The following is a 115,343-nucleotide window of genomic DNA, read 5'->3' as shown; positions in this document are numbered from 1 at the left end:
CATCGAATACGGGCTGATGCAGGCCTATGCTGAAGGTTTTGATATTCTCAAGAACGCCAACATTGAGGCGCTGCCGTCAGATCATCGCTACGATTTCGACCTCGCCGACATCGCAGAGGTGTGGCGGCGCGGCAGCGTGATCCCGTCCTGGCTGCTCGATCTCACCTCGACGGCGCTCGCGGACAGCCCTGCACTCGGGGAATATTCCGGCTTCGTCGAGGATTCCGGCGAAGGACGCTGGACCGTGAATGCGGCGATCGACGAGGCCGTGCCGGCCGAAGTTTTGACCGCGGCCCTCTACACACGTTTCCGTTCCCGCAAGGAACACACCTTCGCCGAAAAAATTCTTTCTGCGATGCGTGCAGGATTCGGCGGACACAAGGAGCCGAAGCAGCCGGGCGCTTCGAAACCCAAATAAAAGCCGAAGTAACAAGTAACAGAGCGAAGGCCTATCGTTCGTGACAAAAGACCCGCAAGCCAAGCGCAAGCCGGAAAATTGCGCCTTCGTCATCTTTGGCGTGACGGGCGACCTCACTCACCGTCTGGTGATGCCGTCGCTCTACAATCTGGCCGCCGAGCACCTGCTGCCGGAAAAGTTCTGCGTCGTCGGCGTGGCCCGCAACCGCCAGTCGGACGACGAGCTGCGCGACAGCCTGTTGAAGGGCCTGCGCCAGTTCGCGACCCGCCCCGTGGACGACGACATCGCCCGGAAGCTGCTGGAATGCGTGACCTTCGTCGAGGCCGATGCGAAGGACCCGCCCTCCTTTGATCGCTTGCGCGAGCATCTGGATTCGCTGGAATGCGCGCAGGATACCGGCGGCAACCGGCTGTTCTATCTGGCAACCCCGCCCGCGGCGTTCGCGCCGACGGCGCGTCAGCTCGGCCGCACCGGCATGATGAAGGAGAACGGCGCCTGGCGACGTCTCGTGATCGAAAAGCCGTTCGGCACAGACCTCGCTTCGGCGCGCGCGCTGAACGCCGAGCTGCTGAAGATCATGGACGAGCACCAGATCTACCGGATCGATCACTATCTCGGCAAGGAGACGGTGCAGAACATCCTGGTGCTGCGCTTCGCCAACGGCATGTTCGAGCCGATATGGAATCGCAACCACATCGACCACATCCAGATCACGGTGGAAGAGAAGCTCGGCGTTGGCCATCGCGGCGGCTTCTACGACGCCACCGGCGCGTTGCGCGACATGGTGCCGAACCATTTGTTCCAACTGATGTCGCTGGTCGCGATGGAGCCACCGGCGCGCTTCGATGCGCATTCCGTGCGCTCGGAGAAGGCCGACGTGCTCACCTCGATCCAGCAGCCGAGCCGGGAGGAAGCGCTGAGGAATTCGGTCCGCGCACAATATCTCGCGGGGCATATCGGCGACGACGACATCCCGGACTATCGCAAGACCGAGGACGTCAAGGCCGGCAGCACGACCGAGACCTTCGTCGCGCTGAAGCTGATGATCGACAATTGGCGCTGGGCTGGCGTGCCCTTCTATCTGCGTACGGGCAAGGCGCTCGGCCACAAGCGCACGGAAGTCGCGATCAAGTTCAAGCAAGCGCCGCTGTCGATGTTTTCGGGGACGACGGTCGACCGCTTGTCGCAGAACTTCCTCACCATCGGCATCGCACCGACCGAGACCATCGAGCTTCAGTTCAACGCCAAGATCCCAGGGCCGAGCGTCACCATCGACGGTGTCGAGATGAAGTTCCGCTACGGCGACTATTTCCGCGCAGATCCCTCAACCGGCTATGAGACGCTGATCTACGACTGCATGATCGGCGACAACATCCTGTTCCAGCGCGCCGACGGCATCGAGGCCGGATGGCAGGCGGTGCAGCCGTTCCTGGACGCCTGGAAAAGTGAAGGCACCAACGGCATCGAGACCTATGAAGCCGGCAGCGACGGGCCGAAATGCGCCGACGAGCTGCTGCGCCGCGACGGGCGCAGCTGGCGGAAATATTCGTGATGGCGGCGTCCGGCCAGCCGAAGCTGATCGTCGAGGCCGACGCCGACGTGCTGGCGCAGGCCGCAGCCGAGCGGGTAATGGCGCGGATATCAGCCAATCCCGGGCGGATCGCGATCTGCCTCACCGGCGGCTCCAGCCCGAAGAAGCTCTATCAATTGCTTGGCAGCGACGCCTGGCGCGGCAAGATTCCATGGGACCGCGTGCACTGGTTCATCGGTGACGAGCGTTTCGTCCCTGAGAGCGATCCGCTCAACAACATGGCGGTCGCACGCGCGACCTTTCTCGACCGCAATGCGCCGTCCGGGCATGTTCACCCGATCCCGACCACGGCCGAAAGCCCCGAAGCGGGTGCCGAGGCCTATGCGCGCGAGCTTCAGTCCTTTTACGGCGCCAAAAACCTCGATCCGGCACGGCCGCTGTTCGACATGGTCCTGATGGGCGCGGGCCCGGACGGCCACACCGCCTCGCTCTTCCCCGGCTACCCCGCGATCGAGGAGACCACACGCTGGGTGGTCGGCGTCCCCAAGGCCAATGTCGCGCCGTTCGTGCCGCGGGTCTCGCTGACCCTGCCCGCCTTGGCCTCCTGCCGCGAAATGCTGTTCGAGATTGCCGGGCACGACAAGCAGCCGATCTTGACGCGCCTGCTCAATGGCGAGACTCTGCCGGCTGTACGCGCGCGCTCGAATGGTGAGACCGTCTGGCTGGTCGATAGGGCCGCGCTTCCGGAGGGAATTCGTGGCGGGCGTTGAAGCACCTTGTGCGTTGATCGTGATGGGCGTGTCGGGTTCGGGCAAGAGTACGGTTGCGGAGGCGCTCGGGCAGCGGCTCGGCTGGCGTTTCGAGGACGGCGACAGCTTTCACCCCGCCAGCAATGTCGAGAAGATGCGGGCCGGCCACCCCCTCACCGACGAGGACCGCTGGCCCTGGCTCAACGCCATCGCCGACGAGATCGCGCGGGTTTGCGGCAAGGGCGAGCACGTGATCATCGCCTGCTCGGCGCTGAAGCACGCCTATCGTGACGTGCTGCTGCGCGGACGCGACGACGTCCGCTTCGTCTTCCTGAGGGGCACCAAGGAGCTGATTGCCGCCCGCCTCGCGCAACGCAAGGGCCATTTCATGCCGCCCGAACTGCTGACGAGCCAGTTCACGACGCTGGAGCCGCCCGAGGCGGGCGAGCACGTCATCACCGTCTCGATCGACGAATCCGTCGAGGCGATCGTGGACGGCGTGGTTCGACAGCTGAAATTGGGCGGCGCGAAACGCTGAGGCCAAGAAACTCGAGGTCCTGCCATGACGAAAATCTCACTCGTGGTCTCCGACGTCGACGGCACGCTGCTGACCAAGGACAAGACGCTGACGGAGCGTGCGAGGTCCGCGGTGCAGCGGCTGCACCAGGCCGGCATCGGCTTCACCATCACCTCCAGCCGCCCCGCGATCGGCATGCGGTTCCTGATCGAGCCGCTGGCGCTCTGGCTGCCGGTCGGCCCGTTCAACGGCTCTTCGATCGTCGATCCCGAGATGCATCCGGTCGAGCAGCACCTGATCCCGGCGAGCGCCGCCGAACGGTCCTTGCAGATCCTCCGGGAGTTCGGCGCCGACATCTGGCTGTTCACCTACGACAAATGGCTGATCGACAACCCCAACGGCAAATACGTCGCGCACGAGCAGCACACGATCCGCTCCGCCCCGACCATCGTGACGGATTTTTCGCCGTACCTCTCAAGTGCCTGCAAGATCGTCGGCGCCAGCGCCGACGCCGCCGGGCTCGAGCGCTGTGAAAAGGCGATGCAGGAGGCGCTCGGCAGCGAGGCGACCGCGGTGCGCTCGCAGACCTATTATCTCGACATCACGCCGCCCGGCTTCGACAAGGGCACCTTCGTGCAGGCGATGGCCAAGCGCCTTGGCATTTCCACCGACGCGGTCGCCACCATCGGCGACATGCAGAACGACCTCGCGATGTTCCGCGTCAGCGGCACCTCGATCGCGATGGGCAATGCCACCGACAGTGTCAAGGACCAGGCCACCCACGTCACCGCGACCAATGAGCAGGATGGCTTTGCGGAAGCGATGGCGATGATCCTGAAGTGGAATGGGGTTGGCTGAGATCTGATGAGATAGACTCGACTGGCGCGCGACGGAGGTGCGTTCCCTCCCCCCGCGGGGGACCGGAGAGAGTGCCGCCCCCCTTACTTCGACCGCTGCACAGCCGGCTTCTCGCTCTCCTGCCTTGCCGCGGAGAGATTGTGGGCGGTGTTGATCAGCGCGATGTGGGTCAGCGCCTGGGGGAAGTTTCCGGTCTGGCGCCGGGCGCCTGAATCATATTCTTCGGCCAAGAGCCCGACATCGTTCGCGATACCGACCACCCGATCGAGCAGGATCTGCGCCTTGTCGAGATCGCCGGCCAGCACATGCGCATCGGCCAGCCACAGGCTGCAGGCCAGGAACGCGCCCTCGATCGGCTGCGTCTCCTCGGACACCTCACGCGGATCGTGCCGCAGCACGAAACCGTCGCGCATCAGGTGCTTTTCGACGGCGGCGATGGTGCCGCGGATGCGCGGGTCTTGCGCCGGCAGGAAGCCGACCGCCGGCAGCAGCAGCACGCTGGCGTCGAGCACCTTCGAACCGTAGGACTCGACGAAGGCGTTTTTCTCCGCGTCAAATCCCTTGTTGCAGACGTCGCGATGGATGGCTTCGCGCAAGGCGCGCCAATGCAGCAGCGGCGCCTTGAAGCCAAATGTTTCGGCGCTCTTGATGCCGCGGTCGAACGCGACCCAGGTCATCACCTTGGAAAAGACGTAGTGCCTGGGCTGGCCGCGCCGCTCCCAGATACCGTGATCGGGATGGTCCCAGACCTCGGCGAGATGCTGGAGCACGGCGCATTCCAGCGCCCAGGTCGTCTCGTCGTCGAGCTTGAGCCTGGCCATGCGCGACTGGTGGAAGGCGTCGATCAGCTCGCCATAGACATCGAGCTGGAGCTGCGCATGCGCGGCATTGCCGACACGCACCGGCTGGGCGCCCTCATAACCGTCGAGCCAGCCCGCTTCCCATTCCAGCAGGCGCCGCTGGCCCCAGATGCCGTACATGATCTGCATGTTCGCCGGCGAGCCTGCCGCCGCGCGTAAGAGCCAATTGTGCCAGGCCAAGGCTTCCTCGGTGTAACCCGAGTTCATCAGCGCCAGCAGCGTGAAGGTGGCGTCGCGCAGCCAGCAGAAGCGGTAATCCCAATTCCTGGCGCCGCCGAGCTTTTCCGGCAATGAGGTGGTGGGCGCCGCGACGATGCCGCCGGTGGGATCGAAGGTCAGCGCCTTCAGCGTGATCAGCGAGCGCACGATCAGATCGTGATAGTCGCCGTCGCGGGTGCACTGGCTGCACCACTCCTGCCAAAACTTTTCGGTCTCCTGGAGCGCGATCTCCGGATCGATCGGCTCGGGCGGATCGAGATGCGAGGGGCCGTAGGTCAGCACGAACGGCACCGTCTCGCCGGCCTTCACTTCGAAGCCGGAAACGGTGGTCAGATCCTCGCCACGGGTCTCGACCGGCGTGCGCAGCACGGTCATGTCCTGGCCGGCGACCGCCAGCAACGAATGGTCGATGCGCCGCACCCAGGGAATGTCGACGCCGAAGCCGAAACGGATGACGAGTTCCATCCGCATCTTCACCGTGCCCGTGAGGCCGCGGACCAGCCGCACAATGTCGGAGGCCTTGCCGCGCGGCGGCATGAAGTCGATCAGCGCGACGGTGCCGCTCTCGGTCTCGAAGCGCGTTTCGAGGATGAGGGTGTTGCCGAGATAGCGGCGCGAGATGGAGGTCGCGTCCTCGCTTGGCGCGATCAGCCAGCGGCCGTTCTTGTGCGTGCCCAGGATCGCGGCAAAGCAGGCATCGGAATCGAAGGCCGGCCAGCACAGCCAGTCGATCGAGCCGTCGCGCCCGACCAGCGCTGCGGTCTCGCAATCGCCGATCAGCGCATAGTCCTCGATCCTCTGAGCCAATGTGTTACGAGCCCCGGAAAATCCGCCGTTTTCAACTCCCGCCGGTCAACGAGCGTTCCCGCGTCGCCGCCTTCAAGGCCGTAAGATCAACCTTGGCGGCGATCTTGTCGAGTGCGACCGGCAGACGCTGGCGCCAGTTCGGATGCTCATCGATCGTGCCGGGAATGTTGGGCTGGTCGATCACGCCGAGCAGATCCTCCAGCGACACCGCCAGGAGACGCGACGGCGTCCGCGACAGGAAGGCGAGCACCGAATAGAGATCGTTGGCGTTGATGCCGTTCTGGCGCAGGATCTCGTCGAGCCTGCCGAGCGCATCCCAGCGCGCCTGGTCGTCCTCGCCGGGGTCGAGCCCGAGCGAGCGCTTCATCCTGAGATCGCTGAAGGAGCGCCAGCCTGCGTAGGTGCACAGATCATGCGTGTTCAGCGTGACCAGCGCATTGGGCCGGTAATGATCGGTATTGCGGAAATGGCCGGCATCGTCGCGCTCGAACATCATGACGAGGTAGGACCAGATGCCGAAATCCTGCATGGTCTCGCGGAAGCCTTCCGGCACGGTGCCGAGGTCCTCGCCGATCACGATGCATTTGTTCGCCGCGCTCTCGCGCACCACGGCGCCGAGCAACGCCTCGAACGGCATCTGCACATAGGCGCCATTGTCCGGCTTGAAGCCGCGCGGCACCAGATACAGCCGCTTCAAGCCCAGCACGTGATCGAGCCGGATGGCGCCGGCATGGCGCATCGAGGCGGCCAGCATGTCGGCAAACGGCACGAAGGATTGCGCCTCCAGGCCACCGGCATTGAAGCCGGCAAGGCCCCAATCCTGTCCGACGGTGTTGAGCACGTCGGGCGGCGCGCCGACGGCGAGATGGCGCGAAATCGCCATCTGCTCGTTCCAGGCGTCGAAGCCGTTGGACTGCACGCCGACGGCGACGTCGAGATAGAGCCCGACGCGCATGCCAAGCCGGCCGGCCAACTCCTTGGCGGCATGCAATTGGCTATCGGCCGTCCATTGCACGAATTCGACGAACTCGACCTCGCGCTTGTCGGGACCGTTGCGGAGCTCGGCGCATTTGGCTTCATCCGGCTGCTGCCACTCTTGCGGCCACTCCCACCACGGTCTGGTGAAGCGATGCCGCAGCACCTCGAAGCAGGCAAAGCGGGACAACAGCGGCGCGCGGTCCGCGCGGAAGGCGTCGAACTCCTTGCGGCGCACCTCGCTCGCGCGTGTCACGAAACTGTTGTAGGCGGCGCGCAGGCCGAGCCATTTCAGCGCCGCCATGTCGGCATAGGGCACGCGGTCGCCTTCGCGCAGCCGCGCGGCGGTCGCAGCCGCGTCGGGGACGAGGTCGGCGGAAAATTCCGGGATCGCCTCGACGTCGATATAGAGCGGGTTGAGAAACAGCCGGCTGTTCGGCGAATAGGGGCTGCAATCGGCGGGGTGGTTGTCGAACAGGACATGCAGCGGATTGAGCCCGACGCCATCGGCGCCGAGCTGCCTGGCGAGCCGGACGAGATCGGCGAGATCGGTGAAATCGCCAATGCCCCAATTGCGGTCCGAGCGGACGCTGTAGAGCTGCACGGCAAGCAGCCAGCCACGGTCGAATTCGCCGCCAAAGGCGCGCTCGGGCGCCACGATCATCGGCACCTCTTCCGCAGCACCTTCGGCATCGGTCAGCGTCAACCGGTGATAACCGAGCGGCAGGCCGGCGGGCCAGGCGATCACGGGCTCTCGCGTCTCGCCTTGCGCGATCACATTGCCGTTTGCGCGCAATTTCCATTGCAGCGGCGGCGCGCCGACCGTCGTCAATTCGGTGCGCGGATGTCCCAGGGCGCGCACCACCACGGGCCCGCCGACGAAGCGGTAAACCCGCTTCTCCGGCAGGGCCTCGAGGATGGATTTGAGGGCCACGGGATCGGTGACCCGCAGCTTTCCGAGGGCATCGACGAATTCGGACTGAACGCCCTTGATCCGGGCTTGAGCTAAAAGATCCATTCGGCACGCAGCTTGCAGGCCATCATTCGGCCGGGGGCATCGATTTTAACGAGGTCGCGGAAGAGGTTAGTCAAGGGTAACTCGCAAGCTGCGCCCGCCGTTCCCAAGGGAACCAATGACACACAAGCGGCTTTCTATATAGGTACCAAGCGTAGGTTCCCGACAAGGGAAACGGGCTCCTGCTTTCTTGTCAATGGCATCACCGTGAACAAGACAATTCAAACTGTCGAGAGTGCCGCAGCCGGCAGTGCTTTCCTCATCGAAGACGTCTATCCCTTGATCGACGCCGGGCGCTTCGCCGTGAAGCGGATCTCCGGCGAACGGGTCGAGGTCTGGGCCGACATCTACCGCGGCGGCGACGGAGTGATCGGAGCCGCGCTGGTCTGGCGCCGCGAGCAGGACCGGGAATGGCGGAGTGAGCCGATGATCCATCACGGCAATGACCGCTGGTCCGGCGCCTTCACAGCCGTCGAGCCCGGCCAACATGTCTACGCGATCGAAGCGTGGACCGACGAATTCGCCACCTGGTCTCACGGGGTTGAGCGCAAACGGCGCGCCGGCGCGGACGTCAGCCTCGATGCGATCGAGGGCGCCGGCCTCCTGACCAAGGCGCATAGCGCCCGGCAGGACGCCGCGGCGGTCATCGTGAAGCAATGCGAGGATTATCTTCAGACCGGGGATGTCGGCTCGCTGCTTGCAGCCGATCTCGGCGCGGCCATGGCTGAGAGCCAGCCGCGGCCCGACCTGACCCGCTCGCCGAGCTTCCCGCTGATCGTCGACCGCGACAAGGCGCGCTTCGGCGCCTGGTATCAGATGATGCCGCGCAGCCAGAGCCGGATTCCCGGCCGGCATGGCACGCTCCGCGACTGCATCGCGCGCGTGCCTGATATCGCCGCGATGGGCTTTGACGTGCTCTATTTCACGCCGATCCACCCGATCGGCAACACCCGCCGCAAGGGCCGCAACAATGCGCCGGTGGCGACCGAAGGCGATCCCGGCTCGCCCTATGCGATCGGCAGCGCCGAGGGCGGGCACGATGTGCTGCATCCCGAGCTCGGCACGATCGAGGATTTTCGCGCGCTGGTCGCGACCTGTCTTGAATACGGCCTCGAGCTCGCGCTCGACTTCGCCGTGCAATGCTCGCCGGACCATCCCTGGCTGACGCAGCATCCGGAATGGTTCAAGTGGCGGCCGGATCGCTCGGTGCGGACGGCGGATGATCCCTATTCGGACATCGTCATTCCCGATTTCGCCTCCGTCGACAGGAGCGGACTGTGGAACGCGTTTCGCGATGCCATGCTGTTCTGGATCGACCACGGCGTCACCATCTTCGCCATCGACAATCACGACACCGCGCCGCTTCCGTTCTGGGACTGGCTGATCAGCGACATCCGCCGCCGCCATCCCGAGGTGATCTTGTTCTCCAAGTCGTTTGCCAGGCCGAGGCTGATGAAGGGACTCGCCAAGCTCGGCTTTGCGCAGTCCTTCACCCATTTCCCGTGGCGCACGGAAAAATGGGAGCTGGAGCAATATCTCGGCGAGCTCACGCGCTATCCCGAGCGGGACTTCTATCGCCCGAACCTGTTCGTCAACACGCCCGACCTGCTGCCCTATCACCTCCAGAGCGGCGAGCCCTGGGCGTTCAAGTCGCGCCTCGCGCTGGCGGCGACGCTGTCGGGCAATTACGGCATCTACAGCGGCTTCGAGCTGCTCGAGCACGCGGCGGTGCCGGGCCGCGAGGAATATCTCGATTCCGGGAAATACCAGATCAAGCAGCGCGACTGGGACAAGCCGGGCAACATCAAGGCCTACATCGCCGCGCTCAACCGAATCCGCAACGAAAACGGAGCGCTTCAGCAAACGGTCAATTTGCGTTTCCTCGGCATCGAGGACGGCGAGACGATCGCTTTCGTGAAGCAGGCGACGGATCCCGCCAACGCCGTCGTCATCGTGATTGCGCTCTCGCGCCATGTGCGCGAATGCTGGCTGCCGCTCGGCGACGTCACGGTTGACGCCGGCGGGCAGCGACACCATGTGACGACACTCGAAAACCTCCTCAGCGGCGAACAGTCCCGCATCGAATGGGGCGGAATCAGGTTGCGTATCGATCCCGACCGCGATCCGGCGCTCTTGTTCCGCTGCCTGGCGTAAGGGGGCACGCCATGAATGTTTTGTCTTCCGTTGACACCAAGAAGGTTGAGGCTGCCGAGATCGTGGACGAGCTCTGGTACAAGGACGCCATCATCTACCAACTCCACGTCAAGGCTTTTGCCGACAGCAACAATGACGGCATCGGCGACTTCGCCGGGCTGACCGAGAAGCTGCCCTATCTCCAGGAGCTCGGCGTCACCGCGCTGTGGCTGCTGCCGTTCTATCCGTCGCCCGGCCGCGACGACGGCTACGACATCGCCGACTACGGCGCGGTCAATCCCGATTTCGGGACGATGAAGGACTTCAAGCGCTTCATCCAGGAAGCGCAGAGGCGCGGCCTGCGCGTCATCACCGAGCTCGTCGTCAACCACACCTCCGACCAGCACAAATGGTTCAAGCGCGCGCGCCGCAGCCATCCGGGCTCGAGCGCCCGCAACTGGTATGTCTGGAGCGACACCGACCAGAAATACCAGGGCACGCGGATCATCTTCACCGACACCGAGAAGTCGAACTGGACCTGGGATCACGAGGCCGGCGCCTTCTACTGGCACCGCTTCTTCTCGCACCAGCCGGACCTCAATTTCGACAACCCGCGGGTGGTCAGCGCCCTGATCCAGGTGATGAAGCGCTGGTTGGATGCCGGCGTCGACGGCTTCCGACTCGATGCCATTCCCTATCTCTGCGAGCGCGAGGGCACCTCGAACGAGAACCTCCCCGAGACGCACGCGATCATCAAGCGCCTGCGCCAGGAGCTGGATTCCTATTCCAAGGGCAAGCTGCTGCTGGCCGAGGCCAATCAATGGCCGGAGGACGTGCAGGAATATTTCGGCCGCGGCGACGAATGCCACATGGCCTACCACTTCCCGCTGATGCCGCGCATCTACATGGCGATCGCCCAGGAAGACCGCTTTCCGATCACCGACATCTTGCGCCAGACGCCGGACATTCCCGCAAGCTGCCAATGGGCGCTGTTCCTGCGCAACCATGACGAGCTGACGCTGGAGATGGTCACCGACGTCGAGCGCGACTATCTCTGGACCACCTACGCCAACGATCCCCGCGCCCGCATCAATGTCGGCATCCGGCGGCGCCTCGCGCCGCTGATGGACAATGACCGCCGCAAGATCGAGTTGATGAACTCGCTGCTGCTGTCCTTTCCCGGCACGCCGATCATCTACTACGGCGACGAGATCGGCATGGGCGACAACATCTATCTCGGCGACCGCAACGGCGTCCGCACGCCGATGCAGTGGAGCCCGGACCGCAATGGCGGCTTCTCGCGCTGCGACCCGGCCCGCCTCTATGCGCCGCTGATCATGGATCCCGTCTACGGCTACGAATCGGTGAACGTGGAGGCGCAGTCGCGCAGCCTGTCCTCGCTGCTCAGCGCGACCAAGCGCCTGATCTCGGTGCGCAAGTCGACCCTCGCCTTCGGCCGCGGCACCATGACCTTCATCCGCCCGGCCAACCGCGCGGTGCTGGCCTATGTCCGGCAGCACCACGACGAGGTCATCCTCTGCGTCGCCAACCTCTCGCGCGCCGCGCAGGCGACCGAGCTCGACTTGTCGCCGTGGAAGGACCGCATCCCGCAGGAGATGCTGGGCCGCACGCGCTTCCCGGCGATCGGCGAAATGCCCTACATGATCACGCTCGGGCCGTACGGCTTCTACTGGTTCCAGCTCACCGAGCGCGACAAATCCGAGCCGGTGAAGCCAAGCGCGGTGCCGGAGTTCGAGACGCTGGTGGTGCCGGTCAATTCGAACTGGGTGTCGCTCGCGCGCGAGCGCGGTGTGTTCGAGCGCGACGTGCTGCCGGGCTTCCTGTCGCGGACCCGCTGGTATCCCGAGCACAATCCCAAGCACATCCAGGCCACGCTGACCTCGGCGGTGCCTTTCAGCGACATCGGCGACAACAGACCCTGGATCGCGTTCTTCGAGACCACGCAGAACGACGTTACCACGCGCTACGTGCTGCCGATGCAGATCGAGTGGGTGCGCTTCGATCGCGAGCGGTTCAACCCGAAGGCGCTCGCTGCCGTGCGCCAGGGCGCGCGCGAAGGCACGCTGCTCGACGTAGCAACCGAGCAGATCTTCATCGGGCTTTTCCTGCGGGGCCTGTCGCAGAACCTGGTGGTGGATGAGAACAATCTGCGGCTGGAATTCAAGGCGACCAGCCGGTTTGCCGATTACACCATCAAGGAGCCCGGACGCATCCGCACCATCGAGCAGTCGAACAGCACGGCGCTGGTCGACAACCAGTACGTCGCCAAAATTCATCGCCAGCTCGAAAGCGGCATCAATCCCGAGATCGAGATCGGCCGCTATCTCACCGAGGTCGCGCGCTTCGCCAATGCGCCCGCGCTGCTCGGCAGCGTCGAGCTGATCGAGGGCGATAGAAGCAGCGCGGTTGGCGTGCTGCACGCTTATGTCGAGAACCAGGGCGACGGCTGGGCCGTCACCAACGGCTATCTCGACCGCTACGTCGATGAGCAGCGGCTGGCGCCGATGGGCGAGGCGCCCCGCGAGACCCAGGAGCAGGCACCCTATCTGCACTTCGTGGCGCAGATCGGCCGGCGGCTTGCCGACCTGCATGTGGCGCTGGCCGCCGCCAAGCCCGACAATCTCGCACCGGAGCCGATCGGCCCCGCCGACGTCAAACGCTGGGCCTCCGACCTCAAGGCACGGGCCGAGCGTGTTTTTGAACGGCTCGCCGACAGCCGCGACGGCCTGCGGGAAGCCGACCGGCCGCTGATCGATCGGCTCGTCGCGCTGCGTGCGACCCTGCCCGACCACCTCGACGCCCTCTTGCCATCCGGCATCACCGGGTTGAACATCCGTCATCACGGCGACTTCCGCCTCGGGCAAACTCTGATCGTGAAGGACGATATCTTCATCATCGATTTCGACGGCAATCCGCATCTCGCGCTGGCCGACAAGCGGCGCAGGCTGCCTGCCGCGCGTGACGTCGCCAGCCTGATCCGCTCGATTGAGCTTTCGGTCAACGCAGCGCTCAGCCGCGCGCTCACGGGCGCATCCGACGAGCAGGACCGGCTCGCCACCGCACTCGGCGAATGGCGCGAACGCGCCGCCGCGACATTCCTTAACGCCTACCGCGAAGCCATGACCGATCGCCGAGTGTGGCCGGAAGATCGGCAATCCGCGGAAGGCCTGTTAAGGTTTTTCCTGCTTGATCAGGCCTTCGACGAAGTAGAGTTCGAGCTGTCTCACCGGCCTGAGGGGCTCCGTGCGCCGCTGACCGGACTGCTTCGCATTCTGTCCAATGAGAGCGAAGCCCATGCCTAAACTGCCAGCCGAGGCCTACGCGATCATCGAGGGCCGCCACTCCGACCCCTTCCATTATCTCGGATTGCATCCCGAAGGCGGCAAGAGCGTGGTGCGCGCGTTCCTCCCCGAGGCCTCCAATGTCGAGGCGGTGGGCGAACAAGGCGAGGTGGCGAAGCTCGATCGCGTCCACGATTCAGGCCTGTTCATCGGCGCCCTGCCGAACGGCTCGAAGCGCTACCAGCTCCGCGCCAGGTTCGGCGACAACATCGTCGAGTTCGAGGACGCCTATCGCTTCCCGCCGATCCTGACCGACTTCGATCTCTATCTGCTCGGCGAAGGCACCCATCAGCGCCTCTACGACAAGCTCGGCGCGCATCCGATGCGGCTCGAAGGCATCGACGGCATCGGCTTCGTCGTGCTGGCGCCGAATGCGCGGCGCGTGTCCGTGGTCGGCGATTTCAATTTCTGGGACGCGCGGCGCCATCCCATGCGGGTGCGCGGTGCCGGTTATTGGGAATTGTTCATCCCGCACGCCAAGGGCGGCGATCACTACAAGTTCGATATCATCGGGCCGCACGGCCACCAGTTGCCGCTGAAGTCCGATCCCATGGCGTTTGCGAGCGAGGTGCGGCCGAAGACGGCTTCCATCGTGTTCGACGAGGCGCATCTCGCACGTCCCCGCCCGGCGCCGGATGGCATCAACGCGCTCTCGGCGCCGATGTCGATCTACGAGGTCCATCTCGGCTCCTGGCGGCGCAAGAACGGCGATGAATGGCTCACCTATCGCGAGCTGGCCGAACAGCTGCCGGCCTATGCGCGCGACATGGGCTTCACCCATCTCGAATTCCTGCCCGTCAGCGAGCATCCGTTCGACGGCTCCTGGGGCTATCAGCCGACCGGCCTCTATGCGCCAACCAGCCGCTTCGGCGGGCCTGAGGATTTTGCCGCGCTGGTCGATGCCTGCCATCGCGAGGGCGTCGGCGTGCTGCTCGACTGGGTGCCCGGCCACTTCCCGGACGATCCGCACGGGCTCGGCAGCTTCGACGGCACCTCGCTCTACGAGCATGCCAATCCGCTCCAGGGCCGCCACCTCGACTGGGGCACCCTGATCTACAATTACGGCCGCACCGAAGTGACGAACTTCCTGGTGTCGAATGCGCTGTTCTGGCTCGAGCGTTATGCGATCGACGGCCTGCGCGTCGATGCGGTCGCGTCCATGCTCTATCTGGACTACAGCCGCCCCCCCGGCGCCTGGATTCCGAACCAGTATGGCGGCCGTGAGAACATCGAGGCGATCGCGTTCCTGCGCCGCTTCAACACCGAATTGTTCGCGCGCTTCCCGCAGGCGACCACGGCAGCCGAGGAATCCACCGCATGGCCGCAGGTCTCGCGCCCGGTCGAATTCGGCGGGCTCGGCTTCGGCTACAAGTGGAATATGGGCTGGATGCACGATACGCTGAACTACATCAGCAAGGACCCGATCCACCGCAAGCATCATCACGGCGAGATCCTGTTCGGCCTGCACTACGCTTTCTCGGAGAACTTCATCCTGCCGCTGTCGCATGACGAGGTCGTGCACGGCAAACGTTCGATCCTGGGCCGCATGCCGGGCGACGAATGGCAGCGCTTTGCGAATTTGCGCGCCTATTACAGCTTCATGTTCGGCCATCCCGGCAAGAAGCTGCTGTTCATGGGCGCGGAGATCGCGCAAAGCCGCGAATGGAATCACGACCAGTCGCTCGACTGGCACCTGCTCGAATACAAGTCGCATTCCGGCATCCAGGCGTTGATCCGCGACCTCAACCGGCTCTATCGCGCGGTGCCAGCGCTGCACCAGATGGATTGCGAACAGGCCGGCTTCGAATGGCTGATCACGGATGACGCCAACCGCAACGTGTTCGCCTGGCTGCGCAAGGGATTTGACGAGCACGCACGGTGTCTCGTGATCATCAACTTCTCACCCAACGTCTATCGCAACTATCGCGTCCCCGTGCCCTTTGCCGGCAAGTGGAAAGAGGTGTTCAATTCGGACTCCGCCCATTATGGCGGCACCAATGTCGGCAACATCGGCGAGGTTCATGCCGCCGACGGCAAGGCCCCCGAGCTTCGCCTCACCATTCCACCGCTCGCCGCGATCTTCCTCGTTCCGGAAAGCTGACCGATGCGCCTGACTGCTGGATCGCCCGCACGCCTCGGTGCAAGCTGGGACGGACGCGGCACCAATTTCGCGTTGTTCTCCGCCAACGCGCAGAAGGTCGAGCTGTGCCTGTTCGACACGCAAGGAAGGCGCGAGCTCGAGCGCATCGAGCTACCCGAGCGGACCGAAGACGTCTGGCACGGCTATCTCAACGACATCTCGCCGGGCCAGCTCTACGGCTATCGCGTGCACGGCCCCTACGAGCCCGAGCACGGCCACCGCTTCAACGCCAACAAGCTGCTGCTCGACCCCTATGCCAAGCGGCTCGCGGGGCGGCTGGTCTGGAGCGATGCCCATTTCGCCTATCGCACCGGCTCACCGCGCGAGGACCTCTCCTTCGACCGGCGCGACAACGCGCGCGGCATGCCCAAGGCCGTCGTCGTCGACGAGACCTTCAACTGGGGCCGTCGCGAGATCCGGCCCAACATTCCCTGGGAAGACACCATCATCTACGAGGCCCACGTCAAGGGTCTGACGCAGAAGCGTGACGACGTGCCGCCGAATTTGCGCGGCACCTACGGCGGCCTGTCGTCGCCGGCGATGATCGAGCATTTGAGAACGCTCGGCGTCACCACCGTCGAGCTGCTTCCGATCCACAGCTTCATCGACGACCGCATTCTGGTCGAGAAGAAGCTCGCCAACTACTGGGGCTACAACACGCTGTCCTTCTTCGCGCCCGAGCCGCGCTATGCCCAGGACAATGCGCTCGATTCCTTCCGCACCACGGTCGCGCGCCTGCACGATGCCGGCATCGAGGTGATGCTCGACGTCGTCTATAACCACACGGCCGAAGGCAATCACCTCGGTCCGACCCTGTGCTACCGCGGCATCGACAATGCCTCCTATTACTGGCTGAACCGCGAGAACCCGCGCTATTATGACGACTTCACCGGCTGCGGCTCGTCGGTGAACCTCACCCATCCGCGCGTGCTCCAGATGGTGATGGATTCGCTGCGCTACTGGGTCGAGGTCTGCCATGTCGACGGCTTCCGCTTCGACCTCGCCACCACGCTCGCGCGCGGACCGAACGGCTATGATCGCGGCAGCTCGTTCCTGACCGCAATCCGGCAGGACCCTGTGCTGGCGGCGGTCAAGCTCGTCGCCGAACCCTGGGATCTCGGGCTCGGCGGCTACCAGGTCGGCGCATTCCCTTCACAATGGTCGGAGTGGAACGATCGGTATCGCAGCGCCATGCGCCGCTACTGGAGCGGCGAAGGCAGCCTGATCGGCGACATCTCCAGCCGCATGACGGCCTCATCCGACCTGTTCAACCATGACGGACGGCGGCCGCGCGCCAGCATCAACCACATCACCGTGCATGACGGCTTCACGCTCGCCGACCTCTTCAGCTACAACGAGAAGCACAACGAGGCCAATGGCGAGGACAATCGCGACGGCTCCAGCGACAACCACAGCAACAATTGCGGTGTCGAGGGTCCGACCGACGATCCCGAGATTCTCGGGCTGCGGCGGCAGCTTCGCAAGAACGTGCTGGCCTGCCTGATGCTGGCGCAAGGCGTTCCGCTGATCCTTGCGGGTGACGAGGTTGGCAACTCGCAGTCCGGCAACAACAACGCGTATTGCCAGGACAACGAGGTAGGCTGGGTCGGCTGGGACAATCTCGGCAAGGACGGCGACGACATGGTCGATTTCGTCGCCGAGCTCGCCGACATCCGTCGCCGGTTCTCGCAGCTTCGCAGTCATCGCTGGCTCGACGGGCGGCCTGCGGACGGCCTCTCCTACGGCGCGCTGTGGCTGACGCCCGGCGGCGACGAGATGACGGAGAGCGACTGGAAATTCCCGGAAGGGCGGTTCCTCTCCTATGTGATGGGGCCGATGGAACCGGGCAGCGCCGCGATCTTTATCGTACTGAACGCCGCCCCCGAAGAGATCGCATTCAAATTGCCCAAAATGGCCGAATACAAGAGCTGGCAGCAGATCCTGAACACCACCGATGCCAGGCTGAACCGTGTTGATTTTCTGCCCGGAAGCGACAACAAGGCGCCGCCGCGCTCCGTGCTCGCCTTCGCGGGGGCGCTATGAGACCATCCTTCGGGGCGAGGCCGACCAAGGACGGCGTGTCGTTCCGCCTGTGGGCACCCGGTGCTCGGCGAGTCGATCTCCTGCTCGACAGGAGGCACGCGATGCAGCGCCGGCAGGATGGCTGGTATGTCGCCGAGATTGCCGGGCTACCCGTCGGCAGTCCCTACAAGTTCAGGATCGACGACGAGATCGACGTGCCCGATCCCGCATCCGCCTTCCAGCCGGAAGACGTTTTTGGCCCGAGCGAAGTCCTCGATCATGATGCCTTCGCGTGGCGCGCACGTGATTGGCGCGGACGTCCCTGGGAAGAGACGGTGCTGATCGAGACCCATGTCGGCACCTTCACGCCTGAGGGCACCTACCGCGCCGTGATCGACAAGCTCGATCATCTCGTTGCGACCGGGATCACTGCGCTGGAATTGATGCCGCTGGCCGATTTCGCGGGCCGCCGCGGCTGGGGCTATGACGGCGTGCTCTGGTACGCGCCCGACAGCGCCTATGGCCGGCCGGAGGACCTGAAGACCCTGATCGACGAGGCCCATCTGCGCGGGCTGATGGTGTTCCTCGACGTCGTCTACAATCATTTCGGTCCCGAAGGGAATTATCTCGGCCGCTATGCGCCGGCCTTCTTCACCGATGCGCACACGCCCTGGGGCAGCGCGATCGATTATCGCGTGCCGCAGGTCCGGGCCTTCGCAGTCGAGAACGCGCTATCCTGGCTCTCCGACTACCGCTTCGACGGCCTGAGACTCGATGCCGCCAATCACATCATGGCGATCCCGGGCGAGCAGTCGATGTTGCAGGACCTCAGTGTCGCCGCCGGCGAGCTCGCCAAGGCCACGGGGCGCCACATCCATCTCGTGCTGGAGAACGGCGACAACCGCGCCAGCCTGCTCGATGCCGCGCAGGATCCACCCAATGGCAAATATCGCGGGCAGTGGAACGACGACTATCACCACGTCTGGCACGTGATGCTGACCGGTGAGCTCGCCGGCTACTACGCCGACTACCAGACCCCGCGCATGGATCTTGCGCGCGCGCTCGCGTCAGGCTTCGTCTACCAGGGCGAGATCTCGGAATTCTGGGGCAAGAAGCCGCGCGGCGAGGCGAGCGGCGAGCTGCCGCCGGCGGCCTTCGTCAACTTCCTGCAAAACCACGACCAGATCGGTAATCGCCCACTGGGCGATCGGCTCGAGAGCCTGGCATCGCCGCAGCAGATCGAAGCCGCGCTCGCGGTCACCCTGCTCGCACCGATGGTGCCGATGCTGTTTCAGGGCGAGGAATGGGGCTCGACCGTGCCCTTCCCGTTCTTCTGCGATTTCCAGGGTGGCCTTGCCGAAGCCGTGCGCAAGGGTCGCAAGCAGGAATATGCCTGGGCCTACGAGAAGTACGGCGACGAGGTGCCCGACCCGCTCGATCCTGCCACGCTGCAATCGGCCGTTCTGGATTGGACCGGCCACACGCCGGAGCAGGATGCACGGCTCGCGCTGGTGCGGGAGCTGCTCGCGCTCCGTCACAAGGAGATCGCACCGCGGCTGAAAGGTGCGCGGTTCGGCGATGCCGAGACGGCCGATAGCGGCCTCCTCACCGCGCATTGGCGCATGGGCGACGGCGCGACGTTGCGGCTCGTCGCCAATCTCTCGGACAAGGACATCGCACGTCCCGGCGACGTTGGAGGCACGCCCATCTGGGGCTCTGCCGGCGGCGATCGGCTCCCGCCCTGGTCGGTGATCTGGCATCTCGGAGGTTAGCATGCCTCCTGCCATTCCGCTTGCGACCTATCGGCTTCAGCTCACCGCGGATTTTGACTTCGACAAGGCCTCGGCAGTTGTTCCCTATCTCAAGGCGCTGGGGATCACCCATCTCTACGCCTCGCCGGTGATGAAGGCGCGCAAGGGCTCGACCCACGGCTACGATACCGTCGACCACAGCCGGTTCAATCCCGAGCTCGGCGGCGAGGCCGGCTTTGCTCGGCTGAGCGACGCCCTCAAGCAGCACGACCTCGGCCTCATCATCGACTTCGTGCCGAACCATGTCGGCGTGCACTTCGCCGACAATCCCTGGTGGCTGGACGTGCTGGAATGGGGGCAGGCCTCGCCGCATGCGGTTTCCTTCGACATCGATTGGGATCAACTGGCCTTTCGCGCCCGCGGCGGCGTGCTGCTGCCGATCCTCGGCTCGCCCTATGGCGAGGCGCTTGAGCGCGGCGAGATCGAGCTGCACTACGATCCCGACGAAGGCAGTTTTTCCGCCTGGTATTTCGAGCATCGCCTGCCGATCGCGCCGGAACGCTATGGCGAATTGTTGCGCGTGATCGTGAAGGAAGCCAACGCCGCCGAGACGGAGGCCGGCAAGCGCCTGCTCGCGCTCGCGGCCCGCTACACGGGGTTGCGTCGCCCCAACCGCAAGGAAGCGCCCGGCTTCAAGGCGGAGCTCAAGGAGATCGCGGGCAGCGCCGACATCATGGTACGCGGCCTCGCCGCCTATCGTTCCGCCAAAGATCGTCCGGCGCAGACGCTGGCGCTGCATCATCTGCTCGAGCGCCAGCACTACAAGCTTGGGCACTGGCGGCTTGCCTCCAGCGACATCAATTATCGCCGCTTCTTCGACGTCAACGGACTTGCGGGCCTGCGCGTCGAGGACCCCAGCACGTTCGCCGCCACGCACCGGCTGGTGAAGCAGCTCATTGCCGACGGCAAGCTGCAGGGCATCCGCCTCGATCACATCGACGGCCTGCGCGATCCCGCACAATATTGCCAGCGGCTGCGCCGGCTGGTGCGCGACGCGCAAGGCAACATCAAACCGTTCTACACCGTGATCGAAAAAATATTGTGCGAGCACGAGCGCCTGCCGCACTTCGCCGGCGTTCAGGGCACCACGGGCTATGAGTGGATGAACGTCATCACCCAGGTCCTGGTCGACGCGAAAGGGCTGGAGGCGCTGAACGAGACCTGGCGGCAGATCAGCAACCGCCCGCCGCGGCTGGCGCCTTACGTCAAGGATGCCAAGCGGCGCGTGCTGGAGACGCTGCTGACCAGCGAATTCACCGTGCTGACCCGCCTGCTCGCGCGCATCGCCAACGGCCACTACTCGACCCGCGACTTTTCCGCCGACAGCCTGCGGCAGGCGCTCGAACTCTATGTGCTGCACTTCCCGGTCTATCGCACCTATTTGACGCATAGCGGCCCGACTGCCCTCGACCGCAAGCTGATCGACGATACCATCGCGCGCGCCCGCTCGGAATGGTTCGCCGCGGACGACGGTATTTTCGACTTCCTGCGCGACGCACTGACCATGGACCTGCTCAAGCGCGGCCGTCCTCCGCACAGCGCCCCGCGGGTGCGCCGTTTCGCGCTGAAGGTGCAGCAGTTCACGGGACCGATGATGGCGAAGTCGCTGGAGGACACCGCCTTCTATCAATTCCACCGGCTGCTCGCCCTGAACGAGGTCGGCGGCGATCCCGCGAGCAACGGCATCACGATACCTGCCTTCCACGAGGCCATGCGAGCGCGCGCCAAGGAATGGCCGCAAGGGATGACGGCGACCGCGACCCACGACACCAAGCGCGGCGAGGATGCCCGCGCGCGGATCGCGGCGCTCAGCGAGATTCCCGGCGAATGGACCAGCGCCGTGGCACGCTGGAAAGTCCTGAACGCGCCGCACCTCGCGCTCAACGGCAGTCTGCGCGCCCCGTCGGCGACGTTCGAATACATGCTCTACCAGACCCTGCTCGGCGCCTGGTCGCTTGGGGAGACGGCCCATGCCGGCTTCGTTGAGCGCATCCAGGCCTATGCGCTCAAGGCCGCGCGCGAGGGCAAGGAGGAGACGAGCTGGCTCAACCCGCACGAGCCCTATGAGAGCGGCGTCGAGAGCTTCCTCGAGAAGATCCTCGATCCCGCGCAATCCAGCGAGTTCCTGGAGGCGCTGCAAACCCTGGCACGCCGCGTCGCGCTGCTCGGCGCCTTGAATTCGCTGAGCCAGCTCACGCTCAAGGCGACACAGCCGGGCGTACCCGACTTCTACCAGGGCACTGAATTCTGGGACATGTCGCTGGTCGATCCCGACAACCGCCGCCCGGTGGACTTTGCCGCGCGGCAGACGGCGCTGACGTCACTGGAAACACCGGACTGGCGCGGGCTGATCAAGACCTGGCCGGACGGCCAGCTCAAGCTGGCCTGGACGCGGCAGCTGCTCAAACTGCGCAACGAACTCGCCGATGTCTTCGCGCAGGGCGATTATCAGCCGCTGGAGGTCCGGGGCGCGCACGCCGACCATGTCATTGCGTTTGCCCGTCGACACGGCCGCGCGGCTGCGATCGTCGTGATCGGACGCCAGTTTGCGCCGTTCACGCAAGAGGGCCGACAATGGCCCGCGTTCGAGGCTGTTGACGCGACGATCGACATCACCGGCTACACCGCGCCGGGCATTGCCGGCAATGAATTGCCGCTCGCGCAAGCTTTCCGCGATTTTCCTGCTGCGGCCATCGAAGCACGCGCCGCCAGCGCGGCGAGGCCCAGGCAACAGCGCGCTCGTACCTGACGCCTACTTTCCTTCGTCCTTGGTGAGCAGAAGCTGCCCGCGCTTGCGGATGGTCGCCTGCGCCATCTCGGCAAAGCGCTGCAACAACCACGGCAGCACCACCTGCACCTTGACATGATCGTCGGCGACATCGACCTGGCCGCTGGCGATCTGTCCGAGCGCGCGGACGCGAAAATTCATGCTGTCGCCGTTCCAGCGCTCCTCCTCGACCTGCATCACGGGAATGCTGGCTGCGGCGCGGCCCAGGCCGGTCTTGAGCCGGCGCACGGCTTCCTCGCGGCCGAGACGATGCGGAATGGAGACGACAAGTGGTGCTGACATGGCCCTGCCCTGTGGTGACTTGATCCTCACATAGTCATGCCGGCTGGACAGGCAAAGGTTCCATGCAAGTTGGGCCCGCTCGCCGTGTTTCAAAGTTGGAACATTAAAACCTGCGGCAAGTTGCCCTCGCACCACGGGACAGGTTGCAAACGACCCTTTCAACAAAGGGCTGGAGGAGACTCGCATGTCTATCGGTACGATCATTCTGATCATTTTGGTTATCGCGCTGCTCGGCGGCTTCAGCGGCATCGGCGGCGGTCCGTTTTACGGCACCGGCTATTACGGCGGCGGCGGACTCGGGCTCGTCATCGTCATCCTGCTGATCCTGCTGTTGCTGGGACGGATCTAGTGGCGGCTTCGCAGGGTGGGCAAAGGCGCAACGCGCCGTGCCCACCTCTTCGCCGCAGTGAGAAAGAGGGTGGGCACGCTTCGCGTTGCCCACCCTATTTCATTTTCCCCGCAAGCTTCTTCATCGCGGCCTTGATCGACGCGGCCGCATCGTCATAGCCATCCCAGGCCTTCGATCGCGCCAGCAGGCCCGGCACTGTCCGCACCGTGTACCGCTTCGGATCGAGATCAGCCTTCACCTGCGCCCATGTCATGGGCATCGACACGGTCGCACCATCTCGCGCGCGCGGCGACAGCGGCGCCACCGCCGTCGACATGCGGTCATTGCGCAAATAGTCCAGAAAGATCTTTCCGTTGCGCAGCTTCTTCGACATGTTGAGCAGATAGCGTTCGGGATCGCCGTCGGCCATCCACTGGCAAACGCCTTGCGCGAACGCCTTGGCCTCCTTCCAGCTCACCTTGTCGCGTGCGCCATGGAGCAGCGGCACCACGACGTGCAGGCCCTTGCCGCCGGTGGTCTTGCAGAAGCTCTCCATGCCGACATCGGTGAGCCGCTGGCGCATCTCCTTGGCTGCTTCCACCACATCGGCAAATTTGACGTCCGGCGCTGGATCGAGATCGAACACCAGCCGGCCCGGCGTATCGTAGGCGTTCGGGGCGCAATTCCAGGGATGCAGCTCGACGCCGCCGATTTGCGCGACCGCGGCAAGCCCCTCGACGCGATCGATCTGCAAATACGGCTTGCGATCGCCCGAGACTTTCGCGAGCTCAAGCAGGTTCGAGGTGCCCTGCATGGCATGGCGCTGGAAGAATTTTTCACCACCAATGCCGTCAGGCGCACGCACGATCGAACACGGCCGGCCCTTGATATGCTCGATCATCCAGGATCCAACCGCCTCGAAGTAGCGCGCGAGATCGAGTTTTGTGACGCCCTCGCCGTCCCCGCCATCCTGCCACAGCTCCTTGTCCGGCTTCGAAATGACGACGCCCATGACCTCGGCAGTGCCGGCATCCTTCGACCGCTTGGCTGTCTTCGGCGCAACGCGTTTCCTGGCCGAGGGTTTTGCGAGCTCGATATCGGCAGGTGTTTCCGCCTCGACCTCCGCGGCCGGCTTGTCCTGCCGCAGGCCCTTGAAGGCGGCCTGGCGGATATTGCCGTCGGCGGTGAACCCGGCGAACTCGATCTCGGCGACAAGCTCCGGCTTCAGCCAGTGCACGTCTCGCGTCTTCTTCGGAGCGTTCTTGCCGCCGAACGGGTTTGCCTTGGCCTCCATGGCCTTCAAGGACGGCATGATGCGCTTGACCGTGTCCGCGCCGAAGCCGGTGCCGACCATGCCGACAAAGGCGAGATGATCGCCGCGATGCACGCCCGCCATCAGCGAGCGGAATTTCCCGTTGGTGGTCTTGTAGCCGCCGATCACGACCTCATGGCCGGCGCGGCATTTGGCCTTGGTCCAGCTTTCTGTTCGCCCCGACCGATAAGGCGCGTCGAGCTTCTTCGACACCACGCCTTCGAGCTCGAGCTTGCAGGCCGATTGCAGCACGGCATCGCCGCCGCTCTCGAAATGCTCGACATAGCGGATCTGGCTCGATTTCTTCCTGCCTGCTTCCAGGAGCTCCCTGAGGCGGTCCTTCCGCTCGCCGAGTGGCAGGCGCCGGCAATCGAGCCCCTCGGCGAACAGGAGGTCGAAGGCAAAGAAGATCAGGTCCCCGGTCTTGCCGTCCGACAGCGCGGCCTGGAGCGAGGAGAAATTCGGCGCGCCGTTGTGGTCGAGCGCGACGATCTCGCCGTCAATCATGACGTCGGGAAGCTCGCCAGCCTCCTTCGCGATCGCCGCGAACTTGTCGGTCCAGTCGAGACCCTTGCGCGTCTTCAACGTCGCCTCCCCGTCCTCGACGCGGAGCTGGACGCGGTAGCCGTCGAACTTGATCTCGTGGCACCAGCCATCGGCCGAAGGCGGCCGCTCGACCGAGGTGCAGAGCTGCGGCGCGACGAAGTCCGGCATCTCCGAGACTTTTTTCGCGTTTGTCGCAGTCGTCGCCTTCTTTTTTGCTTCCTTCCCGCGCTTCAACGCCGCACCGGGCGCCGGCCTGACCGTGCGCCCTTTCGGCTCCTCGGCTCGATTGGACTGCCAGACCGCATCGGCCTTGGCCTTGGCGCCCTTCGCCAGCATGAACGGCTTTGGCGCGCGGCCCTTGCCATCGGCGATCTCTGCCATCGCGCGGCCGGAGGCCACCGACTTGTCCTCGCTGAGAATGTCGTCGCTCTCGCTGGCATATTCGTCGCGATGCTTGATCAGGAGCCAGTTGGTGCGCTTGTCGCCGTTGCGGTCATGCCTCATCCGCACCAGCACCCAGCTTCCATGCAGCTTGTCGCCGTGGAGCGTGAACTTGAGGTCGCCCTTCTGGAAGCCGCGCTCGGGATCCTCGGACTCCCAGGTGCCGCGGTCCCAGAGCATGACCGTGCCGCCGCCATACTGCCCTTCCGGAATCGTGCCTTCGAAATCGCCATAGTCGAGCGGATGATCTTCGACCTCGACCGCCAGCCGCTTGTCATGCGGATCCAGCGAGGGTCCCTTGGTCACCGCCCACGATTTGAACACGCCGTCGAACTCGAGCCGCAGATCATAGTGCAGCCGGGTCGCATCGTGCTTCTGGATCACGAAGCGCCGCTGCGTCGATGTCGCCACCGCGGTCTTGCCCGACGGCTCCGGTGTCTTCTCGAAATCACGCTTCTGTCGGTAGGTGGAGAGTTTTCGCAGCACGACCGGTCCCGCATTCTCTAATCGCGTTGAAGCCTATCACGACAAAAGTCCCGCCCGGAACCAAAACCCTATGGGGCGGTTGGGGTTCCAAAAGGCCTTGAAATCACTGGAGAACGGAATGGCCCCGCGCGCCTATTGGAAGGGAACGTTGAAGCTCTCGCTGGTCAGTTGCCCGGTCGTGCTTTATCCGGCGACCACTGCGGCCGAGAAGACGCGGTTTCACATGATCAACCGCGAGACCGGAAACCGTCTCAAGCAGCAGATGGTGGACTCAGAGACCGGTGACGTGGTCGAGAGCGACCAGAAGGGGCGCGGCTACGAGCTGCGCAAGGGCAAATATGTCGAGATCGAGCCGGAGGAGCTCGAGGCGGTCCAGATCGAAAGCAACCACACCATCGACATCGAGAGTTTCGTGCCGAGCGACGAGATCGACCAGCGCTATCTCAATCATCCCTATTATATCGCGCCCGACGGCAAGGCTGCGATCGATGCTTTTGCCGTGATCCGCGACGCCATGAAGGACCAGGACCGCGTGGCGCTCGCCAAGATCGTGCTCACCAACCGCGAGCACATCATCGCGATCGAACCGCTCGGCAAGGGCCTGCTCGGCACCACGTTGCGGTTCCCCTATGAGCTGCGCGACGAGGACCAGTTCTTCGACGACATCAAGAGCCCCAAGATCACCAAGGACATGGTCGAGCTCGCCGGCCACATCCTGCATACCAAGGCCGCGCATTTCGACCCGACCAAGTTCACGGACGAGTACGAGACCGCGCTGAAGGCGCTGGTGAAGCGCAAGGCCAGCGGCAAGACAATCGAGCTGCCGGAACGCGAGGAGCGCCCGAGCAACGTCGTCAGCCTGATGGACGCGCTGAAGCAGAGCCTGAAGGGACGCGGCGGGAAGAAGACGGCGGCGAAGTCCCATGCGCGTCGCGCCACCGGGCGCCAGCGCAGCGCGAAGAAGACGCACCGGTCGACGGCGCGGCAGAGGAAGGCTGGGTAAATTACTCCGTCATTGATGCAGTTGTCCTAGGATCTGCGGGAATCAATCCCCCGCCTTCAGCCGGTATCCGATCCCGGTCTCCGTCAGCACATATTGCGGACGTTCCGGATCGGCTTCGATTTTCTGGCGGAGCTGACGAACGTAGACGCGCAGATATTGCGCGTCCGTCAGTTCGTCCCAGAGCTCCTTGAGCAGGAAGCGATGGGTCAGCACCTTGCCGGCGTGCTGCACCAAAACGCGCAGGAGATCATATTCCTTCGGCGACAGCTTGACGTCCCGCTCGCCGACCTTGACGATGCGGCGGACGAGGTCGACCGAGAGATCGCCGGTGCGGAACACCGGGCGTTCGCCCTGCACCTGAAGCTGGTGGCGCAGCGCGGCGCGCAGGCGCGCCAGGAGCTCGTCCATGCCGAACGGCTTTGTCAGATAATCGTCGGCGCCGAGATCGAGCGCCTGCACCTTGCCGGCCTCGTCGCCGCGGCTCGACAGCACCACGATCGGCACGCCCTCGTTGCGGCCGCGGATGGTGCGTAGCAATTCGTGGCCCTGGATGTCCGGCAGGCCGAGATCGAGAATGATCAGCGCGGGCTCTTCCGCGAGCTTCTCGAGCGCGGTCTTTCCGTTCGACGCTTCCAGGATCTCGTAGCCTTGCGTCGAGAGCCCCATCCGCAGCAATTTTCGGATCGGCGGCTCGTCGTCGATGACCAGAACCTTGATCGGGGCGGCGCTCATGCGGCAGTATCCAATGCGTGGGTCCGTGCCGGAATCGGCAGCCGGATGGTGAGGATCGCGCCGCTGCGGTCGCCGCGGTTGGCGGCCGAGATCGTGCCCTGCATCGCCTCGACGAAGCCGCGGGAGATGGCGAGCCCCAGCCCGGTGCCGGGACGGACATGGTCGCCCTTCTGCACGCGATAGAACTTGTCGAACACGCTCTCGAGCTCGTCAGGCGGAATACCGCCACCCTGGTCGGCGATCTCCAGCACAACATGATTCCCCTCGCGCCGGCTGCGGATCGAGATCGTTGTATCGGGCAGCGAATATTTCGCGGCATTGTCGAGCAGATTGAACAGCACTTGCTCGAACAGCACGGCATCAAGTTGAAGCATCGGCAGATCGGCGGCCAGCACCAGTTCCACCTTGTGCGCCGTCAATATCTTGCTCGCACGCCGCAGCGCGCTGCCGACGATCTCGCCGAGATCGTGCAGTGCGGCGTTGGGCACGATGGCGCCAGATTCGAGCTTTGTCATGTCGAGCAGATTGGCGATGAAGCGGTTGAGGCGCTCGGACTCGTCGATCACGGTGGCGAGCAGATCGCGCTTCTCGGTGTCGGAGAGCGCACCGGCAAGATCGCGCATGGTCGAGGCCGCGCCAAGCACGGAGGCGAGCGGCGTCTTGAGATCGTGCGAGATCGAGGTCAGCAGCGCAGAGCGCAACCGCTCGGATTCGACGGTGCGCTTGACGCGATCCACGTCCTCGACCAGCAGCACGCGCTCGATTGCCAGTGCGCCCTGGTCGACGAGTGCATCGAGCAGCCGGCGCTGGTCGGGGGTCAGCAGCGGACCGGTGCGATCATTGTCGATACCGATGACGCCGATCGGACCACGCCCGGTGCGCATCGGCAGGAACAGCCGCTTGGCGCCGGGCAGCGTGTCCGAGCCGCGGCCGGCGGGAAGATCGTTGCTCCAGGCCCAATTGGCAGCGGCGAGATCGGCCTGGTCGATCTGGTCCTCGGGCGGATAGCCGGACTTCACCGTGAGCAGCCCTTCCTCCGGCAGCAGCAGGACCACGCGGACCTTCAGCATCAGCGCAGTTTGATAGGCAGTTGCCCAGAGCACGTCGTCGAGCGTGCCGGTGCCCGTGAGCTTGCGGCTGAACGCATAGAGCTGCTCGGTCGTGCGGATGCGGCCGAGCGCGGTGTCCGCCTGCGTGCGCACCCGCCCGGCGACGTTCGATACCACGAACGCGATCAACATGAAAAAGAAGAACGCCGCGACATTGGTCGGATCGGTAATCGTGAAGGTGTAGACCGGCGGCAGGAAGAAGAAGTTGTACGCCAGCGACGCCGCGACGCTCGCAAGGAGCGACGGCCACAACCCGTAGCGAACAGCCACGGCAACGACCGCGGTCAGGAACATCAGGTCGACGTTTTCGATACCGAAATACGGCTTGATCGCGACCGCTGCGGCAAGGCCGAGCGCGGCGATCCCGAGCGCCTTCAGATAGGGACGTGCATCAAACGCCTCCGCGCGTGCCGCCGTCTGAACCGCCGTCTTCGGCGCCGGCTCGGCGGCGAGCTCATCGCCGGGAATGACGTGAACGCTGATATTGCCGGCACTGCGCACGAGATCGTGCACGACGGAGCCGCGCGTCAGTTCGAACCACCGCGAGCGCGTCGATTTCCCGATCACGATCTGGGTGACGTTGTTGCCTTGCGCGAAGTTGATGACGTCGTCGGCGATGCGGCGGCCGACAGCGGGAATGGTCAGCGCTTCACCGCCCAGCGATTCGGCAAGCCGCAGCGTATCGGCGAGACGGTCGCGCTCCTCGTCCGAAAGCTGGAGCGACCGCCGGGTCTCGATCGAGATCGCGGTGAATTGCGCATGCAGCCGGTCGGCCAGCCGCTTCGTATAGCGCACGAGCCCGGCCGCGCGCGGATCCTCGCTGACACAAACGAGGATGCGCTCACCCGCGGCCCAGGGCCCGGCGATGGCGTTCGCCTGCATGTGATTGAGAAGCTGCTCGTCGACCCGCTCGGCCGTACGCCGCAGTGCCAGCTCGCGCAGCGCGGTCAGATTGCCGGGCGAGAAATAGTGCTCCAGCGCCCGCTCGGCCTGCTTGGGCACATAGACCTTGCCCTCCCGCAGCCGCTGGATCAGATCGTCGGGCGTGAGGTCGATCAACTCGATCGCATCGGCGCGGTCGAACACCGAGTCCGGCACGGTCTCGCGCACCCGCACATGGGTGATCTGGGCGACGACGTCGTTCAGGCTCTCGATATGCTGGATGTTGACGGCGGTGTAGACGTCGATACCGTGGGACAGCAGCTCCTCGACGTCGAGATAGCGCTTGGGATGGCGGCTGCCGGCGGCATTGGTGTGGGCGAGCTCATCGACCAGGGCGATTTTCGGCTGCCGTGCGATCACGGCATCGAGGTCCATCTCCTCGACGATCTGGCCGCGGTAATCGAACCTCTTGCGCGGCACCACCTCGAGCCCGCGCACCAGCGCCTCGGTCTCGGCGCGGCCATGGGTCTCGACAAAGCCGACCACCACGTCGATCCCCGCCTTGCGCCTGGCATGGGCGCTTTGCAGCATCTCGTAGGTCTTGCCGACGCCGGGGGCGGCGCCGACGAAGATCTTCAGCTTGCCGCTCGCGCTCTCCTCCCGGCGCGCGGCCTCAAGCAGCGCCTCAGGGGACGGACGTTGTTCGGCATCGCGGCGCTCTCGGACCATCAGGCCAATATAATCATCCGCCCGCCCCCAGCCTAGACCGCTACTTCGCGGTGGCGCGATCGAGCGCGAGGTTCAGTGCCAGAACGTTAACCCGCGGTTCGCCAATCAGGCCGAGCAGACGACCTTGGGTGTTGGAGGCCACGAGCTGCTTGACCTGATCGTCTGGCATATTCCGCGCCTTCGCCACCCGCGGCACCTGAAATTCAGCCGCTTCCGGCGAGATGTCCGGGTCGAGGCCGCTGGCCGAGGTGGTGACCAGGTCGACCGGCACGGCGGCGTTCGGATTTTCAGCCTTCAACTTGTCCACATCCTCCTTAAGCCGGTCAGCCAGCGCCTTGCTGGTCGGGCCAAGATTGGAGCCGCCCGAGTTGGCCGCGTTGTAGGGCGCCGACACCGTCTTGGTCGAATCATTCGGGTCCGGCGCCAAAGTCGCCGAGAGGCGACCGTGGAAATATTTGTCGTCCTTGAACTCCTGCCCGATCAGGGCGGAGCCGATCACCTTGCCGTCCCGCTCGATCAGGCTGCCCTGCGCCTGTGAGGGGAAGATCACACCGGCAATAGCGGTCATTGCGAGCGGATAGGCCAGGCCGGTGATGGCGGTGAGCACCAGCAGCAGGACGATGGCCGGGCGAATTTCTCTGAGCATGTTAGGTCTCCAAATCTTTCGTCATTGCGCGGGGCGCGGTGCGCCCCGCGACGACGATCAAGCCAGATGCAACGCGGTGACGACGAGGTCGATCGCCTTGATGCCGATGAAGGGAATCACGATGCCGCCGAGGCCGTAGATCAGGAGGTTGCGCCTCAGCAATGCGCCGGCACCGACCGCGCGGTAGGCGACGCCTTTCAGCGCCAGCGGGATCAGCGCGATGATGACCAGCGCGTTGAAGATGATCGCCGACAGGATGGCGCTCTGCGGGCTCGACAGGTTCATGACGTTGAGCACGTTGAGCTGCGGGTAGAACGCCAGGAACATCGCCGGGATGATCGCAAAATACTTTGCAACGTCGTTGGCGATCGAGAACGTCGTCAGCGCACCGCGTGTCATCAGCAGCTGCTTGCCGATCTCGACCACCTCGATCAGCTTGGTCGGGTTGGAATCGAGGTCCACCATGTTGCCGGCCTCGCGGGCGGCCTGGGTGCCGGTGTTCATGGCGACACCGACGTCGGCCTGGGCAAGCGCCGGCGCGTCGTTGGTGCCGTCGCCGCACATGGCGACCAGCTTGCCCTTGGCCTGCTCGTCGCGGATCAGCTTGAGCTTGTCCTCAGGCGTTGCCTGCGCGAGGAAATCATCGACGCCCGCCTCCGCCGCGATCGCAGCGGCCGTCATCGGGTTGTCGCCCGTGATCATGATGGTGCGGATGCCCATGCGGCGCAGTTCGGCGAATCGCTCACGGATGCCGCCCTTGACGATGTCCTTGAGCTGGATGACGCCGAGCAGCTTGCCGTCCTTGGCGACCGCAAGCGGCGTTCCGCCCGCTTTCGAGATCTCGTCTGCAATGGTCTGGACTTCACGGCCAACGTCGGAAAGCACCGCAGGTTGGATGGCGCGCGCGGTGTTGCCGGAGGCAACGGCCAGCGGCGCACCGCCGCCGACATAGTTGAGCATGGCATCGACCGCGCCCTTGCGCACCGACGAACCGCCGGCATCGACGCCGCTCATGCGGGTCTGCGCCGTGAACGGGATGAAGGTCGCGCCAAGCTCGGCCATGTCGCGACCGCGGATGCCGTATTTCTCCTTGGCTAGCACGACGATGGAGCGGCCTTCCGGCGTCTCGTCGGCAAGCGAGGCGAGCTGGGCTGCGTCCGCGAGCTCCTGCTCGGTGACGCCGCGCACCGGACGGAACGCGGTCGCCTGGCGGTTGCCGAGCGTGATCGTGCCGGTCTTGTCGAGCAGCAGCGTGTCGACGTCACCGGCAGCCTCGACCGCACGGCCGGACATCGCCAGCACGTTGAAGCGGACCAGGCGGTCCATGCCTGCGATACCGATCGCCGATAGCAGCGCGCCGATCGTGGTCGGGATCAGCGTCACGAACAGTGCGACCAGCACGACCACCGAGATCGAGCCGCCAGCATAAGCCGCATAGCTCGGAATGGTCACTGTGGCGAACACGAAGATGATGGTGAGGCCGGCGAGCAGGATGTTGAGCGCGATCTCGTTCGGCGTCTTTGCACGCTCGGCACCCTCGACCAGCTTGATCATGCGGTCGATGAAGGTCGAGCCTTGCGCGGCCGTGATGCGGACACGGATCCAGTCGGACAGCACCTGCGTGCCGCCGGTCACCGCCGACCGGTCGCCGCCGGACTCGCGGATCACGGGCGCGGATTCGCCGGTGATGGCGGCCTCGTTGACGGAAGCAACGCCTTCAATCACCTCGCCGTCGGAGGGGATGACGTCACCGGCCTCGACCAGCACGATGTCGCCGACCTTCAGGCTGGTGCCCGGCACCAGCGTGAAAGCCTGGCCGGCGCCGGTCAGGAGCTTGGCCTGGCTCTCGGTGCGGGTCTTGCGCAGAGATTCCGCCTGCGCCTTGCCGCGGCCTTCGGCGACAGCCTCGGCGAAGTTGGCGAACAGCACCGTGAACCAGAGCCAGAGGATGATCTGGAACGTGAAGCCGAGGTTTCCCCCGCCGCTGACGAGGTCGCGCAGGAAGATCACCGTGGTGAGCGCAGCCACGATCTCGACCACGAACATCACGGGGTTCTTGATCATCAGCCGCGGGTCGAGCTTGGTGAAGGACGCGCCGATCGCGGGCAGAACGATCTTGGGATCGAGCATTGCCGACATCGGGGCACGTTTTTGCAGTTTCATCGTATCCATGGAGGTCACTCCAAACAATCAGAAGACGTTGCCGGCGTTCATCGCGAGTTGCTCGACGATCGGGCCGAGCGCGAGTGCCGGGAAGAAGGTCAGGCCGCCGATGATCAGGATCACGCCCACGACGAGGCCGACGAACAGCCCACCCGTGGTCGGGAACGTGCCCGCCGACGGCGGGATCGACTTCTTGGCGGCCAGCGAGCCCGCAATCGCCATCGCCGGAACGATCATGAAGAACCGGCCGACGAACATCGCGGATGCGAGCGTAAGGTTGTAGAACAACGTGTTGCCGGTGAGGCCCGCAAAGGCCGAGCCGTTGTTGCCGGTCGCCGAAGTAAACGCGTAGAGCACCTCGGTGAAGCCATGCGGGCCGGCATTCGCCATGGAGGCGACCGCCGCCGGATAGACCACGCTGACCGCGGTCCAGCCGAGATACATCAGCGGCAGCACCAGGATCGCGAGCATCGCCATCTTGACTTCGCGCGCCTCGATCTTCTTGCCGACATATTCCGGTGTGCGGCCGACCATCAGGCCGGCGACGAAGATCGCGAGCACGACGAACAGCAGCATGCCATAGAGGCCGGCGCCGACGCCGCCGATGATGACTTCGCCGAGTTGCATGTTGATCAGCGGGATCATGCCGCCGAGCGCGGTGAAGCTGTCATGCATGGCGTTGACCGCGCCGCAGGACGCAGCCGTGGTCACCACGGCGAACAGCGAGGATGCAACGATGCCGAAGCGGACTTCCTTGCCCTCCATGTTGCCGCCGGTCAGGCCGAGCGCATGCATGATCGAGGTGCCGTTGGCTTCCGCCCAGTAGGTGATGGAGACACCGGCGATGAACAGCACGCCCATCACCGCGAAGATCGCCCAGCCCTGGCGCTGGTTGCCGACCATGCGGCCGAACACATTGGTCATGGCCGCGCCGATCAGGAAGATCGAGAGCATCTGCACGAGGTTCGACAGCGCGGTCGGATTCTCGAACGGATGGGCGGCGTTGGCGTTGAAGAAACCGCCGCCATTGGTGCCGAGCATCTTGATCGCGACCTGCGAGGCCACCGGGCCGACCGCGATGGTCTGCTTGGCTCCCTCGAGCGTCGTCGCCTCGACATACGGCCCAAGCGTCTGCGGAATGCCCTGCCAGACCAGGAACAGCGTGTAGACGACGCAGATCGGCAGCAGCACGTAGAGCGTGGTGCGGGTGACGTCGACCCAGAAATTGCCGATCGTGCGCATCGAGGCTCGCGAGAAGCCGCGGATCAGCGCGACCGCGAGCGCGATACCGGTGGCCGCCGACAGGAAATTCTGGTGCGTCAGGCCGAGCATCTGCACGAGATAGGATACCGTGCTCTCGCCGCCGTAATTCTGCCAGTTGGTGTTGGTGATGAAGGAAATCGCGGTGTTGAAGGAGAGATCCTGGGCGACCGCGCCCTGCCCGGCCGGGTTGAAGGGCAACACCGCCTGAAGCCGCATCACGCCGTAGATGATCAGGAAGCCGCCGACATGGAACAGCAGCATCGAGACCGTGTAGGTCAGCCAATGCTGCTCGCGTCTCTCCTCGACGCCGGAGAACCAGTAGATGCCGGCCTCGATCGGCCGCAGCACCGGCGACAGGAACGTCCGCTCGCCGTTGAACACAGCCGTCATGTACCCGCCGAGCGGTTTCGTCAGCGCGACGATAATCGCGCAAAAGAGAATGATCTGGAGCCAACCGATCATGGTCATGGAATCAACCCTTTAGGAGGTTTGTCCTGCGCAGGAGCGGCAGGATCAGGGTAAGCAGGCACGCCACGAGCGCGGCGTCCGCGAGCAGCAATTCGAGAAGCAGCAGCACGGGTCAGAACCGCTCGGGCCGCAGCAGCGCGTAAGTGAGGTAGAACAGGAGACCGAGCGAGACGACGGCGGCGAGCGAATAATCGAAGGTCATGGTCCGCTCCCTCACAGCCGTTCGCAGGCGTAGGTGTAGCCCATCGCGAGCGCGAAGAAGCCAAAGCCCAGCGCCAGCATCAGAATGTCCATCATGGGAATGCTCCTCGTTGCGGCTTTATGTCGGACGCAACCGTTTCTCAGGCGTCCGGCGAGCGCGTGGAACGAAGGAAATGCAATGCATTTCCACGGCACCAGCCGGGACTTTTGACCGCGTTGAAGTGCCACCACCGGCATAGGTTTTCGAGACGAGGCCTATGGCGAAGTTATAGGAATCTCATAAAGGCCGGCACGTCGTAGCCGGCCGCTATGTGGCACCGACACTGTATTCAGGGCGGCTGTTCCGAGCAGGCAGCCCAGCGACACAAGCCACGTTGCTTTCACTACCGTTGTTAAGGCAGGCCAGGGCCAGGGTCTTTTCAAAAAGCCCTGCTTCTATAAGCCTCGACCTTCGGCGGCGACGGCGGCCGGGGATCTGTCGCTCTTATCCGGAAGATTTCGTGCACTTATGAAATCCCTATATCTCCCGTCCCGTCCCCATCTCGTTTTCAAATGCGCTTCCAGCCATCTTGGAGAGGCCGGCCGACTGACCGACGCCAATTCCAGGAGGCCTGACATGACCGCCGTTCTCCGACGCCTTGCCCCACCTTCCCTCAACCAGCAGCTTCGCGCGGCACCGGCAATGACCCGCCCGCTGATGCTCGACATCATCGATCAGGCCTGCCGGCGCTTCCCGTCGCTCGGACGGAGCGAGCGCAGCGCACATATCATGCGCCTGGTCGATGCCGAGGCCTGGACCGACGCCGCGCTGGCGCTGATCGAGCTCGAGCTGCCGATGTGGCAGGTCCGCCGTATCGCTTATGACGAGGGCGAGTGGCATTGCGCGCTGTCGCGCGAGCGCGAATTGCCGGACTGGCTCGACGCCGCTGTCGAAGCCCGGCATGCTGATCTCGCGCTGGCATTGCTGTCGGCCTTCATCGAGGTACAGGCATTGGCCGTGGAGGTATCGCGACCGAGCGTTCCCACCGTGCGCCCCGCCCCTGACCCGCTCTATCAGCCGGTCGCCTGCGAGAATTTCAGCTAGGCCAAGCGGAGGTTCGCGCCTTGCCGCAATCTTCGGACATGTCGCGGTTCCTCAGCCCGACCCGGGTGATCGCGCGCTTTTGCGTCCGCGTCGCACTGCTCGCCGCCTTTGCGGCTTTCGGCAGCGTCGGCTTTGCACGGAGCCTTGCCGCCCTGCTCTGGATGTCGATCATCCTGTGTGCCCTCGCCGGCCTCGTCAGGCGCGAGCCGCTGTTCGGTGCCGTGCTCAATCATTGGGACGAAGGCGTCGCCTTCGGCGCGCTGTTCGCGCTGGTTCGTGTCGTCGACGCGCTGGCCTGAACATCAGGCCTTATGACCTTCCTATGAGATCGTCGCGCAGCCTCACTCGAAATCATATTCGCTTGAAAAGATATTGATCGGGTGGTCGCGGGACACGCACCCGCCGCCCGCGTCAATTGGAAGGAATAAGAAAGTGAAACTCGTCGAACCTCCCTCGTGCAGCTCTCCCTCGACCGTCGTCTTCATCGGCCGCAACCACAGGGGACAGTGGATCGCCCAGCAGCAGAACGGCCTCTACGGTGGCCTGTTCGTCAACCGCGCCCAGGCCATCAAATATGCGCTGTTCGAAAACGGACAGCACCCCGAGACCATCATCGAGCTGCCACGCGAGATCGAGCTCGACATGGGTAGGAAACCCGATGTCGCCGATCCCAAGCGCGCCGTCTGAGCTCCTCGGAAAAAAACATGTTCATCCCACCCTCCGCCTGGTTCACCGGGTTCATACCGGACCTGCCGACGCCGTTCGATTCGGCCGACGCGATCGACCTGAAGGCGTTCGCCGCGCTCTGCGAGCGTCAGATCGCGGCCGGCGTGCCCGCACTGGTGGTGTGCGAGACCGCCGGCGAGGCGCCGACGCTCTCGTCGGCCGAGCAGGCGCTGATCATTCGCACCGCGGTCGATGTCGCGCGCGGCCGCGTGCGGATCATTGCCGGCGCTGTGTCGAATTCAACGAGCCGCGCCATCGAACTCGCACGGCGGGCAGAAGCGGCCGGCGCCGATGCCGTGATGTCGGTGGTGCCTGCCTACAACAGGCCGATGCAGGAGGGAATGCTCGCGCACTTCCGTGCCATTGCCGGCGCGATCGGCCTGCCCGTGATCCTGCACGACACCCCCTCCCGCACGCTGCGCCCGCTCGCCGACGAGACGCTTCTGCGTCTCGTCGAATCGCGCCGGTTCGTGGGCCTGCGCGATGCGAGCGGCGACATCACCCGCCCGATGCGCCTGTCCCGTCACCTGCCTGCCGGCTTTCGCTGTCTATCTGGCGACGACACCACCGCCTTCGGCTTCATCACGGACGGCGGCGATGGCGCGATCTCGGAGATTGCCAACGTCGCGCCGGATCTCTGCCGCACGATTTTTTCACATGTCAGGCAGGGCCGGCTGCAATCCGCCCGCTACCTGCACAAGCGCCTGATCCCCTTGATCGCCTGCCTCGGGAAGGAGAGCCCGGCCGCACTTAAATGTGCACTCGGCGTGCTTGGCCTGATGTCGCCCGCCACAAGGCTTCCGATCGTTCCGCTGGACGCAGCCGCGCAGAGGGAAGTGGTACGCGCATTCGCCGCGATCGCCGACGAGGAGCTGATCGACCGCGTCGGCGCCTGACGCGTCGCACGGCATCCGGGTATCTCCATGCGGCAATCAATCGAAGGGCCTCACAGGCTGCTCCGCGCCTGGCAGCTGGCGCTGCTGCGCTTCGCGGTAACGCGGGAAGATTGCGACCGACTGAATGTCGCCGCTCTCGCCGGCGAACTCGATCGTCTCGGCCGCCGCAACGCCGACTGTTCCTGTCACTTCTTCCGTCGATCCAGCTCCCGGCTCTGCGCGGCCATCGATGGACAGCGCGAGGACGCCGAAGCGGTTCTGGGTCGCTTCTGCGAACAAATTGACGAGGCGCGGCTGCGGCTCGCCTTTGCGGCAGCCCTGGGGATCGCAGGTTCGCGCCCCGCGCCATCCGAACTTCGCCGCAAGCGGAGCCCGGATCTCTTTAGAGGACTGCCATCGCGACGGACGGCTTCTTTATGAGATTCCTATGCCGCGAGCCCAGCGCTCATCTCGCAATCATACGCGCTCATGGCCATCATCCGAGGCAGATTGCGGCGGCCCCGGCCACCGCCATGCTGACGAAGGAATGCCGACATGTCGATGCTGACACATGGCGTTGAACGCCCCCTTGGCTGGGCCGAACGCCCCGCACGGATCTCGCCGGAACGCAAGGCGCAGCTCAAAGGCCTCGCACTCAGTGCACTGACCCTGCTCTCGATGGGCAGCGTGCTCACGGCGCTGATCGCGCTGAAGACCGCGATCTATGTCTGGCATCTCCACGCCTGACGGCATGGGAGACCATCATGACCTTGCAGATGTGTGAAGAAGCCGCCATGGCCGCGATCGCCCTTCAAGCCACGCGTCGCCAGCCCGAGCGACCGACAATGGCCCCGTCCGCGGCGGTGCTCAGGCCGATCGATCCGGATGTCATAAGCCCCGCCATCCCCGCCTTCTTCATTGGGCGCAACGGCGCCGGCCTCTGGGTCGCCCGCGAGGCGAATGGACGCATCGGCGGTCTCTTCCTGTTCAGGAGCGCAGCGGTCGATTTCGCCAACCGGCAGAGTGGGCCCGCAAGATGCGCGCTGGTGTTTCCCGCCGAGACCTTCGAGCTCGATATCGAGAACCGCGGCAATCCGCTGATTGCGCTGGCGGAGGGCGCGAGGCGGCTCCTGGCCCGCGCGGCGACAAGGCTGCGGACATGATCGAGCTCAAGATCGCCATCCTGGTTGCGGTGATGGGTGCATTGCTGCTCGGCCTGCGCATCGGCGTCGCGCCTGGCACGGACAAGTAGCATGCAGCTCCTCAAGGGAAATCTGGAGCAGGCGGTCACGACGACGATCCTGACCATGACGCTGAGCCTAGTCTGGGGCGCGATCCTGACAATCGTGATCACGCTCGTGGCACGCGGGCTGGGAGTTTAGAACCCGGCAGATCGATGGAGCGTGAATTGACCATGGCTGCCTACGCGGCGAGCAGCCGGGTGCGCAGCGCCGTCGCGATACCCGCCTGAGGCTGCGTATCGCCTCGAAAAGATCTGGCCGATCTGGCGCAATTTCACGGAACCGTGTAGAGCGGTTTCATGAGCACAAGCAGCGTCAACGTCGTCGCCCACCCCCTGGTCCAGCACAAGCTCTCCCTCATGCGGGAGAAGGACCGCTCGACCAAGAGTTTTCGCGAGATCCTGAACGAGATCGGGATGCTGCTCGGCTACGAGGTGACGCGCGATCTGCCGCTGGAGCTGGTGGAGATCGAGACGCCGATCTCCCCGATGCGGGCGCCGAAGATCGCCGGCAAGAAGCTCACGCTGGCGCCGATCCTGCGCGCCGGCGTCGGCTTCCTGGACGGCATGCTGGCGCTGATGCCCTCGGCGCGCATCGCCCATATCGGCCTCTACCGCGACCCCGAAACATTGCAGGCGGTGGAATATTACTTCAAGGCGCCGCAGGACCTGTCCGACCGCACCGTGATCCTGATGGACCCGATGCTGGCGACCGGCAACTCGGCCTGCGCCGGCGCCTCCCTGCTCAAGGCGCGCGGCGCCCGCGACATCCGCTTCGTCTGCCTTCTGGCCGCGCCCGAAGGCATCGCGCAGTTCCAGTGCGAGCATCCGGACGTGCCGGTCTGGACCGCCGCGATCGACGAGCGGCTCAACGACCACGGCTACATCGTGCCGGGCCTGGGCGACGCCGGCGACCGGATGTTCGGCACCAAGTAGACAGATTTGTGCGATCGGGTTAGTCCGGTTGCATGAGCGTCAACCAATTTTCGCTTCAATCGCTGATCGGTGCCGAAGGCACCGAGCCCGCCTTCGTGTTTGACGGCAGGCCCGTCTCGCGCGCGGAATTCTCCGGGAAGGTCGAGCAGACCGCCGCATGGCTTACGGCGCGAGGCATCGGCCAGGGCGACGTGGTCGCGGTCTGGCTGGTCAACCGGGTCGAATGGATCGCACTGCTGTTCGCCGCCGCCCGCTGTGGTGCGATCGTCGCCGCGGTCAATACCCGTTACCGCAGCGCGGAAGTCGGCCATCTGCTCAAGGTGTCCGGCGCCAGGCTGATGGTGGTCGAGGCCGCGTTCCGCTCGATCGATTTTGCCGCCATCCTCGCCGATATCGCCAAGGACGACGTGCCTGCGCTGCAAAGGGTCGCGGTAGTCGGCGGAGATGCTATCCCCGCCCACTGGCCCTGTGTGCGCTTCGATGCGTTCGAGAGGTCCTATCCGCCATCGCCGCCGGCGCATGACGATGTCGATCTGCCGGTGCTGCTCTACACGACATCGGGCACAACCAAGGGGCCGAAGCTCGTCGTGCATTCGCAACGGACGCTCGCCACGCACGCCGCCTCCGTCGCCAAGGCGCTCAAACTCTCGCCACGGCGCCATTCGCTGCTGGCCATGCTGCCGTTCTGCGGCACCTTCGGCATGACCAGCCTGCTCGGCTTCATCGCAGCCGGCGCGACCATCCATGTGCTCGATGCTTTCGAGGCGGCACCAGCATTGAAGATCCTTGGCGAACACAAGGTCACGCACGCCTTCGGCTCCGACGAGATGTTCCGCCGCATCCTCGCTCCCTCCGATACACCACGGCCGTTCCCGCATCTCGAAGTCTGCGGCTTCGCCGCGTTCCAGCCCGGCTGGCGTGAGCTCGCCGCGGAGGCCGAGGCGCGCGGCATGCCGCTGTTCGGACTCTACGGTTCGAGCGAGGTACAGGCGCTGTTCTCGATTGCCCGCGCCAGTGACGCCTTCGCCGACCGCATCGAGGGCGGCGGCTGGCCGATGTCTCCCGACGCGATGGTGCGCGTGCGCGACACCGAGACCGGCGGGATCGCGGCTCAAGGCGTCTCCGGCGAGCTCGAGATCAGCGCGCCCTCGCGCTTCCTCGGCTATTTCAACAACCCGGATGCGACGCGCGATGCGATCACCGCCGACGGCTTCTTCCGCACCGGCGATATCGGCCGCCTGCGCGGCGACGGCGCCTTCGTCTACGAGACCCGCGCGGGCGATGCGATGCGGCTCGGCGGCTTCCTGGTTGCGCCCGGCGAGATCGAGGACGAGCTCAAGACCTGCACGGGGGTTGCCGACGCCCAGGTTGTCGCGGTCGATCTCAAGGGGCAGGCACGCTGCGTCGCCTTCGTGATTCCGGCGAACGAGCCGCCGCAACAAGAGCAACTGGTGGCGCGTATGCGCGAGCGCCTCGCCGGCTACAAGGTTCCGGCACGAATCTATATCGTCGACACTTTCCCGGTCACCGACAGCGCCAACGGTGTGAAAATCCAGCGCGCCAGGCTTCGCGCCATGGCCATGGAGCGGATTGCCGCCGAATAGGCCGGCCTATTTCAGGTAGCTCGATAGGTTCAAACTCAGGATCTTGCCCAGCGCCGAATAGGATGCCGTGAGCTGCGTCTGGTAGGTCGAAAGTTGCGCCGTGACGGCTGCGACATCGACGCTGGTGAGATCGTTCGACAGCGTCTCGGCATAGCTTTTGTAGTCGGTCTGGCGGGCGCTCGCAGTCTCGATCGAGGACGCAGAACTCGACAGCTTCGCCTGCACCGCCGCGGTGTCGTCGAGCGCCGTGCTGGCGAGGTCCAGCGCGCTGGTTATGTCCGAGGACGACAGCGTGGTGCTGTTCGCCACGAACTTCAGGACACGCATCACTTCCTCGAACGCCGAATTGTCGGCGGTGACGCCGTAGGACACGGTTTCGTCCGCGGCGACCCGCACCGAGGCGATCTCGTCGTCGCCATTGTAGTAGCTGGTGTCCGCCGTGGTCGTCGAGCCAGCGCCGGACGAAAAGCTCGTGAGATCGACAGGAGCCGTGTCCGTCTTGCCGCCGGCGAACACGTATTGGCCGTCATACTGCGTGTTCATCAGCGAGCCCATCTGCTCCAGCATCTGCTGGGCGGAGCTGATGACCGAGTTCACCTCGGTCGAGCTTCCCGTCGAGGCCGCGCTGAGCTGGGAGCGCAGCTGCGTGAGGATGTCGGTCACCGAGCCGACCGCCGAATACATCACCTGGACCTTGCTGTCGGCGAGCGTCGCGGCATCGATATAGGACTGTGCGCGCGTTACGGAGACCTGGAGGTTGACGACATGCTGCGCGTCCGAGCCATAACCGCCGAAATCGGTCGAGACGACGCCCGAGGATTCCTGGATCTGCTTGTTGGCCATGACCGACTCCACGCGCATCGCGTCGGCGATCATCCTGTTCGACTGGGCGAAGGTGGCCACCCTCATCGCAACCATAGGGGTGCCCTCCTAGGTCGACTGCACGGCGGTGAGCAACGCCGAGTACATGGAGTTGATGGCCTGGATCAGCGCCGATGCCGCCGAATATTTGTTCTGGAGCGTGCTCAGATTGGCCGATTCCTCGTCGAGGTTGACGCCGGACTGCGACGACAGCGAATTCGCATAGGTCGACTGCGCGGTCTCCCTGGCGGTGTAATCGGTGGACGCCTGCGAGGCCTTGCTCGATACGTCGGACACGATGGCCGAGGCATAATCGGCCAGGGATCCGGTCGTTGCGGCAAGACCGCCGGTCGACGCAAACGACCTCGAGTCCGTCAGCGCATCGTAGAAGGCGTTGATCACGGTGGCGGAGCCCGACGATAGCACCGAGCTTCCGACCGTCAGGCTTGAGGACGAATCGAGCGTCGCGAGTTGGAGTTCATTGGCACCGGACAGAATCTTGCTGTTGACCGCGATGTCCGAGGCGCTGGTTCCCGTCACCAAATCATTGAGGCCGAAATACTCGGAAAAGCCCTCGCCCGAGCTCCCCACCGAGCTCGTCATCTCGTTGATGGCGACGCCGTTGCCGGAGCCGGTCGCCGTGATCGAGAGATGGCCGTCCGAATCGACCGAGGCCGACATTCCGGAAATGCCGTTGATGGCGGTGACGAGGTCGCCGACCGTGGAATAGGACGACAGATCGAGATCACTGTAGGAGACCAGATTGCCGCTCTGGTCGGTCACGGCGAGCCGCACGGTGCCGGTGGCGGACAGCGCGGTGCTGCTGGTGACGGCCGTCGTTCCGGTCAGGCTGGTCGGCGCCGGCACCGAGGACGCGCTGTTCGAGACACTGTTCATGGTGGACGCAAGCTGCTGGGCCAGCTGATCGAGCTGGGACTGCGCGTCCGGCAGCGTCTCGTCGCGGAGTGTGATGAGCGCACCGATGTCCCCGCCGGTGATCTGGGAGGTGATGTCCACCCCGTTCACCGTGATCGCGCTGAAACCGCTCGACGACGAGCCGGCGGTATAGGTCGTCGACGCCGTCACATTCGCCGCGGCGGTGTAGCTGATCGTGTGCGCGGAAGAATCGACCAGGGCCTGCCCGGATGTGGTGTAGACTTGGAGGTCACCGTTCGACGCCGTGAAATAGCTCACGTTCATCTTGGAGGCGAGGTCCTGGAGCGCGGTGTTACGCTGGTCCTCCAGGTCCGCGGTCGACTGGCCTGTCGCGGCCGTCTGCTTGATCTCGGCGTTGAGGTCCGCGATCTGCTTCAGATCCGCATTGACGTCGTCGATCGAGGACGAGATGTCCTGGTCGGCGTCCGACCGGAGCTTCTGGATCCCGCTCGAGGTCTCCCGCAACTGGCTTGCGACGTCATCCAGCGCACTGACGACATTGGATTGCAGCGAGGCGCTGCTCGGCGTGCTTGCCAGCGACGAGAGTGCCGATTCCAGCGAGGCGATGCTGTTGGCGAGCGACGTTCCGGACGAGGAATCGTCGCTGCTGCTGATCGAGCCATAGAGCTTCTGGAGCGACGTCAGATAGGTGTTGGTGGTGTCGGCCGCGCCGAGATCGGAATCCGCGCCGACCAACGACTTCAACAGCAGCTTGTCGACCGTCGAGGTGATGCCCGTCACCGTGACGCCGGTGCCGACGCCATTGGTGACGCTGCTCGACTGGCTCGCGGTCTTCTTGGTATAGCCTGTCGTGTCGGCGTTCGAGATGTTCGACGACGTCACGCTGATCTGCACGGACGTCGCCGACAGCCCGCTGAAAGCGATCGATCGTGCGATATCGAGCGACACGGCGGCTTCCCCCGTTCCGTCAGGCGCTACGGCTGGTGCCGCTGGAAACCGCGCGGGCGGCGGCGACGCGGCCGGACGCGCCATAGGGCGACACCGCCGCGATCTGCTCGCGGATCGCCTGCATGACCGCTTCGATCCGGCGGTTGCTGGCCTCGATCGCCGCGCGCAGGCGCACCAGATTCTCGTCCATCGCCACGCGCAGCCTCAGGATCCGCTCCAGAAGCTGCTCGCGCAGGATACGATCCCTGACGTTCAGGCTGGTCGTGCCCGCCGCGCACTCGGCAACGGTCCGTTCAAAAATCTCTGCCAGCTTGTTCTTCTCGTCGACCTGCTTCAGGCGCGAGGCCGGCAGGCCCTTGGCGAGCTCCGCATTCTCCTCGGCAACCAGCGCAGTCAGCGTGTCGATCAGCGTGATCAGCGACTTGATCCTCGCATCGCCGCTCGCAGCGATCGTCCTCGTGGCTTGGCTGTTGGCTTGGGCTACAGTCATGGTCATCGCCTTCTAGTTATGCCGTTTGCCGCGGCCGCCTTGCGAGTTGCGCAGATACGCGCCGATCGCGGTGGTCCTGACGGTCGCCTGCCTCATCTCGCCGTCGATCTCTGCGGCTTGCCGCACCAGACCGCGTCGTGTTGTTTCCACGTCATCGAGCAGCGCGAGCAATTGCTTCCGGTCGCCGCTCTTGACGTTCGCCGCCCGCGCCAGGAGCCGCCGCAGCCGGTGCAGCAGCGCCTCCCCGGCGGCGTTTGCCTTTTCGCCTGGCACCGCTCACCTCATCGCCGAGATCAGGGTGTCGTACATCTTGTTGACGGTGGAGATGACCTGGGACGCGGCGGAATAGGCCTGCTGCGCCGAGATCATGTTCGAGAACTGGCTGGAGGTGTCGGTGGTCGAGGATTCCAGCTCGCTGCCGTAAATGGTGCCCGCGCCGTTCTCACCGGAGCCTTGCAATGCGGCATTGCCCGACGTCACCGTTGCCGAATAGATTCCGTCGCTGGAGGCTGCAAGACCGTTCGGATCGGCGAAGGTCGCGACCGCGATCTTGTAGATCGCAATGGTCTGGCCGTTGGAATAGGTCGCGTCGACGACGCCGTCAGCGCCGATCGAGATGCTGGACAGCTTGCCGTAGGACAAGCCATCAGAGTCGATGCTGGTGACATTGACAGAGGGCGTCGTCTCACCAGAGGCATATTGCGTCAGGCCATCGGTGCCACCGACCGTGCCGAGGTCCATGGTGATGGTGCTGTCGGCCGCACCATCGGTCCAGCCGGTGATCGAGACGGTTGCCGGATCGGGACTGGTGCTGGCCAGCGAGCCGTCACTGTTGAAGGTGATGTCGATCGTGCCCGACGCCGCGCCTGTCGCGGTCGTGGTATCCGAAGAGGAGGTCGGATTGGCGAAGCTCGCGCTCCAGGTGTTGGTGCCGGTCTTGGTCCAGGTGACCTGCATCGAGTTCGCCGCGCCCAGCGAATCGTAGACCGTCATCGAGCTGGTGTAGGTGTCGCCGGTCGCGGCGTCCGACGGCAGATTGGCGGCGATCGTGGTCTTGGTGGTCGCACTGCCGCTGGTCGAGGCGACCTGGGTGTTGATGGCTTCGAGGTTGCTCGCCGATTCGTTGCCGACGACATTGCCGTCCGCGTCGGTGCGCCATCCCTCCAGATAATAGCCGTTATTCTGGAGATAGCCGGCATTGTCGGTGGTGAAGGCGCCGTTGCGGGTGTAGGCGACGGTGCCGCCCGACTTGGCGTCGGTCACCACGAAGAAACCCGAGCCCTGGATCGCAACGTCGGTGGCGTTGGAAGTCGCGGCCAGCAGGCCCTGCTGGGTGATGTTGGCGCGGCCCGAGACGGTGACGCCGCCGGAGGCATAGGACGTCGTGTTGCTGGACGCGGTGACGAGCGCATCGAACATCGCCGACGTCGTCTTGTAGCCGGTCGTATCGGAGTTGGCGATGTTGTCGCTGATCATCGACAAGGACTGGCTTTGGGCGCTGAGCGCCGAGATCGCCGAGGACAATGCACCGGTGAGACTCATGATGAAACTCCGAGGAAATCAGAACGTGAAATCAGGACGTGACGCCGAGGATGTTGGCGGCGCTGACAGCAACGCCGTTCACCGTGAGCGAGGGCGTCGAAGTCGAGGTGTCGATGCCGGTCACCGTGCCGGTGACGGTCGTGTAGTTGAGCACCGAGCTGCCGGCGGAATTCGTCGCGGTCACCGAGATGGTGTATTTGCCGCCGTCGGCGAGCTGGTTGCCGCTGGAATCCTTGCCGTCCCAGGTGAAGCTGTTGGAGCCGGAATTTCCCGTGCCGGTGCCGGTCCACACGGTGTTGCCCGAGGAATCCTGGATGCTGATCGAGACGTTCGACGCGGCCGAGGACAGCGAGTAGCCGTAGGTCGCCGAGCCGTTGCTCAAGGTCGCCGTATCGGACTTCGCCTCGACGGTGTGGCCGATATAGTTCACCGAGTTGAGCGTCACGAGGCTCGAGAACGAGCTCGCCAGCGACGACATGTTGGAGTTGATCGACTCCTGCTGCGTGAAATTGGCGTAGGAGGTAAGCTGATTGATGAAGTCGGTCGTCGAGGTCGCGTTCAGCGGATCCTGGTTCTGAAGCTCGCTGACGAGCAGACTCAGGAAATCGCTTGAGGTGAGCGATGACGAGGACGACGTGCTCGATGACGACGACGTCGTGGTGGTCGCAGTCGTTGCAGAACTCGCGGCGGAAACGGTCATCAGAAACTCCGGCTTTCCCGCACTGCCGGCGACATGATGTCGGTCGGCGGCGCTTGAAATCTGTGCTGATGAAACGGGTGGCCGCGCGGATTCAGGCGGCGATTCACGCGCGCGAAAACGGCTTTCGACACGGCAAAATCTGCCGTGTGCGCGTGTCAGAAGAGGAATGATGTCGAGCTAATCTTCAGCCGCGATGGCACTGCGCTCCCTCGCCCCGCAAGCGGGGCGAGCTGAAGATAGCGGAGACTTGTTCGAGAGAGCCGTTCAGCTCCCCGCCGTCTCGCCCTCGGTGCGAGGCTCGGCGGTGTCGCCCTTCATTTTCGCAGCAGCGGCGGCGATGCGGTCGGCGAGGCCTTTGGGGGCGCGGACCGGGGGCGCGGCAAGCGCCTGGCGCAAGACGCGCGCCTCTTCGAGCAGCGCCTGCGCGGCAGACGATCGCGCCATCAGCTCTTCGGCGGGCGAACGCCGATCGTCGGGCCAGAGGGAGAGATCCTCGCCCAGCCGATCGATCAGTTCTTCAAACTCGGTGAGGTCCATCGCCCGCCGGTTCCGCCTCGGTCCGGCCCGTCATAAAGCATTGCAGGCGCGGCGGAAACCGGATTCGAGCGGACCCGGCCGCCAAAAGCGCCCGCAGCACTACGGAAAGTGTGCGAAACCATGGCCCGGATGATCGCCGGAGTTCTCCCGGGATCAGGGCGCCCGCGCTTTTCAGCCCGCCCGAGCCGAATCGGCCAGCACGGGCTTGCCGCCCCGCACGGTTGCATCGACGGACTCCCAAGCCTCCCGCAGTTCGGTCACCCCGGCGATGATCCGCCGAAAACTCTCGCGGGCATGCGGCCGGCCATAGGCCTTGAGGCTCGCCAGGATCAAGGCGTTGTAGGTCTGGAACATCCGTTCCGCCACCGCGCCACCCCTGGTAAAATCGAGATTATGGCTGAGCCCGCGGAGGATCGCTGTCGCCTTCATCAGATATTCGTGCCCCTCCTCGAAGCGGCGCGCCTCCTGCGCGGCGATCGACTTCTGAAGGAACGTGATCGCGCCGCCAAGCAGCATCGAGACCGCCTTGAGCGGCGGCACGGTCGTCGCCGTTCCCCGATAGGCCTGGTTGGCCATGTACGCCATCGCATTATTCATCGTCAGTCACTCGAGCTGGAATTGAGCAGGGCCTTGAGGTAATCGAGCGTGCTGTTGGCACTCTCGATCGCCGCCTGGTATTTCGCGTATTGCGTCTGGAGCTGCGACTGCAGCGTCGACGCCGCGCTATTGATGTCGTCGACCTTCCGCTGAAGATCGTCGTCGCGCGTCGTCAGGCTGGTGATCTGCGTTTGCAGCGCGCCGCTCGACGACGAGTAGTTCTTCGCGATCTGATAGATCTGCGAGGCAATGCCCGTGGTCGAGGTCACCGTGATCGACTGCGAGGTCGAGCCGCTATAGGTGAAGGCCATGCCGGCATAGATCGAGCCGGAAGCGCCGATGATCGTGGTGCCGCTGACCGTGAACAGCGAGGAGTCGCCGCCAACCGATGCCGAGCTCAGGTTGCCGTCGGCATCGACCGTCAGATCCAGGGTGAAGGATTGCGGCGACGTGCCGGTGTTGACGACGCTGAGCTGGCTCGACGACGTCGTGGTCTGCGCCGACAACAGCGTGGTCACGCCGCTCAGGTTCGTGCTCAGGATGTCCGACAGCGTGCTGGTGTCGAGCTCGAGCTCGTTGTTCTCGTTAAAGGACAGGCCGAGATCGGCCATGGTCATGCCGCCCACGGTGCTGTTCAGGGCATTTTGAAGCGCATCCATGATGTTGCGCATGGTTCCGTCGCCGAACAGGACCGCGCTGGAATCCGCCGTGCCGTCGGTCGTGGTCGCCTGCTGGGCGACGACCTCGTCGCGAAAGGCATTGTAGTTGGTGACGAACGTCTCCACCGCCGATTCGATCTGGCTGGTGTCGGTCTCGATGCTGATGTTCAACGACGTTCCGTCCGGCGTCGCTTGCAACAGGCTGAACGTGACACCGCTCAGGACGTCGGAGATGTCATTGGTGTCGCGGGTCATCGAGATGCCGTCGAGCGCGAACTCGGCCGATTGCGCCTGCTGGATGACGTTGGCGAAGCTCCCCGAGCTGTCGGTCACGCCCAGCTCGTTCATGATGTCGTCGCCCGACGTGCTGGAATACGTGATGTCCGCTGCGTCCTCGGTGCCAGTCAGCACCATCTGGTACGACGTGCTGGAGACCTGCACGATCGAGGCCTGGACGTTGGTCGTCGAGGTCTGGGCATTGATGGCATCGACAACATCCTGGAGCGACATCGTGCTGGTGACGGTGATGTCGGATGTGCTGCCACCCTCGAGACCAATGGAAAACGTGCCGGAGTAGCCGAGCTCGTCGGTCTGGCTCGATTGCGAGGTGCCGGAAATCTTGTTTGCAGTGGCGAGCTGGCTGATCGTCAGCGTGTGGTCGCCGATCGCGGCACCGCTCTTGATCGTCATGGAGAGCGCCGAGGAGGCGCTCACATCGCCGGTCGAGCTGATGCTCGCCGAGCGCGTGGCAAATGCGCTGGTGGACAACGAGTTGACCACCGCGGTCGAAAGCGACGCCAGCCCCGAATACAGCGTCTTCAGGTCGCTCTGCAGTGTCTGATAGGCCGTGATCTTGGCCTCGTTGTTCGTGATCGTGGTCGAGATCGTGTCCGCCTGCGCGGTCTTCGCGTCCACCGCGGCCTGGATCAGCGCGGACCAATCGATACTGCTCGAATTGGTCGTCCCGCTCGTGGTGACAGAGACGCCCGAACTTGTGCTGCTGGTCGAACTGACGCTGGTCACTTTGCCTGGCTATCCCTGGTAGGAAGCGGGCCGGCGTCATGCCGGCCCGCTTTGATCATCATCAGCCCAGCAGCTTGAGCAGGTACTGGGGCATCTGGTTCGCCGCGGCCAGCGCCGACACGGCGGCCTGGGTCTTCACTTCCGCGGAGGAGAGCTTGGACTGCTCGGCCGCGATGTCGACGTCCTTGATGGCCGAGTTCGCGGATTGCAGGTTCTGGGTCTGGGTCGAGATCGAATCGGCGCTGAAATTGAAGCGCGATTCCTGGGCGCCGATGCTGGCGCGGGCGGCCGAGACCGTATCGATTGCGGTATCGAGCGTATCCAGTGCCGAGGTCGCATCCGACAGCGAGCTGACGTCGAGCGAGGACACGCCGAGCGAGGACGCCGTGAGGCTCGTCAGGGTGATCGTGATGGTGTCCGAGCCGGAGGAGCCGACCAGGACCGACACGCCAGACGAGAACACGCTGGTGCCGTCGAGCAGGCTCTGGCTGGAGTAGCGCGTGCCGGACGCGATCGAATCGATTTCGCTCGTGAGCTGCGTGAATTCCGAGTTGATGTAGGCGCGGCTGGAATCGGTCGTGGTGCCCGAGGCGGATTCGGAGGCCAGCGACTTCATGCGGGCGAGAATGTCGGAGATGTTCGAGGCGCCGCCGTCGGCGGTCTGCAGGATCGCGGTCGCCTGCGAGGCGTTGGTCGCGGCCTGCTGCAGCGTGGTGACGTCCGAGGAGATGCGGGTCGAGATCGCGAGACCGGCGGCGTCGTCGGAGGCGGACGTGATGCGCGAGCCGCTCGACAGCTTCGAGAGCGAGCTGGTTTCCTGCGAGGAGTTGATGTTGAGGTAGCGGACCGCGGCGTTGGCGGCGGTGTTGGTGTTAATTGCGGGCATTGAAGGCTCCTGTGCTGATGGGCATGGCGTGCCGCATCGTGAAAATCGACTTACGACGACGCGGACCGCAGCCCCGTCCGTTCGCTCAAACGGCGGAGTGCAAGGAGATCAGGCGCGAAAATTTTCGCGAGGCCAATTTTATGGTTAGTAATCGGTAAACGCGGTGCGGATGTCGCGTTCGTGCTTGCGCAGCAGCTGGCGAAGCTGCTGGCGGCCGCGCTTGAGCAGCGACTCCACGGCTGCGACCGTGGTGTCCATCACCTGGGCGATCTCGCCGTTGCTCATGTTCTCGTGGTAAGAGAAGATCACCGCGATACGCTGCTGCTCGGGCAGGCGCTGCATCGCGAGCTCCAGCATGTCGTTCAGCTCGTTGCGCTCGATGATCTCGACGGCGCCGGGCTGACCGTCGGCGACCTCAGGCACGGCCTCGACATTCTCGTTGCGCGGCTTGCGGCGCAGATCGATGCAGCGGTTGGAGATGACGCGGTAGAGCCAGGTCGAGAATTTGGCGCGGCCGTGCTGCCAGCGACCGCGATGACTCCAGATCTTGAGCATGGTGTCCTGCACCACGTCCTCGGCGTCCGCCGCGTTGCCGACGATGCGCAGCGCGATTGCGTAGGCGCGATCGATGTGGCGTTCGACCAGCGCGCGGAACGCAACTTCGTCGCCGGCTGCGAGCCTGTCGAGAAGCTCACTGTCCTCGTCGTAGACGATTTCGGCGGCAACGGGCGCGCTGTCCGGCGCGAGCGGCACGGACGGCGTCAGCGGCACGATCGCATCGACCGGCGCCGTCGTCGTGATCCCGGCTTCGGCGGGAGCCCAGACATCAGCAGCGTAACTCATCCCGCAACCTCCAACCCGCAACGCCGGCGGCGCACATGCCACACGGCTTCCAGGCGTTGAACGCGGGGCCAAAACAATCCGGGCGAAGAATTTTTGTTATTTTTCAAGATGTTAGCCGGTATCTTTTGCCGAGTATCGGGCAATAATTGCCGACTTCGCGCATCGCGCGCGCATCACATCTGCAATCATCACATCGTCTCGCGCCATGGCGGATCATCCATCCTGAACAGATGTACTCGGGAGAAAACGCTGACATTACGCGGCACTAGGTGATCGAACACGACACACGCATCGCACGCGAAGCAGCGATTGTTTCCGAGTGTAAATGAACGCGAGACGACTTCCGCACTCGGCAATTTTTTCCGAATCACCTTTTTCGAACCTAGCGATTTTTTTGAATCTGTCAGTCGCGACGAATGCGATTTTGAATCGCGCGTGAACTTTTTTCGCATTTGTGACGCCTGACTCCACGCATCCGCACGTTAATCGTCATGGTGGACGGGGAATTACCACATGAAGATCGCAACGGCCGATGCGAGGCACTGCGCGCAAATTGTTTCTGCTTGGTCGTTCGATGTTTTCGATACGTTTCTGCTTCGCGCCTGCACCACGCCAGATGGCGTATTTGAAAGGACTTACGAGCTTTCCGGCATTTCAAGAACTTATCCGAATGTTTCCGCCAGTTTCGTTCAGCATCGAATCCAGGCCGAATCGCATGCGCGCCGAATCGCGAAGGAGAAGCGCGACGCCGGCGAAGTACATATCGAAGAGATCTATTCCTGTTTTCCATTCAAGCTGTTCGGCCTCACGCGCAGCCATTTGAGCGATCTGGTCGAATCGGAGTTTTCGGCGGAGCTCGAGCTGTGCCGCGCCAACCCCGACATGATCCGGCAATATCTGGACATGAAGCGCGCCGGCCATCGCGTCGGATTCATCTCCGACACGTACTGGGATTCGGGCCGGCTGGCGCGACTGCTGCGAGCCTGCCGTCCCGGGCTGACCTGGGACTTCCTCTACGCGTCCTGCGACCATGGCAGCAGCAAGAGCGAGACGCTGTTTGCGACATATCTGTCGGAACAGGGCGTGGACGCGAATTCCTCCATTCACGTCGGCGACAACGAGACGGCCGACATCAAGGGCGCAAAGCGCCACGGCATCCGGCCGCGCTATTATCCGCAGGCGCCCGCGCAATTGGCCTCAAGGTTTCAGCGCGAGGCGGCGCTGTTCGAACTGTTGTGTGCCGGCGCGCCGTCGCGGCTTGATCATGGTGCGCGAACGCTACGGCGCATGGTCGCGGCCCGCAGTGCCGAGAAATCTCCAGCCTTCCATTTGGGGCTGACCGTACTCGGCCCGGTCATGGGCGCATTCGACGCCTTCATCGCCAGGCGTTGCGAAGAGGTGTCCGGCCCCGGCCGAAAGGTCGCGCTCGGCTTCCTCGGCCGTGACGGCTTTCTGGCGCACCGGATCTGGCAGGACCTGCACGGCATGGGTTCGGCCTATCTCGAGATCAACCGCCGCGTCAGCCTGATTGCCTCGGCCGACACGATGCAGCCGATCGTCGATCTCCTCGGTAAAGTCCTCAAGATTGACGCGCCGACCTTCCACGACATCGTGAAGACGATGCCACCGAGGGTCGCCACGTTCTTCGCCGGCTTGCCCGATGGAATTGCCACAGGGGAGGCGCTGGCCGAGGCACTTCCGGAGTTGATCGATCCGGCGGAAATCGTCGAGCTTGCCGCCGGCCTGCGCACCCGGCTGCTCACTTATCTTCGCCACGTCATCCCCGGCTTCGACGACTGTACCGACCTCGTGCTCGCCGATCTCGGTTATTCCGGCAGTGTGCAGAAGGCGCTGCGCCAAATCTTCGACCTCGAAGGCGTCAAGATCCGTCTCCACGGCGCCTATCTGATGTCGCTCGACGATGCCTTCGACGACATCGCCGAGGAAGACAGCGCGGAAGGATTGATCTCCGACCTCGTGGTCACGCCGCATGTCAAACGCATGTTGATCCGCAACGTCGCGCTGCTGGAGCAGATCTGCTGCTCGGCCGACGGGTCGGTGCGCGACTATGACGGCGACCAGGTGCTGCGCGAGATCAATCCACGCCCCGAAAGCCAGATCGCGCTGGCCGCCGAGATCCAGGCTGGCGCCCTCGCCTTTGCCGAAAGCTGCGAAGACGTCGCGCTCGACCTTGGCCTCAGGCCCTATGCCGTGGCCGGGATCGCCGCGCGCTGGTGCACGGCGACATTGGCGCGTCTCTTGCTGCTGCCCGACGATGACGAGCTCGCAGTGCTCGGCGAATTGAAGCATGACGTCAATCTCGGCACGCATGCACTGGCGCCGATGCTCGACGGCGATTTCATCCGCCGGCAGATCACCGCACGCGGCCTTTCGGCTGCCTGCGCGTCGGCCGCGCCGCCGATGTGGCTTGCGGGCAGCTTCGCGCGCCTCTCGCCGTCTCACGCCTATCTCTACACGCTGTTCGGCGCCAACCGCCTGCCCGCCGATGTCTTCGAGGAGAGCCCCTCGGGTCCGGTCCAGGTCGGGTTATTCCGCGCCAGCGGCGACGCGACGCTCGAGACGGTCACCGTCCATCGCACCGGCCTTGGCGAGTTGCGCGTGCGTATTCCGGTCTCGCGCGCGATGGGCATTGCCATGATCGCGCTGCCGCTGCCGAAATTCGCCGCCGAAGGCCTGCTGCATGGCGTAACCATCCAGACCGCCGACGACCTCCGCGACGCCGCCGAGAGCCAGGACGTGCTCGGCATCGCGGCTGAATGTCTGGTCTATGCCCGGATTCAGAGGAACGGCGACCACTATCGCGCCGAGACCGAGGACGGCTGCCTGCTGATCCCGGCCGCGCCAATGACGCACGACATCGCGATCTACTCCGTCGCAATCACACCGCTCGGTTCCAATCCCAAATAGTTCGCCTGATCGCGCCACTCGGGACGTTGAAGTCCAAGGGCTGGGACCGGGGGTACCGAATTGACGGACGGGACGCACGAAAATCTCGATCGACTGCTGCAATCCGGCGGTATCAGGCTCGGCCGGCCCCAGCGCGACCGCCTGGACCGGCTGGTCGGCGAGTACGGCGCGCCGACGCTTGACGAGCGGCCGGACAGCCGGCGGGACGGCGTCATCATCCTCAACGAGCCGCTAAGCGGCGCGGCGGCCGAGCTGTTTTACCGCTCGTTCACGCCCAGCTGCGCCGTTGTCATCCCCAGGAGCGAGAATCCCGGCTTCGACTTCCTCAAGTCCAAGCTGACCGAATTCGGCACCGTCGGCCCCTGCGGCGCGGACGGCCCGCACGAGCTGTGGTGGGGCGGCATCGGCTGGTCGAAGCTCCTCACCGCCGCCGATAAGTCCACGGTTGGTCCGCGGGTCGTCTCCTGCTACCCGCGCGGTGGCGACCCGATCGCCGCATTCGCGCTCCGGCACTCGCTCGAGCGGTTCGACCTCGCCTGCCATATCGAGCCGATCGATACCCAGCTCGACGACCGCGTGCTCTGCTTCGAGAAGGCCGAGTTCATGGTGCGGATGTGGAACAAATTTCGCGAGCCGCTGCTCTTCGTCGAAGCCGGCGCGACCTTGCGCGAAGCGCCGCTGCTGCCGTCGTTCCTCGGCTGCGACGTCGCGCTCCACAAGTGGAATCGCTGGGAGATGTCGGCGCGCACGCTCTATCTCGGCCGCACCGAGCGTGCCGAGATGCTGCTGCGTGCCTGGCAGCAGCTTGCCGCGTCCTATCCTGCGATCTGGGAGGGCTATCTGCTCGACCAGGCCTGGAGCCTGACCTCGTCGCAAGTGCCGCTCGATACCGTGTGGCTGCCAAGGTCCTATCACGCGCTGAAGGGCGATCTCGGTGCGATGCGCGCCACGATCCTGCATGACCGGCAGACGACGACGATGGAGCTCGGGCCCGATCCGGCCTTTGCAAGCATCGTGCGCTCCGCCCGCCGTGCCGGCCGCACCGGCGCCCGCGATGCCTTCATGGTCATGACCGCGAAGCCCGAGACCGCCAACGGCGTTGCCGTGATCCTGCGCGACATCTCGGCCAGCGACGCGGGCGCGGTTGCCGCGACGGTGGAAGCTGTGACCGGCGCCTACGCCGCCGATTGCGGCGGATATGGCCGGCTCGAGCTGTCGCTCTGCGCCTGGCAGGAAGACGTCGGCGCAGCGCGCGATGCCGCAGCACTGGCGCGCTACCGTATCCTGGAGATCGCGCCGGGGCAGCGCATCGCCAACGACTTCTTCGCCCACCACGCGGCCGACGATGCGGTCATGACCGCCCGACATCTCTTTCCCTGACGGACACCATCGATGCTCAAGACCATCATCCTGCTCACCGACACCGTGCAACAGCAGCAGCCGCTGGCCAATCTGCTCCGCGAGCACAATCGCGACCTCGCCTTCTGCTCGGCGCTGCGCGCATCGGACCTCGGCGCAATCGACCCCGACGTGCTGAGCGAGGCGCGGCTGGTGTCCTTTGCCGCGGACGTTGCCGTCTCCGAAAAGTTCCTGCTCCAGCTCGGCTATGGTGCCTACAAGTTCTACGCCGCACCGACGCAATATCCCGGTCTGCCGCCGGCGCCCGACGAGAGCGATGACGATCCGCGCTGCTACTCCGTGATCGCGCAGTCGATGACGATCTGGCCCGATTTCAAGAAAGTGGTCGGCCTCGAAACCGTGACGGTCCCTGATGGTACCGTTCCTGCCGAGCGCGAGCGGCTGGTGTTCTCCCGCCTCGCGCATTTATTCTGGCAGATGTCGGGCATGATCGCCGGCGAGGCGACGGATCTCCCTGCTATCATCGGGTCCGGCGAGAGCCAGCGTCCGACGCTCGCAATGATGAACTGAGCTAGCCCGCGGAGCCGCGGAGCCGTGCCGACAGCGCCTCGCGGTGCCCGGGCGCCGCGATCGCGATCATGCGCCGCGCGCGCTCGGCAAGGCCGCAGCCGCGCAGCTCCGCGATACCCCATTCGGTAACGATGGCATCGACATCGGCGCGCGGCGTCGTCACGGTCTCCACATTGGCGACAATGCGGCTGGTTCCGTCGGACGCCGTCGCCGGCAGCGCGATGATCGCCCTGCCCCCGGGCGACGCATTGGCCCCGCGCACGAAATCGAGCTGTCCGCCGATCGCTCCGATCGCTATGCCATTCAGCGTTTCGGAGTTCACGCTGCCATCGAGCCCGACCTGAAGCGCCGAGTTGATCGCGACCAACCGGTGGATCCGTGCCAGTACGTTCTGACCATGCGTATATGACGTCGGCCGCACCGCGACCGCCTTGTTCTCGTGCACGAAGCGGTAGAGCCGCCTTGTCCCGATCACCTGATTGGTGACGGAGATACCGGCGTCGATGCCCTTCTCCGCATTCGTCACCGCGCCGCGCGCGATGAGACCGACGACGGCGTCGTTGATCAGGCCGGAATGGATGCCGAGATTGCGAACATGGGACAGGGAGGACAGGATCGCGTCTGGAATGCGTCCCACGCCGAACTGAAGCGTGCTGCCGTCGGAAATCAGGCCCGCCGCATGCGCCGCAATGCGCCGCGAAACCTCGTCGAGCGGCGGCGAGGCCAATTCAACCGGCGGGCGGCGAGCCGCCACGCGCACATGGATCGTTACGTCCACCGGCCATTCCGCCCCGAACGTGAAGGGCGCGTCGGGATTGATCTCGGCGATGACGAGGCGTGCGCCGCGCGCGGCATCAATGACATAGTCGTTGGAGAGGCTGGCACTCAGCCGCCCGTCACCGGCTTCGGCGAGTTGCACCAGAACGACATCGGCCTTGTGGCGGCGTGCGGCGAAGTCGGCACAGAAGGCGCTGTAATTGCTTGGGATCACGTCGAGCCGCCCGGCCTTGGCCAGCCGCCGCGTATTGCCGATCACGCCATAGCTCTGGAACGAGACGTTGGGCGGGCAAGCGGCGGAGAACGTGTCAGAGAACGCAGGCCCGACCATCATGCGGAAGGGCGGCAGATCTGCCGCCTGCGCCATCAGCGCCTCGGTGAGGGTGACCGGCTCCGCCGTCGCCTGCCCGCACACGACGAGATCGCCATCGCGGATCAAGCCGGAGAAATCGATCGGCGGCGCGTCCCCGGACATCGCCACCTCAGTCCATCTGGGTGAGACGCGCGGAGGACTCCGCCAGCAGCGTGCGCAACTCCGTCTTCACGATCTTGCCGTAGCTGTTCTTCGGCAGCTCGCCGGTGACGTAATAATGCTTCGGCCGCTTGAAGCGTGCGATCCAGGCATTGCACATCTGGTCGAGTTCGTCCCGCGTCACCGCCCTGCCCTCGGCGGGAACCACGATGGCCACCACCTCCTCACCCCATTCCGGATGCGGCCGGCCGATGACCGAGACTTCGGCGACGGCCTCATGCCGTAGCAGCACCTCCTCGACCTCGCGCGGATAGATGTTGGTGCCGCCGGAGATGATGACGTCCTTGGAGCGGTCCTTCAGCGTGAGGAAGCCCTCCGCATCGAAGGCGCCCATGTCGCCGGTGTAGAGCCAGCCGTCGCGCAGCGTGTTCGCGGTGGCGTCCGGGTTCTGCCAGTAGCCGGACATGACGGTATCGCCGCGCACGACGATCTCGCCGACCTCACCGGGTGCAACCTCCCGCCCCGCTTCGTCCACGGTACGCACCTGCACCACGCCCTGTGCAATGCCCACTGATGCGAGGCGCTCCTCGTGGCGCGGATGGCCGGCGTCGACATGCATGGACTTCGGCAAACAGGTGATGGTCATCGGCGTCTCGCCCTGACCATAGATCTGCGCGAGTTTGGGCCCGAACGCGGCGAGCGCCGCCTTGCAATCGGCGACATACATCGGACCGCCGCCATAGATGATGGTCTTCAACCCCGGCGCGGTGGCACCCGCCGTCACTGCCGCCACTGTGAGGCGCCGCACCATGGTCGGCGCGGCGAAGAAGGAGACGCCGTCGCGCTTTGCCGTCAGCTCGAGAATCTCGTCCGGCTCGAAGCGGCCGCTTTCCGGAATGATCTGCGCTCCCATGCCGAGCACATGCGGCACCATGTAGAGGCCGGAGCCGTGCGACATCGGCGCGGCGTGCAGCAGCGCCTCACCGGGGACGACCGGATTGATCTCGGCGAGATAGTTCAGCGACATCGCAAGCAGATTGCGATGGCTCAGCACCGCGCCCTTGGGCCGACCGGTGGTGCCGCTGGTGTAGAAGATCCAGGCGGGATCGGTGATCGCGACATCGGCGATGGCGATCCCATCGGCCTTCTCCAGGCCGCGATGCTCGGCCGAGCCGACCTCGACGACACGAGGCTTGGTCGCGCCGAGCGCCAGCGCTTCCGACGCGACGCTCGCCATGTCCTCGGTCACGAAGACGACGGTCGCGCCGGAGTTCTCCAGAATGAACGCAACTTCGCGCGGATGCAGCTTTGCATTGATGGGAACGGCGACCAGCCCGGCATGCCAGCAGGCATAGAGGCAGGCGACATAATCAGGCACGTTCTTCATCAGCAGTGCGACGCGGTCGCCCTTTGCGAGGCCAAAACGCCGCCGCAAAGATGCAGCGAGCGACGCAACCGTCGTGGCGAGCCGGCCGTAGTCGGCGACCGGCGTCAACCCCTTGAGCAGCGCCGGCGCCGATGCGTCGGCCTTGGCAGCGCGCAGCAGATGGTGAGCGAGGTTCATGGCGATCCTCCCCGAGCGCCGAGCCTAGTACGACTTGGCGAGGCCCAGCACCTTTTCCGCGATGAAGCTGAGCGCGAGTTGCGGGCTGACCGGTGCGATGCGCGGGATCAGCACTTCGCGCAAGTAGCGCTCGACATGGAATTCCTTGGCGTAGCCGAAGCCGCCATGGGTCATCACCGCCTGCTCGCAGGCGTGATATCCGGCTTCACCTGCGAAATATTTCGCGGCGTTCGCGCCGGCGCCGCAGGGCAAGCCCTTGTCATATTGCCAGGCCGCCTGCATCACCATCAGCCAGGCGGCCTCGAGCTCGACCCAGTTCACCGCGAGCGGATGCTGGATGCCCTGGTTCTTGCCGATTGGTCGGTTGAAGACGACGCGTGTCTTGGCGTACTCGGTCGCGCGCGACAGCGCCAGCTTGCCGAGACCGACCGCTTCGGCCGCGATCAGGATGCGCTCGGGGTTCATGCCTTCGAGGATGTACTGAAAACCCTTGCCCTCTTCGCCGATGCGGTCCTCCATCGGGATCTCAAAGTCCTCGAAGAAGAGTTCGTTGGAATCGACGATCTTGCGGCCCATCTTCTCGATCTCGTGGACCTTGATCTTCTTGCGATCGAAGTCCGTGTAGAACAGGCTGAGGCCATGGGTCGGCGAGCGCACCTCCTCCAGCGGCGTGGTGCGCGCCAGCAGCAGGATCTTGTGCGCGACCTGCGCGGTCGAGATCCACACCTTCTGGCCATTGACAATGTAGCGGTCGTTCTTGGCGACCGCACGGGTCTTGAGCTGGGTCGTGTTGAGGCCGGTGTTGGGCTCAGTGACGGCGAAGCAGGCCTTCTCGCGGCCCTCGACCATCGGCGGCAGCATGCGCTTGCGCTGCTCCTCGGTGCCAAACACGACCACGGGATTGAGCCCGAACACGTTGATATGCACCGCGGAGGCGCCGGACATGCCGGCACCGGATTCCGCGATCGTGCGCATCATGATCGCAGCTTCAGTGATCCCGAGCCCGGAGCCGCCATAGGCTTCCGGCACGCAGATGCCGAGCCAGCCGGCGTCGGCCAGCGCCTTGTGAAAATCGTGCGGAAAGCCGCCGTCGTGGTCCTTCTTCAACCAATAGGCGTCGGGAAAGCCTTCGCAGATCTTTGCGATGGCGTCGCGAATGGCTTCCTGCTGATCGGTAAGCGCGAAATCCATGATGGTCTCCTTGTGGAGGCTCTCAAGCGCGATGACATTGCGCTCGAGTTCTTTGGTTGCGCATGATCTTCGGAAAACCGCAGGACACTTTTCCGGATCATGCTGTGGTGCCTAGCGCCCCATCTGCGAGGGCAGCCAGAGGATGATAGACGGAAACGCCACCAGGATCGCAATCGCGATCAGGTGCGCGATGAAGTGCGGGAAGGTGCCGTGGAACACCTCTGCTACCGGCCGCTTGGCATAGCGGGCAACGATGAAGCAGTTCAGCCCGACCGGCGGCGTGATCATGCCGACTTCCGCGGTGACGATCTTGATGACGCCGAACCAGATCGGATCGAAGCCGAGCGTCTTGATCAGCGGCAGCACGATCGGCACGGTCAGCACCAGGATCGCGATCTGGTCCATGAACGAGCCGAGCACGATATAGCCGCACAGGATCAGCGTGATGATCACCCAGCGCGAGGCCGGCAGGCTGCCGATCCAGGCGACGAGATCCTGCGTCACATGGGTGAGCGTGAAGAAGTAGCCGAAGATCGAGGCACCGACCAGGATCATGATGATCATGCAGGTGCCGTGGCAGGCCCGCAGCAGCGTCGCATAGAGCGACGACGGCGTGATCTTGCCTTTGACGATCGCAAGCAGGAAAGCGCCGAACGCGCCGAAGGCGGACGCTTCCGTCGGGGTCGCGACGCCGAGATAGATCGTGCCCGTCACGATCGAGAACAGCACCACCATCGGCGAGACCTGCCACAGCAGCGCGAACTTCTCGCGCCACGGCACCGACTTCGCGGCGGGCGCGCGCGAGGGATCCTGCCAGACCAGGAAATAGATCGTGGCCATGATGGTGAACGTCACCAGGATCGCCGGGATGATGCCGCTGATGAGCAGCTTGCCGATGTTCACTTCGGCGAGCAGGCCGAAGATGACGAGCGCGACGCTGGTCGGCAGCAGCATCGACAGCGTGCCTGATATCGCGACCACGCCCGCGGCCATCTTTGGCTCATAGCCCTGGCGGATCATCGCGGGAAGACTGGTCGACGACAGCGTCGCGGCCGAGGCGGTCGAGGTGCCGCAGATCGCGCCAAAGCCGGCGCCGGCGAGCGCGGTCGCCATGCCGAGGCCGCCGGGAATGCGGCCGACCCAGGCCGATGCGGTCTTGAACAGATCGTCCGCGACACCCGACAGCAGCACGAGATCCGCCATCAGCAGGAACATCGGAATGGTGATGAGTTCGTAGGACGAGACGGTCGAGAGCGGCGCGGTCTGCAGGATGCCGAACAATGTGGCCCATCCGCCGACCATCACCAGGCCGACCGAGCCGGAGAAGGCCATGGCGAAGCCGACGGGCGTGCCGAGCGCGAGCAGGCCGAACAGCAGGGCGAGAACGATGAAAGGTGTCATGGATATCGCCCGTTACTCGAAGCCGCGTGCTTCGCCGACGCCGGTCACCGGCGGCAGCGGATAGAGGTCACGGCCGCTGACGAGGCTCAGCACATTGCCGACGAGCTGGAGCGCCAGCCGCAGCACCAGCACGCCGCAGCCGAACGGCACCAGCGCCGCCGAAATCCAGGTCGGCCAGGGGATCGCGCCGGAGAGAACGTCGTGCTGCTCGTAATTCTCCAGCGCGCGCTCGAACCCGACCTTGCAGATCAGGACGAACACGAACAGCCCAGCGAGCGCGGTGACGATCTCGGACAGCCGTCGCCCCGTCAGCGAGAAGCGCGACAGGAGAATGTCGACACCGACATGGACATGCTCGCGCAACGCGTCCGACAGCGTGAAGAAGAACACGCCGGCGAGGAGATAGAGTCCGATCAGATCATAGGTGAATGAGAACGGGCTGTTCAGCGCGTAACGCATGAACACGTCGGTCACCACCAGCAGCATGATCACGAACATGAACACCACCGCAATCACCGTCAGCGCGCGTTCCAGCGCGCCGAGCACATCTCCTGCCCGTTTGATCACGTTTCGCGCCTCCCTGTGCTTGCCGAACTACTTGGCGCCGCCGGCGGCGAGCAGATCGTCGAACTCCTTCAGCGCGGCGGAGGCCTGCTTGCCACGACTGTCGAGCCCGCTCGCCCACTCCTTGCCGACACCCTTGAGCTTGTCCTTGATCTCGGCGCGCGTCGCCTCCGGCAACGGATCGAAGCTGACGCCTTCGCCCTGCATCTGCTTCTTGGTGACTTCGCCTTCCTTGTCGACGTCGGCACAGGCCTTTGGCGTGGTCGCTTCCGAGGCTTCGTTCATCGCCTTCTTCACGTCGTCGGGCAGCTTGTCCCAGACCGACTGGTTGATGGAATAGGCGACGATGAAGCTGCCGAAGCTGACGCCTTCGGTGGCGTGCTTGACCAGCTTGTCGAGGCCGTAGGACACGACGCTGTCCAGTGGGAACAGCAGGCCGTCCATCGTGCCTCGGGACAGCGATTCATAGGCATCGGGCGCAGCCATGCGCACCGGCACGGCGTTGAGCGCACGCAGCGTCAGGTCCTGCGCACCGCCCGTGGTGCGCAGCTTCAGGCCCTGCATGTCCTTGGTCGTCTCGACCTTCGATTTGACAGTCCACACCTGGTAGGGCGGCAGCACCACGGCCATCAGCAGCTTGATCTTGTTCGGCGCGTATTCCTGCTTCGCCAGAATGCCTTCGCGCGCGGTCTTCCAATAGGCGAGCGTGCCCTGGCAGCTGGTCGCGAACGCGCCCGGCAATTGCGCGACTTCCGACAGCGGCATCTTGTCGGAGACATAGGACGGTCCGATGTAGCCGATGTCGACCACGCCGGACTGCGTCAGGCGCAGCATGTCGGCCGCCTTGCCGATCTGCTGGTTCGGATAATACGTGAAGGTCACCGCGCCGTTGGTGCGCTTGGTGACGTCGTCCATCCAGGGCTTGAGCATCAGGCGGACGAGATAGTGACCGGCGGGGAAGCTATCGGCGACCTTCAGCTCCAGTGCCTGCGCCGACATCGTCGAGACCGGCAGCGAGAGAGCGAGCACTGCGGCAGCCCGGACCAGATTCTTCTTCATGTCGTTCTCCTTGACGCGTCCCCATGCCGAAGGCGGCAGCGACTTGCTGCGGCACCGTCCGGCCCTCACTCCACTTCTTGCTTGAGGAAAATGTACATATATGTGAATTTATCTGTCAAGCATATGAACTATGCATGGCGCTATGCGCCGAGGGAGCAGCGCGTGGAATTGACACCGACATTTTCTGAACTCTAACTCCACGTATATGAATTCAACCCACGAGGCCCCATGGGACCGCTCGCCGGCTTCACGATTCTCGACCTGACCTCGGTGCTGATGGGTCCTTATGGCACCCAGGTGCTGGCGGACATGGGCGCCGACGTGATCAAGGTCGAAAGCCCCGAGGGCGACATCGTGCGCCAGATCGGTCCCGGCCGCACGCCCGGCATGGGCGGGATGTTCCTCAATGCCAATCGCGGCAAGCGCAGCATCGTGCTCGACCTGAAGAAGACGGAGGGGCGCGACACGCTGCTGCGGTTGGCGAAGCGAGCCAATGCGCTCGTCTATAACGTGCGCCCCCAGGCGATGGCCCGGCTCGGCCTCGACTACGAGACGCTTCGCGAGATCAATCCCGCCCTCGTTTATGTCGGTGCGTTCGGCTACGGCCAGTCCGGGCCCTATGCCGCAAAGCCCGCTTACGACGATTTGATCCAGGGCGCCGCGACCATTCCGACGCTGCTCGCGGCCGCCGGCGACGGCACTCCGCGCTACGTTCCCGTCACCATCGCCGACCGCATCGTCGGCTTGATGATGGTCAACGCCATCATGGGCGGGCTGATGCATCAGAGCCGCACCGGCGAAGGCCAGCGCATCGACGTTCCCATGTTCGAATCGATGACGGAATTCGTGCTGGTCGATCATCTCGGCGGTCTCACCTACGATCCGCCGCTCGACCATGGCGGCTATGCCCGCCTGCTCTCGCGCTATCGCCGCCCCTACAAGACCAGCGACGGCTATCTCTGCGTCCTCATCTACAACGACAAGCACTGGCGCAGCTTTTTTGAAGCGATCGGACAGCCGCACTTCCTCGATCAGCCGCGCTTTGCCAACCACGCCGCGCGCACCAAACATATCGACGAGATCTACGAAGAGATCGGCCACGTCTTCCTCAAGCGCACCACGGCGGAATGGCGCGAGCTCTTGGAGCGCGCCGACATTCCGGTGATGCCGATGCATACGCTGGAGACAATCCTCGAAGATCCGCATCTCGAGGCGATCGACTTCTTCAGGACCGTCGATCATCCCGTCGAAGGCCGCATCCGTCAGATGCGCGTGCCCTCCACCTGGAGCGCGACCCAGCCGGAAGCCGCCGGCCCCGCACCGACGCTCGGCCAGCATGGCCGCGACATTTTGCGCGAGGCCGGTTTCTCGACCGAGGAGATCGAGCAGCTCGCAGAGCAAAAAGCAGTTCACCTGGCCGCGCCGCCCTAAGGGCAGCGCGGGCCAGAATCGCAGCGATACAGGGAGGAAACCGCGATGGCCGGACTTTATTTCGAAGACTTTTCCGTGGGCCAGGAGTTCAGGCACCCGCTGACCCGGACGGTCACGGAGATGGACAACACCATGTTCAGCCTGCTGACACTCAACCCGCAGCCGCTGCACATCGACGCGCATTTCTCCGAAAAGACCGAGTTCGGCCAGCGCATTTTCAACAGCCTTTACACCCTCGGCATCATGATCGGCATGACGGTCTATGATACGACCATGGGGACCACCGTTGCCAATCTCGGCATGACCGACGTCACGTTTCCAAAACCGGTCTTCCATGGCGACACGTTGCGGGCAACGACGAAGGTGCTTTCGTTGAGGGAATCCAAATCGCGCCCGAGAGCGGGCATCGTCGAGTTCGAGCACCACGCCTTGAATCAGAACGACGAGATCGTCGGCAAATGCCGCCGCATGGCGATGATGCACAAGAGGCCGGTCTGATGCGTTCGATGCTGTTCGTGCCGGGCGATTCCCCGCGCAAATTCGAGAAGGCGAGCGAAGGCAACGCCGACGCGCTGATCATCGATCTCGAGGATTCCGTCGTCACCGAGAAGAAGCCGGAAGCGCGCGGGCTGACGCTTGCGATGCTGAAGGGCGCTCGCGGCCCCCACCAGCTCTATATTCGCGTCAACGCGCTCGACACCGGCCTGACGCTCGCCGATCTCGCCGCGGTGATGCCGGGCAAGCCAGACGGCATCGTGCTGCCGAAATCGCAAGGCGGCGATGACGTGCGCCAGGTTGCAACCTGGCTCGAAGCCCTGGAAGCCGCGGCCGGCATCACTGTCGGCGCGACGCGCATCGTCTGCGTCGCGACCGAGACCGCAAGCTCGATCTTCGGCCTCGGCAGCTACAAGGGCTGCTCCCCTCGCCTCGCCGGTCTGATGTGGGGCGCAGAGGATCTCTCGGCCTCGCTCGGCGCCACCGAAAAAGCATCGGGTGGCGTGTTCCACAGCCCGTACCGCCTGGCGCGCGATCTCTGCCTGATGGCGGCGGCCGCAGCCGAGGTCGCACCGATCGACACCGTCTACACCGACATCGACAATCTGGCGGGCCTCGAGCAGGAAACGCGCGCCGCGCGGCGCGACGGCTTTTCGGCGAAGGCGCTGATCCATCCAAAACATGTCGATGTCGTCAATGCGGCATTCGAGCCGACCGAGGCCGAACGGACCTGGGCGGAGAAGGTGATCGCGGCGTTCGCGAGCAATCCGAACTCCGGCACGCTGCGGCTCGACGGCCAGATGATCGACAAGCCGCATCTTCGCGCCGCGAAGAAGATTCTCGGCCAGCCCTAGATCAGGACGCAAGCCTCACCATGATCGTTCGCCAAGCCGCAAACGTCCTGGAGATCATGGAATTCTTCGCGCAAACGAGGAAGCCGGCGACGCTTGCGGAGATCGCCGACCATTTCGGCTGGCCGCGCTCGTCGACCTTCAATCTGCTCGCGACGCTCTCGGAGAAGGGTTACCTCTATGAGCCGCGCCCGCGCGCCGGCTTCTATCCGACGCCGCGGTGGCTCGCGATGGCACGGATGATCTCCGAGGTCGAGCCGCTGCCGCCATGGACACATACTCTGATCGCCGATCTCTCGGCCGAGACCGGCGAGACCGCATCCATCGTGGCGCCGGCGGGCGTCATGGCGGTGTTCATCGATGTCGTCGAGTCCCAGGCCGCGATCCGCTATTTCGCGACCATCGGCCACCGCGTGCCGATTCACGCGACCGCCAGCGGCCGCGCGCTGCTGCTGCAATATTCGCAGGAGGAGCGCGACTCCGTCTATCGCAAGATCGAATTCAAGCAATACGGCCCGTCGACCCCGATCAGCATCGAGGCAGTCGAGATCGAGCTGCGCAATTCGATCGCGCGCGGCTATTGCCAGAGCTTTGCCGATTACAGCCGCGACCTCGCCGGCGCCGCGATCCCGCTGCCGATCGGCGATCGCCGTCTCTCCGTCGTCGTCGCGGGGCCGGAGTTTCGTATTGGTCCGAAGGTGCCTGAGGTGGCCGCGCTGATCGCACGGACGGTCGACCGGCTGCGGCCGAAGACGACCGCGGCCTGAAGCCGAAGCCTCATTCGAATCCCTGTATGGGCGGCGTCGAAGCCTGCGCCGGCACCGCAGGAGCAGCTTGAACAGGCTGCACCGCGGGCGCGGCTTGAACCGGCGGATTCGGATTGCTGGCGGCTCCCACCTGGCCGTTGGCATTCATCGCCTCACGTGCACGCGGCGGAGCGCCGGTCGCGGCTGCACGATACGCCTCGCGACGCGGCGGCTGCCGATGTCTTGCCGAGCGCGAACCTCTCACGCCCCATGACCTCGCGATTGAAGGACCGGCGGTATAGCCAATCACTGCACCCGCGACCGCACCGACCGGACCGAGCACGACGGCCCCAGACACGGCGCCTATCGCCGCAGCACCAGCGCGCTCCTGCGCAACGGCGCTCGCAGGCACGCCAGCCAGCAGCACGACCGCAGTGATCAAGACTTTCTTCATCGGAGCGCCTCCCTCTCGGGGAGATCACTCTTACTCAAATATGGCCGCACGAGGTTTGTTCGTTGCCCAACACGGGGCAATGGCCGATGGAACTCCGGCAATTCAAAGACCCCGCCGCCAGTCGCGGTTCCAGCGGACGCAGTTCGGCGCAACTACGGCGCGATCTTGTCGCTGGTAAATCCGTTACCGTCGAGCGCGCGACGCACCGTGCCGTCCGCCTTGGCCTCGTCGAGGAAATGCGCGGCCCAGGTCTTCGCCGCGGCCTTGCCCTTGGGAACGACCACGACCACGCCGGTCGATTGAATGACTTCATCCAGCACTTTCGTTCCGGGCAGTTTTCGCGACAGGTCTTCCAGAGCTCCCATGCCCATCGCCAGAGCATCGAGCTGCCCCTTGCCGATCAATTCGGCCGCCTCTTCCGGCTTCACGAACTTGGTCAGCTTCGCCTGCTTGATCGACTTCTCGACCGTACGTGACGTCGATGTCCCTTCGATGCAGCCAACCCGCATACCGGCGCGATCGACATCCGCAACCATCCGAATGTCCGAACCGGCCCGCACGAGATAGCCGCTTATATAGGCGACGTAAGCGGGGCCCTGGTCCACGAACTGTTCGCGCTTGACGTCCGCCGGCATGAAGGAGAGATCCCAGACGTCCTTGCTGCTGGCGGCGGCGATCTCGTCGGAGCTCTGATATTCGACGAGCTCGAGCGGAACGTGCAGCTTGTCAGCGGCGGCCCTGGCGAGCTCGACCGTGACGCCGCGCGGCTTTCCGGTGGAAGGATCACGCGTCGTCCAGAACGCCGACGCGGCGGGACCGACGGCCACCGCCACACGCAGCGTTCCAGTCGGCGCGACGTCGCTCGGCCCCTCGGCTTTCACGCCGGGAACGCCGGTCATGACGAAGACCAAGCCCAACGCAGCGATCAAGCCATGCCGCAGCATCTTGCGCCTCCAAGTTTCGACGATGCGATGGGACCTCTCCCCGCAAGCGGGGAGAGGTAAAGAACTACACGATCTTGATCGACATATCAGGCAGGCCCTCGAGCTTGCACAGCAGCACGTCGCCCTTCACCACCGGGCCGACATTCTCCGGCGTGCCGGAATAGATGATGTCGCCGGCCTTCAGCTCGAACGCCTCCGACAGCTTTGCGATCTGCTCGGCAACGCTCCAGATCATCTTGCTGAGATCCGAGCTCTGCTTGACGGTGCCGTTGATCGCCAGCGAAATGGCGCCCTTGTCGAAGTGGCCGGTCTTGCTGGCCGGGTGGATCGGACCGATCACCGCGGCGTGGTCAAAACTCTTGCCGATCTCCCAGGGCTTCTTCTCCGCGGCCATGCCGTTCTGGAGATCGCGCCGGGTCATATCGAGGCCGAGCGCATAGCCATAGACATGGTCGAGCGCCTTGTCGGCCGGGATATTGGTCCCGCCGGATTTCAGCGCCGCTACCAGCTCGACCTCGTGATGGTAGTTCTTGGTCAGCGACGGATAGGGATGGTCGGCAACCTGGCCGATCGCGACGTTCTGGATCGCGTCCGTCGGCTTCTGGAAGAAGAACGGCGGCTCGCGGTTCGGGTCCGAGCCGCGCTCGATGGCGTGCGCGGCATAATTGCGACCGATGCAGTAGATGCGGCGAACCTGGAACACACTCGTCTCGCCGACGATCGGGATCGCAACCATCGGCACCGGGAAGATCGGCTTGGGCGCAGCCTGCGCTGCGGCTGGCGTCGCCTCCGTGAGGCCCGCCGCAGTCATGGCGGCTGCGGCCGTAAGCACGCTGCGTCGCGTGGTTTTTGTCATGGCTTTCACTCCCTGATTTCGTCGTTGCTTTTCTGAACGCCAGTCATAGAGCCAAACGGAGGGCGGGCCAATGGCCCGCCTTGTACGTCTTAAGTCGCGACGCGATCGAAGAACTCGCGAACTTTTCGCGCGCAGACGTCGGGGTCGGTGGCAGCGACGTGGTAGGAATCGCCGGGCAGCACCTCGAGCTTCGAGCCCGGAATCGTCTCCTGCCACGCCTTGACGGAATCGACGCTGCCGAGCCCCGAGCCGGTCGTGGTGATCACCAGCGCCGGGCGCTTGATCGACGGAAGCTCTCCGGTCACATCCACCGTCGGCACCATCTGGAGAAATGCTTCCAGTGTCGAGGCCTTGGTCTTCGACATCAGCTTGATCCACCAGTCGAGCGCCGCCGGCGGCAGCGACGAGCCGAGCCGGCCGGCCGTGGTCTCGCGCACCCAGGGCTCGACGCCCTGCTCGCGGATCTGCTTGCGCCAGGTCGGCGCACGCTCGTTGAACGAGGTCAGCGAAGCCGGCGCGCCGACCGCGGCGACCGCGATCACACGATCCGGATGCTTTGCCGTCAGATGCATCGCCAGCGTACCGCCGATCTTGCCGCCAACCAGGAAGACGCGGTCGAGTTTCAGCGCGTCCAGCATCCGGATGATGTCGTCACCAAGACCGGCAAAGCGATAGACATAGTCGCCCTGCATCGGCGTCGAATCGCCGTAACCGCGCAAATCGGGCCGCACCACGAGGTGATGCGTGGCGAAATACGGCACCCAGCGCCGGAACGCCTCGCCGCTCTCGGCAAGCCCGTGCAGCATCACGACCGGCGGCTTGGTGTCCCATGGCAGCAGATAGTCGTCGATGCGAACCGCAAGCTCGCAATCCTCGCTGACACCGATCTTCCGCAGTTCGCTAGCCATCAGATACACCTCGTTCCACCGCCATCGACATTGATGCAGGTACCAGTAATGAAGGACGCGCGGTCTGAACAGAGGAACGCGACGATGCCGGACACCTCATCCGGCTGCCCGACGCGGCCGAGCGGCACCGAGGCGATCGCAGCGGCATTGGTCGCGCCCTGGTCCTGACCCGCGATCGCCGCACCTTGAGAGATGAGGCTGTCCCAGCGGTCGGTCTGCACCGGTCCGGGATTGACGCCGGTGACCAGCACATTGTGAGGCGCGCATTCCTCGGCGAGCGCCAGCGTAAAGTTGAGCAGCGCCGCGTTGACCGCGCCGCCCGCCATATAGGCCGCGCGCGGCTGGTGGCCGCTGCGGCCGATGATGTTGATGACACGGCCCCAGCGGCGGTCGCGCATTTCCGGCAGGACGTTACGCGCGCAGCGCATGTAGCCCAGCAGCTTCAGCTCGATCGACTTCGCCCAAATCGCATCCGGCGTCTCGGCGATCCGGCCCATTGGCGAGGCCCCTGCATTGTTGACGAGGATGTCGACGCGTCCAAAAGCCTCGCGCGCGGCGTCCATCGCGCGCGCGATGTCGTCGGGCTTGGTCATGTCGCCGGCACAGGCGATCACGCGCCGGCCCGTATCCCGCGAGATGTCCTGCGCCGACGCGGCGAGCCGCTCGGCGTCTCGCGCCACGATGACAACGTGCGCCTGTTCGCGCGAAAGCTCCGCGGCGATCGCACGGCCGATGCCGATGCTGCCGCCGGTGACGACGGCGACCTTACCGCCCAGATTCAGATCCATGACGCTACCCTAACTCGCTAATCGACCGTGGCGCCGGAGGCTTTGACGAGCTTGCCCCATTTTGCAGTTTCGTCCGTCATGAATTTCCCGAATGCATCGCCGAAAACCGTGCCGGGCTCGGCCCCGAGTTCAGCGAGCCGCTTCTTGACGTCAGGCATCGTCAAAATGGTCTTGAGCTCGCCGCTCAGCTTGGCGAGCGCTGGCGCAGGCGTCTTGGCCGGCGCCACCAGTCCGAACCAGGACGAAGCCTCGAAGCCGGGAATGGTTTCCGCCACCGTCGGCACGTCGGGCAGTCCTTGCGCACGCTTGGCGCCCGCGACCGCTATCGCATTGATGGCCTTGCCCTGCACCTGCGGCAGCACCGCCGGCATGTTGTCGAACATGAAGGGGATCTGGCCTGCAAGCAGATCGTTCATCGCCGGCGCCGCGCCGCGATAGGGCACGTGGACGATATCCACGCCGGCCATGCTCTTGAGCAGCTCGCCGGCGAGATGATTCGTCGAGCCGATGCCGGACGAGCCGAAATTGAGTGAGCCGGGCTTCGCCTTGGCCAGCGCGATCAGCTCGCCCACGTTCTTCGCCTGCACCGACGGATTGACGACCAGCACGATCGGGACCGAGGCGATCAGCGCGATCGGGGCAAACGCCTTGGCCGGATCGAACGGCAGCTTCTTGTAGAGCGAGCCGTTGATGGTCAGCGGCGGCGGCGCGGTCAGCAGCAGGGTGTAGCCATCGGGCTCGGCGCTCGCCACCGTCTCGGCCCCGATATTGCCGCCGGCGCCGCCGCGGTTTTCCACCAGGAAGGTCTGGCCGTTCCGCTCGGTCAGCTTCTGCGCGACGATGCGCGCGATGATGTCGTTGGACCCACCGGCCGGGAACGGCACGATGATCTTGACGGGGCGGGATGGATAATCCTGCGCTTGCGCTGCGCCGGAAAACAGGACGGCCGCACAGGCGGCCAGAAAGGTGCGTCGCATAACCCCGCGCATGGGCACTTCCTCGATGTTTGTCTTGTTGTTGATTGATTTATCACGCCGTCAGCAATGGCCTCAACTTGCCGACGTCGTCAAGCCGTTCGAGATTGCCGATCTGGTCGATCAGCTTCTCGGCCCTGTCACTGCCCAATACCGGTGCAATCAGATCCCGCGTCTTGGCCGCCACTGCTTCCGTACTCAGCGGATTCTCCTTGGTGCCCGGCGGATACTTCGTGAAGTGCTCGACCTTCCTGCCATCGGTCAATGTCACCTCGACGACAGCACCGCGCGGCGCGGCCGGGTCCATCAGCGCCTTGTCGCCGGCCAGCGTCACCTTGGCGCGCTGTTCGAGGATCTTGGGATCGTGCATCAGCGCGACGTCGTGACTGTCGTTGAACGACACGGCGCCCTTGACCAGCGCGACGGCCACGAGATGCTGGCAATTGACATCAGGCATCGCGCTCTCGCCCACGATTCCCATCGCATCGGTCGGCAGCTTGACCAGGATGCTACGCACGTTGTCTGGCGTGAGGCTGTGCTGCTTGCGCAGCGTCAGCGTCGCATCCAGCGGCGACTGGATGGGATAGCCGACCGAGAAGGTCTTGATCGCCGTCTCCGTGACATAGAAGCGCTTGCCGAGATCCTTCACCATCTCCTCCGGCTTCGGATCGGTCGACAGCGCGATGAAGAGATTATGGGTGCCGTCGAGCACGTCGTCGACGCCGGTCAGGCCTGCGTTCACCATGTCGACTGCCATGACGCCGTTGCGTGCGCCCATGCCGGCGAAGTCGAACGCCTTTTCGATATGGTCGTGATCCTTCACCCAGCTCCACAGGCCAGAGACCTGCTGCGACGAATAGGAGATCGCGTAACGCATTCCCTTTTCATCGAGCCGCGCCAGCGATGCGGCGGCCCCGAGCGCGCCGAACGTCGAGGACGTCCCTTCGGCACTTCGATGCGAACCGCGGACGAGGTCGGGACCCAGAGCGAACAGCAGCCGGCAGGTCAGGTCGTAGCCGAGAGCGACGGCGCGAATGACGTCCTGTCCGCTGCGATGCTCGCGCTCGCCAATCGCGAGTGCAGCCGGCACGACCGAACAACCCGGATGCGCCTTGGTGACAGGCTCGAAATCGTCGGTCTCGTCGGCATGCGCACACATGGCGTTGGCCAATGCCGCGTTGACAGCCGTGGTCCGGAAATCGGAGCCGACGACGGACGCCTGGGCATCGCCGCCGAGGGTGCGCACATATTTCAGTGCCATTTCGCCCGGCCGCATGCGCGAACCCGACACCATCGCACCGAGCGTGTCGAGAATGCGATGCTTGCATTCGAGCAGGACCTGCGCCGGCAGTTCCTGATCGCGGGCGGCAACCATGTAGCGGGCGAGACGCTCCGTCACGCCGGGGCCTGCTGCGAGCACCGCACGGCCGCCGGAGGCGGCCAGAGCAGCAATCGAGCCGGCGGATTGCAGGAAACGACGGCGTGACGGCATGCTGTTCTCCTCCGCGATCAGGTCGCGACTGACATCCTTGCGATCTCCGCCGCGTTCGACAGGTTCTCGACGTTCCAGCAGGCGTCCATCACGCGCCGGATCGCGGCAGCTGGGATGATGCCCTCGGCAAGGTCCGAGAACTTGGTTTCGAGCTGCTTGTCGGTCATCGGCACTTCGACGCTGCCGATCGCATGCTCGATGTAGCGGTGGAGCTTGCGGCCGTCCTTGAGCACGATGGTGAGGTCGACCTGCTCGGGCTTGATGCCCGGCGTGATCACGGGGTTCACCTTGCCGCGCAGCGCGACGACGGTCGGGTCAGTCACGGCCCGGTCGCTGAACTGCTTCTCACCGCCGGCGCCCTCGACGATGGCGACCGCGACCGCGTGATAGATGCTGAACTTGCCTTCGAGGCCCGCCTTCGGCGTCTTCTTGCCGGTCAGTTCAAGCACCAGCGGATGGACCTTGAGGTCGACGCGCTCGATCTGGTCCGCTGTCACCTTGCTCTCGTTGCGGCGCTGGATCGCGGCGTCGATCGCCGGGTGCATGACGATGCCGCAGGCGAATGGCTTGTAGGTGTTCAGCGCGGCCTCATAGCGTTTGCCAAGGTCGCCCAGGATCTCGTTGTAGTCCTGCTTGGTGCTGATCGTGTTGGCCCAGCCGCGCTTGGCCTCGATCATGGCGTCGGACGAGGTGAAGTTCTTCGAGGCCAGGATCGCCGCGAAAATGCCGCTTGATGCGGCACGGCCTGGATTGAAGCTCTTGTTCATCGAGCCGAAGGATTCGCGCAGGCCCACCGGCTGCGAGGCGGCGAGGCCGAGCGCCCATGTCATCTGTTGCTCGTTTAGCTTCAACAGCTTGCCGACGGCCGCGGCCGAGCCGAACACACCGGCGGTGCCGGTGATGTGCCAGCCGACATCGTAATGGTTCGGGTAGACCGAGTTGCCGATCCGGCACTCGGTCTCGACGCCCAGCACCAGCGCATTCAGGAAGTCCTTGCCCGATACCGGCTGCATTTCCGACAGCGCGAGAATGGCCGAGGCCACGGGACCGGCAGGATGGATGATCGTCTTCAGATGGGTGTCGTCATAGTCGAAGATATGGCTCGACACGCCGTTGATGAAGGCCGCGTTCATGATGTCGAACCGCTCGCGCCGCCCGAACAGCGAGGCCTGCTGCGGCCCAGAGAACGGACCGAGCGCGGAGACCGCGATATCGACCGTCTCGTGATGCGAGCCGCCGATGGCGACGCCGACCCAGTTCAGAAGCGTGCGGACGCCCTCTTTCCGGACATTGGCCGGCAGGTCGTCATAACTCGCGGTCACCAGATAATGCGCCAGCGCGCGCGTCACCTCCTTGGGCGGCGCGGCGACGGGCGCTGCGGCCGGCGTCTGCGCGAAGGCGGCGTTGGCGCCGACGGTTGCGAGCGGCAGTGCGGCCGCCGCCTGGAGCAGGGTCCTGCGATCAGTGTGCATGGGCAGCCTCCTTGACCTTAATCGATACCAGTTGCGCAGCAAGGCGGACCGCGCTTTCGAGCGCACCGGTCTTGGCGACGCCCGTGCCGACGATGTCGAACGCGGTGCCATGCGATGGCGTAGTGAAGACGGTCTCAAGGCCCGCGGTGACGGTGACACCGCGGTTGAAGCCGCGCAGCTTGGTCGCGATCTGGCCCTGATCGTGATACATCGCGACCACGCTGTCGAACTCACCTGCGAAGGCGCGGATATAGACGGTGTCGGCGGGATATGGCCCGGTGCAGGCGATGCCGGTCTTCGCAGCGGCTTCGACCGTCGGGCGGATCATCTCGATCTCGTCGCGGCCGAACAGGCCGTTCTCGCCGGCATGGGGATTGAGGGCGGCGACCGCGATGCGCGGCTTGGCCACGCCTGCTTTCCGCATCATGCGGTCGACCAGCCCGATCGCATCGGTGATGCTTTCCGGATTGATGCCGTCGAGCGCCTCGCGCAGCGACTGATGCCCGGTGACGCGCGACATCCATTGGCCGTCGAGCACGTTCATCTCGGAGAAATAGGTCTTGTGGCCGAGCAGGCTCGCGAACATCTTGTGCTCGTCGGGAAACTTCCAGCCACCATCGAACATCGCGCGCTTGTTGAGCGGCGCGAACGTGATCGCATCGACCTCGCCGGCCTTGGAGAAATCGATCGCGCGCGACAGCGTCTCGCCGGTCAGCCGGCCGGATTCGGCGCTGGCCTTGCCGATCGGGAATTTCGCGGGATCGGTATTGCCCAAGTCGACGAGCTGCACCGTGCCGCGGCCCCACGTAGCGGCCTTGGGCGAGGCAATCCGCTCGACCTTCAGCTTCACGCCGGCATGCGCCATGCCCATCTCGAGCACGCGGGCATCGCCGACCACGACGAGCCGCGCCGCATCCGCGAGCCGGTCGTCGGAGAGGATGCGTGCGACCTGTTCGGGACCGATGCCGGTGCAATCGCCTGATGTCAGCGCGATGACGGGGAGTTCATTGGTGTTGGTAGCCATATTGGAAGCCTTGGATCCTTACTTCGCTTGTTGGATTTGAGCGGCGGACCGAGCCCAGTCCTCGCGGTTGAATTCCCCGTCCCACTTGGCGACCACGATCGCGGCGACCGCGTTGCCGATGGTGTTGGTGATGGCGCGCGCCAGCGACATGAAGCGGTCGATGCCGAGCAGCAGCGCGAGGCCTTCCGCCGGGAGCCCCGCCGCGACGACGGTCGCGGCGAGCGCGGCGAACGCACCGCCGGTGACGCCGGCCGCGCCCTTGCTGGTGAACAGCATCACCACGAACAGGCTGAGCTGCTGTGCAGCACTGAGTTCGATGCCGTAGACCTGGGCGACGAAGATGGTCGAGAGCGGCAGCGTCAGCGCGACGCCGTCGAGATTGAAGGAATAGCCGGAGGGAATGACGAGGCCGGCGACCGCGCGCCCGACGCCCGCTTTCGGCAGCTTCTCCATCATGCCGGGGATCGCCGTTTCCGACGACGAGGTACCGAGCACGACCAGCAGCTCGTTGCGTAACAGACGCAACAGGTCCATCAGGCGAATGCCGGCCAGACGACAGATCGTGCCGAGAATGACGAAGATGAAGAACGCCATCATCGCCCAGGCCGTGCCGACCAGCAGCGCCAGCGCATAGAGCGTGGCGGCGCCGAACTTCGCCACCGTGAAGGCCATGGCACCGAAGGCGCCGATCGGCGCCAGCGCGACGACGACATGCACGACGCTGAACACGAGCTCGGTCACCCGCTCCATGCCGGAGCGCAGCGGCGCGGCCTTGTCGCCGAGCAGCAGCAGGCCGATACCGCACAGAAGCGCGAGCACGAGCACCTGGAGCACGTCGCCGGACGCGAACGCGCCGACAAAGCTCTCCGGGAACATGTGCTGGATATAGGCCGACAGCGATCCGACATGGGCCTGCTGATAGCGCGCGACGGTCTCGGCCTGCTGCGCGGTGGCGTGGGCCACGCCCGCGCCGGGCTGCACCCAGCGCACCACGACGAGACTGATCAGCAGACAAAGGGTCGTCACCGCCTCGAAATAGGCAAAGGCCTTGAGTCCGATGCGGCCCACAGCCTTCATGTCGCCGACCTGCGCGATGCCGGTGACCACGACCAGGAAGATCAGCGGCGCGATCGTCATCTTGATCAGGGAAATGAAGCAATCGCCGAGCGGCTTGAGCTCCACCGCAAAAGCCGGAAACAGGGCACCCAGCAGCGCGCCCAGCGCGGCGCCGGCGACCACGAGGACATATTGCTCGCGCCAGAGCGGCTTGCGGCGGCCTTCGGAGACTGGCTTCGACAGGGGCTCAGACAGCTGAGTTGCGGCGATCTGCAATTGATTTCCTCCGACGCATCGACACGCCATGCGGCGGGGCGCCTTGTTCTGGTTTTGTGATGACGTTTACATTGGACCAGCAGCGCCCGAGGCGCTAATGCCGTATCGGTATGATTTGAGGACAAAACCGCATCATGGACCTGGTCTGGCTGGAGGATTTCCTTGCCATCGCCGAGGAAGGCGGGTTCTCGCGCGCCGCCCAGCGCCGGCATGTGACCCAGCCGGCGCTGAGCCGCCGCATCAGGTCGCTCGAGGAGTGGCTGGGGACGCCGCTGTTCGAACGCTCGACACATACGATCACGCTGACGCCGGCCGGCGAGAGTTTCCGTCCAGTCGCCGAGGACGTGCTGCGCAGGGTGCTGGTCGGGCGCGAGGAAGCGCTCGAAGTAGCGCGGCTGAAGGCCGAGACCATCACCTTTGCGGCCACGCACGCGCTGTCGCAGACATTCTTTCCGGATTGGATCCGCAATTCGGACAGCGCGCGGGCAGATTCCGCCGTGCAGCTCGTCGCCTCCAATTTCGCCGGCTGCGAAAAACTGCTGCTGGACGCACAGGCTCACTTCCTGCTGGCCCATCATCATCCATCGCTGGTGAGCCGGCTCGACATGGAGCGCTTCCAGCGCTTCGAGCTTTCGAGCGATCTCTTGATCCCGATCACTGCGCCGATGACGAAGCCGTCGCGCGGCGCGCGCCGCGGCAAGGCCAAGCCGCGCTACTCCCTGCCCGGCACGGCCGATACTCCGCTGCCTTATCTCGCCTATCACCCGGGTTCCGGCGTCGGGCGGATCGTCACGTCGTTTCTGGCCGTGAAGGAGCCGCCGGCCTTTCTCGTTCCAAGCTTCACCGCGCCCGTGATGTTGCTGGTCGACATGGCGCGCGAAGGACGCGGCATCACCTGGGCTGCGCAGAGCCTGGTTCAGGCCGATCTCGACAGCGGCCGCCTGATGCGCGCCGGCGGAGCGGACTGGACCATTGCCATCACGGTTTCCCTGTTCCGGCCACGCGCCCGCATGACCCGGGCCGCCGAGAATTTCTGGAATGCGGTGCGCAAGGGCCGGCCGGGCGGGAAATCCACCTCGGCCGCACCGCGGACCAGGTGACGGCGTCTCGAATCACGTCGGCTATCAGGCTGCTTCGGCGGCCAATGCTGCAGGCAGGCTTCCTCGCCGCAATGACGAGCGCGGTACACGCCGACACATCGATCGCGCCCGCAGAGCTAAGAGCGATCGGCAACATCGACGCACGCTTCCAGTCGTACAACATCGAGATGGTGGAGGTGACCGGCGGACGGTTCTGGAAACCCTATGCGCAAGGAGGCAAGCGCCGCGATCGCTACGCCTATCGGCCGCCGATCGATCTCGCCGACATGCGCCTGCGCAAGCTCGCCGCGGCGCTCGGGCCGGCCTATTTGCGCGTGAGCGGCACGTGGGCGAACGCGACCTTCTTCGCCGACACCGACAATACGCCCGCCGCACCGCCTGCCGGCTTCAACACAGTGCTCAACCCCACGCAATGGCGCGGCGTCGTCGACTTCGCACGCAGAGCCGATGCGGAGATCGTGACGTCTTTCGCCGTCAGTCCCGGCAGCCGCGACACTGACGGCGCCTGGACGCCGGATCAGGCGCAGCGCCTCATCGACTTCACGCGATCGCTGGGCGGCCGCATCGCTGCCGCCGAATTCATGAACGAGCCGACGGGTGTAGCGAACAACGGCGCGCCGGCAGGATATGACGCAAACGCATACGGCCGCGACTTCAAGGCCTTTCGCACGTGGATGAAGCGCGCGTCCCCCGAGACGTTGATCTCAGGTCCAGGCTCCGTCGGCGACTCCGCCTCATCCCCGGCCACCGGCATCAACACCCGCGACCTGCTCGCCGCATCGGGCCCGGGGCTCGATCGCGTCTCCTATCACCACTACAACACGCTCTCGCCCCGCTGCGGTGTGCACGACGATCCGGCGCAGGCGCTATCCGAGGACTGGTTTTCGCGGACCGACGTCGCGCTCGCGGTCTACCGCAGCTTGCGCGACGAGTTCGAGCCGGGCAAACCGATCTGGCTGACGGAGACCGCGGATGCCGCCTGCGGCGGCAATCCCTGGGATGCGACCTTTCTCGACAGCTTTCGCTATCTCGACCAGCTCGGCCGCCTGGCCAAAGCCGGCGTGCAGGTGGTGATGCACAACACGTTCGCAGCGAGCGACTACGGCCTGCTCGACGAAGAGACGTTTCGACCACGGCCGAACTACTGGGCCGCGCTGCTCTGGCATCGCCTGATGGGAACGACCGTGCTCGACGCAGGCATGGCTTCGACGCGGGCGATTCACGCCTATGCGCATTGTCATCCCTCGAGCAAGGGCGCGGCGTCCGTGCTCCTCATCAACACGTCGCAAGATGGATCGCAGGCCGTGACGCTGGCGGCGCGCGCCGACCGCTACACGCTTCGGGCGCGCCGCCTCCAGAGCGCGAGCGTGCAATTGAACGGAACGACGCTCGCCTTGACCGGCAACGACGATCTGCCCCGCCTCGCGCCGCGCGTTGCACCGGCGGGTCGGATTCGCCTGCCGCCCGCCAGCATCACCTTTCTGGTGATGCAGGACGTGGCCGCCTGCCGCTGAGTGACGTCAGGATTTCAGCGCGTCGCGCGCCGTCTCCGGCGCCATCAGGGTCGCGACGATCGTGATGATCGACAGCGCGATGATGTAGACCGACACCGCCCAGTACGAGCCGGCCCATGCGAGCAGCGCCGTCGCAATCAGCGGCGAAAAGCCGCCGCTCAGCGCGGCCGCGACATTGGCGCCGAGCGAGGCGCCACTGTAGCGCACCTGGGTGCGGAACAGCTCCGGCATGAACGCCGCCTTCGGCCCGAACAGCAGGGCGTGCGTCAGCGTCATCGTGACGACGAGCGCGAACGTGATCAGCGCGGGCTCCCTGGTGTCGAGGAACCAGAACAGCGGAAACGCCAGCGCCACCGAGAACACACCGCCGGCGAGATACAACGCCTTGCGGCCGAAGATGTCGGAGAGCCAACCGGCGAGCGGCAGCGTCGCGAACTCGACGATCGCGGCATAGACCACCGCGTTCAGGATCACCTGGCGGGGCAATCCGAGTTTTGTCGTCGCATAGACCACGGTGAAGACGGTGAGGAGATAGGCCAGCCCGACCTCCGACACCGTGATGCCGATCGCGAGCAGAAAACTGCGCCAGTCGCGGCGCAGCACCTCAAGCACCGGATGCGCCAGCACCTCCTTGCGCTCGACGACTTCCTTGAAGTGCGGCGTCTCCGCGAGCTTCAGCCGCACGATGAAGCCGACGCCGACGAGCAGAATGCTGATCCAGAACGGAACGCGCCAGCCCCAGCTCAGGAAGTCGGCCTCCGGCAGTTGCGTCATGAGGGCGAAGATGCCGGTGGAGGCGGCGACGCCGACGGGAAAGCCGATCTGCACCAGGCTGCCGTAGAAGCCGCGGCGATTGCCGGCGTGCTCGATCACCATCACGACCGCGCCGCTCCACTCGCCACCGAGCCCGATTCCCTGCACGAAGCGCAGGATGATGAGCAGGATCGGCGCCCAAACGCCGATCTGGCTGTAGGTCGGCAGGCAGCCGATCAGGAACGTGCCGAGCCCCATCGCGATCAGGTCGCGACCAGCATCTTCTTGCGGCCGAGCCGGTCGCCATAATGCCCGATGATCGCGCCGCCGATCGGCCGCGCGACGAAACCGACCGCATAGGTCGAGAATGCCGCGAGCGTTCCGACAAAGGGATCGAAGCCCGGGAAGAACAGCTTGTTGAGCACCAGCGCCGCCGCCGTGCCGTAGATCAGGAAGTCGTACCACTCGATCGCGGTGCCGAGCGCACTCGCCCACACCACGTGCGCCGTCGTCGATCGCTCCGTCGCGGCGGAGACCCCCGTTGCTGCCGTCATGCCAAGCCCCACGATTCCGGGAGGCATCATGGCCAATCGCGATCACGGTTGCAACCTGCGGGCGTGATAGCTCTCACAGGATAACTACGCGAGATTTATGCGCCGCTGCTCCACACCCGTCATTGCGAGCGCAGCGAAGCAATCCAGACCTTCTCAGTAGAGCAAGTCTGGATTGCTTCGTCGCAAGGGCGCCTCGCAATGACGGGTGTTGAGGCAGTCGCGGTTCCGTCGTCCCGTCCACCAGGAGGAACCCCTTCACCCCATTATTCGCCATTGACAAACTCATTCGCCAATATCTAATTTGCTTCCAGAATAACCGCCGCGCCAAGCGGCCAATAAGAGAGGGAACGACGATGAGAGGGTTTTTGGCCTGCGCCATGCTCGCGGCCATGACTTCGGCTGCCATGACCACGGTTGCGAGCGCGCAGGTCTCCGACGACGCGGTGCGGATCGGCGTGCTGACGGACCTGTCGAGCTGGGGCCGCGACAACAGCGGGCCGGGCTCGGTCGAGGCCGCAAAAATGGCGGTGGAAGAATTCGGGCCGACCGTGCTCGGCAAGCCGATCGAGATCATCAGCGCCGACCACCAGATGAAGACCGACGTCGGCGTGCAGATCGTGCGCGGCTGGTTCGACAACGGCAAGGTCGACGCCGTCGTCGACATCCCCAATTCCGGCATCGCGATCGCAGTCCACAACATGGTGCGCGAGCGCAACAAGATCGCGCTGCTCTCCGGCCCCGGCGCGAGCTCGCTGACCGACGAGCTGTGCAGCCCGAACACCGTGCACTTCACCTACGACACCTACGCGCTGTCGAAGGTGACGGCCTCCGCCGTCATCAAGGAGGGCGGAAAATCCTGGTACTTCATCACCGCGGACTACGCCTTCGGCCAGCAGCTCGAGAAGGATGCGACGCGCTTCATCAACGAGATGGGCGGCAAGGTGCTCGGCGGCGTCAAGCATCCGACCAACACCGCCGACTTCTCCTCCTTCGCGCTCCAGGCGCAGAGCTCGAAATCCGACGTCGTCGCTTTCGCCAATGCCGGTCAGGACACGGATAACGCCATCAAGCAGTCCGGCGAGTTCGGCCTGGTCCAGGGTGGCCAGAAGCTCGTTGGCCTCTTGATGTTCGACACCGACGTGCACGCAATCGGTCTGAAGTCCGCGCAAGGCACCTACATGACGACGGCGTCGTACTGGAACATGGACGAGGCGACCCGCGCCTGGTCCAAGAAGTTCTACGAGCGCACGAAGGTGATGCCGACCATGATCCAGACCGGCGTCTACGGTTCGGTGCTGCATTATCTGAAGGGCATCAAGGCCGCCGGCACCGACGACCCCGCCAAGGTCATGGCCAAGATGCGCGAGCTGCCGATCGAGGATACCTTCGTGCATGGCGGCAAATTGCGTGAGGACGGCCGCGTCATCCGCGACATGTACCTGGCCAAGGTGAAATCGCCCGAGCAGTCCAAGGAGCCGTGGGACTATCTGGAGATCGTCAAGACCGTGAAGGGCGAGGACGCCTTCCGCCCGGTCTCCGAATCCAAATGTCCGCTGCTGAAGAAGTGAGGTGAGACATGACCGGCAACGAGCGCAACGCAATTGAGACTTACGAGTGCGATGTGCTCGTGGCCGGATCGGGTGCCTCCGGCATGTCTGCCGCGATCACCGCTAGATATCGCGGCCTCGACGTGCTGATCGTGGAGAAGGAGCCGCGCTTCGGCGGCACCACCGCCCGCTCTGGCGGCTGGCTGTGGATCCCCGGCACGTCGCTGGCGAAAGCCTACGGCATCGCGGAGACGCCGGAGCAGGCGCGCACGTACTTGCGGCACGAAGCCGGCAACAACTTTGACGCCGCGCGGATCGATGCGTTCCTCAGCGCCGGCCCCGAAGCGGTCGACTTCTTCACCAGCAAGACCGCATTACGCTTCGACATGCCGCTGGTATTTCCGGACTATCATGCCGAAGCGCCCGGCGGCACGCAGGGCGGCCGCTCCATGGTGACGCGCCCATTCGACGGCCGCGAGCTCGGCGACCAGATCAAGGCGCTGGGTATGCCCCTGCCCGAGCTCACGGTGTTTGGCATGATGCTTGGCTCCGGCAAGGAGATCATCCACTTCATGCGCGTGACGAAGTCGCTGACGTCGGCGGTCTATGTCGCAAAGCGCTTGTCGCGACATCTCATGGACGTGCTGCGCTATGGCCGCGGCATGACGCTCACCAACGGCAATGCGCTCGCCGGGCGCCTCGCGAAATCGGCGCAGGACCTGAAAATTCCGATGTGGCTGTCCTCGCCGGTGCGCGAGCTGACGGTCGAGAACGGCACTGTGACCGGCGCGATCGTCACCCGCGAGGGACGCGAGGTGCGCGTCCGCGCGCGGCAGGGCGTCGTGCTCGCCTGCGGCGGATTCCCGCACGATGTCGAACGGCGCAAGAAGATGTTTCCGCACGCGCCGACCGGCCATGAGCATTTTTCGCCCGGCCCCACCGGCAATACCGGTGACGGCCTGCGCCTCGCGGAGAGTGCCGGCGGGCATGTCGAGGATCGCCTGCCGAACGCGGCAGCCTGGGTGCCGGTGTCGCTGACCACGCGCAAGGACGGCTCGAAGGGCGTGATGCCGCACTTCATCGACCGCGCCAAGCCCGGCGTGATCGCGGTGATGCGCGACGGCAAGCGCTTTGCCAATGAGGGCAATTCCTATCACGACTTCGTCCAGGCCATGATCAAGGCGGCGAAGCCCGGCGAGGAGATCGCGGCGTATCTCGTTTGTGATCACCCGACGCTGCGCAAATACGGTCTCGGCTGCGTGCCGCCGTTCCCGATGCCGCTCGGTCATCACCTCGATACCGGCTATCTCATGCGCGGCGACACGCTGGACACGCTGGCGGCGAAGGCCGGCATCGACGCCAAGGCGTTCACCGAGACCGTCAAGCAGTTCAACGCGACCGCGCCGCTGGGACACGACGCCGCCTTCGGCAAGGGCTCGAAAGCCTATAACCGCTACCAGGGCGACGCCATGCACGGCCCGAATCCCTGCATCGCACCGATCGAGAATGGCCCGTTCTACGCCATCAAGATGGTGATCGGCGATCTCGGCACCTATGCCGGGATCGTCACCGACGAGAATGCGCGGGCGCTCGACGCCGAGGGACGGGTGATTCCCGGGCTCTATGCCGCCGGCAACGACATGGCGAGCATCATGGGCGGCAATTATCCCGGCGCCGGCATCACGCTTGGGCCGGCGCTGACCTTCGGCTACATTGCCGGCCGTCATCTCGCCGACAGCGCTGCGAAGCGCAACGCGGCGTAAGCCACGCGCCAGGAGACGCATGAAGAGAGAAAGCCGCGGCATCCAGTCGATCGAGGTCGGCGGAGAATTGCTTCGTGCGCTCGCGAGATCCGGCGAGCCGATGATGCTGCGCGATCTCGCGCGCGAGGCCGGCATGACGCCGGCCAAGGCGCATCCTTATCTCGCCAGCTTCTCCCGTATCGGGCTGATCGAACAGGACGAGACCACCGGCCGCTACGAGATCGGCGCGCTGGCGCTGGAGCTCGGCCTGATCAGCCTGCGCCGGCTCTCCGGCGTGCGCATCGCGCGTCCGAAGATCGCTGGCCTCGCGAGCCAGATCGGCCATGCCGTCTCGCTCGCGGTCTGGGGCACGCACGGACCAACCGTGGTGCAGCTCGAGGAGCCGGGCCAGCCCGTGCACATCGTGATGCGCGCCGGCTCGGTGATGGCGCTGTTGGAGACGGCCACAGGCCGTGCTTTCGCGGCCTTCCTGCCGGAGAAGACCATCAACGCCGCGCTCGAAAGCGGCCTCGACCGTCATGGCGTCGGCTACAATCCGAAGCGGGCCGTGAAAGGCGCGAAGGTCGCCGAGATGCTCGCCGAGGTCCGCAAGCACGGCCTCGCCCGCGCGCTCGGCGATCCTCTCCCCGGCGTCAATGCGTTCTCCGCGCCCGTATTCGATCATTCCGGCCATGTCGCGCTGGTGATCACCGCTATGGGGCCTGAAGGCACGTTCGATGCGCGCTGGGACAGCGCCATCGCCCATGCCTTGCGCGATTGCGCCGGCGGCATCTCGAAGCGGCTGGGTTACGGGATGACGATTGCGGCGGAGTGATAGTGTCGCAGCCCGACACAACAACCGCCGTCATGCCCCGCGACCCGGCTACGCCAAGGCTTCGCCGGGGATGCGGTCTAGGGGCGCCGAAGCTTTAGCGTAGGCGGCAAGCGGGGCATCCAGTACGCCGCGGCCTATCGGCTCTATCACATCCGTCTCGGCGTATTGGATCGCCCGGTCAAGCCTGGCGATGACAGCGAGTGTGGGGGCTACCTTCAGCCCTACTTCTCCTTCACCGGCACCGTGTAGTTCAGGATCAACCGGCCACCATCCGGATAGATCGTCTGCCCCGTGATATAGGACGCATCGTCGCTGGCGAGGAACGCCACGACCGACGCCACCTCGCTCGGCTCGCCGCCGCGGCCGGCTGGCGTGCGTGACATCACGGTTCTGCGCGCATCCTCGGAGGTGTAGATGGACGACGCCACCATATCGGTCAGGATCGTGCCCGGCCCGACCGCGACGACGCGGATGTTGTGCGGGGCGAGCGCGACGGCGGCGACCGATGTCAACTGCTTCATGCCGCCCTTGGACATCGCGTAGGTCGCAAGCGCCGGAATCGCCAGCAGCGCGTTGACCGAGGACATGTTGATGATGACCCCACCGCCGCCTTGCGCGATCATCTGCTTGGCTGCGGCCTGGACACCGAAGAACGCACCCTTCAGATTGATGCCGATGATCTCGTCGAATTCTTCTTCGGAGATCTCCAGGATGTCCCGGTTGCGGGCGACGCCGGCATTGTTGACCATGATGTCGAGCCGGCCGAATTCCTTCACGGCGGTCGCGACGAGCTGATCGACATCGGCGCGCCTCGCGACATTGCCGACGACGGTGCGCAAGGCGTCCGGCCGACCGAGCTCTGCGGCCGTTGCCGCCAGGCCGTCGGCATCGACATCCGAGATGACGACCTTGACGCCGTCATCGAGGAATCGCTTTGCACACGCCTTGCCGATGCCGCGCGCCGCGCCGGTGATGGCGGCGACCTTGCCGGATAGTTTCATGGCTCTCACTCCAGAATGGCTGCTTGCGGCAGGCCTGAGCCGGGTGAGGACCGAGGGCTAGGCCGCCGCGAAGCCGAGATGAGCACGGAACCGGTTCTTGATAAAGACGGCATCGCGCGAAGGCAGCGAACGCGGCGGATTTTCCGCCAAGACCTTGATGACAAAAAGCCGCGGGCCATCGGAGGGCGCGGCGATCTGCGCTGCGAGGCACTGCACCTCCTCGAGCGTCCGCACGGTCCCGGTCGCAGCGAAGCCGCAGGCGGCGGCAATTGCCGTAAGATCGACGCCGCGCCCGGTGTGGCTCGCCTGCATCCCCGTCTCGCCAAAATGCTGGTTGTCGATCACGACGATATCAAGATTGCGCGGACGCGCGACACCTATGGTGGCGATGCCGCCGAGACCCATCAACTGCTCGCCGTCGCCCGTCAAAGCGAGGACGCGCTTTTCCGGCTGGGCTTGCGCGAGCCCAAGACCGATCAGCGCGGCGCCGCCCATCGCGCCCCAGAGATAGAAATTGCCGTCGTGATCCCCCGCGGAATGCAGGTCGTAGGTGGGCGAGCCGAGACCGGAGACGACCAGCGTGTCCTTGCGGTCCTTCAGGAGCGCGGCGACAGCGGCGCGACGATCGAGTTGAGCTTGCATTGGCATCACCACTTCTTCTTGCCGATCAGGCGTTGCCCGATCAGAACCGCGATCTGCTGGTCGGACTCGTAGGCGAGCGATGCCGCCGATTCGACGGTCTCGACCAGATCTTCCGGCGTCTCCGCGCGCATCACTTTCAGGCCGATCGCTTCCAGCGACGGTTGCGTCGCCCGGCTCATCGGCACTTGCCACGGATTGAACTCTGCCCATTCGCCGCGCATCGTCACCAGCATCAGAAGCGGAAAGCGGCCGATCGCCGACAGTGACAGCATGTTGATGCAATTGCCGACACCGCTCGACTGCATCAGCAGCACGCTGCGCTGCCCGCCGAGCCAGGCGCCTGCGGCGATGGCGATGCCCTCCTCTTCCGTCGTCAGCACGTTGGTGGTGACATCGCGGTCGGCCGAGAACATGCGGATGAGCCGGCTGTGGCCGGCATCCGGCACGTACGACATCTGCCTGACGTCGGCGGCCTTGAGGATGCGATAGAGCTCGGACGGCCAGTCGGTTTCGGGATTGGGCTTGGGGCTATGCACCGCGTGTCTCCGTGAATTTCGAGCGGCACGCTAGCGACGTTCGGGCGCGAAAGCTCTGACCGTCTGGCACGATCAGGTATCGAGGAATTGTATAGCTACGGAATCGCGCGATACGCATGGCTGCGCCCTCTCCCCTTGTGGGAGAGGGCAGCACCGCGGGTCGACACAAAACTCACTGGGGTGAGGGGCCTGTCTCTACACGCTCATGTGCACTTGCATTCGCCAAAAGATACCCCTCATCCGGCGCCATAGCCGAAGCTTTGCTTCGGCGTTCTCAAGAGCGGCGGCCGAAGGCCGCCTATGCCACCTTCTCCCACATCCGCCTTCGCCAAGGCTCCGGCGGACATGAGGGGAGAAGGGAAGAAAGAATCCTAGTTCGCCGCGGACCTCGCCGCGGCCGGCATGTAGATCTGGGCGTAGCCTTCCTTGATCGCGGAGGTGATGCGGTCGAGGCGGCGGTCGATGTGCTTCTCCAGCACCGAGACGCAGGCCTCTTCGTCGCGCGCCTTCAGTCCTTCGACGACAGCGCGGTGCTCGGCCTGGGTGTTGGAGCGGTTGATGCGGTCCATGTCGATCCAGCGCACGAAGCGAATGCGGGCGTTGACGTTGCGGAGCACCCGCAGCATCTCGGCATTGTTCGACATTCCCATCAGCCGCTCGTGAAAGGTCTCGTCGAGCTCGACCAGTTCCACCGACGAACGCTCGCCGGGATCGGGGCCGGTGGCTTCGAGGAATTTCAGGAGCGCGTCGATGTCCTCGTCCCTGGCGCGCTTGATCGCGAGGCGGATCGAGGCGACCTCGATCGACTTGCGCAGCTCATAGAGATCGAAAATCTCGTGCGCGTCGAGCTCGCGGCAGAAGAACCCCTTGCCCGGCGTGAAGCGCAGAAAACCTTCGGTGTTGAGACGGTTGAGCGCTTCGCGCAGCGGCGTGCGGCTGACGCCGAGGCGCTTTGCCAGTTCGCCCTCGTTGAGCCGTTCGCCGGGCTTGAACTCATAGCTCACGGCCATCGCCTTGAGCTGTTCATAGACGCGATCGACGATACTATCGGAAGCCAGTTCCACGTTGCTCTTCATAAGCTGCATTCATGCCCGAACACAGCCCAATATACCGGGGCTGTATGGATGATTGCAATCCAAACAGCTGCTTAGCACATTTTGTGCAGAGCTTTGCGACAGCCGGAATCAGGCAAACACGCGCGGGCGCAGTCCAGCATGAAACCAGGTGATCATGGAATAGATGTCGTAGACCGGCAGTCCAACTTCAGCCTGCAGAGCTGCCGCATAAGGAGGCATGTTGGTGCATTCGAGCACGATGGCGCCGACATCCGGATTTTTCGCGACCAGCTCCTTGCCCGCCTCGACCACGTCACGCTCGGCCTGGGCCACGTCCATGTCGTCCTTCTCGGCCTTGATCAGGACGCGGAAAAATTCCTTGCCGTGCTCGGTGCCGACCAGCGGCGTATCGAGCGGCACGCCGGCGCCTTCGAGATGAGCCGGTGTCAAGGTCGAACCCGATACCGTGACGAGGCCGACGCGCTTGCCTGGGGGCAAGGTCGCCTGCACCCACGGCACCTGCATCAGCGACGAGGTCGCGACGGGAACGCCGACGGCGGCTGCGATCTCCTTCTGAAACAGCGAGAGGAAGCCGCAATTGGTGGTGATGGCTTCCGCGCCCAACCGGACCAGGTCCTTCGCCGCATCGATGAAGTCAGGCAGCAGGCCGGCGGCGCCCTTGAGCACCACCTTCTCCGGCGAAGCGCCGCTCACCACGCGATAGAGCACGGGGAACGGCCAGGTCGTGCCATTGCCCATGTCGCCGGGAATGCGGGGAAAGCGCGCTTCCAGCATCAGGATGCCGAGCGGCGCGCCATAGATGGCCTTGCCGCCGCGGGCGATGCGAGAGGACGAGTTGGCTGGATAGGTCATGGTGCGATCTCAGAGGAAGCGAGTGGGCGCGAACGGCGCGAGCGGAATCTCCGGCTGCTTGCCGCTCAGGAGCTGCGCGACGAGACGGCCGGTGCGGGCCGATCCGACCAGGCCGACATGGCCATGGCCGAAGGCGTAGACGATGTCGCGCGAGGCGCGCGCATGGCCGATGCAGGGCAGGCCATCGGGCATGCTCGGCCGATGACCGAACCAGGTCTTGATGCGCGAGGGCGGAATGTCCTTCGGCAGTTTCGGGAACATGCTGAAGAGGTTGTTGCGCAGGATCTCGGCGCGCTTCCAGTTCGGCGCGGCCTTAAGGCCGGCGATCTCGACCGTGCCGGCGGCGCGCAGGCCCTTATCGGTCCAGTTCACCACCATGCTGACATCGGACGCCATCATCGAGCTGCGCGGACCCGATTCCGGGTTCTCGATCATGACGTGATAGCCGCGCTCGGTCTCGAGCGGCAAGGGATCGCCGACCGATGCGGTGAGCTGCTTTGACCGCGCGCCGGCGGAGACCACCGCGGCATCGCAAGCAATCTCACCGGTTTCGGTGAGAACGGCAACGAGCTTGTTGCCTGAAAGCTTCAGACCGGTCGCCCTGGCATGAACGAGCTTGGCACCGCTCGCGAGCGCATGCTGGGCCAGCGCCGCAACGTAAGCGCCGGGATCGCGGCAGCGGCCGGCTTCCTCCACCACCACGCCAAACGTGTAGCGCGGATGCAGATCCGGCTCGCGCTGACGCATCTCGTCGGCGTTGAGCTCCAGCCATTCGACGCCGACCTTCTTGCGCAGGCGCCAGCCGAGATTGCTGTCGAAATTGCCGCGCGACGGGAATACGTGCATCACGCCATTGCGCTCGACCAACTCAGGTACGCCCGCTTCTTCCGCGAGCTTCTTGTGCAGCAGCGGCGCGTCCTTCAGCAGATCGCGCAGCGCAAACGCCGTCTTCTCGACCCGTGCCTCGGTCCAGCCCGAGAGCAAATACTTGATCAGCCAGGGCAGCGCCTTCGGCAAGTAGGACCAGCGGATCGCGAGCGGACCGAGCGGGTCCATCAGATAACCCGGCACCTTCTTCCAGAGGCCCGGCTCGGCCGGCGGAATCACCGAATGCGAGGAGAGCCAGCCTGCATTGCCATAGCTCGCCGCCTGTTCGCCACCGGGCTCGCCCGCGTCGATCAGCGTGACGCGATGACCCTCGCGTAGCGCCTCGATGGCGCTGATCACGCCGATCGCGCCGGCTCCGATGATGGCGACGTGGCGGCCTTCGGGCATCGGTTAGGCCTTCACTGCCGGCGTAAAATCCTTGCCGACCGAGATTGCGCGCGGATCGATGATGCAGTGGAGGATCGACGGCTTGCCCGAGGCCAGTGCGCGCTCAAAGGCCGGCGCGAACTCTTCGGTGCGCTCGACGCGCTCGCCATGGCCGCCGAACGCCTTCGCATACATCGCGAAGTCGGGGTTCTTGAGCTGGGTTCCGACGATGCGGCCGGGGTAATCGCGCTCCTGGTGCATACGGATGGTGCCGTATTGCGAATTGTCGACGACGATGACCACCAGCGGCGCATCGTACTGCACGGCAGTTGCGAATTCCTGGCCGTTCATCAGGAAGCAGCCGTCACCGGCAAAGGCGACGACGACGCGATCCGGATATTGCCGTTTTGCGAGCACCGCCGCCGGCACGCCATAGCCCATCGAGCCCGAAGTCGGCGCAAGCTGGGCGGCGAAGCTGTGGAAGCGGTGATGACGATGGATCCAGCCGGCATAGTTGCCGGCGCCGTTGCAGACGATCGCATCCTTCGGCAGGCGATCGCGCAGCCAGGTCATGACCTGACCGTACTGGAATGTGCCCGGCAGCTCGCGCGCCTTGTCGGTCCAGGCGAGGTAATCGGCATGCGCCTTGGCGGCCTCACCCTTCCAGGCAACGGCTCCGGAAGGTTTCAGCGTCTCCACGGCGGCAGCGAACGCGGCCGGCGTCGCCTGGATCGCGAGCTCGGGCTGGTAGACGCGTCCGAGCTCTTCCGAGCCCGGATGCACATGGATCAGCTTCTGCTTCGGCGTCGGAATGTCGAGCAGCGTGTAGGACGAGGACGGCATTTCCGACATGCGGCCGCCGATGAGGAGGATGACGTCGGCGTTATCGATGCGCGCCTTCAGGCCCGGACTCGGCCCGATGCCGAGATCGCCGGCATAATGCGAATGATCGGCGTCGATCAGCGATGCGCGGCGGAACGAGGTCGCGACCGGCAGGTCGAACCGTTCGGCGAAGCGCGCGATGCTCTTGGTGGCCTCATCCGTCCAGCGCGAGCCGCCGAGGATGACCAGCGGCGCCTTGGCGCCCGCGAGCATGGCGCCGACGCGCTCGATGTCTGATGGTGCCGGCCAGCTCACGGCCGGTTCGATGCGCATGGCGTCGGCGACGGCGGCGGTTTCGGTCAGCATGTTCTCCGGCAGCGAGATCACCACCGGACCGGGGCGGCCCTGCATCGCGACGCGGAAGGCGCGCGCGACCAGCTCCGGAATGCGGTCGGGACGATCGATCTCGACCGCCCATTTCGCCATGGTGCCGAACACCGCCTTGTAGTCGAGCTCCTGGAACGCCTCGCGCTCGCGCATGCCGGTGTCGACCTGTCCGACGAACAGGATCATCGGTGTGGAATCCTGCATCGCGATGTGGACCCCATGGCTGGCGTTGGTGGCGCCGGGGCCGCGGGTGACGAAGCAGATGCCGGGACGGCCGGTGAGCTTGCCATAGGCTTCCGCCATCATCGCAGCACCGCCTTCGGCGCGGCAGATCACGACGTCGATCGGGCTGTCATGCAGCGCATCGAGCGCCGCGAGGTAGCTCTCGCCCGGCACGCAGGTGACGCGCTCGACGCCTTGGGCGACGAGCTGATCGATCAGGATCTGGCCCCCGGTGCGGGTGTTGCGAATGGTCATGACAGCTCCCTGCAGGCTTTGGCGATGCGCATCACGGCCTCGCGCAAGTTTTGTTCCGAGGTGGCGTAGGACAGGCGGAAATAAGGTGCAAGGCCGAAACAGCTGCCCGGCACCACGGCTACGTCATGCCTCTCCAGCAGGAAGCGGCAGAACGCGGCATCGCTGTCGATCGTAGCGCCATCAGGCGTGCGGCGGCCGATCAGTCCGGCGCAGCTCGCATAGGTGTAGAACGCGCCTTCCGGCCGGCGGCAGGTGATGCCCTCGATCGCATTGAGCGCATCGACCACGATGTCACGGCGGCGCTGGAAGGCGGCGCGACGCTCGACCAGGATGTCTTGCGGCCCGCTCAGGGCGGCGATCGCCGCGGCCTGGCTCACCGAGGACGGATTGGTCGTGCTCTGGCTCTGCACCACCGCCATTGCTGCGATCAGCTCGCGCGGACCACCGCCATAGCCGACGCGCCAGCCGGTCATGGCGTAGGCCTTGGAGACGCCGTTGACGGTGAGCGTGCGCGATTTCAGGCTCGGCTCGAGCGCCGCGGCTGTGACGAACGGCATGCCGTCATAGATCAGGTGCTCGTAGATGTCGTCGGCGATCAGCCAGACATGCGGATGGCGCTTGAGCACGTCCAGGATCGGGCGGAGCTGCGCTGCCGAATAGGCAGCGCCGGTCGGGTTGGACGGCGAGTTCAGCAGCAGCCAGCGCGTCTTCGGCGTGATCGCGCGTTCGAGATCGGCCGCATCCAGACGAAAGCCGTTGTCCTCGCGGCAGAGCACATCGACCGGCGTGCCGTCGGCGATGCGCACCATGTCGGCATAGCTGGTCCAGTAGGGCGCGGCGAGGATGACCTCGTCGCCCGGACTTAAGCTCGCCATGAAGGCGTTGTGGATCACCTGCTTGGCGCCGGCGCCGGCGGTGATCTCGTCGGCGGCATAGACGAGATCGTTCTCGCGGCGGAATTTCTCGGCAATAGCTGCCTTGAGCTCGGGCGTGCCGTCCAAAATGGTGTATTTGGTCTGGCCGGCGCGGATGGCGCGCTCGGCCGCGTCCTTGGCATGGTCGGGCGTGTCGAAATCGGGCTCGCCGGCGCCCAGCACGATCACCGGCCTCCCCTCGCGCTTCAGCCGCTGCGCGACCGCGCCGATCTTCAATATCTCGGAGACGCCGATCGCGCCGATGCGTTGCGCGGGGCGGAAGGTCGATGCGGGAGCCTGGACAGTCACGGCCGAGCCCTTACTTGCGTGCGGCGATCGCGATCACTTCGATACGGAAGGCGGGATCGGCGAGCTCGACCTTGCCGCAGGCGCGGGTCGGCGTGTTGCCGGGCACGACCCAGGCATCATAGACCGCGTTCATGGCGTCGAAATCGTCCATCGTCCTGAGCCAGACTTGCACGCTGAGCAGCCGCGACTTGTCCGTGCCGGCGCGCGCCAGCATGTCGTCGACCTTCGCCAGCGCCTCGCGGGTCTGCTGGGTGATGTCGGCGGTCTTGGTGTCCGCGACTTGTCCTGCGAGGAAAACGAGATCGCCGAACACGGAAGCGCGGCTGCGGCGGGCGTTCTGGTCGATGCGGGTGATGTCAGACATGGGGATGCCCCTGTTCCTTACTTGCCGGTGGCGATGATGCGGCGGCAGTGATCGAGCGCCGCGCCGATGAGGTTGTCGCTGGCCTCCGGCGTGCGGAACGCCGAATGCGCCGACAGCGTCACGTTCGGCAGCTTTGTCAGGGGATGGCCCGCCGGCAGCGGCTCGACGGTGAAGACGTCGAGGCCGGCATGCGCGATGTGGCCGGAGCGGAGCGCGTCAAGCATTGCATCCTCGTCGACGACGGCGCCGCGAGCGGTGTTGATCAAGATGCTGCCCTTGCGCATCTGCGCGATACGCTCACGCGACAGAAAACCCTTGGTTTCGTCGTTGAGCAGGAGGTGCAGCGAGATGACGTGGCTCTCGGCCAGCAGCTTCTCCAGCGAAACGAACTCGACGCCCGGATGCGTCTTCGGCGTCCTGTTCCAGGCGATCACCTTCATGCCGCAACCTGCCGCCATGCGCGCGGCTTCCGCAGCGATGCCGCCGAAGCCGATCAGGCCGAGCGTCTTGCCGGTGAGCTGCACCGCGTCACGGCGCAGCCAGTTGCCCTCGCGCATGCCGCGATCCATCTCGCCGAAGCTCTTTGCGGAGGCCCACATCAGCGCGATCGCGCATTCGGCGACCGCCGTGTCGCCATAACCCTTGATAGTGTGGACGGAGATGCCGCGCTCGGCGAGTTCTTCCGGATTCATGTAGCTGCGCGCGCCGGTGCCGAGGAAGACGACGTGCTTCAGCTTCGTGCACTTGGCCGCGATCGCGGTCGGCAGCGCGGTGTGGTCGACGATCATGATCTCGGCATCGCCGAGCAGGCCGGGCAGCTCGTCGGGCTTGATCGAGGGATTGCGATTGATGCTGACAGGCAGCTCCTGCGAGCGCAGCAGCTTGTCGGTCACCGCCGCCAGGGTCTCGTTCGCATCGACGAATAGGGCGCGCACAGGCCTCTCCTTCAGCTCACTTCCACATTGCGTTCAGTCTTGTATTCAGACTTGAATGCGATTTGCAATCCCTTGCGATCAGGAATTTTGCGCAATCCTGCCAAGATATTGGGCTCATTTCTGCCTTGCCGCCCAAATGGTCAGCAATTCGAAATACCGTATTGCATTTTATCCTGAATACAGAAATAGTCCAGCGGCCGGAGACGATCCGACCCAAATTCCAGGGAGACAGAGACCATGAATCGCAGGGACGCTCTCACCACTGTCGCGCTGGCAGGCGCAGCGATTGCCGCCGCGAGCAGTTCGGCCAAGGCCGACGCACCGACCTCGACGCTCGACCGCATCAAGAAGAATGGCGTGCTCCGGGTCGCGGTCATCGTCGGCCAGGAGCCCTACTTCCATAAGGATCTCGCCACCGGCGCGTGGTCGGGTGCCTGCATCGAGATGGCCAACGACATTGCCGCCAAGCTCGGCGCCAAGGTCGAGACGCTGGAATCGACCTGGGGCAACCAGATCCTAGATCTCCAGGCCGACAAGGTCGACCTCGCCTTCGCCGTGAACCCGACGCCGGAGCGCGCGCTCGTCATCGACTTCTCGACGCCGATCCTGGTGCACTCCTTCACCGTCATCACCAAGAAGGGCTTTGCCAAGCCGCAGACCTGGGCCGAGCTCAACAAGCCCGAGGTCAAGATCGCCGTCGACATCGGCTCGACACATGAAACCATCGCGCGCCGCTACTGTCCGAAGGCGACCATCCTCGGCTTCAAGAACCGCGACGAGGCGATCCTGGCGGTTGCGACCGGCCGGGCCGACTGCAACGTTTCGCTCGCCGTGCTCTCGGTCTCGACGCTGAAGAAGAATCCGAACCTCGGCGATCTCGCGATCCCGCGGCCGCTGCTGACGCTGCCGACCAACATGGGCATCCGCGCCGAGAGCGACCGCCGCTACAAGGACTTCCTCAGCGCCTGGGCCGACTACAACCGCGCGATGGGCCAGACCCGCGAATGGATGCTCAAGGGTTTCGAAGCGGTCGGCCTCACCGCCGACGATCTCCCGCCCGAAGTGCAGTTCTGACGGTCGATCGATGTACGTCTGGGACTTCGCGGCGCTCAAGCCGTATTGGGGCCTGATCTGGCAAGGGCTCCTGGTCACGCTGTTCTACACGGTGACCACGGTGGTCGCGGGTCTCGCCATCGGACTGTTCGTCGGCATCTTGCGCACGACGGCACCGCGCTGGGTCACCGTGCCGCTGCGCCTCTATATCGAGGTGTTCCGCTGCACGCCGCTGCTGGTGCAGCTGATCTGGGTCTACTATGCCCTGCCCGTCCTGATCGGCGTCGACATGTCGCCGGCGATGGCCTGCTTCATCGCGCTGTCGCTCTATGCCGGCTCGTTCTATGCGGAAATCTTCCGCGGCGGCATCGAGGCAGTCGACACCGGCCAGTGGGAGGCGGGGCGCGCGATCGGCATGCGGCGCGGCAAGATCTTTCGCCGCATCGTGCTGCCGCAGGCGACCCAGGTGATGATCCCCTCCTTCATCAACCAGACCATCATGCAGCTGAAGAACACCTCGCTGGTGTCGGTGGTCGCGGTCGGCGACCTGCTTTACCAGGGCACGGTGATCACGGCATCGAGCTACAAGCCGCTCGAGGTCTACACCACGATCGCCATACTCTATTTCGTCGTGCTGTTCCCGCTGACGCTGGTCGCGGACCGGGTCGAGCTCAAGATGGGAGCGCATCGATGAGTGCGAACGGCGCGACGCTGGTTGCCAGCAACATCCACAAGGCGTTCGGCGATCATGAGGTGCTCAAGGGCGTCTCGCTGTCGGTCGCACGCGGCGAGGTCGTCACCCTGATCGGCGCCTCCGGCTCCGGCAAGTCCACCTTCCTGCGCTGCCTGAACCTGCTGGAAATGCCGCAACAGGGCGAGCTTGCGATCGGCGCGCACAAATTCGCATTCGGCAAAGGCGTGCGCCCCGCAGGCGATGCCCAGCTTGCGCTGCTTCGGCGCAGCGTCGGCATGGTGTTCCAGCATTTCAATCTGTTCCCGCACATGTCGGTGCTCGCCAACGTCACCGAAGGCCCGGTGCAGGTGAAGGGCGTGGAGCAAGGCGAGGCCGACGAACTCGGTCGCGATCTGCTCGCCAAGGTCGGTCTCGCCGACAAGGCCGACGCCTTCCCGAGCCGCCTGTCCGGCGGCCAGAAGCAGCGCGTCGCGATCGCGCGCGCGCTCGCGATGAAGCCCGACGTGATGCTGTTCGACGAGCCGACCTCGGCGCTCGACCCCGAGCTCGTCGGCGAAGTGCTCTCCGTCATCCGCAGCCTTGCGAGCGAAGGCATGACCATGGTGCTGGTCACCCACGAGATGGCGTTCGCCGCCGACGTCTCGACGCGGGTCGGCTTCATGAATGACGGCATCATGGCCGAGATCGGCACGCCCGAGGAGACCATCCGCCAGCCGCGCAGCGAGCGGCTGAAGGCGTTCTTGAGCCGGTTCCACGAGACCCATTAGGGGGCGTGCCGCAGAGCTGCCGCAGATCCCGGCAGCGCCGGATCAGGCCAGTTGCCGATATCTGTCGAGATTGATCTATCTCAAGACCACATCCGAAAGGCGAGCCGAGCTTACCTTCGCAAGACAGCGATACGTCCGGACAATGCGGGAGGTAAAGAATGTACAGTCATATCCTTATTCCGACGGATGGGTCTGAGCTCGCAGAGCGCGGGGTGGCGCACGGATTGGCGCTGGCGAAATCTCTTGGAGCCACCGCAACCGTCATCTTCGTTGTGGAACCGTTTTCCGAGGTGTCGAGCCGGTTCCTCGAGGCCGTCGTCGCCTATGTCGAGTACCGCAAGGCGCAGGCCACGAGCGTGCTAGAGCGAGTGGCGAATGCCGCCAAGACGGCCGGGATTTCCTGCGAGACGATCCAGGTCGAGAGCGGGCAACCCCATCAAGCCATCATCGCAGCAGCCGCGGACAAAGGATGCGATCTCATCGTCATGTCGTCGCACGGGCGCAGCGGAGTTGCCGCGCTCCTTATCGGCAGCGTGACGAGCAAGGTGCTGACACACGCGAAAATACCCGTGCTGGTCTGTCCATGAACGTCCAGATCCGTGTTGAGGCCAAATCAGCGCACCGTGAGATAGAGATATTGTCGTCGAGAAAGGGAGCTCGCAAATGTACGCCCATATCCTCCTGAGCACGGATGGATCGGATGTCGCGCAGCACGGCCTCAAGCATGGCGTTGCATTGGCCAAGGCCCTGAAGGCCAAGGTGACAGTCATCGCCGTGACGGAATCGCTGCCGATCGACTACGGAAGCGGACATGCCTCAGGCTGGATACCCTCGCAGCAGGAAATTGATGCCTTCGACGCTGCCTCCAAACAGCGTGCGGACAAATTCCTCAGTGAAGCGCGCGACATGGCGGAGCAGGCCGGAATATCAGCAGAGCTCTTGCATGTTCCAAATGCGCACCCGGCCACCACGATTATCGCAACGGCAAAGTCCGCAGGTTGCGACTTGATCGTCATGGGCTCTCACGGGCGCCGGGGTCTCAAGAAGTTCTTCCTCGGGAGTCAAACATCGGAGGTCCTGGCGGACGGAAGCGTGCCCGTGCTGGTCGTGCACTGATCCCGGAGAAACGCTGCGCCTCGGAGCGCACGACGAACCGGTATCGCAACAAGCGTGGCCGACCACTGACCGCGGCGCATGCTGCCTAACACTTAGGCACAACGGAGCAGGAGGTGGCGAGGTCGACCCTGTTTCAGGACGATAGGTTTCCGAGACAATTGATTGACACCGCTCGCTCCGAAGGCGCGGCAAAAACACACACCACACTCTTCGTGCGAATACGCAAATGCCGCGGGCGCGACGTTTGACGCGTCGACGCTTCAGCGGCACGCTGAACATGCCGGTTAAAAACTTCGACGACGCTCGCTGGAGCGTGCTTGTTCGACCTCACGTCCCGCGAGGACGCGCGAAAGGAATACCGACATGATCGAGCTCACGGTCAACGGGACCAAGCGCCAGGTCGACGTCGTTCCCGAGATGCCCCTGCTCTGGGTGCTTCGCGACGAGCTCGGCATCACCAGTCCGAAATACGGTTGTGGCGTCGCGCAATGCGGTGCCTGCACCGTTCAGATCGGCGGAGCGGCCGTGCGATCCTGTCAGGCGCGCATCGGCGATCTCGCCGGCAAAGAAGTCGTCACGCTCGAAGGATTGGACAACAAGGAGCAACATCCGGTGCTGCAGGCCTGGATCGAACATCAGGTTCCGCAGTGCGGCTACTGCCAGACCGGCCAGATCATGCAGGCGATCTCGCTGCTTGGACTGATCGACAAGCCAACGGACGAAGACATCAACGAGGTGATGTCCGGCAATCTCTGCCGTTGCGGCACCTATCCGCGCATTCGGACGGCGATCCATGCGGCTGCCGCAAAGATGGCGGGGAAGTGAGATGGGCCTCCAGAATCTCTCCCGCCGCGCTTTCGTGTTCGGCTCCGCCGCCGTCGCAGGCGGCATCGCGTTCGGCGCCTATGACGCTGCAGCGCAGACCGCGACGGCCAGCGACAACCCCCTCGCCGCCGGGCTCGGACCGAACTCGGTCACCTTCAATCCCTGGGTCGAGATCAGCCCGGACAAGATCACACTGATCGCGCAGCACGCCGATATCGGCCAGGGCGTCGGCTCGATACAGCCGATCATGATCGCCGAAGAGATGGACCTCGAGCCCGGCCAGTTCGAGATCCGGTTTGCAGACCCCAGCCCCGCCTATTTCAACACCGGCTTCGCGGACGAGTTCGCGCCGTTCGTGGCCGCGGACCAGAGTCAAGCGGCCGAGGAAGCGCGCGCCGCCACGCTCGAATGGCTCAGGAAGGCCGGCCTGCAAATGACGGGGGGATCGAGCACGATCCCGGACACCTACCAAAAGCTGCGGGTTGCCGGCGCGGTCGCGCGCGAGACGCTGAAAGCCGCCGCGGCCAAACGTTCGGGCGTCGCGGTCGCCGACCTCCGCACCCAATCCGGGCAGGTGATCCTGCCCAACGGGACCAAGATCGCCTACGGCGATCTCGCAGCGGAAGCTGCAAAGATTCCGCCGGTGCTCGATGCCAAGCCGCGTGATCCCTCGAAATGGCGCATGCTCGGCAAACCGATGACGCGCCTCGACGTTCGCGCGAAGGTCATGGGCGAACTCAAGTTCGGCATCGATATGAAGATGGACGGCATGCTCTACGCCTCCGTCAAGCTGAACCCGAACAAGGGTCAGCCGCTGAAATCATACGACGCGAGCAAGGCGCAGGCGATGCCGGGGGTCAAGAAGATCCTCGAAATCAAGAACGGCGTCGCGGTGATCGCGACGAACAGCTGGTACGCGATCAAGGCAGCCGATGCCGTCACTTGCGAATGGGCACCCTCGGCCTATCCCGCCGAACAGGCCGACCATTGGAAGGTTCTCGAATCCTCGTTCAAACCGGAATTTTTGGGCAAGGAGTGGCGGAAGATCGGCGACATCGAAGCCGGGCTGAAGACAGGCAAGCTCGTCGAGGCCGAGTATCGCGCGCCCTATGTGGCGCATCAGCCGCTCGAGCCGCTGAACGGGATCGGCCTCGTCACCGACAAGGGGATGGAGATCTGGGTCGGCCATCAGAGCCCCCGATTCGTGCAGGATATCGCGGCGACGGCGATCGGCCTCAAGCCGGAACAGGTCACGTTCCACAATCAGTGGACGGGTGGAAGTTTTGGCCACCGCCTCGAGTACGAGAACGTCCGCGTTCTCGCCGAGATCGCCAATCAGATGAAGGGAACACCGATCAAGCTCGTGTTCTCGCGCGAAGAGGATTTCCTCCAGGACATTCCGCGGCAGATTGCGATCGCCCGGCACCGCGGCAGCATCGACAAGGGCAAGATCGTCGCGGCCGATCTGCAACTCGCCTCGACCACTCCGCTCAAGGGGTTGCTCGAACGTTCGGGCACACCCTCGAAGGATCCCGACGGGCAATTGGCCGCCGGCCTGTGGAACGTCTATTACGACATCCCCAATTTCCGGGGCACGAGCTACGAGGCGCAGGGACTTTCGCCGAGCACCACGTGGCGGTCGGTCGGCGCCTCGACATCGGGCTTCTTCACGGAAAGCTTCATCGACGAGCTGATCCATGCCGCTGGCCTCGATCCCATGAAGGCGCGCATCGCGATGTGCACGGTGCCGACCTATCGCAAGGTGCTGGAGACCGTCGCGGAGATGTCGGACTGGAAGGGACCGCTCGGCAACGGCAGGGGCCGCGGCGTCGCGTTCGTGGAATCCTTCGGCACACCAACGGCCGAAGTCGTCGAAGTGACGAAGACGGACCGCGGCATCAGGATCGACAAGGTCTGGGTCGCGGTCGACGTCGGCAAGGTCGTCGATCCCGTCAATTTCGAGAACCAGGTGCAGGGCGGAGTCATCTGGGGGCTCGGACACGCCATCAATTGCGAGCTCACTTACGCCAAGGGCGCAGTGCAGCAGACCAATTACAATCACCACGAGGCGATGCGGATCTACCAGTGTCCCGTCATCGAGGTTCGCGGGCTTGAGAACGATCCTAAAGTGAGAGGCGTCGGAGAACCGCCAGTTCCGCCGGCCGCGCCTGCGCTCGCCAATGCGATTTTCGCGGCGACCGGCCAGCGCATCCGCGAAATGCCGTTCAACAAGTTCATCGATTTCGTGTGAGGGGCGCCATGAAGAAATCTCTGATTGCGCTCGCCCTCGCCGCTTGCGCGATTGCGGCTCTCAGCGGGATTGTCGTGGCCAAGGACGAAGCCAAAAAGGACGCTTTGCCGCCGGGCAGCGTCAGCCGCGCCGAAGGTCTGGAGGCCTGGAAGCGGATTGAAGCCGTGGTGACCCATCCGCGCTGTGCCAACTGCCACGTCGACGCCAAGGCTATCCCGATCTGGACGCCGGCAGGCGAAACCAGGCCGCGCGTGCACGGCATGAACATCCACGGCGGCGACAGCCGCATCGGGGCCGAGAAGGTCGCCTGCTCGACCTGTCACATGACCTCCACCCAGGCGAACGACCCGGCGCCGTCACCGCCGCGTGCCGGCATCGACTGGCAGCTGGCGCCAGTCGAGTTCATCTGGTTCGGCAAGAGCGGCGCCGAGATCTGTACGCAGCTGAAGGACCCCAAGCGCAATGGCGGCCGCGACGCCGTGGGCCTGCTGGAGCATCTGCGGCACGATGCATCATTGAACGGCTTCATCCCGCGCGGATGGGCACCCGGTGCCGGCCGCACGACGCCGCCGGGCACCTTTGAGGATCACGTCAAGGACATGGCGCTGTGGGGAGCTGCCGGCCAACCCTGTCCGAACTAACGCCTTCGTTGCTATCGTAGCGGCAGGGCCTAGCGGCCCTCGCGCTGAACCCAGCCCGTCGCGATCGCGCTCGCCCAAACGAGCATGCCTTTGCTGCGCGCCAGTGCGGCCATGGCCGTGGTGTCATAGGGCACGTAGCGGATCGTCGCGCACCAGCCTGCGCCGGCATGCTCCAGAATCGCGTAGCACGCATGCGGCGTACCGACCTCGACCACGTAGGGCACGGGCACTTTCCCGTCATAACCGGGCAACCCGACGCTGCCGGGATTCACGACCAGCCGGCCATCGCTCAGGCGCACCACGCGCGGAATGTGGGTGTGGGCGCACAGGATGATTTCGGCGTCGATCCCCTCAGTTTCAGCCTCGATCGCGTCGATCCCGCTCGGACGCGGGTAGCCGTCGTCGGCGATGTGGTCGAGCCAGAAACCCGCGTCATCCCTTGGCGATCCATGGCACAGGAACACCCGTTCCTTATACACGAGCGTGGACGGCATGCTTGCCATCCAGTCGAAATGCTTGCGCGCGAGCTCACGGAAATCGCTGCGAGCGGAGCCGCCGGCCTCCCAGAGTTCGACGAGGATTCGATCCTGATCGCCCCGTATCGACGGGAAGCCCCGCGCCATCAACAGGTCCGCGGTCCTGGCCGCCTCGAGCGGGCCACTGACATGGTCGCCGAGGTTCACGACCTCGTCGATGCCGAGCGTGGCAATGTCCGCGAGAACGGCTTCAAGCGCCGGACGATTCCCGTGCACGTCCGCGATGGCAGCAAATCTCATTTGGCCCCTCCCATTCGGAATGGCAGATCGTTCTCGCTATGCGGGGGATGCAGGACTGGCTAGTCAATTTAGCTACGTCTCTTTAGCTGCATTTGTAGAAGCGCCCGCAAGCTGAGGATCAAATCGGCGCTGCCAGAAGAATTACACGATCGTAGTCGCCAGGCAAGCGATGCGGGTTAAGAACTGTCGCGGCAATGCCGACGTGACCTCGGGAAAATAACGCGCTACGCTTCCCGGATAAGACCAAGAGGAAATGCCAATCGTGTACGACTTCATTATCGTCGGCGGCGGCTCGGCGGGGTCCGTGCTGGCCCACCGGCTCTCCGCAAAGAGCGCCAACAAGGTCCTGCTGTGCGAGGCCGGACAGGACACACCGCCCGGCAACGAGCCCGCCGAGATCAGGGACAGCTATCCGGGCACGGCCTATTTCGATCCCCGCTTTCACTGGACCGAGCTCAAGGTCACGACCCAGATCGTCAGCCACAACAATCCGAACGAAGGGCGTCCGCCCTTGCGCAAATACGAGCAGGCGCGCGTGCTCGGCGGCGGCTCGTCGATCAACGGCCAGATGGCCAACCGCGGCGCACCGACCGACTACGATGAATGGGACGCGCGGGGCGCCGAGGGATGGAGCTGGCACGAGGTGCTGCCCTTCTTCAAGAAGGTCGAGCGCGACCTCGATTTCGGCGGACCGTACCACGGCAAGGACGGCCGAATTCCGGTACGCAGAATTCCGCGTGAACACTGGACGCGGCATTCGCAGGCGTTCGCCGACGCCTTCCAGCAGGCCGGCCACCAGTTCGTGCCGGACCAGAACGGCGAGTTCGTCGACGGCTATTTTCCGGTGACGCATTCCAATCAGGCCGAGCAACGCGTCTCGGCCGCGATGGGCTATCTCGATCGCGACACGCGCAAGCGCGCCAATCTCACCGTCTCCACCAAGACGCAGGTGAGAGAGCTGCTGTTCGAAGGCACGCAATGCGTCGGCGTGAAGGCGATGGTCGACGGACGCGAACAGGAATTCCGCGGCCGCGAGATCATCCTCTCCAGCGGCGCGATCCATTCGCCGGCGCATCTCCTGCGCGCCGGCATCGGCCCGGTCGGTCATCTCAAGGATATGGGCATTCCGGTCCTGATGGGGCTGGCAGGCGTCGGCCAGCGCCTGATGGATCATCCTTCTATCTCGCTGTCGTCCTTTGTCCGCCGCGGCGCGCGCATGAACGAGCACACCAGGCGCCACATGCAGCTTGGCCTGCGTTATTCATCTGGGCTGTCGGGCGTACCGAAGGGCGACATGTTCGTCGTCCTGCTCAGCAAATCGGCCTGGCACGCGGTCGGCGAGCAGATCGGCTCGCTGCTGACCTTCGTCAACAAGACCTATTCCGAGACCGGACAGGTCAAGCTCGCCTCGCGCGATCCCACGGCCGAACCGATCGTCGAGTTCAATCTGCTGTCCGACCGGCGCGACCTCGATCGCCTGATGAGCGGCTTCCGCAAGATGGCGGCCGTGCAGATGAGCGACGTGGTCAAGGCGGTGACGGACAAGCCGTTTCCGGCCGCCTATACCGACAAGGTGCGCAAGATCGGCGTGGTCAATACCAAAAACAGGATCCTGACCAAGATCGCCGCGACCTTGATGGACGGGCCGGCGGCGCTGCGCCATTACCTGATCGACAATTTCGTCGTCGAAGGTTTCACCTTCGACCAGGTGATGAACGACGACGACGCGCTGGAAGCCTTCGTGCGCAAGGCGACCATCGGGGTGTGGCACGCCTCGTGCTCATGCCGCATGGGCCGGGTCGACGATCCGATGGCGGTGGTCGATAATCAAGGCCGCGTCAAAGGCATTCAGGGCCTGCGCGTCGTCGACGCCTCGATCTTCCCGGTGGTGCCATGCGCCAACACCAATTTCCCGGTGCTGATGTCGGCGGAGAAGATCGCGGCCGCGATGCAGTGAGTGGCGGCGCTCGAGGCGAGAGCTGGATGGCCGGGACAACAGCCCGGCCCTGATGCTGGGGAATCTCAGTCCCGCGAGACCCGTGGCGTCGAGGGCGTGACATTCGCCGGCGTGTGGAAGTCCAGCCGCGCCGCGTTCTCGTCGCGAACACCGGAATCGTCACCGAACTCGACATATTTCTGGGCGTTCTGATTCCACTGCGGCCACGGCGTTGCCGGCGTGCCGGGATTGCCGGTCCGTGCGAACGCGACCAGCGTATCCATCATGCGTTCGGACATGGCGCGATCGAATTCGGTCCAGACCCTCGTGGCGCGAAATTTGTTGAAGGCGTCCTGGGTCCCGAACCAATAGGGCACGTCCGAGGTGTGGTAGGCGCCGATCTTCTGCGGGCTGTCGAAGAACTGCACGTCCTTTGCAAACGGGTGCACGCGGGAGAACATATACATGTAGAACGGCGCCTTGCCGGTCTTCGCCTGCGCCACGGCCCAGTTGCGCGTGCCGATCTCGACCAGCCCCTCGCGTGCGGCGAGCAGTCCCATCACCTTGGCCTCTTCGTCGGTCTTCGCCGGATAGAGTGCGAGGAAACGATCGGCCTGATCGCCGTAGAGCTTTCGCGCGGCGGCGACATAGCCCTCCAGATTGGCCGCGGTGCGGAGGTCGTTGGAGCTTTCGTCGCTGGTAAAGCCCGCGACGGTTGCGACATCGTTCTGCTTCCCTGCGGCAAAGATGTTCGGCACGGTGTCGGGCAGGACGTAGCCGTCGATGTCGGGCGTCACCGCAATCGTTCCGGCGCAGCCGAGCTGGCAATCCTTCTGGATTGCCAGGATCTTGTCGGCCTGGATCAGCCGCATCTCGGCGAGCGAGGACGCGCCGAGCGCCGTCTGCACGTCCAGACCGATCTTCTCGGCGGCCGGCAGCGCCGGGAATTTGAAGCGATTGTCGAACATGCTGAGACTCATCGCGAAGCCGCGATGGAACAGGCCCTTCGCCAGCGGGCTCGCCTCCAGCGCCGAGACCGACATGGCGCCCGCGGACTGCCCGGTGATGGTGACGTTGTCGGGATCGCCGCCGAACGTCGCAATGTTGCGCTTGATCCATTGCAGCGCCGCGACCTGGTCCATCAGGCCGTAATTGCCGGAAGCACGATGCGGCGATTCTGCGGTCAGCTCGGGATGGGCGAGATTGCCCAAGATGCCGACGCGGTAATTGAAGCTGACGAAGATCGTGCCCTTCCTGGCGACATTCTCGCCGTCATACATCGCCATGCCGCTGGAGCCGAGCGTGAAGCCACCGCCATAGATCCAGACCACCACCGGCAACCTTGCGCCCGCTTTCGCGTCAGCGCTCGCCCAGATGTTCAGATAGAGGCAATTCTCGCTGGTCGCCTCCTCGCCGAAATAATGATTGAGGTTGTGCCGGCGCAGCACCTGGATGCATTCGGGCGCCAGCCGGTCGGCGTGATAGGTGCCTTTCCAGGCCTCGACTTTCTGCGGCTCGCGCCAGCGCAGATCGCCGAGCGGCGGCGCAGCATAGGGGATGCCGAAATACGCCTTCACGCCGGACGGCAGCACCTTGCCGGAGACAGCGCCGCTATCGATGCCGACGGGATCTTCGGGGATTGGCGTCACGACGACCTGCGCCGGCGCCGGCGAGGCCGCCAGCACAGAGAGGATCGAGGCTATCGCAAGAATCGCGCGCGGGAGCACGCGCCCGCTGTCTGAAACGCTCATCCGGTCTCCCCTTTTTCTTTTCTTGTCAGGCCACCACTTCGGGACGGGACTGTTCGGTCAGCTCCGCCCACACGCGGAAGCGCGCGCCGTCATTGAGCGGCACAATATGGAACGGCTGGCCGAAGATTGCGAGCGGTTCATTGCCGGGCGCGAACCGCGGCCAGGCCTGCTCGACATCAGGCACGCCAGTCGTGACAAAGCGTAGAAGGCTCGCCTGAAACCGCGCCGCGACGTCGATGTCGGCAGGCGTCATCGGCCCGCCCTTACGCTTGAGGATCGGCCGATCGATGAAACCAGGCAGATGCGCCCACAGGCAGGCATTGTCCGCGCCATGGGTTGGTCCCTGCGACAGGAACGGCTCCAGCGCCGGGCGATGATCGAACCGGCTCAGCCATACCGCGCCGCCTGCCGCTGCATGAAGCCGTGCGAGATCAGCCATCGGGCGATGCCAGAACGCATCCGACAGCAGCGCCTCGTACGGATCCTCGTCGACGCGCGCGGTGGCGCGGTAATTGGACAGCAGGCGACACCAGCCGGCATCGCCGAAGGATGCGCGCACCTGCCGTTCGGTGGTGCGGATCATCGCCGCCGGCGGCGTGCTCTTCAGGAACATCACCATCTCGTCGCGGCAGGAGCCGAGCCAGAGCGGAATGTCGCACAGGCTGCCGTCGGCGAAAACATCGCGCGGCTCGCGCGCGATCACCATGCCGTCGAGCACCGGGCCGAACAACGTCCCCTGCTCCGTCTCGTCGGCGAGCCTGCGGCTGCCACGCTCCATCGCTGCGAACAGCTCTGGCAGCGGCACGGTCGTGATCGCGCTGGCGTCCCGCGTCAGTCCGAGCTCTTCGAGCACGCGGCGCGCGACGTCGTCGGCATGATCGGCGCTCATGATGTTGCGGCCGGGCGCGCTGAGCGCAAGGGCGCGAATGAACTTGCCCCTGGCCTGCGGCAGGGTCGCGAGCGCGATCACCATGGAGGCGCCGGCCGACTGCCCCGACAGCGTGATCGCGTCCGGATCGCCGCCGAAATTCGCGATGTTGGCACGAACCCAGTCGAGCGCGGCGAGCGTATCCTGGAGCGCGAGATTGTTGGCTTCAGTGAGGCCGTAGCGATGCAGTTGCAGGAAGCCGAGCGGCCCGAGCCGGTAGTTGATGGTGACAATGACGGCCGGGCCGTGCGCGGCGAGGAAGGAGCCGTCATAGTCGGCACCACCGCCGGTGACGAATGCGCCGCCATGGATGAAGAACTTGACCGGCAGCGGGTGATCCGCCGCCGGCACCCAGATGTTCAGGCTGAGACAGGCTTCCTCGTCCGCCTGATCGAGATGGCCGGGCTGCGGCGCGTAGGCGCCGTAGTCCGTACAGCGGCGCGGCTCCGTCCACGCGAGCGGCGGGGTCGCCTTGGCAAAGCGCTGCGCGGTCGCGAACGGCACGCCCTTGAAGGAGCGGACGCCGTTCTGCTCAACGCCGCGAATCGGCCCGTTGGTCGTCGAAACTGCGCTGGTCAGCATGCGATCGCGATCCTGTCTGTCGTTCAAGCGCGCCGCTTGCCGAGATCGGCGATGTCGACGGTGTGGGTTTCGCGCGCGGTGGCCGCTGATGCCGCCGAGATCACGCAACAGCAGGCGACGAAGGTCGCGACGGGAATCCAGCCGTTCGGCCCTTCGCCGACCAGGCTTGCGCTCACCAGCGGCGTGAAGCCGGCGGCGAGGAAGCCGAGCTGCGTGCCGATCGCGGTGCCGGAATAGCGAACGCGCGCCTCGAACATCTCGGCATAGAAGGACGGCCAGATCGCGTTCGGCGCGGCGTAGATAATGCCCGAGAGGATCATCGCCGCGGCGAAGATCGCCAGCGTATTCCCCGACGTCACCAACATGAAGTACGGGAACACCAGCACAGCGCAGCCGAGCACGCCGCCGATGAACACCGGCTTGCGGCCGATCTTGTCGGCGAGCAACGCCCACAGCGGCTGGGTGATCAGCGCGGTGACGTTGCCGAGCACGCCGGCCCAAAGCATGGTCGGGCGTGCGACGCCGAACTTGCTTGTGGCATAGCCGAGCGCGAACACGGCGGTCACGGTGCTCACGGTGGCGATCAGCGCGCAGACGATCACGCGCAGCACGTCGGGCCAGTAGTCGCGCAACAGGGCGACGACGGGGAAGCGCGCCACCTGCGCCTTGTCCTTGATGTCCTCGAAGACGGGCGTTTCCGGCATGGTCCTCCGCACCAGATAGGCGACGACCAGCACGAGCGCGGAGAGCAGGAACGGAATGCGCCAGCCCCAGCTCAACAACTGGTCTTCCGGCAGGCTCGACACCGGGATGAACACCAGTGTCGCAAGGATCGCGCCGGCCTGGGTGCCGCTCAGGGTCCAGCTCGTGAAGAAGGCGCGGTTGGAATTGGCGGAATGCTCGAGCGTCAGCGAGTTGGCTCCGCTCTGCTCGCCGGCGGCCGACAGGCCCTGCAACAGGCGGAGCAGCGTCAGGATGACAGGCGCGGCGTTGCCGATCGCCTTGGCATCCGGCAACAGGCCGATCGCCAGCGTCGAGCCGCCCATCAGCACCAGCGTGAACAAGAGCACCGTCTTGCGGCCGATGCGGTCGCCGAAATGGCCGAGAATGACCGCGCCGACCGGGCGCGCGATATAGCCGATGCCGAAGGAGAGCAACGCGAGCAGCGTCGCCGTCGAGGGATCGACATTGGCGAAGAACACTTTTGGAAAGATCAGCGCCGCCGCGGTGCCGTAGATGAAGAAGTCGTAGTATTCGAGCATGCTGCCGACGAAGCTGACCAGCGCGGCGCGCTTCGGCAGCTTGTTCGGCGTGGCTTCCGCGCTGGATGATGCGCGCAGCGGTGCGGTTGACGTCAACGTCATTGAAGGCTCCTCCCCATGTGGCCGGTGCGGTCGCGTCAGGCAGATCGCCTCGCGCGCGTTTTCTGGTTCTGGTTGCCGCAACTTTGGTCTGGAGCAATAATGTACGAACTAGTACGTTTATGCAATACGCATTGGATCAGTGCCGGGACGGGTGAAATTTGCCTTCACCTTCAAGGTGATCCGTGGAAACTGGCGGGAGAAACAGTGATGCTCGAGCGCATGCCGCCTCCATCGAAGCGCACCAACGACCCCGAGCGCACCAAGCGCGACATCCTCGAAGTGGCGATGGCCGAATTCGCCTCGGAGGGCTATTCCGGCGCCCGCGTCGATGCGATCGCGGCGCGCACGCGCACGTCGAAGCGGATGATCTATTACTATTTCGGCGGCAAGGAGCAGCTCTATCTCGCGGTGCTGGAGGAGGCCTATCGCACTATCCGCGCGCTGGAGGACCAGCTCGACATCGGAAGCTGCGACGCCCGCGAGGGATTGCGCCGGCTGATCGAGGCAACCTTCGACCATGACGAGCGCAATCCGAACTTCATCCGCCTCGTCAGCATCGAGAACATCCACCACGGCAAGCACCTGAAGCAGAATTTGCAACTGCGCCAGCTCAACGCCAGCGTGATCGCGACGCTCGACGGCATCCTCGAACGCGGCCGCGGCGAAGGCGTCTTCCGCGACGACGTCGACGCCATCGACCTGCACCTCGCCATCTCCTCCTACTGCTTCTTCCGCGTCGCCAACCGCCACACCTTCGGCGCCCTGTTCGACCGCGACCTCAGCGAGCCCAGGGTGCTGGCGAAGAGCAGGACGCAGATCGTGGAGATGATTTTGGCGTGGCTGGCGGCGAAGTGAGGCCTTCGCCAGCACTGGAAGACATTCGCGCAGCTGCCTCAACATCGTCATTGCGAGCGCAGCGAAGCAATCCAGAATCTTTCCGCGGCGACAGTCTGGATTGCTTCGCTGCGCTCGCAATGACGGAGAAAAGGGGCGACAGCACACTCCCTCTCGAGCCCCCTCACCCGCCCTTCTTCCCCCGCGTGCTCGCCAGCAGCACCAGCATGAACGACGCCGCCGTCATCAGCGTCGAGATCGCGGCAATCGTCGGGTCGATCTCATCGCGCAGCGCGGTGAACATGCGCTTGGTCAGCGGCTGATACTGGCCGCCGGAGATGAATAGCGCGACGATGGTCTCGTCCATCGCCGAGATGAAGGCGAAGATGCCGCCCGCGACCACGCTCGACTTGATCTGCGGCAGCGTCACGGCGAAGAAGCTGCGCAGGCGGTTCATGCCGAGGCTGCGCGCCACCATCTCCTGCGCCGGGTCGAAGCTCTGCAAGCCCGCCAGCACCGAGATGACGACATAGGGCAGGCCCAGCATCACATTCGCCAGCACGAGGCCGGGCATGGTCGCGACCAGGCCGACCTTTGCATAGACGAAGAAGATGCCGACCGCGGTGATGATGATCGGCACCACCAGCGGCAGCAGCAGCGCCATATGGATGACGCGCATGATGCGCAGCTTCGACTGGCTGATAGCGTAGGCCGCCGCAACCCCACACGGCGTTGCGATCAGGACGGTGAAGAGCGCGACCGTCAGCGTCACTCGCGTCGCCTGCATCCAGGCCGGATTGGCGAAATATTGCTGATACCAGCGCAGCGAGAAGGACGGCGGCGGGAACGTCAGGAAGCGCGCGCTGGAGAACGAGATCGGCGCGATGATCAGGACGGGAAGGATCAGATAGACCAGCACCAGCGCGCTGATCACGTAGAGGATCATCCGTGCGGGCGAGGCGCGCATCATTTCTGCCCCAACACGCGATCGAGCGAGATGAAGCGGCTGACGGCGAAGAAGATCAGGAGCACGCTCAAGAGCAGCACCACGGCGACGGCGCTCGCGGCGCCGAACTGGTTGTAGAGCTCGACATTGCGGCTCACCAGCATCGACACCATCACCGTCCGGCCGCCCCCGAGCAGCTCCGGCGTGATGTAGAAGCCGAGGCAGAGCACGAACACCATAGTGCAGCCTGCGAGCACGCCCGGCAGCGACAGCGGCAGGAAGACACGGAAGAACGTCAGCGACGGGCTCGCCCCCAGGCTGGCACCGGCCTGCATCAAGTCACCGGGGATCTTCTGCATGGTGGCATAGAGCGGCAGCACCATGAACGGCAGCAGGATGTGCACGGTCGCGACCACAGTGCCGAACGTGTTGTGCACGAGTGCGAGCGGCTCGGAGATCACGTCGAGATAACGCAGGAACTGATTGATCACGCCGGTGCGCTGGAGCAGCGCCAGCCAGGCGTAGGCGCGGACCAGCACGGACGTCCAGAACGGCAGCACGACCAGCGACAGGATCAGGATGCTCCACCCTTTCGACACCGAATTGGCGAGGTAGGCCACGGGATAGCCGAGCATCAGCGCGATGACTGTCACCGCGAGGCTGATCTCGAAGGTCAGCGCAAAGCTGCGCCAGTAGATGTCCTCGGTGAAGACGCGGCGATAGTTCTCCAGCGTGAAACCGTCATGATAGATCGACTGCCAGGCGAGCCAGCCGACCGGCAGCACGATCAACAGCAGGATCACAAGCAGCGCCGGCGATGCCAGCGCCAGCATCAGGCCGTGCTCGCGGCGCTGATGCTTTTGCGATGGATCTGGCACGGATGTCGTCAATGCTGCCTCGCTCGCTTACTTCTGCATGAACGACGCCCAGCGCTTTTCGGCGGCTTCGCCCGCGGGCGAGGACCACCAGGCGTAGGACATCAGCGCCTGCTTGGCCGCGTTCGCCGGCTCGCTCGGCAATTGCGCGGCGCGCTCGGGCTTGATCACGCCGGTCTCGAACGCCTTCGGGTTGCCCGGGCCATAGTCGATGTTGAGCGGCAGATTGGCCTGGTGCACGGGATCGACGGCCTCGTTGAGGAACTTCACCGCGGTCTCCAGGTTCGGCGCACCCTTGAGGATGCAGAGCGAGGTGCTCTGAAGGATGCCCTGGTTGTAGGTGAAGGAGACTTTTGCGCCTTCCTTGGCGACGGCGCTGACGCGGCCGTTCCAGGCCATCTCCATGTCGACCTCGCCGTCATTGAGCAGCTGCGCCGACTGCGCGCCCGACGTCCACCACACCGTGATGTGCGGCTTGATCTCTTCCAGCTTCTTGAAGGCGCGATCGACGTCGAGCGGGTAGAGCTTGTCGGGTGCGACGCCGTCGGCCATCAGCGCGGCCTCGAGCGTCGCGAACGGGTGGTTGCGCAGCGCGCGGCGGCCGGGAAATTTCTTGACGTCCCAGAAATCGGCCCAGCTGTTCGGCGCGTCCTTCGGGAAGGTCTTCTGGCTGTAGGACAGCACGCTGGAATAGAACTCGTAGGACACCGAATAGGGACTGCGATAGGCCTCCGGCATCGCCGCGCCGTTCGGAATCTTCGAAAAGTCGAGCTTCTCGATCAGCCCCTGCTCGCCGCCGCGCAGGCAGTTGCCGGTCGGGGTGTCGACGACATCCCAGATCGGCTTGCCGCTGCCGACCTGCGTCTTGATCGCGGGCCAGGCATCGGGAATCGAGTCCTGGTTGATGGTGATGCCGAGCTTTTTCGCGGAGGGATCGAGGATCGCCACCGTCTGCGCCGCCTGATAGGCGCCGCCTTGCGAGACGAAGGTGATCTGCTCGGCGGCCTGCGCCGCGGTGCCCGTCAATCCGATTGCGCCCAACAACGCGCAACCAAATCCAAAATTCCGTGTCGTCGTCATCCTCGCCTCCTCCATCGCCAAATAGATCTCACTGACCGATCGCATCGAGAAACTGGTACCAGCCGGCGACCATGCGCACGGCAGGCTCGCGCAGCTGATAGAACGGGATCGCCTTCATGCGCCGCGCATCGAGCAGCCCGACCTCGGGCGTCTCGCCGCGCACGAAGGCGGCGAGATAGCGACCCATCAGGCTCGACATCGCAACGCCCGCGCCGTTGTAGCCCATCGAGAACAGCGTGCGGTCGTCGAGCCGGCCGATATGCGGCACCGAGTCCAGCGTCATGCCGACGAGGCCCGACCATTTGTAGGCGAGCGGAACGTCGGCAAGGTCAGGGAAGATGCCGACCATCGCCTTGCGCAGCGCGTCGAAAGCGGCTTGCGAGTCCTGCTTGCCGAAGGCGCCGCGGCCGCCGAAGATCACGCGGTTGTCGACCATGCGGAACCAGCGCATCATGCGCTTGGTCTCGGTGTAGGTGCGCCCGGTCGGCATCAGCTTTCCGGCGAGATTGCGCGGCAGCTGCTCCGTCGCGACCATGGCGCTGCGGAACGGGATCAGCGTGCGCTGCAGATGCGCGGTGGCGTCGGTCAGGTCGGAATAGCTGTTGGTGGCGATGATCGCCTGTTTTGCGCGCACCGCGCCCCGCGGCGTCTCGGCGACGATGGCGCCGTTCTCGCGCCGGAGTTTTATGACCGGCGACTCCTGAAAAATCGGAACGCCGCGGCGTGCGACACCATCGGCGAGGCCGCGCAGATAATTCAGCGGATGAATGCCGCCGGAGCCGGGATTGAGCACGCCGCCAACGAAGATGTCGGAGCCCGTCTCCTCGCGCACGCCACCCTTGTCGAGGATACGAACCTCGGCAGAGCCCATCTCGCGCGTCATCCAGTTGGCTTCGTCGATCGCCGCCTTCAGCGTCGTCTCGTTGTGCGCGGCCTTGACCTGGCCGGTGCGCGTCAGGTTCGCGCTGGTGATGCCAAACTCCGAGACCAGTTCCTCGACCATGTCGGTGGATTCATGCGCGATCTCGTACATGCGCCGCGCCATGGCGCGGCCGTGCGCGGCGTCGATCTCGCGGAACGAGAGACGGAACTTCGCGGTGATCACGCCGCCATTGCGCCCGCTCGCGCCCCAGCCCGGCCGGTTGGCCTCAAGCAGGACCGGCGACAAGCCGCTCTTGGCGATGTGGTGCGCTGCGGACAGGCCGGTGTAGCCTGCACCGATGATCACCACATCCGCCTGTCGCTCGCCCGACAGCACGGGAAACTCGCGCGCCGGCTCCGCCGTGGCAGCCCACAGCGAGTTGACCGATGGCAATGCGCTCCAGTCCCGTGTCATGCCTGCGCTCACGAACTTACGCCGCCGGTCCGATCGCCGCGTCGGCAAGTGCCTTCAGCGTCGGAAAATGGAAGTCCGGCTTGGTCAGCGTCTCCACGGCCGGCGTACCGCCGAAACCGGCGACGCCCTGCCGACGCTCGATCCAGCACACCTTGTAGCCGAGTTTCCGCGCAATCCCGATGTCGTGGTACTGGCTCTGCGCGACATGCAGAATGTCGGACTGCTTGTAGCCGAAGGCGGACTGGCGGCCCTTGTTATAGGCAAAGAACTCCGGGTTCGGTTTTGCAACCCCGGTGTCGTCAGCGCAGACGGTGTCGTCGAAGGGATTGCCGAGCGCGTGCGCGTAGCAGGACAGCGCGACACGATCCGCATTGGTCATCGCCACCAGCCGGAACTTCGTGCGCAGGCGCTTCAAAGCCTCGACCGAGTCCGAAAACGGGCCCCAGCGCAGCACCGAAAGCTGGAACACGTCGCAGGACGCGTCGTCGGAGGGCAGCCCAAGCTCCTTGGCGAGATGGCGATAGACGTGGAACATCGCCTCGCTGGAACGCTCGTAATGCTTGTCGCGGCCGCGCTTGTAGGGCTCGAAAATCTGCTCGTCGCTGAGCTCCGCCGGCGTCTTGCCCGAGATCTTACGCACCGCGGAGAGCACGCCGGTCTCGAAATCGATCAAGGTGCCGACGACGTCGAAGGTGAGGACCTTGAAATTGCTGAACGAGGCTGCTGACGACATTTTTGGCTTCTTCTCTCGGTTGAACAAGGCTGGCTTCAGTCCACCCTGGGCACGACGATGGTGTCCTCTGGGTGAAGGGTGACGGTGAGGCTGCCGCCGAGCGGCGGGATGCGGCTGTAGGCCTGGTGATAGCTCGGCTGGCGCAGACTGAGAGCAATGCCGTCAGTGAGCGCCAGGAAGATGCGCAGGCTCTCGCCCTGATAGACGATGTCGGTGACCGTCCCGGTCAGCCGGTTGCAGGCGACATCCTGCGCGCCGTCGTCGATCAAGAGCTTTTCGCTGTGCACGGCGAGCATCAAGGCATCGCCTGAGGGAATGGCGCGGGCGCTGCGCAACAGCGCATTG

102 protein-coding genes and 2 pseudogenes (2 of these 104 running past the window's edge) are annotated in these 115,343 nt (G+C 64.7%); 45 read left to right on the top strand and 59 right to left on the bottom strand.

Going from position 1 to position 115,343, the window contains the following annotated elements:
• The 5 genes in view from gnd to JQ627_RS16695 are tightly spaced (at most 40 nt apart) and all read left to right on the top strand, a layout consistent with a single transcriptional unit that may run on beyond the window.
• Positions 1-418: the end of a phosphogluconate dehydrogenase (NAD(+)-dependent, decarboxylating) gene (gnd, locus tag JQ627_RS16715; protein WP_212485258.1), read on the top strand. The gene continues 581 nt to the left of window position 1, outside the view; 418 of the gene's 999 nt are visible here — the last part of the coding sequence; the start codon falls outside the window, past its left edge; it ends in the stop codon at positions 416-418.
• A 40-nt stretch (positions 419-458) separates the two neighbouring features.
• Positions 459-1,970: a glucose-6-phosphate dehydrogenase gene (gene zwf, locus JQ627_RS16710; RefSeq protein WP_212485257.1), complete on the top strand. Its 1,512-nt coding sequence runs from the start codon at positions 459-461 to the stop codon at positions 1,968-1,970.
• The gene (gene pgl, locus JQ627_RS16705; protein ID WP_212485382.1) at positions 1,970-2,719 is read left to right on the top strand and encodes a 6-phosphogluconolactonase; all 750 of its coding nucleotides are present in this window, start codon (positions 1,970-1,972) and stop codon (positions 2,717-2,719) included. Before zwf ends, pgl begins: the two co-directional genes overlap by 1 nt.
• On the top strand, positions 2,706-3,236 hold the full coding sequence (locus JQ627_RS16700; protein WP_212485256.1) for a gluconokinase: 531 nt from the start codon (positions 2,706-2,708) through the stop codon (positions 3,234-3,236). Before pgl ends, JQ627_RS16700 begins: the two co-directional genes overlap by 14 nt.
• A 24-nt stretch (positions 3,237-3,260) precedes the next feature.
• Positions 3,261-4,073, top strand: a complete 813-nt coding sequence (locus JQ627_RS16695) for an HAD family hydrolase (protein WP_212485255.1) — start codon at positions 3,261-3,263, stop codon at positions 4,071-4,073.
• Positions 4,074-4,156: 83 nt separating this feature from the next.
• On the opposite strand, the gene JQ627_RS16690 is transcribed toward JQ627_RS16695, so the two are convergent.
• Positions 4,157-5,959 (bottom strand): glycoside hydrolase family 15 protein, encoded by a 1,803-nt coding sequence (locus tag JQ627_RS16690; RefSeq protein ID WP_212485254.1) that lies wholly within the window; start codon positions 5,957-5,959, stop codon positions 4,157-4,159.
• A 31-nt stretch (positions 5,960-5,990) separates the two neighbouring features.
• Positions 5,991-7,952, bottom strand: a complete 1,962-nt coding sequence (gene malQ, locus JQ627_RS16685) for a 4-alpha-glucanotransferase (protein ID WP_212485253.1) — start codon at positions 7,950-7,952, stop codon at positions 5,991-5,993.
• Between the two features lie 204 nt (positions 7,953-8,156).
• Between malQ and JQ627_RS16680 the strand changes: the two genes are divergently transcribed.
• From JQ627_RS16680 to treY, 6 genes are read left to right on the top strand one after another with little or no spacing between them, the layout of a single operon-like run.
• Entirely contained in the window at positions 8,157-10,103 is a 1,947-nt protein-coding gene (locus tag JQ627_RS16680; RefSeq protein ID WP_212485252.1) for a maltotransferase domain-containing protein, read from the top strand.
• Between the two features lie 11 nt (positions 10,104-10,114).
• Entirely contained in the window at positions 10,115-13,405 is a 3,291-nt protein-coding gene (gene treS, locus JQ627_RS16675; RefSeq protein ID WP_212485251.1) for a maltose alpha-D-glucosyltransferase, read from the top strand.
• Positions 13,398-15,545, top strand: coding sequence for a 1,4-alpha-glucan branching protein GlgB (gene glgB / locus JQ627_RS16670; RefSeq protein ID WP_212485250.1), 2,148 nt, complete (start codon positions 13,398-13,400; stop codon positions 15,543-15,545). Before treS ends, glgB begins: the two co-directional genes overlap by 8 nt.
• Before the next feature lie 3 nt (positions 15,546-15,548).
• On the top strand, positions 15,549-17,627 hold the full coding sequence (gene glgX, locus JQ627_RS16665; protein ID WP_212485249.1) for a glycogen debranching protein GlgX: 2,079 nt from the start codon (positions 15,549-15,551) through the stop codon (positions 17,625-17,627).
• A complete protein-coding gene (treZ, locus tag JQ627_RS16660; protein ID WP_212485248.1) occupies positions 17,624-19,378 on the top strand; it encodes a malto-oligosyltrehalose trehalohydrolase in 1,755 nt (584 codons plus the stop codon). Before glgX ends, treZ begins: the two co-directional genes overlap by 4 nt.
• Before the next feature lies 1 nt (position 19,379).
• Positions 19,380-22,166 carry a malto-oligosyltrehalose synthase gene (gene treY, locus JQ627_RS16655; RefSeq protein ID WP_212485247.1) on the top strand — a complete coding sequence of 929 codons (2,787 nt, stop codon included), beginning with the start codon at positions 19,380-19,382 and terminating at the stop codon, positions 22,164-22,166.
• Positions 22,167-22,169: 3 nt separating this feature from the next.
• On the opposite strand, the gene JQ627_RS16650 is transcribed toward treY, so the two are convergent.
• Positions 22,170-22,487: a polyhydroxyalkanoic acid system family protein gene (locus tag JQ627_RS16650; protein ID WP_212485246.1), complete on the bottom strand. Its 318-nt coding sequence runs from the start codon at positions 22,485-22,487 to the stop codon at positions 22,170-22,172.
• Positions 22,488-22,671: 184 nt separating this feature from the next.
• Between JQ627_RS16650 and JQ627_RS16645 the strand changes: the two genes are divergently transcribed.
• On the top strand, positions 22,672-22,836 hold the full coding sequence (locus tag JQ627_RS16645; RefSeq protein WP_007595743.1) for a DUF3309 family protein: 165 nt from the start codon (positions 22,672-22,674) through the stop codon (positions 22,834-22,836).
• A gap of 94 nt (positions 22,837-22,930) precedes the next feature.
• Here the strand turns inward: JQ627_RS16645 and ligD are convergent, their stop codons facing one another.
• Positions 22,931-25,600, bottom strand: a complete 2,670-nt coding sequence (gene ligD, locus JQ627_RS16640; RefSeq protein WP_212485245.1) for a DNA ligase D — start codon at positions 25,598-25,600, stop codon at positions 22,931-22,933.
• A 118-nt stretch (positions 25,601-25,718) separates the two neighbouring features.
• Here ligD and JQ627_RS16635 point away from each other — a divergent pair, with 118 nt between their 5' ends.
• Positions 25,719-26,603 (top strand): Ku protein, encoded by an 885-nt coding sequence (locus JQ627_RS16635; RefSeq protein ID WP_212485244.1) that lies wholly within the window; start codon positions 25,719-25,721, stop codon positions 26,601-26,603.
• Between the two features lie 42 nt (positions 26,604-26,645).
• On the opposite strand, the gene JQ627_RS16630 is transcribed toward JQ627_RS16635, so the two are convergent.
• The 7 genes from JQ627_RS16630 to JQ627_RS16600 form a co-directional block, all read right to left on the bottom strand.
• Positions 26,646-27,335, bottom strand: coding sequence for a response regulator (locus tag JQ627_RS16630; RefSeq protein ID WP_212485243.1), 690 nt, complete (start codon positions 27,333-27,335; stop codon positions 26,646-26,648).
• A complete protein-coding gene (locus tag JQ627_RS16625; RefSeq protein ID WP_212485242.1) occupies positions 27,332-30,055 on the bottom strand; it encodes a sensor histidine kinase KdpD in 2,724 nt (907 codons plus the stop codon). The genes JQ627_RS16630 and JQ627_RS16625 overlap by 4 nt, the downstream gene beginning before the upstream one ends.
• A 40-nt stretch (positions 30,056-30,095) precedes the next feature.
• A complete protein-coding gene (locus tag JQ627_RS16620) occupies positions 30,096-30,701 on the bottom strand; it encodes a K(+)-transporting ATPase subunit C (protein ID WP_212485241.1) in 606 nt (201 codons plus the stop codon).
• Positions 30,702-30,758: 57 nt separating this feature from the next.
• Positions 30,759-32,873 carry a potassium-transporting ATPase subunit KdpB gene (gene kdpB / locus JQ627_RS16615; protein WP_212485240.1) on the bottom strand — a complete coding sequence of 705 codons (2,115 nt, stop codon included), beginning with the start codon at positions 32,871-32,873 and terminating at the stop codon, positions 30,759-30,761.
• A gap of 18 nt (positions 32,874-32,891) precedes the next feature.
• Positions 32,892-34,595 carry a potassium-transporting ATPase subunit KdpA gene (kdpA, locus tag JQ627_RS16610; RefSeq protein ID WP_212485239.1) on the bottom strand — a complete coding sequence of 568 codons (1,704 nt, stop codon included), beginning with the start codon at positions 34,593-34,595 and terminating at the stop codon, positions 32,892-32,894.
• A 112-nt stretch (positions 34,596-34,707) separates the two neighbouring features.
• Complete coding sequence (locus JQ627_RS16605; RefSeq protein ID WP_041953522.1) at positions 34,708-34,797, bottom strand: K(+)-transporting ATPase subunit F; 90 nt, start codon at positions 34,795-34,797, stop codon at positions 34,708-34,710.
• A gap of 11 nt (positions 34,798-34,808) precedes the next feature.
• Positions 34,809-35,033: a hypothetical protein gene (locus tag JQ627_RS16600; RefSeq protein WP_212485238.1), complete on the bottom strand. Its 225-nt coding sequence runs from the start codon at positions 35,031-35,033 to the stop codon at positions 34,809-34,811.
• A 379-nt stretch (positions 35,034-35,412) separates the two neighbouring features.
• Between JQ627_RS16600 and JQ627_RS16595 the strand changes: the two genes are divergently transcribed.
• The 10 genes from JQ627_RS16595 to JQ627_RS16555 all read left to right on the top strand — a co-directional run bounded on the left by JQ627_RS16595 (position 35,413) and on the right by JQ627_RS16555 (position 41,261).
• A complete protein-coding gene (locus tag JQ627_RS16595) occupies positions 35,413-35,880 on the top strand; it encodes a hypothetical protein (protein WP_212485237.1) in 468 nt (155 codons plus the stop codon).
• Positions 35,881-35,900: 20 nt separating this feature from the next.
• Positions 35,901-36,179, top strand: coding sequence for a hypothetical protein (locus JQ627_RS16590; RefSeq protein ID WP_249143131.1), 279 nt, complete (start codon positions 35,901-35,903; stop codon positions 36,177-36,179).
• Positions 36,180-36,312: 133 nt separating this feature from the next.
• Positions 36,313-36,567: a hypothetical protein gene (locus tag JQ627_RS16585; protein WP_212485236.1), complete on the top strand. Its 255-nt coding sequence runs from the start codon at positions 36,313-36,315 to the stop codon at positions 36,565-36,567.
• 17 nt (positions 36,568-36,584) lie between these two features.
• The gene (dapA, locus tag JQ627_RS16580) at positions 36,585-37,502 is read left to right on the top strand and encodes a 4-hydroxy-tetrahydrodipicolinate synthase (protein ID WP_212485235.1); all 918 of its coding nucleotides are present in this window, start codon (positions 36,585-36,587) and stop codon (positions 37,500-37,502) included.
• A 27-nt stretch (positions 37,503-37,529) separates the two neighbouring features.
• Positions 37,530-37,922: a hypothetical protein gene (locus tag JQ627_RS16575; RefSeq protein ID WP_212485234.1), complete on the top strand. Its 393-nt coding sequence runs from the start codon at positions 37,530-37,532 to the stop codon at positions 37,920-37,922.
• Positions 37,923-38,036: 114 nt separating this feature from the next.
• Positions 38,037-38,228, top strand: a complete 192-nt coding sequence (locus JQ627_RS16570; protein ID WP_212485233.1) for a hypothetical protein — start codon at positions 38,037-38,039, stop codon at positions 38,226-38,228.
• A 17-nt stretch (positions 38,229-38,245) separates the two neighbouring features.
• On the top strand, positions 38,246-38,644 hold the full coding sequence (locus tag JQ627_RS16565; protein WP_212485232.1) for a hypothetical protein: 399 nt from the start codon (positions 38,246-38,248) through the stop codon (positions 38,642-38,644).
• Between the two features lie 90 nt (positions 38,645-38,734).
• A complete protein-coding gene (locus JQ627_RS39530; RefSeq protein ID WP_014492765.1) occupies positions 38,735-38,863 on the top strand; it encodes a hypothetical protein in 129 nt (42 codons plus the stop codon).
• Positions 38,864-39,021: 158 nt separating this feature from the next.
• Positions 39,022-39,657 (top strand): uracil phosphoribosyltransferase, encoded by a 636-nt coding sequence (gene upp / locus JQ627_RS16560; RefSeq protein ID WP_212485231.1) that lies wholly within the window; start codon positions 39,022-39,024, stop codon positions 39,655-39,657.
• Positions 39,658-39,689: 32 nt separating this feature from the next.
• On the top strand, positions 39,690-41,261 hold the full coding sequence (locus tag JQ627_RS16555) for an AMP-binding protein (RefSeq protein ID WP_212485230.1): 1,572 nt from the start codon (positions 39,690-39,692) through the stop codon (positions 41,259-41,261).
• A gap of 6 nt (positions 41,262-41,267) precedes the next feature.
• Here the strand turns inward: JQ627_RS16555 and JQ627_RS16550 are convergent, their stop codons facing one another.
• From JQ627_RS16550 to JQ627_RS16500, 11 genes are all read right to left on the bottom strand, one after another.
• On the bottom strand, positions 41,268-42,179 hold the full coding sequence (locus JQ627_RS16550) for a flagellin (RefSeq protein WP_212485229.1): 912 nt from the start codon (positions 42,177-42,179) through the stop codon (positions 41,268-41,270).
• A 12-nt stretch (positions 42,180-42,191) separates the two neighbouring features.
• Complete coding sequence (gene flgK / locus JQ627_RS16545) at positions 42,192-43,967, bottom strand: flagellar hook-associated protein FlgK (protein ID WP_212485228.1); 1,776 nt, start codon at positions 43,965-43,967, stop codon at positions 42,192-42,194.
• Positions 43,968-43,986: 19 nt separating this feature from the next.
• Entirely contained in the window at positions 43,987-44,463 is a 477-nt protein-coding gene (locus JQ627_RS16540; protein ID WP_212485227.1) for a flagellar protein FlgN, read from the bottom strand.
• A 6-nt stretch (positions 44,464-44,469) separates the two neighbouring features.
• A complete protein-coding gene (locus JQ627_RS16535) occupies positions 44,470-44,730 on the bottom strand; it encodes a hypothetical protein (protein ID WP_212485226.1) in 261 nt (86 codons plus the stop codon).
• Between the two features lie 3 nt (positions 44,731-44,733).
• A complete protein-coding gene (gene flgE, locus JQ627_RS16530) occupies positions 44,734-45,999 on the bottom strand; it encodes a flagellar hook protein FlgE (protein ID WP_212485225.1) in 1,266 nt (421 codons plus the stop codon).
• 31 nt (positions 46,000-46,030) lie between these two features.
• Positions 46,031-46,699 carry a flagellar hook assembly protein FlgD gene (locus JQ627_RS16525; RefSeq protein ID WP_212485224.1) on the bottom strand — a complete coding sequence of 223 codons (669 nt, stop codon included), beginning with the start codon at positions 46,697-46,699 and terminating at the stop codon, positions 46,031-46,033.
• A 264-nt stretch (positions 46,700-46,963) separates the two neighbouring features.
• Positions 46,964-47,236 (bottom strand): hypothetical protein, encoded by a 273-nt coding sequence (locus JQ627_RS16520; RefSeq protein WP_212485223.1) that lies wholly within the window; start codon positions 47,234-47,236, stop codon positions 46,964-46,966.
• Positions 47,237-47,407: 171 nt separating this feature from the next.
• Positions 47,408-47,833 (bottom strand): flagellar export chaperone FliS, encoded by a 426-nt coding sequence (fliS, locus tag JQ627_RS16515; RefSeq protein WP_212485222.1) that lies wholly within the window; start codon positions 47,831-47,833, stop codon positions 47,408-47,410.
• 2 nt (positions 47,834-47,835) lie between these two features.
• A complete protein-coding gene (fliD, locus tag JQ627_RS16510; RefSeq protein WP_212485221.1) occupies positions 47,836-49,515 on the bottom strand; it encodes a flagellar filament capping protein FliD in 1,680 nt (559 codons plus the stop codon).
• Between the two features lie 61 nt (positions 49,516-49,576).
• On the bottom strand, positions 49,577-50,401 hold the full coding sequence (locus tag JQ627_RS16505) for a flagellin (protein WP_212485220.1): 825 nt from the start codon (positions 50,399-50,401) through the stop codon (positions 49,577-49,579).
• Between the two features lie 144 nt (positions 50,402-50,545).
• On the bottom strand, positions 50,546-51,244 hold the full coding sequence (locus JQ627_RS16500) for an RNA polymerase sigma factor (RefSeq protein WP_212485219.1): 699 nt from the start codon (positions 51,242-51,244) through the stop codon (positions 50,546-50,548).
• Between the two features lie 513 nt (positions 51,245-51,757).
• Between JQ627_RS16500 and JQ627_RS16495 the strand changes: the two genes are divergently transcribed.
• Genes JQ627_RS16495 through JQ627_RS16485 form a run of 3 tightly spaced genes read left to right on the top strand, consistent with a single transcriptional unit; the run spans position 51,758 to position 56,101 of the window.
• On the top strand, positions 51,758-54,172 hold the full coding sequence (locus JQ627_RS16495; protein WP_212485218.1) for a hypothetical protein: 2,415 nt from the start codon (positions 51,758-51,760) through the stop codon (positions 54,170-54,172).
• A 60-nt stretch (positions 54,173-54,232) separates the two neighbouring features.
• Positions 54,233-55,552 carry a hypothetical protein gene (locus JQ627_RS16490; protein ID WP_212485217.1) on the top strand — a complete coding sequence of 440 codons (1,320 nt, stop codon included), beginning with the start codon at positions 54,233-54,235 and terminating at the stop codon, positions 55,550-55,552.
• Between the two features lie 12 nt (positions 55,553-55,564).
• Positions 55,565-56,101: a hypothetical protein gene (locus tag JQ627_RS16485; protein ID WP_212485216.1), complete on the top strand. Its 537-nt coding sequence runs from the start codon at positions 55,565-55,567 to the stop codon at positions 56,099-56,101.
• A 1-nt stretch (position 56,102) separates the two neighbouring features.
• Here the strand turns inward: JQ627_RS16485 and JQ627_RS16480 are convergent, their stop codons facing one another.
• The 6 genes from JQ627_RS16480 to dctP form a co-directional block, all read right to left on the bottom strand.
• Positions 56,103-57,353, bottom strand: a complete 1,251-nt coding sequence (locus tag JQ627_RS16480; RefSeq protein ID WP_212485215.1) for an acetyl-CoA hydrolase/transferase family protein — start codon at positions 57,351-57,353, stop codon at positions 56,103-56,105.
• Positions 57,354-57,360: 7 nt separating this feature from the next.
• Complete coding sequence (locus tag JQ627_RS16475; RefSeq protein WP_212485214.1) at positions 57,361-58,914, bottom strand: AMP-binding protein; 1,554 nt, start codon at positions 58,912-58,914, stop codon at positions 57,361-57,363.
• Positions 58,915-58,938: 24 nt separating this feature from the next.
• Positions 58,939-60,105 carry an acyl-CoA dehydrogenase family protein gene (locus JQ627_RS16470; protein WP_014492761.1) on the bottom strand — a complete coding sequence of 389 codons (1,167 nt, stop codon included), beginning with the start codon at positions 60,103-60,105 and terminating at the stop codon, positions 58,939-58,941.
• A gap of 111 nt (positions 60,106-60,216) precedes the next feature.
• Positions 60,217-61,506, bottom strand: a complete 1,290-nt coding sequence (locus tag JQ627_RS16465) for a TRAP transporter large permease (RefSeq protein WP_212485213.1) — start codon at positions 61,504-61,506, stop codon at positions 60,217-60,219.
• Between the two features lie 12 nt (positions 61,507-61,518).
• Complete coding sequence (locus tag JQ627_RS16460) at positions 61,519-62,073, bottom strand: TRAP transporter small permease (RefSeq protein WP_212485212.1); 555 nt, start codon at positions 62,071-62,073, stop codon at positions 61,519-61,521.
• Between the two features lie 27 nt (positions 62,074-62,100).
• Positions 62,101-63,129, bottom strand: coding sequence for a TRAP transporter substrate-binding protein DctP (dctP, locus tag JQ627_RS16455; protein ID WP_212485211.1), 1,029 nt, complete (start codon positions 63,127-63,129; stop codon positions 62,101-62,103).
• A 228-nt stretch (positions 63,130-63,357) separates the two neighbouring features.
• Between dctP and JQ627_RS16450 the strand changes: the two genes are divergently transcribed.
• From JQ627_RS16450 to JQ627_RS16435, 4 genes and pseudogenes are all read left to right on the top strand, one after another.
• Complete coding sequence (locus JQ627_RS16450) at positions 63,358-64,560, top strand: CaiB/BaiF CoA-transferase family protein (protein WP_212485210.1); 1,203 nt, start codon at positions 63,358-63,360, stop codon at positions 64,558-64,560.
• 30 nt (positions 64,561-64,590) lie between these two features.
• A pseudogene (locus JQ627_RS16445) lies at positions 64,591-65,058 on the top strand (MaoC family dehydratase); the annotation flags it as partial.
• The gene (locus JQ627_RS16440) at positions 65,058-65,909 is read left to right on the top strand and encodes a CoA ester lyase (protein WP_212485209.1); all 852 of its coding nucleotides are present in this window, start codon (positions 65,058-65,060) and stop codon (positions 65,907-65,909) included. The pseudogene JQ627_RS16445 and the gene JQ627_RS16440, both read left to right, overlap by 1 nt.
• Positions 65,910-65,929: 20 nt before the next feature.
• Positions 65,930-66,673: an IclR family transcriptional regulator gene (locus JQ627_RS16435; protein ID WP_166344051.1), complete on the top strand. Its 744-nt coding sequence runs from the start codon at positions 65,930-65,932 to the stop codon at positions 66,671-66,673.
• A 10-nt stretch (positions 66,674-66,683) separates the two neighbouring features.
• Here the strand turns inward: JQ627_RS16435 and JQ627_RS16430 are convergent, their stop codons facing one another.
• The 10 genes from JQ627_RS16430 to JQ627_RS16385 all read right to left on the bottom strand — a co-directional run bounded on the left by JQ627_RS16430 (position 66,684) and on the right by JQ627_RS16385 (position 76,896).
• On the bottom strand, positions 66,684-67,106 hold the full coding sequence (locus tag JQ627_RS16430) for a hypothetical protein (RefSeq protein WP_212485208.1): 423 nt from the start codon (positions 67,104-67,106) through the stop codon (positions 66,684-66,686).
• Between the two features lie 152 nt (positions 67,107-67,258).
• Positions 67,259-68,050, bottom strand: coding sequence for a transporter substrate-binding domain-containing protein (locus JQ627_RS16425; protein ID WP_212485207.1), 792 nt, complete (start codon positions 68,048-68,050; stop codon positions 67,259-67,261).
• 64 nt (positions 68,051-68,114) lie between these two features.
• Entirely contained in the window at positions 68,115-68,906 is a 792-nt protein-coding gene (locus JQ627_RS16420) for a fumarylacetoacetate hydrolase family protein (RefSeq protein WP_212485206.1), read from the bottom strand.
• An 89-nt stretch (positions 68,907-68,995) separates the two neighbouring features.
• Entirely contained in the window at positions 68,996-69,814 is an 819-nt protein-coding gene (locus JQ627_RS16415; protein WP_212485205.1) for an alpha/beta fold hydrolase, read from the bottom strand.
• Positions 69,814-70,602 (bottom strand): SDR family oxidoreductase, encoded by a 789-nt coding sequence (locus JQ627_RS16410; RefSeq protein ID WP_212485204.1) that lies wholly within the window; start codon positions 70,600-70,602, stop codon positions 69,814-69,816. Before JQ627_RS16410 ends, JQ627_RS16415 begins: the two co-directional genes overlap by 1 nt.
• Positions 70,603-70,619: 17 nt before the next feature.
• Entirely contained in the window at positions 70,620-71,591 is a 972-nt protein-coding gene (locus tag JQ627_RS16405; protein WP_212485203.1) for a tripartite tricarboxylate transporter substrate binding protein, read from the bottom strand.
• A gap of 40 nt (positions 71,592-71,631) precedes the next feature.
• Positions 71,632-73,068 (bottom strand): MmgE/PrpD family protein, encoded by a 1,437-nt coding sequence (locus JQ627_RS16400; protein WP_212485202.1) that lies wholly within the window; start codon positions 73,066-73,068, stop codon positions 71,632-71,634.
• Between the two features lie 17 nt (positions 73,069-73,085).
• Positions 73,086-74,540 (bottom strand): MmgE/PrpD family protein, encoded by a 1,455-nt coding sequence (locus JQ627_RS16395; RefSeq protein WP_212485201.1) that lies wholly within the window; start codon positions 74,538-74,540, stop codon positions 73,086-73,088.
• Positions 74,530-75,564, bottom strand: a complete 1,035-nt coding sequence (locus tag JQ627_RS16390) for a PdxA family protein (protein WP_212485200.1) — start codon at positions 75,562-75,564, stop codon at positions 74,530-74,532. Before JQ627_RS16390 ends, JQ627_RS16395 begins: the two co-directional genes overlap by 11 nt.
• 18 nt (positions 75,565-75,582) lie before the next feature.
• Positions 75,583-76,896 carry a cation:dicarboxylate symporter family transporter gene (locus JQ627_RS16385; protein ID WP_249143129.1) on the bottom strand — a complete coding sequence of 438 codons (1,314 nt, stop codon included), beginning with the start codon at positions 76,894-76,896 and terminating at the stop codon, positions 75,583-75,585.
• A gap of 134 nt (positions 76,897-77,030) precedes the next feature.
• Between JQ627_RS16385 and JQ627_RS16380 the strand changes: the two genes are divergently transcribed.
• Complete coding sequence (locus JQ627_RS16380; protein WP_212485198.1) at positions 77,031-77,996, top strand: LysR family transcriptional regulator; 966 nt, start codon at positions 77,031-77,033, stop codon at positions 77,994-77,996.
• A gap of 44 nt (positions 77,997-78,040) precedes the next feature.
• Positions 78,041-79,510: a hypothetical protein gene (locus JQ627_RS16375; protein ID WP_212485197.1), complete on the top strand. Its 1,470-nt coding sequence runs from the start codon at positions 78,041-78,043 to the stop codon at positions 79,508-79,510.
• Positions 79,511-79,516: 6 nt separating this feature from the next.
• On the opposite strand, the pseudogene JQ627_RS16370 reads toward JQ627_RS16375, so the two are convergent.
• Positions 79,517-80,817 (bottom strand): annotated as a pseudogene (locus JQ627_RS16370) (MFS transporter).
• A gap of 353 nt (positions 80,818-81,170) precedes the next feature.
• Between JQ627_RS16370 and JQ627_RS16365 the strand changes: the two are divergent.
• The 3 genes from JQ627_RS16365 to JQ627_RS16355 are packed head-to-tail and all read left to right on the top strand — an operon-like array spanning position 81,171 to position 84,941.
• A complete protein-coding gene (locus JQ627_RS16365; RefSeq protein WP_212485196.1) occupies positions 81,171-82,385 on the top strand; it encodes an ABC transporter substrate-binding protein in 1,215 nt (404 codons plus the stop codon).
• Positions 82,386-82,393: 8 nt separating this feature from the next.
• Positions 82,394-84,127, top strand: coding sequence for an FAD-dependent oxidoreductase (locus tag JQ627_RS16360; RefSeq protein ID WP_212485195.1), 1,734 nt, complete (start codon positions 82,394-82,396; stop codon positions 84,125-84,127).
• 19 nt (positions 84,128-84,146) lie between these two features.
• Positions 84,147-84,941: an IclR family transcriptional regulator gene (locus JQ627_RS16355; RefSeq protein ID WP_212485194.1), complete on the top strand. Its 795-nt coding sequence runs from the start codon at positions 84,147-84,149 to the stop codon at positions 84,939-84,941.
• Positions 84,942-85,162: 221 nt separating this feature from the next.
• Here the strand turns inward: JQ627_RS16355 and JQ627_RS16350 are convergent, their stop codons facing one another.
• The 10 genes from JQ627_RS16350 to JQ627_RS16305 all read right to left on the bottom strand — a co-directional run bounded on the left by JQ627_RS16350 (position 85,163) and on the right by JQ627_RS16305 (position 94,510).
• Positions 85,163-85,942 (bottom strand): SDR family NAD(P)-dependent oxidoreductase, encoded by a 780-nt coding sequence (locus tag JQ627_RS16350; protein ID WP_212485193.1) that lies wholly within the window; start codon positions 85,940-85,942, stop codon positions 85,163-85,165.
• 57 nt (positions 85,943-85,999) lie between these two features.
• Positions 86,000-86,590 (bottom strand): thiamine pyrophosphate-dependent enzyme, encoded by a 591-nt coding sequence (locus JQ627_RS16345; RefSeq protein WP_212485192.1) that lies wholly within the window; start codon positions 86,588-86,590, stop codon positions 86,000-86,002.
• A complete protein-coding gene (locus JQ627_RS16340) occupies positions 86,590-87,120 on the bottom strand; it encodes a thiamine pyrophosphate-binding protein (RefSeq protein WP_212485191.1) in 531 nt (176 codons plus the stop codon). Before JQ627_RS16340 ends, JQ627_RS16345 begins: the two co-directional genes overlap by 1 nt.
• 371 nt (positions 87,121-87,491) lie before the next feature.
• On the bottom strand, positions 87,492-88,184 hold the full coding sequence (locus tag JQ627_RS16335) for a GntR family transcriptional regulator (protein ID WP_225005418.1): 693 nt from the start codon (positions 88,182-88,184) through the stop codon (positions 87,492-87,494).
• Between the two features lie 120 nt (positions 88,185-88,304).
• A complete protein-coding gene (locus JQ627_RS16330; RefSeq protein ID WP_212485190.1) occupies positions 88,305-89,048 on the bottom strand; it encodes an aspartate/glutamate racemase family protein in 744 nt (247 codons plus the stop codon).
• A 9-nt stretch (positions 89,049-89,057) separates the two neighbouring features.
• Positions 89,058-90,323, bottom strand: coding sequence for an FAD-binding oxidoreductase (locus JQ627_RS16325; protein ID WP_212485189.1), 1,266 nt, complete (start codon positions 90,321-90,323; stop codon positions 89,058-89,060).
• 3 nt (positions 90,324-90,326) lie between these two features.
• The gene (locus JQ627_RS16320) at positions 90,327-91,988 is read right to left on the bottom strand and encodes a thiamine pyrophosphate-binding protein (RefSeq protein ID WP_212485188.1); all 1,662 of its coding nucleotides are present in this window, start codon (positions 91,986-91,988) and stop codon (positions 90,327-90,329) included.
• Entirely contained in the window at positions 91,985-93,211 is a 1,227-nt protein-coding gene (locus JQ627_RS16315) for a pyridoxal phosphate-dependent aminotransferase (protein ID WP_212485187.1), read from the bottom strand. The genes JQ627_RS16320 and JQ627_RS16315 overlap by 4 nt, the downstream gene beginning before the upstream one ends.
• 10 nt (positions 93,212-93,221) lie before the next feature.
• A complete protein-coding gene (locus JQ627_RS16310; protein ID WP_212485186.1) occupies positions 93,222-93,575 on the bottom strand; it encodes a RidA family protein in 354 nt (117 codons plus the stop codon).
• A gap of 17 nt (positions 93,576-93,592) precedes the next feature.
• Entirely contained in the window at positions 93,593-94,510 is a 918-nt protein-coding gene (locus JQ627_RS16305) for an NAD(P)-dependent oxidoreductase (RefSeq protein ID WP_212485185.1), read from the bottom strand.
• A 237-nt stretch (positions 94,511-94,747) separates the two neighbouring features.
• Between JQ627_RS16305 and JQ627_RS16300 the strand changes: the two genes are divergently transcribed.
• From JQ627_RS16300 to JQ627_RS16265, 8 genes are all read left to right on the top strand, one after another.
• Positions 94,748-95,584: a transporter substrate-binding domain-containing protein gene (locus JQ627_RS16300; RefSeq protein ID WP_212485184.1), complete on the top strand. Its 837-nt coding sequence runs from the start codon at positions 94,748-94,750 to the stop codon at positions 95,582-95,584.
• Between the two features lie 10 nt (positions 95,585-95,594).
• The gene (locus tag JQ627_RS16295; protein WP_212485183.1) at positions 95,595-96,257 is read left to right on the top strand and encodes an amino acid ABC transporter permease; all 663 of its coding nucleotides are present in this window, start codon (positions 95,595-95,597) and stop codon (positions 96,255-96,257) included.
• A complete protein-coding gene (locus tag JQ627_RS16290) occupies positions 96,254-97,024 on the top strand; it encodes an amino acid ABC transporter ATP-binding protein (RefSeq protein ID WP_212485182.1) in 771 nt (256 codons plus the stop codon). The genes JQ627_RS16295 and JQ627_RS16290 overlap by 4 nt, the downstream gene beginning before the upstream one ends.
• Positions 97,025-97,182: 158 nt before the next feature.
• Entirely contained in the window at positions 97,183-97,611 is a 429-nt protein-coding gene (locus tag JQ627_RS16285) for a universal stress protein (protein ID WP_212485181.1), read from the top strand.
• 76 nt (positions 97,612-97,687) lie between these two features.
• Positions 97,688-98,140, top strand: coding sequence for a universal stress protein (locus tag JQ627_RS16280; protein WP_212485180.1), 453 nt, complete (start codon positions 97,688-97,690; stop codon positions 98,138-98,140).
• Positions 98,141-98,503: 363 nt separating this feature from the next.
• The gene (locus JQ627_RS16275) at positions 98,504-98,965 is read left to right on the top strand and encodes a (2Fe-2S)-binding protein (RefSeq protein WP_212485179.1); all 462 of its coding nucleotides are present in this window, start codon (positions 98,504-98,506) and stop codon (positions 98,963-98,965) included.
• A gap of 1 nt (position 98,966) precedes the next feature.
• On the top strand, positions 98,967-101,216 hold the full coding sequence (locus tag JQ627_RS16270; RefSeq protein ID WP_212485178.1) for a xanthine dehydrogenase family protein molybdopterin-binding subunit: 2,250 nt from the start codon (positions 98,967-98,969) through the stop codon (positions 101,214-101,216).
• 8 nt (positions 101,217-101,224) lie between these two features.
• Positions 101,225-101,857: a hypothetical protein gene (locus JQ627_RS16265; RefSeq protein WP_212485177.1), complete on the top strand. Its 633-nt coding sequence runs from the start codon at positions 101,225-101,227 to the stop codon at positions 101,855-101,857.
• Positions 101,858-101,886: 29 nt separating this feature from the next.
• On the opposite strand, the gene JQ627_RS16260 is transcribed toward JQ627_RS16265, so the two are convergent.
• Positions 101,887-102,633 (bottom strand): metallophosphoesterase, encoded by a 747-nt coding sequence (locus tag JQ627_RS16260; RefSeq protein WP_212485176.1) that lies wholly within the window; start codon positions 102,631-102,633, stop codon positions 101,887-101,889.
• A 262-nt stretch (positions 102,634-102,895) separates the two neighbouring features.
• Between JQ627_RS16260 and JQ627_RS16255 the strand changes: the two genes are divergently transcribed.
• Positions 102,896-104,590, top strand: a complete 1,695-nt coding sequence (locus JQ627_RS16255) for a GMC oxidoreductase (protein ID WP_212485175.1) — start codon at positions 102,896-102,898, stop codon at positions 104,588-104,590.
• Positions 104,591-104,655: 65 nt separating this feature from the next.
• On the opposite strand, the gene JQ627_RS16250 is transcribed toward JQ627_RS16255, so the two are convergent.
• Genes JQ627_RS16250 through JQ627_RS16240 form a run of 3 tightly spaced genes read right to left on the bottom strand, consistent with a single transcriptional unit; the run spans position 104,656 to position 109,194 of the window.
• Positions 104,656-106,320 carry a carboxylesterase/lipase family protein gene (locus tag JQ627_RS16250; protein ID WP_212485174.1) on the bottom strand — a complete coding sequence of 555 codons (1,665 nt, stop codon included), beginning with the start codon at positions 106,318-106,320 and terminating at the stop codon, positions 104,656-104,658.
• Between the two features lie 25 nt (positions 106,321-106,345).
• On the bottom strand, positions 106,346-107,830 hold the full coding sequence (locus tag JQ627_RS16245) for a carboxylesterase/lipase family protein (RefSeq protein WP_212485173.1): 1,485 nt from the start codon (positions 107,828-107,830) through the stop codon (positions 106,346-106,348).
• Positions 107,831-107,853: 23 nt separating this feature from the next.
• The gene (locus JQ627_RS16240; protein WP_212485172.1) at positions 107,854-109,194 is read right to left on the bottom strand and encodes an MFS transporter; all 1,341 of its coding nucleotides are present in this window, start codon (positions 109,192-109,194) and stop codon (positions 107,854-107,856) included.
• Positions 109,195-109,401: 207 nt separating this feature from the next.
• Between JQ627_RS16240 and JQ627_RS16235 the strand changes: the two genes are divergently transcribed.
• On the top strand, positions 109,402-110,049 hold the full coding sequence (locus JQ627_RS16235; protein ID WP_212485171.1) for a TetR/AcrR family transcriptional regulator: 648 nt from the start codon (positions 109,402-109,404) through the stop codon (positions 110,047-110,049).
• 163 nt (positions 110,050-110,212) lie between these two features.
• Here JQ627_RS16235 and JQ627_RS16230 read toward each other — a convergent pair whose 3' ends face one another.
• The 6 genes from JQ627_RS16230 to JQ627_RS16205 all read right to left on the bottom strand — a co-directional run.
• Positions 110,213-110,998: an ABC transporter permease gene (locus JQ627_RS16230; RefSeq protein ID WP_212485170.1), complete on the bottom strand. Its 786-nt coding sequence runs from the start codon at positions 110,996-110,998 to the stop codon at positions 110,213-110,215.
• Positions 110,995-111,807 carry an ABC transporter permease gene (locus JQ627_RS16225; RefSeq protein ID WP_212485380.1) on the bottom strand — a complete coding sequence of 271 codons (813 nt, stop codon included), beginning with the start codon at positions 111,805-111,807 and terminating at the stop codon, positions 110,995-110,997. The genes JQ627_RS16230 and JQ627_RS16225 overlap by 4 nt, the downstream gene beginning before the upstream one ends.
• A gap of 72 nt (positions 111,808-111,879) precedes the next feature.
• Complete coding sequence (locus JQ627_RS16220) at positions 111,880-112,929, bottom strand: ABC transporter substrate-binding protein (protein WP_212485169.1); 1,050 nt, start codon at positions 112,927-112,929, stop codon at positions 111,880-111,882.
• 28 nt (positions 112,930-112,957) lie between these two features.
• Complete coding sequence (locus JQ627_RS16215) at positions 112,958-114,265, bottom strand: FAD-binding oxidoreductase (protein ID WP_212485168.1); 1,308 nt, start codon at positions 114,263-114,265, stop codon at positions 112,958-112,960.
• 16 nt (positions 114,266-114,281) lie between these two features.
• Positions 114,282-114,998, bottom strand: coding sequence for an HAD family hydrolase (locus JQ627_RS16210; RefSeq protein ID WP_212485167.1), 717 nt, complete (start codon positions 114,996-114,998; stop codon positions 114,282-114,284).
• 35 nt (positions 114,999-115,033) lie between these two features.
• Positions 115,034-115,343, bottom strand: the end of a protein-coding gene (locus JQ627_RS16205) for an ABC transporter ATP-binding protein (protein ID WP_212485166.1). It continues 770 nt past the right edge of the window; only the last 310 of its 1,080 coding nucleotides appear in the window; its start codon lies off the right edge, out of view — the gene reads right to left on this strand; it ends in the stop codon at positions 115,034-115,036.

This window comes from Bradyrhizobium liaoningense (genome assembly GCF_018130785.1).
GTDB classification, from domain to species: Bacteria; Pseudomonadota; Alphaproteobacteria; order Rhizobiales; family Xanthobacteraceae; genus Bradyrhizobium; species Bradyrhizobium liaoningense_A.
This window is presented reverse-complemented; position numbering and strand designations above follow the sequence as displayed.

What these genes read in the sequence shown, in the direction of transcription:
- JQ627_RS16285 (WP_212485181.1), top strand. Translation starts at nt 97,183, where the DNA reads ATGTACAGTCATATCCTTATTCCGACGGATGGGTCTGAGCTCGCAGAG.
- JQ627_RS16400 (WP_212485202.1), bottom strand. Translation starts at nt 73,068, where the DNA reads ATGCCGTCACGCCGTCGTTTCCTGCAATCCGCCGGCTCGATTGCTGCT.
- JQ627_RS16210 (WP_212485167.1), bottom strand. Translation starts at nt 114,998, where the DNA reads ATGTCGTCAGCAGCCTCGTTCAGCAATTTCAAGGTCCTCACCTTCGAC.
- JQ627_RS16280 (WP_212485180.1), top strand. Translation starts at nt 97,688, where the DNA reads ATGTACGCCCATATCCTCCTGAGCACGGATGGATCGGATGTCGCGCAG.
- dctP (WP_212485211.1), bottom strand. Translation starts at nt 63,129, where the DNA reads ATGAAGAAGAATCTGGTCCGGGCTGCCGCAGTGCTCGCTCTCTCGCTG.
- JQ627_RS16570 (WP_212485233.1), top strand. Translation starts at nt 38,037, where the DNA reads ATGTCGATGCTGACACATGGCGTTGAACGCCCCCTTGGCTGGGCCGAA.
- JQ627_RS16425 (WP_212485207.1), bottom strand. Translation starts at nt 68,050, where the DNA reads ATGCTGCGGCATGGCTTGATCGCTGCGTTGGGCTTGGTCTTCGTCATG.
- JQ627_RS16695 (WP_212485255.1), top strand. Translation starts at nt 3,261, where the DNA reads ATGACGAAAATCTCACTCGTGGTCTCCGACGTCGACGGCACGCTGCTG.
- flgE (WP_212485225.1), bottom strand. Translation starts at nt 45,999, where the DNA reads ATGAGTCTCACCGGTGCATTGTCCTCGGCGATCTCGGCGCTCAGCGCC.
- JQ627_RS16220 (WP_212485169.1), bottom strand. Translation starts at nt 112,929, where the DNA reads ATGACGACGACACGGAATTTTGGATTTGGTTGCGCGTTGTTGGGCGCA.
- JQ627_RS16600 (WP_212485238.1), bottom strand. Translation starts at nt 35,033, where the DNA reads ATGCCGGTGGTGGCACTTCAACGCGGTCAAAAGTCCCGGCTGGTGCCG.
- JQ627_RS16235 (WP_212485171.1), top strand. Translation starts at nt 109,402, where the DNA reads ATGCTCGAGCGCATGCCGCCTCCATCGAAGCGCACCAACGACCCCGAG.
- dapA (WP_212485235.1), top strand. Translation starts at nt 36,585, where the DNA reads ATGTTCATCCCACCCTCCGCCTGGTTCACCGGGTTCATACCGGACCTG.
- JQ627_RS16355 (WP_212485194.1), top strand. Translation starts at nt 84,147, where the DNA reads ATGAAGAGAGAAAGCCGCGGCATCCAGTCGATCGAGGTCGGCGGAGAA.
- JQ627_RS16440 (WP_212485209.1), top strand. Translation starts at nt 65,058, where the DNA reads ATGCGTTCGATGCTGTTCGTGCCGGGCGATTCCCCGCGCAAATTCGAG.
- treZ (WP_212485248.1), top strand. Translation starts at nt 17,624, where the DNA reads ATGAGACCATCCTTCGGGGCGAGGCCGACCAAGGACGGCGTGTCGTTC.
- JQ627_RS16245 (WP_212485173.1), bottom strand. Translation starts at nt 107,830, where the DNA reads ATGCTGACCAGCGCAGTTTCGACGACCAACGGGCCGATTCGCGGCGTT.
- JQ627_RS16555 (WP_212485230.1), top strand. Translation starts at nt 39,690, where the DNA reads ATGAGCGTCAACCAATTTTCGCTTCAATCGCTGATCGGTGCCGAAGGC.
- fliS (WP_212485222.1), bottom strand. Translation starts at nt 47,833, where the DNA reads ATGAATAATGCGATGGCGTACATGGCCAACCAGGCCTATCGGGGAACG.
- JQ627_RS16480 (WP_212485215.1), bottom strand. Translation starts at nt 57,353, where the DNA reads ATGTCCGGGGACGCGCCGCCGATCGATTTCTCCGGCTTGATCCGCGAT.
- JQ627_RS16380 (WP_212485198.1), top strand. Translation starts at nt 77,031, where the DNA reads ATGGACCTGGTCTGGCTGGAGGATTTCCTTGCCATCGCCGAGGAAGGC.
- JQ627_RS16475 (WP_212485214.1), bottom strand. Translation starts at nt 58,914, where the DNA reads ATGAACCTCGCTCACCATCTGCTGCGCGCTGCCAAGGCCGACGCATCG.
- JQ627_RS16395 (WP_212485201.1), bottom strand. Translation starts at nt 74,540, where the DNA reads ATGCACACTGATCGCAGGACCCTGCTCCAGGCGGCGGCCGCACTGCCG.
- JQ627_RS16435 (WP_166344051.1), top strand. Translation starts at nt 65,930, where the DNA reads ATGATCGTTCGCCAAGCCGCAAACGTCCTGGAGATCATGGAATTCTTC.
- JQ627_RS16390 (WP_212485200.1), bottom strand. Translation starts at nt 75,564, where the DNA reads ATGGCTACCAACACCAATGAACTCCCCGTCATCGCGCTGACATCAGGC.
- JQ627_RS16215 (WP_212485168.1), bottom strand. Translation starts at nt 114,265, where the DNA reads ATGACACGGGACTGGAGCGCATTGCCATCGGTCAACTCGCTGTGGGCT.
- JQ627_RS16375 (WP_212485197.1), top strand. Translation starts at nt 78,041, where the DNA reads ATGCTGCAGGCAGGCTTCCTCGCCGCAATGACGAGCGCGGTACACGCC.
- malQ (WP_212485253.1), bottom strand. Translation starts at nt 7,952, where the DNA reads ATGGATCTTTTAGCTCAAGCCCGGATCAAGGGCGTTCAGTCCGAATTC.
- JQ627_RS16645 (WP_007595743.1), top strand. Translation starts at nt 22,672, where the DNA reads ATGTCTATCGGTACGATCATTCTGATCATTTTGGTTATCGCGCTGCTC.
- JQ627_RS16430 (WP_212485208.1), bottom strand. Translation starts at nt 67,106, where the DNA reads ATGAAGAAAGTCTTGATCACTGCGGTCGTGCTGCTGGCTGGCGTGCCT.
- JQ627_RS16605 (WP_041953522.1), bottom strand. Translation starts at nt 34,797, where the DNA reads ATGACCTTCGATTATTCGCTCGCCGCCGTCGTCTCGCTCGGTCTCCTG.
- JQ627_RS16410 (WP_212485204.1), bottom strand. Translation starts at nt 70,602, where the DNA reads ATGGATCTGAATCTGGGCGGTAAGGTCGCCGTCGTCACCGGCGGCAGC.
- JQ627_RS16345 (WP_212485192.1), bottom strand. Translation starts at nt 86,590, where the DNA reads ATGCCAATGCAAGCTCAACTCGATCGTCGCGCCGCTGTCGCCGCGCTC.
- JQ627_RS16310 (WP_212485186.1), bottom strand. Translation starts at nt 93,575, where the DNA reads ATGTCTGACATCACCCGCATCGACCAGAACGCCCGCCGCAGCCGCGCT.
- JQ627_RS16320 (WP_212485188.1), bottom strand. Translation starts at nt 91,988, where the DNA reads ATGACCATTCGCAACACCCGCACCGGGGGCCAGATCCTGATCGATCAG.
- JQ627_RS39530 (WP_014492765.1), top strand. Translation starts at nt 38,735, where the DNA reads ATGCAGCTCCTCAAGGGAAATCTGGAGCAGGCGGTCACGACGACGATC.
- JQ627_RS16500 (WP_212485219.1), bottom strand. Translation starts at nt 51,244, where the DNA reads ATGAGTTACGCTGCTGATGTCTGGGCTCCCGCCGAAGCCGGGATCACG.
- JQ627_RS16300 (WP_212485184.1), top strand. Translation starts at nt 94,748, where the DNA reads ATGAATCGCAGGGACGCTCTCACCACTGTCGCGCTGGCAGGCGCAGCG.
- JQ627_RS16650 (WP_212485246.1), bottom strand. Translation starts at nt 22,487, where the DNA reads ATGTCAGCACCACTTGTCGTCTCCATTCCGCATCGTCTCGGCCGCGAG.
- JQ627_RS16420 (WP_212485206.1), bottom strand. Translation starts at nt 68,906, where the DNA reads ATGACAAAAACCACGCGACGCAGCGTGCTTACGGCCGCAGCCGCCATG.
- JQ627_RS16625 (WP_212485242.1), bottom strand. Translation starts at nt 30,055, where the DNA reads ATGGTCCGAGAGCGCCGCGATGCCGAACAACGTCCGTCCCCTGAGGCG.
- JQ627_RS16595 (WP_212485237.1), top strand. Translation starts at nt 35,413, where the DNA reads ATGACCGCCGTTCTCCGACGCCTTGCCCCACCTTCCCTCAACCAGCAG.
- JQ627_RS16275 (WP_212485179.1), top strand. Translation starts at nt 98,504, where the DNA reads ATGATCGAGCTCACGGTCAACGGGACCAAGCGCCAGGTCGACGTCGTT.
- JQ627_RS16265 (WP_212485177.1), top strand. Translation starts at nt 101,225, where the DNA reads ATGAAGAAATCTCTGATTGCGCTCGCCCTCGCCGCTTGCGCGATTGCG.
- JQ627_RS16260 (WP_212485176.1), bottom strand. Translation starts at nt 102,633, where the DNA reads ATGAGATTTGCTGCCATCGCGGACGTGCACGGGAATCGTCCGGCGCTT.
- JQ627_RS16225 (WP_212485380.1), bottom strand. Translation starts at nt 111,807, where the DNA reads ATGCTGGCGCTGGCATCGCCGGCGCTGCTTGTGATCCTGCTGTTGATC.
- JQ627_RS16495 (WP_212485218.1), top strand. Translation starts at nt 51,758, where the DNA reads ATGAAGATCGCAACGGCCGATGCGAGGCACTGCGCGCAAATTGTTTCT.
- JQ627_RS16230 (WP_212485170.1), bottom strand. Translation starts at nt 110,998, where the DNA reads ATGATGCGCGCCTCGCCCGCACGGATGATCCTCTACGTGATCAGCGCG.
- pgl (WP_212485382.1), top strand. Translation starts at nt 1,970, where the DNA reads ATGGCGGCGTCCGGCCAGCCGAAGCTGATCGTCGAGGCCGACGCCGAC.
- JQ627_RS16290 (WP_212485182.1), top strand. Translation starts at nt 96,254, where the DNA reads ATGAGTGCGAACGGCGCGACGCTGGTTGCCAGCAACATCCACAAGGCG.
- JQ627_RS16360 (WP_212485195.1), top strand. Translation starts at nt 82,394, where the DNA reads ATGACCGGCAACGAGCGCAACGCAATTGAGACTTACGAGTGCGATGTG.
- JQ627_RS16270 (WP_212485178.1), top strand. Translation starts at nt 98,967, where the DNA reads ATGGGCCTCCAGAATCTCTCCCGCCGCGCTTTCGTGTTCGGCTCCGCC.
- kdpA (WP_212485239.1), bottom strand. Translation starts at nt 34,595, where the DNA reads ATGACCATGATCGGTTGGCTCCAGATCATTCTCTTTTGCGCGATTATC.
- JQ627_RS16565 (WP_212485232.1), top strand. Translation starts at nt 38,246, where the DNA reads ATGACCTTGCAGATGTGTGAAGAAGCCGCCATGGCCGCGATCGCCCTT.
- JQ627_RS16620 (WP_212485241.1), bottom strand. Translation starts at nt 30,701, where the DNA reads ATGCTCAGAGAAATTCGCCCGGCCATCGTCCTGCTGCTGGTGCTCACC.
- upp (WP_212485231.1), top strand. Translation starts at nt 39,022, where the DNA reads ATGAGCACAAGCAGCGTCAACGTCGTCGCCCACCCCCTGGTCCAGCAC.
- JQ627_RS16295 (WP_212485183.1), top strand. Translation starts at nt 95,595, where the DNA reads ATGTACGTCTGGGACTTCGCGGCGCTCAAGCCGTATTGGGGCCTGATC.
- JQ627_RS16350 (WP_212485193.1), bottom strand. Translation starts at nt 85,942, where the DNA reads ATGAAACTATCCGGCAAGGTCGCCGCCATCACCGGCGCGGCGCGCGGC.
- JQ627_RS16520 (WP_212485223.1), bottom strand. Translation starts at nt 47,236, where the DNA reads ATGGACCTCACCGAGTTTGAAGAACTGATCGATCGGCTGGGCGAGGAT.
- JQ627_RS16325 (WP_212485189.1), bottom strand. Translation starts at nt 90,323, where the DNA reads ATGCCCGAAGGCCGCCACGTCGCCATCATCGGAGCCGGCGCGATCGGC.
- glgX (WP_212485249.1), top strand. Translation starts at nt 15,549, where the DNA reads ATGCGCCTGACTGCTGGATCGCCCGCACGCCTCGGTGCAAGCTGGGAC.
- JQ627_RS16250 (WP_212485174.1), bottom strand. Translation starts at nt 106,320, where the DNA reads ATGAGCGTTTCAGACAGCGGGCGCGTGCTCCCGCGCGCGATTCTTGCG.
- JQ627_RS16465 (WP_212485213.1), bottom strand. Translation starts at nt 61,506, where the DNA reads ATGACACCTTTCATCGTTCTCGCCCTGCTGTTCGGCCTGCTCGCGCTC.
- JQ627_RS16415 (WP_212485205.1), bottom strand. Translation starts at nt 69,814, where the DNA reads ATGGCTAGCGAACTGCGGAAGATCGGTGTCAGCGAGGATTGCGAGCTT.
- JQ627_RS16330 (WP_212485190.1), bottom strand. Translation starts at nt 89,048, where the DNA reads ATGACCTATCCAGCCAACTCGTCCTCTCGCATCGCCCGCGGCGGCAAG.
- JQ627_RS16525 (WP_212485224.1), bottom strand. Translation starts at nt 46,699, where the DNA reads ATGACCGTTTCCGCCGCGAGTTCTGCAACGACTGCGACCACCACGACG.
- treY (WP_212485247.1), top strand. Translation starts at nt 19,380, where the DNA reads ATGCCTCCTGCCATTCCGCTTGCGACCTATCGGCTTCAGCTCACCGCG.
- JQ627_RS16575 (WP_212485234.1), top strand. Translation starts at nt 37,530, where the DNA reads ATGCGGCAATCAATCGAAGGGCCTCACAGGCTGCTCCGCGCCTGGCAG.
- glgB (WP_212485250.1), top strand. Translation starts at nt 13,398, where the DNA reads ATGCCTAAACTGCCAGCCGAGGCCTACGCGATCATCGAGGGCCGCCAC.
- kdpB (WP_212485240.1), bottom strand. Translation starts at nt 32,873, where the DNA reads ATGGATACGATGAAACTGCAAAAACGTGCCCCGATGTCGGCAATGCTC.
- JQ627_RS16550 (WP_212485229.1), bottom strand. Translation starts at nt 42,179, where the DNA reads ATGGTTGCGATGAGGGTGGCCACCTTCGCCCAGTCGAACAGGATGATC.
- JQ627_RS16470 (WP_014492761.1), bottom strand. Translation starts at nt 60,105, where the DNA reads ATGGATTTCGCGCTTACCGATCAGCAGGAAGCCATTCGCGACGCCATC.
- treS (WP_212485251.1), top strand. Translation starts at nt 10,115, where the DNA reads ATGAATGTTTTGTCTTCCGTTGACACCAAGAAGGTTGAGGCTGCCGAG.
- JQ627_RS16365 (WP_212485196.1), top strand. Translation starts at nt 81,171, where the DNA reads ATGAGAGGGTTTTTGGCCTGCGCCATGCTCGCGGCCATGACTTCGGCT.
- JQ627_RS16540 (WP_212485227.1), bottom strand. Translation starts at nt 44,463, where the DNA reads ATGACCATGACTGTAGCCCAAGCCAACAGCCAAGCCACGAGGACGATC.
- JQ627_RS16485 (WP_212485216.1), top strand. Translation starts at nt 55,565, where the DNA reads ATGCTCAAGACCATCATCCTGCTCACCGACACCGTGCAACAGCAGCAG.
- JQ627_RS16635 (WP_212485244.1), top strand. Translation starts at nt 25,719, where the DNA reads ATGGCCCCGCGCGCCTATTGGAAGGGAACGTTGAAGCTCTCGCTGGTC.
- JQ627_RS16450 (WP_212485210.1), top strand. Translation starts at nt 63,358, where the DNA reads ATGGGACCGCTCGCCGGCTTCACGATTCTCGACCTGACCTCGGTGCTG.
- JQ627_RS16630 (WP_212485243.1), bottom strand. Translation starts at nt 27,335, where the DNA reads ATGAGCGCCGCCCCGATCAAGGTTCTGGTCATCGACGACGAGCCGCCG.
- JQ627_RS16505 (WP_212485220.1), bottom strand. Translation starts at nt 50,401, where the DNA reads ATGCCCGCAATTAACACCAACACCGCCGCCAACGCCGCGGTCCGCTAC.
- JQ627_RS16405 (WP_212485203.1), bottom strand. Translation starts at nt 71,591, where the DNA reads ATGCGCGGGGTTATGCGACGCACCTTTCTGGCCGCCTGTGCGGCCGTC.
- JQ627_RS16240 (WP_212485172.1), bottom strand. Translation starts at nt 109,194, where the DNA reads ATGACGTTGACGTCAACCGCACCGCTGCGCGCATCATCCAGCGCGGAA.